General features: G+C 44.6%; 109 protein-coding genes, 2 rRNA genes, 2 riboswitches and 1 other annotated feature (1 of these 114 running past the window's edge). Of the genes, 85 read left to right on the top strand and 26 right to left on the bottom strand.

Features of this window, described 5'->3' with window-relative positions; translation table 11 throughout:
* From LCL96_RS12645 to purD, 17 genes are all read left to right on the top strand, one after another.
* Window positions 1-108 (top strand): 23S ribosomal RNA (locus LCL96_RS12645); the annotation flags it as partial.
* Between the two features lie 101 nt (window positions 109-209).
* Window positions 210-326: ribosomal RNA gene (gene rrf / locus LCL96_RS12650) — 5S ribosomal RNA — on the top strand.
* Between the two features lie 512 nt (window positions 327-838).
* Window positions 839-1,489, top strand: a complete 651-nt coding sequence (locus tag LCL96_RS12655) for a peroxiredoxin-like family protein (protein WP_224941824.1) — start codon at window positions 839-841, stop codon at window positions 1,487-1,489.
* A gap of 258 nt (window positions 1,490-1,747) precedes the next feature.
* Entirely contained in the window at window positions 1,748-2,278 is a 531-nt protein-coding gene (locus tag LCL96_RS12660; protein ID WP_263628219.1) for a DUF5698 domain-containing protein, read from the top strand.
* Entirely contained in the window at window positions 2,275-2,475 is a 201-nt protein-coding gene (locus tag LCL96_RS12665; protein WP_224941826.1) for an NETI motif-containing protein, read from the top strand. The genes LCL96_RS12660 and LCL96_RS12665 overlap by 4 nt, the downstream gene beginning before the upstream one ends.
* A gap of 87 nt (window positions 2,476-2,562) precedes the next feature.
* Window positions 2,563-2,664: riboswitch (purine riboswitch) on the top strand.
* Window positions 2,665-2,824: 160 nt separating this feature from the next.
* Window positions 2,825-3,304 (top strand): 5-(carboxyamino)imidazole ribonucleotide mutase, encoded by a 480-nt coding sequence (gene purE / locus LCL96_RS12670; protein WP_224941827.1) that lies wholly within the window; start codon window positions 2,825-2,827, stop codon window positions 3,302-3,304.
* Complete coding sequence (purK, locus tag LCL96_RS12675; protein ID WP_224941828.1) at window positions 3,291-4,451, top strand: 5-(carboxyamino)imidazole ribonucleotide synthase; 1,161 nt, start codon at window positions 3,291-3,293, stop codon at window positions 4,449-4,451. The genes purE and purK overlap by 14 nt, the downstream gene beginning before the upstream one ends.
* Window positions 4,448-5,743: an adenylosuccinate lyase gene (gene purB, locus LCL96_RS12680; RefSeq protein ID WP_224941829.1), complete on the top strand. Its 1,296-nt coding sequence runs from the start codon at window positions 4,448-4,450 to the stop codon at window positions 5,741-5,743. Before purK ends, purB begins: the two co-directional genes overlap by 4 nt.
* A gap of 109 nt (window positions 5,744-5,852) precedes the next feature.
* A complete protein-coding gene (gene purC / locus LCL96_RS12685; protein ID WP_224941830.1) occupies window positions 5,853-6,578 on the top strand; it encodes a phosphoribosylaminoimidazolesuccinocarboxamide synthase in 726 nt (241 codons plus the stop codon).
* Window positions 6,566-6,820, top strand: coding sequence for a phosphoribosylformylglycinamidine synthase subunit PurS (purS, locus tag LCL96_RS12690; RefSeq protein ID WP_034760827.1), 255 nt, complete (start codon window positions 6,566-6,568; stop codon window positions 6,818-6,820). Before purC ends, purS begins: the two co-directional genes overlap by 13 nt.
* Window positions 6,817-7,503, top strand: a complete 687-nt coding sequence (gene purQ / locus LCL96_RS12695; protein ID WP_224941831.1) for a phosphoribosylformylglycinamidine synthase subunit PurQ — start codon at window positions 6,817-6,819, stop codon at window positions 7,501-7,503. The genes purS and purQ overlap by 4 nt, the downstream gene beginning before the upstream one ends.
* Window positions 7,487-9,721, top strand: a complete 2,235-nt coding sequence (gene purL / locus LCL96_RS12700; RefSeq protein ID WP_224941832.1) for a phosphoribosylformylglycinamidine synthase subunit PurL — start codon at window positions 7,487-7,489, stop codon at window positions 9,719-9,721. The genes purQ and purL overlap by 17 nt, the downstream gene beginning before the upstream one ends.
* Window positions 9,697-11,118: an amidophosphoribosyltransferase gene (gene purF, locus LCL96_RS12705; RefSeq protein ID WP_224941833.1), complete on the top strand. Its 1,422-nt coding sequence runs from the start codon at window positions 9,697-9,699 to the stop codon at window positions 11,116-11,118. The genes purL and purF overlap by 25 nt, the downstream gene beginning before the upstream one ends.
* Before the next feature lie 11 nt (window positions 11,119-11,129).
* Window positions 11,130-12,158, top strand: a complete 1,029-nt coding sequence (purM, locus tag LCL96_RS12710; RefSeq protein ID WP_224943423.1) for a phosphoribosylformylglycinamidine cyclo-ligase — start codon at window positions 11,130-11,132, stop codon at window positions 12,156-12,158.
* Between the two features lie 37 nt (window positions 12,159-12,195).
* Complete coding sequence (gene purN / locus LCL96_RS12715) at window positions 12,196-12,771, top strand: phosphoribosylglycinamide formyltransferase (RefSeq protein WP_224941834.1); 576 nt, start codon at window positions 12,196-12,198, stop codon at window positions 12,769-12,771.
* Window positions 12,772-13,183: 412 nt separating this feature from the next.
* Window positions 13,184-14,719 (top strand): bifunctional phosphoribosylaminoimidazolecarboxamide formyltransferase/IMP cyclohydrolase, encoded by a 1,536-nt coding sequence (gene purH, locus LCL96_RS12720; protein WP_224941835.1) that lies wholly within the window; start codon window positions 13,184-13,186, stop codon window positions 14,717-14,719.
* A gap of 240 nt (window positions 14,720-14,959) precedes the next feature.
* Window positions 14,960-16,234, top strand: coding sequence for a phosphoribosylamine--glycine ligase (purD, locus tag LCL96_RS12725; RefSeq protein WP_224941836.1), 1,275 nt, complete (start codon window positions 14,960-14,962; stop codon window positions 16,232-16,234).
* Here purD and LCL96_RS23710 read toward each other — a convergent pair.
* Both LCL96_RS23710 and LCL96_RS23605 read right to left on the bottom strand, forming a co-directional pair.
* Window positions 16,212-16,325, bottom strand: coding sequence for an EYxxD motif small membrane protein (locus tag LCL96_RS23710; RefSeq protein WP_324295670.1), 114 nt, complete (start codon window positions 16,323-16,325; stop codon window positions 16,212-16,214). The genes purD and LCL96_RS23710 overlap by 23 nt on opposite strands.
* Before the next feature lie 160 nt (window positions 16,326-16,485).
* Window positions 16,486-16,947 carry a DUF2892 domain-containing protein gene (locus LCL96_RS23605; RefSeq protein WP_318246425.1) on the bottom strand — a complete coding sequence of 154 codons (462 nt, stop codon included), beginning with the start codon at window positions 16,945-16,947 and terminating at the stop codon, window positions 16,486-16,488.
* A 125-nt stretch (window positions 16,948-17,072) separates the two neighbouring features.
* On the opposite strand from LCL96_RS23605, the gene LCL96_RS12735 reads away from it, so the two are divergent.
* The 18 genes from LCL96_RS12735 (at window position 17,073) to LCL96_RS12820 (ending at window position 41,549) form a co-directional block, all read left to right on the top strand.
* Window positions 17,073-18,812 (top strand): adenine deaminase C-terminal domain-containing protein, encoded by a 1,740-nt coding sequence (locus LCL96_RS12735; protein ID WP_224941837.1) that lies wholly within the window; start codon window positions 17,073-17,075, stop codon window positions 18,810-18,812.
* 31 nt (window positions 18,813-18,843) lie between these two features.
* Window positions 18,844-19,881 carry a DUF3048 domain-containing protein gene (locus LCL96_RS12740; protein WP_224941838.1) on the top strand — a complete coding sequence of 346 codons (1,038 nt, stop codon included), beginning with the start codon at window positions 18,844-18,846 and terminating at the stop codon, window positions 19,879-19,881.
* 20 nt (window positions 19,882-19,901) lie between these two features.
* The gene (locus tag LCL96_RS12745; RefSeq protein WP_224941839.1) at window positions 19,902-20,201 is read left to right on the top strand and encodes a YerC/YecD family TrpR-related protein; all 300 of its coding nucleotides are present in this window, start codon (window positions 19,902-19,904) and stop codon (window positions 20,199-20,201) included.
* A 493-nt stretch (window positions 20,202-20,694) separates the two neighbouring features.
* Window positions 20,695-21,381, top strand: a complete 687-nt coding sequence (locus LCL96_RS12750; RefSeq protein WP_224941840.1) for a heptaprenylglyceryl phosphate synthase — start codon at window positions 20,695-20,697, stop codon at window positions 21,379-21,381.
* Window positions 21,382-21,465: 84 nt separating this feature from the next.
* Window positions 21,466-23,691 (top strand): DNA helicase PcrA, encoded by a 2,226-nt coding sequence (gene pcrA, locus LCL96_RS12755; RefSeq protein ID WP_224941841.1) that lies wholly within the window; start codon window positions 21,466-21,468, stop codon window positions 23,689-23,691.
* A 60-nt stretch (window positions 23,692-23,751) separates the two neighbouring features.
* A complete protein-coding gene (ligA, locus tag LCL96_RS12760) occupies window positions 23,752-25,758 on the top strand; it encodes an NAD-dependent DNA ligase LigA (RefSeq protein WP_224941842.1) in 2,007 nt (668 codons plus the stop codon).
* A 15-nt stretch (window positions 25,759-25,773) separates the two neighbouring features.
* Window positions 25,774-26,925 carry a CamS family sex pheromone protein gene (locus LCL96_RS12765; protein WP_224941843.1) on the top strand — a complete coding sequence of 384 codons (1,152 nt, stop codon included), beginning with the start codon at window positions 25,774-25,776 and terminating at the stop codon, window positions 26,923-26,925.
* Window positions 26,926-27,429: 504 nt separating this feature from the next.
* Window positions 27,430-27,699 (top strand): DUF3949 domain-containing protein, encoded by a 270-nt coding sequence (locus LCL96_RS12770; RefSeq protein ID WP_224941844.1) that lies wholly within the window; start codon window positions 27,430-27,432, stop codon window positions 27,697-27,699.
* 338 nt (window positions 27,700-28,037) lie between these two features.
* Window positions 28,038-29,627: a malate synthase A gene (aceB, locus tag LCL96_RS12775; RefSeq protein WP_224941845.1), complete on the top strand. Its 1,590-nt coding sequence runs from the start codon at window positions 28,038-28,040 to the stop codon at window positions 29,625-29,627.
* A 189-nt stretch (window positions 29,628-29,816) separates the two neighbouring features.
* Window positions 29,817-31,097 (top strand): isocitrate lyase, encoded by a 1,281-nt coding sequence (gene aceA / locus LCL96_RS12780; protein ID WP_224941846.1) that lies wholly within the window; start codon window positions 29,817-29,819, stop codon window positions 31,095-31,097.
* A gap of 198 nt (window positions 31,098-31,295) precedes the next feature.
* A complete protein-coding gene (gene argC, locus LCL96_RS12785; protein WP_224941847.1) occupies window positions 31,296-32,330 on the top strand; it encodes an N-acetyl-gamma-glutamyl-phosphate reductase in 1,035 nt (344 codons plus the stop codon).
* A 14-nt stretch (window positions 32,331-32,344) separates the two neighbouring features.
* Window positions 32,345-33,574: a bifunctional ornithine acetyltransferase/N-acetylglutamate synthase gene (gene argJ / locus LCL96_RS12790; protein WP_318246426.1), complete on the top strand. Its 1,230-nt coding sequence runs from the start codon at window positions 32,345-32,347 to the stop codon at window positions 33,572-33,574.
* Window positions 33,537-34,346: an acetylglutamate kinase gene (gene argB / locus LCL96_RS12795; protein WP_224941848.1), complete on the top strand. Its 810-nt coding sequence runs from the start codon at window positions 33,537-33,539 to the stop codon at window positions 34,344-34,346. The genes argJ and argB overlap by 38 nt, the downstream gene beginning before the upstream one ends.
* Window positions 34,343-35,503, top strand: coding sequence for an acetylornithine transaminase (locus LCL96_RS12800; RefSeq protein WP_224941849.1), 1,161 nt, complete (start codon window positions 34,343-34,345; stop codon window positions 35,501-35,503). The genes argB and LCL96_RS12800 overlap by 4 nt, the downstream gene beginning before the upstream one ends.
* 70 nt (window positions 35,504-35,573) lie before the next feature.
* On the top strand, window positions 35,574-36,638 hold the full coding sequence (locus LCL96_RS12805) for a carbamoyl phosphate synthase small subunit (protein WP_224941850.1): 1,065 nt from the start codon (window positions 35,574-35,576) through the stop codon (window positions 36,636-36,638).
* On the top strand, window positions 36,631-39,702 hold the full coding sequence (locus tag LCL96_RS12810) for a carbamoyl phosphate synthase large subunit (protein WP_224941851.1): 3,072 nt from the start codon (window positions 36,631-36,633) through the stop codon (window positions 39,700-39,702). The genes LCL96_RS12805 and LCL96_RS12810 overlap by 8 nt, the downstream gene beginning before the upstream one ends.
* Window positions 39,703-39,707: 5 nt before the next feature.
* Window positions 39,708-40,658: an ornithine carbamoyltransferase gene (gene argF, locus LCL96_RS12815; RefSeq protein ID WP_224943425.1), complete on the top strand. Its 951-nt coding sequence runs from the start codon at window positions 39,708-39,710 to the stop codon at window positions 40,656-40,658.
* A gap of 441 nt (window positions 40,659-41,099) precedes the next feature.
* Window positions 41,100-41,549, top strand: coding sequence for a YueI family protein (locus LCL96_RS12820; protein ID WP_224941852.1), 450 nt, complete (start codon window positions 41,100-41,102; stop codon window positions 41,547-41,549).
* Here the strand turns inward: LCL96_RS12820 and LCL96_RS12825 are convergent.
* Complete coding sequence (locus LCL96_RS12825; RefSeq protein ID WP_224941853.1) at window positions 41,546-42,610, bottom strand: AbrB family transcriptional regulator; 1,065 nt, start codon at window positions 42,608-42,610, stop codon at window positions 41,546-41,548. The two genes, LCL96_RS12820 and LCL96_RS12825, sit on opposite strands and share 4 nt — an antisense overlap.
* Before the next feature lie 31 nt (window positions 42,611-42,641).
* Window positions 42,642-43,001 (bottom strand): cupin domain-containing protein, encoded by a 360-nt coding sequence (locus LCL96_RS12830; protein WP_224941854.1) that lies wholly within the window; start codon window positions 42,999-43,001, stop codon window positions 42,642-42,644.
* 488 nt (window positions 43,002-43,489) lie between these two features.
* Here LCL96_RS12830 and gatC point away from each other — a divergent pair, with 488 nt between their 5' ends.
* The 4 genes from gatC to LCL96_RS12850 all read left to right on the top strand — a co-directional run bounded on the left by gatC (window position 43,490) and on the right by LCL96_RS12850 (window position 48,633).
* Window positions 43,490-43,780, top strand: a complete 291-nt coding sequence (gene gatC, locus LCL96_RS12835) for an Asp-tRNA(Asn)/Glu-tRNA(Gln) amidotransferase subunit GatC (protein ID WP_224941855.1) — start codon at window positions 43,490-43,492, stop codon at window positions 43,778-43,780.
* Window positions 43,781-43,792: 12 nt separating this feature from the next.
* Window positions 43,793-45,253, top strand: a complete 1,461-nt coding sequence (gene gatA / locus LCL96_RS12840; protein WP_224941856.1) for an Asp-tRNA(Asn)/Glu-tRNA(Gln) amidotransferase subunit GatA — start codon at window positions 43,793-43,795, stop codon at window positions 45,251-45,253.
* A gap of 12 nt (window positions 45,254-45,265) precedes the next feature.
* Entirely contained in the window at window positions 45,266-46,696 is a 1,431-nt protein-coding gene (gene gatB, locus LCL96_RS12845; protein ID WP_224941857.1) for an Asp-tRNA(Asn)/Glu-tRNA(Gln) amidotransferase subunit GatB, read from the top strand.
* Between the two features lie 317 nt (window positions 46,697-47,013).
* Window positions 47,014-48,633: a M4 family metallopeptidase gene (locus tag LCL96_RS12850; protein WP_412103598.1), complete on the top strand. Its 1,620-nt coding sequence runs from the start codon at window positions 47,014-47,016 to the stop codon at window positions 48,631-48,633.
* Window positions 48,634-48,719: 86 nt separating this feature from the next.
* Here LCL96_RS12850 and LCL96_RS12855 read toward each other — a convergent pair whose 3' ends face one another.
* Complete coding sequence (locus LCL96_RS12855; RefSeq protein ID WP_179884840.1) at window positions 48,720-48,875, bottom strand: hypothetical protein; 156 nt, start codon at window positions 48,873-48,875, stop codon at window positions 48,720-48,722.
* A gap of 101 nt (window positions 48,876-48,976) precedes the next feature.
* Here LCL96_RS12855 and LCL96_RS12860 point away from each other — a divergent pair, with 101 nt between their 5' ends.
* From LCL96_RS12860 to LCL96_RS12890, 7 genes are all read left to right on the top strand, one after another.
* Window positions 48,977-49,405 carry a DUF4257 domain-containing protein gene (locus LCL96_RS12860; protein ID WP_224941859.1) on the top strand — a complete coding sequence of 143 codons (429 nt, stop codon included), beginning with the start codon at window positions 48,977-48,979 and terminating at the stop codon, window positions 49,403-49,405.
* On the top strand, window positions 49,371-49,535 hold the full coding sequence (locus LCL96_RS12865; protein ID WP_224941860.1) for a hypothetical protein: 165 nt from the start codon (window positions 49,371-49,373) through the stop codon (window positions 49,533-49,535). The genes LCL96_RS12860 and LCL96_RS12865 overlap by 35 nt, the downstream gene beginning before the upstream one ends.
* A gap of 405 nt (window positions 49,536-49,940) precedes the next feature.
* Window positions 49,941-50,507, top strand: a complete 567-nt coding sequence (locus LCL96_RS12870; RefSeq protein WP_224941861.1) for a thioredoxin family protein — start codon at window positions 49,941-49,943, stop codon at window positions 50,505-50,507.
* A 184-nt stretch (window positions 50,508-50,691) separates the two neighbouring features.
* Window positions 50,692-51,072: a helix-turn-helix domain-containing protein gene (locus LCL96_RS12875; protein WP_034760875.1), complete on the top strand. Its 381-nt coding sequence runs from the start codon at window positions 50,692-50,694 to the stop codon at window positions 51,070-51,072.
* Between the two features lie 388 nt (window positions 51,073-51,460).
* Entirely contained in the window at window positions 51,461-52,240 is a 780-nt protein-coding gene (locus tag LCL96_RS12880) for a class I SAM-dependent methyltransferase (protein WP_224941862.1), read from the top strand.
* A 14-nt stretch (window positions 52,241-52,254) separates the two neighbouring features.
* Window positions 52,255-53,052 (top strand): arylamine N-acetyltransferase, encoded by a 798-nt coding sequence (locus tag LCL96_RS12885; protein WP_224941863.1) that lies wholly within the window; start codon window positions 52,255-52,257, stop codon window positions 53,050-53,052.
* 373 nt (window positions 53,053-53,425) lie between these two features.
* Window positions 53,426-54,340 (top strand): diacylglycerol kinase, encoded by a 915-nt coding sequence (locus tag LCL96_RS12890; RefSeq protein ID WP_224941864.1) that lies wholly within the window; start codon window positions 53,426-53,428, stop codon window positions 54,338-54,340.
* Between the two features lie 618 nt (window positions 54,341-54,958).
* Here the strand turns inward: LCL96_RS12890 and LCL96_RS12895 are convergent.
* Complete coding sequence (locus LCL96_RS12895; protein WP_224941865.1) at window positions 54,959-55,309, bottom strand: hypothetical protein; 351 nt, start codon at window positions 55,307-55,309, stop codon at window positions 54,959-54,961.
* A 255-nt stretch (window positions 55,310-55,564) separates the two neighbouring features.
* Between LCL96_RS12895 and LCL96_RS12900 the strand changes: the two genes are divergently transcribed.
* From LCL96_RS12900 to LCL96_RS12920, 5 genes are all read left to right on the top strand, one after another.
* Window positions 55,565-55,870: an antibiotic biosynthesis monooxygenase family protein gene (locus LCL96_RS12900; protein ID WP_224941866.1), complete on the top strand. Its 306-nt coding sequence runs from the start codon at window positions 55,565-55,567 to the stop codon at window positions 55,868-55,870.
* Complete coding sequence (locus LCL96_RS12905; RefSeq protein WP_224941867.1) at window positions 55,870-56,241, top strand: hypothetical protein; 372 nt, start codon at window positions 55,870-55,872, stop codon at window positions 56,239-56,241. The genes LCL96_RS12900 and LCL96_RS12905 overlap by 1 nt, the downstream gene beginning before the upstream one ends.
* 135 nt (window positions 56,242-56,376) lie before the next feature.
* Window positions 56,377-57,753, top strand: coding sequence for a 23S rRNA (uracil(1939)-C(5))-methyltransferase RlmD (gene rlmD / locus LCL96_RS12910; protein WP_224941868.1), 1,377 nt, complete (start codon window positions 56,377-56,379; stop codon window positions 57,751-57,753).
* A gap of 20 nt (window positions 57,754-57,773) precedes the next feature.
* Window positions 57,774-58,004, top strand: coding sequence for an excisionase family DNA-binding protein (locus LCL96_RS12915; protein WP_224941869.1), 231 nt, complete (start codon window positions 57,774-57,776; stop codon window positions 58,002-58,004).
* 33 nt (window positions 58,005-58,037) lie between these two features.
* Complete coding sequence (locus LCL96_RS12920; protein WP_224941870.1) at window positions 58,038-58,235, top strand: YwbE family protein; 198 nt, start codon at window positions 58,038-58,040, stop codon at window positions 58,233-58,235.
* 96 nt (window positions 58,236-58,331) lie between these two features.
* On the opposite strand, the gene LCL96_RS12925 is transcribed toward LCL96_RS12920, so the two are convergent.
* The 3 genes from LCL96_RS12925 to pxpB all read right to left on the bottom strand — a co-directional run bounded on the left by LCL96_RS12925 (window position 58,332) and on the right by pxpB (window position 61,274).
* Window positions 58,332-59,474 carry an NRAMP family divalent metal transporter gene (locus tag LCL96_RS12925; RefSeq protein WP_397549068.1) on the bottom strand — a complete coding sequence of 381 codons (1,143 nt, stop codon included), beginning with the start codon at window positions 59,472-59,474 and terminating at the stop codon, window positions 58,332-58,334.
* A 79-nt stretch (window positions 59,475-59,553) separates the two neighbouring features.
* Window positions 59,554-60,558, bottom strand: coding sequence for a biotin-dependent carboxyltransferase family protein (locus LCL96_RS12930; protein ID WP_224941872.1), 1,005 nt, complete (start codon window positions 60,556-60,558; stop codon window positions 59,554-59,556).
* Window positions 60,555-61,274, bottom strand: a complete 720-nt coding sequence (gene pxpB / locus LCL96_RS12935; protein WP_224941873.1) for a 5-oxoprolinase subunit PxpB — start codon at window positions 61,272-61,274, stop codon at window positions 60,555-60,557. The genes LCL96_RS12930 and pxpB overlap by 4 nt, the downstream gene beginning before the upstream one ends.
* A 544-nt stretch (window positions 61,275-61,818) precedes the next feature.
* On the opposite strand from pxpB, the gene LCL96_RS12940 reads away from it, so the two are divergent.
* Window positions 61,819-63,009, top strand: coding sequence for an MFS transporter (locus tag LCL96_RS12940; RefSeq protein WP_224941874.1), 1,191 nt, complete (start codon window positions 61,819-61,821; stop codon window positions 63,007-63,009).
* A gap of 246 nt (window positions 63,010-63,255) precedes the next feature.
* Window positions 63,256-66,000 carry a GTP-binding protein gene (locus LCL96_RS12945; RefSeq protein ID WP_224941875.1) on the top strand — a complete coding sequence of 915 codons (2,745 nt, stop codon included), beginning with the start codon at window positions 63,256-63,258 and terminating at the stop codon, window positions 65,998-66,000.
* 540 nt (window positions 66,001-66,540) lie between these two features.
* Here the strand turns inward: LCL96_RS12945 and LCL96_RS23610 are convergent.
* Window positions 66,541-67,410: an STAS domain-containing protein gene (locus LCL96_RS23610; protein ID WP_318246427.1), complete on the bottom strand. Its 870-nt coding sequence runs from the start codon at window positions 67,408-67,410 to the stop codon at window positions 66,541-66,543.
* 192 nt (window positions 67,411-67,602) lie between these two features.
* Between LCL96_RS23610 and LCL96_RS12955 the strand changes: the two genes are divergently transcribed.
* The 3 genes from LCL96_RS12955 to LCL96_RS12965 all read left to right on the top strand — a co-directional run bounded on the left by LCL96_RS12955 (window position 67,603) and on the right by LCL96_RS12965 (window position 69,962).
* Entirely contained in the window at window positions 67,603-68,427 is an 825-nt protein-coding gene (locus LCL96_RS12955; RefSeq protein WP_224941876.1) for a basic amino acid ABC transporter substrate-binding protein, read from the top strand.
* Window positions 68,428-68,586: 159 nt separating this feature from the next.
* On the top strand, window positions 68,587-69,243 hold the full coding sequence (locus tag LCL96_RS12960) for an amino acid ABC transporter permease (protein WP_224943426.1): 657 nt from the start codon (window positions 68,587-68,589) through the stop codon (window positions 69,241-69,243).
* On the top strand, window positions 69,240-69,962 hold the full coding sequence (locus LCL96_RS12965; protein ID WP_224941877.1) for an amino acid ABC transporter ATP-binding protein: 723 nt from the start codon (window positions 69,240-69,242) through the stop codon (window positions 69,960-69,962). The genes LCL96_RS12960 and LCL96_RS12965 overlap by 4 nt, the downstream gene beginning before the upstream one ends.
* A 112-nt stretch (window positions 69,963-70,074) precedes the next feature.
* Here LCL96_RS12965 and LCL96_RS12970 read toward each other — a convergent pair whose 3' ends face one another.
* From LCL96_RS12970 to LCL96_RS12985, 4 genes are read right to left on the bottom strand one after another with little or no spacing between them, the layout of a single operon-like run.
* A complete protein-coding gene (locus LCL96_RS12970; protein WP_224941878.1) occupies window positions 70,075-70,605 on the bottom strand; it encodes an RNA polymerase sigma factor in 531 nt (176 codons plus the stop codon).
* A 17-nt stretch (window positions 70,606-70,622) separates the two neighbouring features.
* Window positions 70,623-72,584, bottom strand: a complete 1,962-nt coding sequence (locus tag LCL96_RS12975) for a DUF6449 domain-containing protein (protein WP_224941879.1) — start codon at window positions 72,582-72,584, stop codon at window positions 70,623-70,625.
* A complete protein-coding gene (locus LCL96_RS12980) occupies window positions 72,556-73,458 on the bottom strand; it encodes an ABC transporter ATP-binding protein (RefSeq protein WP_224941880.1) in 903 nt (300 codons plus the stop codon). Before LCL96_RS12980 ends, LCL96_RS12975 begins: the two co-directional genes overlap by 29 nt.
* The gene (locus tag LCL96_RS12985) at window positions 73,445-73,840 is read right to left on the bottom strand and encodes a GntR family transcriptional regulator (protein WP_224941881.1); all 396 of its coding nucleotides are present in this window, start codon (window positions 73,838-73,840) and stop codon (window positions 73,445-73,447) included. Before LCL96_RS12985 ends, LCL96_RS12980 begins: the two co-directional genes overlap by 14 nt.
* 209 nt (window positions 73,841-74,049) lie before the next feature.
* On the opposite strand from LCL96_RS12985, the gene LCL96_RS12990 reads away from it, so the two are divergent.
* The 15 genes from LCL96_RS12990 (at window position 74,050) to LCL96_RS13060 (ending at window position 90,561) form a co-directional block, all read left to right on the top strand.
* Window positions 74,050-74,835 (top strand): ABC transporter ATP-binding protein, encoded by a 786-nt coding sequence (locus tag LCL96_RS12990; RefSeq protein WP_224941882.1) that lies wholly within the window; start codon window positions 74,050-74,052, stop codon window positions 74,833-74,835.
* A gap of 2 nt (window positions 74,836-74,837) precedes the next feature.
* Window positions 74,838-76,457: a hypothetical protein gene (locus LCL96_RS12995; RefSeq protein WP_224941883.1), complete on the top strand. Its 1,620-nt coding sequence runs from the start codon at window positions 74,838-74,840 to the stop codon at window positions 76,455-76,457.
* 215 nt (window positions 76,458-76,672) lie between these two features.
* Window positions 76,673-77,488, top strand: a complete 816-nt coding sequence (locus tag LCL96_RS13000) for a ZIP family metal transporter (RefSeq protein ID WP_224941884.1) — start codon at window positions 76,673-76,675, stop codon at window positions 77,486-77,488.
* 702 nt (window positions 77,489-78,190) lie between these two features.
* Window positions 78,191-78,733 carry a histidine phosphatase family protein gene (locus LCL96_RS13005; protein ID WP_224941885.1) on the top strand — a complete coding sequence of 181 codons (543 nt, stop codon included), beginning with the start codon at window positions 78,191-78,193 and terminating at the stop codon, window positions 78,731-78,733.
* A gap of 40 nt (window positions 78,734-78,773) precedes the next feature.
* Window positions 78,774-79,100, top strand: coding sequence for a thioredoxin family protein (locus tag LCL96_RS13010; RefSeq protein WP_224941886.1), 327 nt, complete (start codon window positions 78,774-78,776; stop codon window positions 79,098-79,100).
* A 199-nt stretch (window positions 79,101-79,299) separates the two neighbouring features.
* The gene (locus LCL96_RS13015; RefSeq protein WP_224941887.1) at window positions 79,300-79,842 is read left to right on the top strand and encodes an RNA polymerase sigma factor; all 543 of its coding nucleotides are present in this window, start codon (window positions 79,300-79,302) and stop codon (window positions 79,840-79,842) included.
* Window positions 79,823-80,977, top strand: a complete 1,155-nt coding sequence (locus LCL96_RS13020; RefSeq protein ID WP_224941888.1) for an IseA DL-endopeptidase inhibitor family protein — start codon at window positions 79,823-79,825, stop codon at window positions 80,975-80,977. The genes LCL96_RS13015 and LCL96_RS13020 overlap by 20 nt, the downstream gene beginning before the upstream one ends.
* 294 nt (window positions 80,978-81,271) lie before the next feature.
* Window positions 81,272-81,571 carry a hypothetical protein gene (locus tag LCL96_RS13025; RefSeq protein ID WP_224941889.1) on the top strand — a complete coding sequence of 100 codons (300 nt, stop codon included), beginning with the start codon at window positions 81,272-81,274 and terminating at the stop codon, window positions 81,569-81,571.
* Window positions 81,572-81,639: 68 nt separating this feature from the next.
* A riboswitch (TPP riboswitch) is annotated at window positions 81,640-81,738 on the top strand.
* Window positions 81,739-81,808: 70 nt separating this feature from the next.
* Window positions 81,809-82,405: an energy-coupled thiamine transporter ThiT gene (gene thiT / locus LCL96_RS13030; RefSeq protein ID WP_224941890.1), complete on the top strand. Its 597-nt coding sequence runs from the start codon at window positions 81,809-81,811 to the stop codon at window positions 82,403-82,405.
* Between the two features lie 146 nt (window positions 82,406-82,551).
* On the top strand, window positions 82,552-83,151 hold the full coding sequence (locus tag LCL96_RS13035) for a DedA family protein (RefSeq protein ID WP_224941891.1): 600 nt from the start codon (window positions 82,552-82,554) through the stop codon (window positions 83,149-83,151).
* Window positions 83,152-83,378: 227 nt separating this feature from the next.
* Window positions 83,379-84,140: a threonine/serine exporter family protein gene (locus LCL96_RS13040; RefSeq protein WP_224941892.1), complete on the top strand. Its 762-nt coding sequence runs from the start codon at window positions 83,379-83,381 to the stop codon at window positions 84,138-84,140.
* Window positions 84,141-84,174: 34 nt separating this feature from the next.
* Window positions 84,175-84,630, top strand: a complete 456-nt coding sequence (locus tag LCL96_RS13045) for a threonine/serine exporter family protein (protein ID WP_098351258.1) — start codon at window positions 84,175-84,177, stop codon at window positions 84,628-84,630.
* A 112-nt stretch (window positions 84,631-84,742) separates the two neighbouring features.
* Window positions 84,743-86,893, top strand: coding sequence for a beta-propeller domain-containing protein (locus LCL96_RS13050; RefSeq protein WP_224941893.1), 2,151 nt, complete (start codon window positions 84,743-84,745; stop codon window positions 86,891-86,893).
* Window positions 86,894-87,098: 205 nt separating this feature from the next.
* Entirely contained in the window at window positions 87,099-88,799 is a 1,701-nt protein-coding gene (locus tag LCL96_RS13055) for an ABC transporter ATP-binding protein (protein WP_224943427.1), read from the top strand.
* Window positions 88,780-90,561 (top strand): ABC transporter ATP-binding protein, encoded by a 1,782-nt coding sequence (locus tag LCL96_RS13060; protein ID WP_224941894.1) that lies wholly within the window; start codon window positions 88,780-88,782, stop codon window positions 90,559-90,561. Before LCL96_RS13055 ends, LCL96_RS13060 begins: the two co-directional genes overlap by 20 nt.
* Before the next feature lie 600 nt (window positions 90,562-91,161).
* On the opposite strand, the gene LCL96_RS13065 is transcribed toward LCL96_RS13060, so the two are convergent.
* Window positions 91,162-91,584: a pyridoxamine 5'-phosphate oxidase family protein gene (locus LCL96_RS13065; RefSeq protein WP_224941895.1), complete on the bottom strand. Its 423-nt coding sequence runs from the start codon at window positions 91,582-91,584 to the stop codon at window positions 91,162-91,164.
* Window positions 91,585-91,752: 168 nt separating this feature from the next.
* On the opposite strand from LCL96_RS13065, the gene LCL96_RS13070 reads away from it, so the two are divergent.
* Both LCL96_RS13070 and LCL96_RS13075 read left to right on the top strand, forming a co-directional pair.
* On the top strand, window positions 91,753-92,349 hold the full coding sequence (locus LCL96_RS13070; RefSeq protein ID WP_224943428.1) for a uracil-DNA glycosylase: 597 nt from the start codon (window positions 91,753-91,755) through the stop codon (window positions 92,347-92,349).
* Between the two features lie 70 nt (window positions 92,350-92,419).
* Window positions 92,420-92,935, top strand: coding sequence for a DUF421 domain-containing protein (locus LCL96_RS13075; protein WP_224941896.1), 516 nt, complete (start codon window positions 92,420-92,422; stop codon window positions 92,933-92,935).
* 63 nt (window positions 92,936-92,998) lie between these two features.
* Here the strand turns inward: LCL96_RS13075 and LCL96_RS13080 are convergent, their stop codons facing one another.
* Window positions 92,999-93,247 carry an alpha/beta-type small acid-soluble spore protein gene (locus tag LCL96_RS13080; RefSeq protein ID WP_224941897.1) on the bottom strand — a complete coding sequence of 83 codons (249 nt, stop codon included), beginning with the start codon at window positions 93,245-93,247 and terminating at the stop codon, window positions 92,999-93,001.
* Between the two features lie 178 nt (window positions 93,248-93,425).
* On the opposite strand from LCL96_RS13080, the gene LCL96_RS13085 reads away from it, so the two are divergent.
* The gene (locus tag LCL96_RS13085; RefSeq protein WP_224941898.1) at window positions 93,426-94,883 is read left to right on the top strand and encodes an alanine/glycine:cation symporter family protein; all 1,458 of its coding nucleotides are present in this window, start codon (window positions 93,426-93,428) and stop codon (window positions 94,881-94,883) included.
* 42 nt (window positions 94,884-94,925) lie between these two features.
* Here the strand turns inward: LCL96_RS13085 and LCL96_RS13090 are convergent, their stop codons facing one another.
* Entirely contained in the window at window positions 94,926-95,408 is a 483-nt protein-coding gene (locus LCL96_RS13090) for a hypothetical protein (RefSeq protein ID WP_224941899.1), read from the bottom strand.
* A gap of 185 nt (window positions 95,409-95,593) precedes the next feature.
* Between LCL96_RS13090 and LCL96_RS13095 the strand changes: the two genes are divergently transcribed.
* On the top strand, window positions 95,594-96,754 hold the full coding sequence (locus LCL96_RS13095; protein WP_224941900.1) for an acyl-CoA dehydrogenase family protein: 1,161 nt from the start codon (window positions 95,594-95,596) through the stop codon (window positions 96,752-96,754).
* A gap of 49 nt (window positions 96,755-96,803) precedes the next feature.
* Here LCL96_RS13095 and LCL96_RS13100 read toward each other — a convergent pair whose 3' ends face one another.
* From LCL96_RS13100 to LCL96_RS13110, 3 genes are all read right to left on the bottom strand, one after another.
* On the bottom strand, window positions 96,804-97,877 hold the full coding sequence (locus LCL96_RS13100) for an aromatic acid exporter family protein (RefSeq protein WP_224941901.1): 1,074 nt from the start codon (window positions 97,875-97,877) through the stop codon (window positions 96,804-96,806).
* A 116-nt stretch (window positions 97,878-97,993) separates the two neighbouring features.
* Window positions 97,994-98,320 carry a cyclic-phosphate processing receiver domain-containing protein gene (locus LCL96_RS13105; protein ID WP_224941902.1) on the bottom strand — a complete coding sequence of 109 codons (327 nt, stop codon included), beginning with the start codon at window positions 98,318-98,320 and terminating at the stop codon, window positions 97,994-97,996.
* Window positions 98,321-98,489: 169 nt separating this feature from the next.
* Window positions 98,490-99,440, bottom strand: a complete 951-nt coding sequence (locus LCL96_RS13110) for a glycerophosphodiester phosphodiesterase (RefSeq protein WP_224941903.1) — start codon at window positions 99,438-99,440, stop codon at window positions 98,490-98,492.
* A 225-nt stretch (window positions 99,441-99,665) separates the two neighbouring features.
* On the opposite strand from LCL96_RS13110, the gene LCL96_RS13115 reads away from it, so the two are divergent.
* Together LCL96_RS13115 and LCL96_RS13120 are read left to right on the top strand one after the other, a co-directional pair.
* Window positions 99,666-100,715 (top strand): hypothetical protein, encoded by a 1,050-nt coding sequence (locus tag LCL96_RS13115; RefSeq protein ID WP_224941904.1) that lies wholly within the window; start codon window positions 99,666-99,668, stop codon window positions 100,713-100,715.
* A gap of 148 nt (window positions 100,716-100,863) precedes the next feature.
* Window positions 100,864-102,174, top strand: coding sequence for an ATP-binding protein (locus tag LCL96_RS13120; RefSeq protein ID WP_224941905.1), 1,311 nt, complete (start codon window positions 100,864-100,866; stop codon window positions 102,172-102,174).
* Window positions 102,175-102,210: 36 nt separating this feature from the next.
* Here LCL96_RS13120 and LCL96_RS13125 read toward each other — a convergent pair whose 3' ends face one another.
* Window positions 102,211-102,810: a YczE/YyaS/YitT family protein gene (locus LCL96_RS13125; RefSeq protein ID WP_224941906.1), complete on the bottom strand. Its 600-nt coding sequence runs from the start codon at window positions 102,808-102,810 to the stop codon at window positions 102,211-102,213.
* Window positions 102,811-102,909: 99 nt separating this feature from the next.
* On the opposite strand from LCL96_RS13125, the gene LCL96_RS13130 reads away from it, so the two are divergent.
* Window positions 102,910-105,180, top strand: coding sequence for a helicase C-terminal domain-containing protein (locus LCL96_RS13130; RefSeq protein ID WP_224941907.1), 2,271 nt, complete (start codon window positions 102,910-102,912; stop codon window positions 105,178-105,180).
* 29 nt (window positions 105,181-105,209) lie between these two features.
* Here the strand turns inward: LCL96_RS13130 and LCL96_RS13135 are convergent, their stop codons facing one another.
* Window positions 105,210-105,647: a ferritin-like domain-containing protein gene (locus LCL96_RS13135; protein WP_224941908.1), complete on the bottom strand. Its 438-nt coding sequence runs from the start codon at window positions 105,645-105,647 to the stop codon at window positions 105,210-105,212.
* Between the two features lie 149 nt (window positions 105,648-105,796).
* On the opposite strand from LCL96_RS13135, the gene LCL96_RS13140 reads away from it, so the two are divergent.
* Window positions 105,797-105,952: a hypothetical protein gene (locus tag LCL96_RS13140; protein WP_224941909.1), complete on the top strand. Its 156-nt coding sequence runs from the start codon at window positions 105,797-105,799 to the stop codon at window positions 105,950-105,952.
* Window positions 105,953-106,013: 61 nt separating this feature from the next.
* On the top strand, window positions 106,014-106,253 hold the full coding sequence (locus tag LCL96_RS13145) for a YkuS family protein (RefSeq protein WP_206852339.1): 240 nt from the start codon (window positions 106,014-106,016) through the stop codon (window positions 106,251-106,253).
* 91 nt (window positions 106,254-106,344) lie between these two features.
* On the opposite strand, the gene LCL96_RS13150 is transcribed toward LCL96_RS13145, so the two are convergent.
* Window positions 106,345-107,307 (bottom strand): S8 family peptidase, encoded by a 963-nt coding sequence (locus tag LCL96_RS13150; protein WP_224941910.1) that lies wholly within the window; start codon window positions 107,305-107,307, stop codon window positions 106,345-106,347.
* A gap of 343 nt (window positions 107,308-107,650) precedes the next feature.
* Between LCL96_RS13150 and LCL96_RS13155 the strand changes: the two genes are divergently transcribed.
* Complete coding sequence (locus LCL96_RS13155) at window positions 107,651-108,169, top strand: superoxide dismutase family protein (protein WP_224941911.1); 519 nt, start codon at window positions 107,651-107,653, stop codon at window positions 108,167-108,169.
* A gap of 54 nt (window positions 108,170-108,223) precedes the next feature.
* On the opposite strand, the gene LCL96_RS13160 is transcribed toward LCL96_RS13155, so the two are convergent.
* On the bottom strand, window positions 108,224-109,567 hold the full coding sequence (locus LCL96_RS13160) for a sodium-dependent transporter (RefSeq protein ID WP_224941912.1): 1,344 nt from the start codon (window positions 109,565-109,567) through the stop codon (window positions 108,224-108,226).
* A 67-nt stretch (window positions 109,568-109,634) separates the two neighbouring features.
* Window positions 109,635-109,847 (bottom strand) — a binding site (T-box leader).
* Window positions 109,848-110,120: 273 nt separating this feature from the next.
* On the opposite strand from LCL96_RS13160, the gene LCL96_RS13165 reads away from it, so the two are divergent.
* Window positions 110,121-111,236: an NAD(P)/FAD-dependent oxidoreductase gene (locus LCL96_RS13165; protein ID WP_224941913.1), complete on the top strand. Its 1,116-nt coding sequence runs from the start codon at window positions 110,121-110,123 to the stop codon at window positions 111,234-111,236.
* 105 nt (window positions 111,237-111,341) lie between these two features.
* Window positions 111,342-112,898, top strand: a complete 1,557-nt coding sequence (locus LCL96_RS13170) for an ABC-F family ATP-binding cassette domain-containing protein (protein WP_224941914.1) — start codon at window positions 111,342-111,344, stop codon at window positions 112,896-112,898.
* A gap of 60 nt (window positions 112,899-112,958) precedes the next feature.
* Here LCL96_RS13170 and LCL96_RS13175 read toward each other — a convergent pair whose 3' ends face one another.
* Together LCL96_RS13175 and LCL96_RS13180 are read right to left on the bottom strand one after the other, a co-directional pair.
* Window positions 112,959-113,663 carry a GntR family transcriptional regulator gene (locus LCL96_RS13175; RefSeq protein ID WP_224941915.1) on the bottom strand — a complete coding sequence of 235 codons (705 nt, stop codon included), beginning with the start codon at window positions 113,661-113,663 and terminating at the stop codon, window positions 112,959-112,961.
* Between the two features lie 91 nt (window positions 113,664-113,754).
* Window positions 113,755-114,600: a YitT family protein gene (locus LCL96_RS13180; RefSeq protein ID WP_224941916.1), complete on the bottom strand. Its 846-nt coding sequence runs from the start codon at window positions 114,598-114,600 to the stop codon at window positions 113,755-113,757.
* Between the two features lie 246 nt (window positions 114,601-114,846).
* Between LCL96_RS13180 and LCL96_RS13185 the strand changes: the two genes are divergently transcribed.
* Both LCL96_RS13185 and LCL96_RS13190 read left to right on the top strand, forming a co-directional pair.
* Complete coding sequence (locus LCL96_RS13185) at window positions 114,847-115,302, top strand: MarR family winged helix-turn-helix transcriptional regulator (RefSeq protein ID WP_224941917.1); 456 nt, start codon at window positions 114,847-114,849, stop codon at window positions 115,300-115,302.
* 13 nt (window positions 115,303-115,315) lie between these two features.
* Window positions 115,316-115,343 carry the 5' portion of an MDR family MFS transporter gene (locus LCL96_RS13190; RefSeq protein WP_224941918.1) on the top strand. It continues 1,565 nt past the right edge of the window, so the window shows 28 of its 1,593 coding nt (coding positions 1-28); it begins with the start codon at window positions 115,316-115,318; its stop codon lies off the right edge, out of view.

The raw sequence follows: 115,343 nt of genomic DNA on the forward strand, positions 1-115,343 counted from the left end.
CACGTAAGTGAGTAAGATCCCTAGAAGATGACTAGGTAGATAGGTCAGAGATGGAAGCATGGCGACATGTGGAGTTGACTGATACTAATCGATCGAGGACTTAACCACAAAGAGTCATTATTAAATGAACAACATTGGTCGATTCTCGACTTTCTTGACATCAATCCTTTATCTAGTTTTGAAGGAACAATCCTTCAATTGAATATTCGTCTGGTGATAATGGCGAAGAGGTCACACCCGTTCCCATGCCGAACACGGAAGTTAAGCTCTTCAGCGCCGATGGTAGTTGGGGGATCTCCCCCTGTGAGAGTAGGACGTCGCCAGGCAGATAGGAAAAGAGTAGCTCATTGGAGTTACTCTTTTTTTGATTAATGCGAATGGGTAGGTGGTGTTTCGTGTTTAGGTAATAATTGGTAAAATACGCATAAAACAAAAAAATGACGCAAATATCACTGAAAACGACGCAAAAAATAAAATTATGACGCAATTCCCTCCGAAAATGACGCAATTCTTGCGGCCCACCCGTATAATTCTATCAATATAGATGTCCTTCCTACCAAATTCTTACCTACACTAAAGAGTTTTAACCAAAATGCCCTAATAAGTAGTAAATATAAACGAAAAATAGTCACATTTCATAAAAACCAGAATAGGAATCTACTATTTTATACAATATCACTCTCAAGTAAATATAATATGATCAATACTTCACAATCTGACCACCACCACAATCTAACCCCAACCCCACTCCCAATCAACCACCCCCTCAAGCACATCCCTTTCCTCTCCAACCAAACCCCTTTATACTAAACCCAAACCCTAAAAGGAGGACTATCTCATGACAACCACCAACATGCGCGAACAATACAACGAATACATCGCGAAATTCAAAGAGAAAACACCTCAAGAAACACAGGATAAAATGAAAAAAGCCATCACAGAGCTTGAAAACTCAGAAGACGGTAAAGGTCTCCGCATAGGAGACAAAGCACCGAACTTCTCATTACCCGATGCTACTGGCAAGCCGGTTCAATTGAAGGACCTACTAAGCAATGGCCCAGTCATTCTAACATTCTACCGCGGCGGATGGTGCCCATATTGCAATATGGAGCTGCGTACCTACCAACAGCTGATGGAAGACATTAAAGCCACTGGCGCCGAACTTGTAGCGGTCAGTCCGCAAACTCCGGATGCTTCTCTTTCTACTAAAGAGAAAAATGAGCTCGATTATTTTGTACTAAGTGATGAAGGAAATAAAGTGGCAGATGACTATAAGCTTGTGTATAAACTGCCTCCATACCTCGTAGATATCTACAAGGAAAAGGGACTTGATCTTGAGAAAGCGAACGACAGTGATTCCTGGACGCTTCCTGTTTCCGCGACGTACATCATTCAGCAGGACGGAACGATCGCATATGAGTATACAAAAGCCGATTATAAAGATCGTGTAGAACCTTCTGAAGTGGTGGAGAAGTTAAAAACTCTATAAGATTGTAATACAAGAAGGCTTTATGGCTGCTTATAACAAGCGGACATAAAGCCGTTTTTTGTTTTATCCCGGCCCAATTGGGAAAGACAAAGAGTAGGGCGTTTGATTTTCTAGAAATTGTCATCGAATATTCACTCATAATTCTTCCTGAAGTGGTTCATATTCTCGATTTTTTCTAGTAAAATAGGAACTTAATTTGAGCATACTACAGGTAGTAGTGAAGAGAGGAGCATCCAGGTGTTAGAGAACAGTGTGATGATGGTCATCATTATTTTATTGATTAATATTGTGTATGTATCATTTTTTACAATAAGAATGATCCTGACATTGAAGGGTTATCGATATTTTGCAGCGTTTGTGAGTACGTTTGAGGTTGTCATTTATGTGGTAGGTCTTGGGCTGGTACTGGACAATCTGAATGAGATCCAGAATTTGATTGCGTATGCGGTCGGGTATGGTCTTGGTGTGATTGTCGGGATGAAGATCGAGGAGAAGCTGGCTCTTGGGTATATCACGGTGAATGTGATTACGAAGGAGTATGATAAGGCCCTTCCGAATGAGCTTCGTTCCCGTGGATACGGGGTGACGAACTGGGAGGCGAATGGTCTGGAAGGAAACCGGATGGCGCTGCAGATCCTGACTCCCCGAAAGTATGAAATGAAGCTGTATGATACAATTAAAGAGCTTGATCCGAAGGCGTTCATCATTGCCTATGAACCGAAAGCGATTCACGGAGGGTTCTGGGTGAAGACGGTCCGAAATATACGTAAAGGAAAATTAAAAGAATGAGTAAAAAGAAGTTATTATTCGAAGTGCAGGAGAATGAGACGATTGCAGATTGCCTGGATCGTATGAAGGATATGGGTTATATGCCTGTCAGGCGCATGGAGAAGCCCGTATTTGAGGAACAGAAAGAAGGAAACAAAACGGAGTATGTCCCTATTAGACAGACAATTGTCTTTGAAGGAAAGAGGATCGAGGAGTAAAGCGCTTCAAATCCGAACATTAATTTTCAGACTTTTATTATCGTTCGATTATTCGTTGACAGGGTCTCGATATCACGTTATGATGGAGACAAATAAACCGAATACCCTCATATAATAATGGGAATATGGCCCATGAGTCTCTACCTGACTACCGTAAATGGTCGGACTATGAGGGAAAGTAGATGTCTGGATGCAGATCTCATGGTGTGGACCTTACCCTGATCAAGAGGACCATACTCTGTAAAATACCCAGATCAATTGCTTTCTCTCAAGAAGAGTAGAGAACAGTTGATCTGGGTATTTTTTGTTAGCGGGGTTCGGTAAACTACGGGAGGTGCCTGTCACCATTATGATATCAGTAATCATGGGAAGTACATCGGACTGGGAGACAATGAAGCATGCGTGTGAGGTATTGGAGGAGCTTGAGATTCCGTTTGAGAAACAGGTGGTATCGGCTCACAGGACACCTGATTATATGTTTAAGTTTGCAGAAGATGCAAGGAATCGTGGAGTAAAGGTGATCATTGCAGGTGCAGGAGGTGCTGCTCACTTGCCTGGAATGGTGGCTGCAAAGACAACACTGCCTGTGATCGGGGTTCCGGTACAGTCTAAGGCACTGAATGGATTGGATTCACTGCTTTCGATCGTGCAGATGCCTGGGGGAGTTCCGGTGGCGACGGTGGCGATTGGAAAAGCGGGGGCTACCAATGCAGGACTGCTTGCTGCTCAGATCCTTTCAATTGAAGATAAAGAGTTGGCCAATACACTGGAAACTAGACGGGAAGCGCTACGGGAAAAAGTGATGGAAAGCAGTGATGACCTTGAATAAGAAGACGATACTACCAGGACAGATGATCGGGATTATCGGCGGCGGACAGCTTGGCAGGATGATGGCGCTGGATGCAAAAGCAAGAGGCTTTCGGGTCGCTGTATTAGATCCTTCTCCTGACTCACCATGTGCACAGGTTGCCGATCTTGTGATCACGGCAGGCTTCGACCAGTATGACGCTTTGTACAGACTGGCGGAAGAGTGTGATGTGATTACATACGAATTTGAAAATATCGATTATGAAGCGCTGAAATGGTTGTCTGAGCGCGCTTATTTACCTCAAGGGGCAGAGTTGATCCGCATTACACAGGACCGCATCATGGAAAAGGAAGCCCTTACGTTGGCAGGGGTGGAAGTGGCTCCTTATGCTGTGATTAAACAACAGAAGGACATCTATGATAATATAGAAAAGCTTGGCTATCCAGTGGTATTAAAGACAGCAAGAGGCGGTTATGACGGGAAGGGACAATATGTGATCCGTGAAGCAGGCCAGATTGAGGAAGCTGCTGCATTATTGGAGAACGGTCCATGCGTGCTGGAAAAATGGATACCTTTTGAGAAAGAACTATCCGTGATCATGACGCGAAATCCCGATGGACAGCAGACGAACTTTCCGGTAGTGGAAAATATTCATGTGGATAATATCCTGCATGAAACAATCGCGCCGGCCAGGGTGAGTGAAGAAACAGCGGCTAAGGCGATCGAGATGGCGAAGAGAATCAGTGAGACACTTGACCTTGTCGGGACGCTTGCAATTGAAATGTTCCTGACAGCGGATGGAGACATCTACATCAATGAACTGGCTCCAAGGCCTCATAATTCAGGTCACTACTCGATCGAAGCGTGCGACTTTTCTCAATTCGCCCAGCACGTCAAAGCGGTATGCAACTGGCCGCTTGTCCAACCGACCTTATTAAAGGACGCTGTGATGGTTAATCTATTAGGAGAGCATATCGAGCCTATTATGAAGGCTGTTCCAAAACACCCTGACTGGTTTATCCATCTGTATGGCAAGGATGTACCGAAGCCGAAACGGAAGATGGGGCATGTCACTATGTTATCAAATGATATAGAAGAGACATTGTCAAACGTAAATGAAGCGGGGATTTGGAAGGTGCAAGAAAAGATCGGAGGACGACTGGTATGATAGAACGTTATACACGCCCTGAAATGGGAGCAATTTGGACAGAAGAAAATCGTTTTCAAGCATGGCTTGAAGTAGAAATACTGGCTTGTGAAGCATGGGCTGAGATCGGGGACATTCCGAAAGAGGATGTTGCGAAGATCCGTGAGAACGCGGGATTCAATGTGGACCGCATCAAGGAAATCGAAGAAGAAACGCGTCACGACGTTGTAGCCTTCACTCGAGCGGTTTCTGAAACGCTTGGGGAAGAAAGAAAATGGGTTCATTACGGACTGACTTCAACGGACGTTGTGGATACGGCCCTTTCATATCAACTGAAGCAGGCGAACGAGATCATTCTTAAAGACTTGGAACGCTTTGTAGAAATCTTAAAGAATAAGGCAATCGAGCATAAACATACGGTCATGATGGGACGTACGCACGGTGTTCACGCTGAGCCTACAACGTTCGGTTTGAAGCTTGCCCTTTGGTATGAAGAGATGAAGCGTAACGTTGATCGCTTTAAAGCGGCTGCTGATGGAGTGGAATTCGGTAAGATCTCAGGAGCGGTTGGAACGTATGCCAATATCGATCCATTCGTAGAAGCCTATGTGTGTGAAAAGCTTGGTATCAAGCCAGCACCGGTTTCCACACAAACACTTCAGCGTGATCGTCATGCTCACTACATGGGGACACTTGCACTGATTGCGACGTCTATCGAGAAGTTTTCTGTTGAGGTTCGCGGATTGCAGAAGAGTGAGACGCGTGAAGTAGAAGAATTCTTCGCAAAAGGTCAAAAAGGATCATCAGCGATGCCTCATAAGCGTAACCCGATCGGTTCTGAGAACATGACGGGAATGGCACGCGTGATCAGAGGGTACATGCTGACAGCGTATGAAAATGTGCCACTATGGCATGAGCGTGATATCTCTCACTCATCCGCAGAGCGTGTGATCCTGCCGGATGCGACGATTGCCCTTAATTACATGCTGAACCGATTCGGAAATATCATCAAGAACTTGACGGTTTTCCCTGAGAATATGCAGCGCAATATGGATCGCACACTTGGTTTGATCTACTCGCAACGTGTCCTTCTCGCTCTTATTGATAAAGGGATGACCCGTGAAGAGGCATACGATACGGTGCAGCCGAAAGCGATGGAAGCGTGGGAGAAGCAAGTGGCGTTCCGTTCTCTTATTGAAGAGGATGCAACGATCACGTCCAAGCTGACGCCGGCTGACATTGATGACTGCTTCGATTACAACTATCACTTAAAACATGTGGATACAATCTTTGAACGTTGCGGCTTGGTATAAGTCCTTCTGACAAATGAATAAGGCAGGGGTTTTTAACGGAATCCCTTCCTTTTTTTATGAAAATATAGACTGAAGATTGGCAATTTTCAAGGAACAAGGGGGATTTCACGTGGAAAAAGGTACGCTTTTATATGAAGGAAAAGCGAAACAAATTTTCAAAACGAACGATGAGGACGTCGTTTGGATTCAGTATAAGAATTCTGCCACTGCTTTTAACGGGGAGAAAAAAGCGGATATCGACGGCAAAGGGGTTTTAAATAATAAGATTTCGAGCTTGCTATTTTCAAAGCTTGCTGAAAATGGGATACAGAGTCACTTTATTAAACAGATTTCAGAGGATGAGCAGTTGGTCAAACGTGTAAGGATCATTCCACTTGAAGTCGTGGTCCGGAACGTGATTGCAGGAAGTTTATCAAAACGCCTTGGAAAAGAAGAGGGGACACCCCTTCAAAAGCCGATCATCGAATTTTACTATAAAGACGATGACCTTGGAGATCCACTTATCACGGATGATCATATTGATTTCCTGGAGATCGCCTCTCGGGAAGAACGTGCCGAGGTCAGAGAGATGGCACTCGGTGTGAATGAAGTCCTTCAAGGAATTTTCAAAGAAGCGGGAGTCACGCTTGTCGATTTCAAATTGGAGTTTGGAAAAGATCGTAATGGAACGATTCTATTAGGGGATGAAATCTCACCCGACACGTGCCGTCTGTGGGACGCCGAAACGAATCAAAAGCTTGATAAAGATGTTTTCAGAAGAGATATTGGCAGTTTAACAGAAGTATACTCAATCATTTTAGAACGCTTAGGAGGAAACAAACTATGTACAAAGTAAAGGTTTATATCACATTAAGAGAAAGTGTATTAGATCCTCAAGGAAGTGTTGTGAAACAGGCGCTGCATTCAATGGAATTCAAAAGTGTTGAAGATGTGCGCGTAGGGAAGTATATGGAGTTGACTCTTCCATCATCAGTTGAAAACGTGGAAGCGACGGTTGAAGAGATGTGTCATCGATTACTTGCCAACCCTGTCATCGAGGATTACCGATATGAAATCGAGGAGAGTGTCGCTCAATGAAGTTTGCAGTAATTGTATTCCCAGGCTCTAACTGTGACATCGATATGTACCATGCGATCAAGGATGAAATCGGTGAAGAAGTGGACTACGTTTGGCACGATGCTGATAATCTGGAAAACTATGATGCGATTCTATTACCAGGAGGATTCTCGTACGGGGATTACCTACGTTCAGGGGCAATTGCCCGTTTCTCGAACGTGATGAAAGAGGTCGTGAAGGCGGCAGAGCAAGGCAAGCCGGTTCTTGGTGTGTGCAACGGATTTCAGGTTCTACTCGAAACAGGACTACTGCCAGGGGCCATGCGCCGGAATGACAGCTTGAAATTCATTTGTAAAACCGTGCCGTTAACCGTTGAGAATAATGAAACGATGTTCACGAATGGTTATGAGAAAAATGATGTGATTCAAATTCCGATTGCACATGGTGAAGGAAATTACTTCTGTGATGAAGAGACGATGATCACACTGAAAGAAAACAATCAAATTGTCTTCACGTATACAGATGAAAACCCGAACGGAAGCGTTGAAAATATTGCCGGGATCACCAATAAAGCAGGAAATGTCCTTGGGATGATGCCTCATCCGGAACGCGCCATGGACACTTTACTAGGTAGTGAAGACGGGAAGAAACTATTTCAATCGATTGTGAAACACTGGAGGGAAAAACATGTCGTTAATGCTTGAACCAACTTCAACACAAGTGAAAGAAGAACAGCTTTATCGTGAGATGGGTTTAACAGACGAAGAATTTTCAATGGTGGAAAACATCCTCGGAAGAACACCGAACTACACAGAGACCGGTCTTTTCTCTGTTATGTGGTCAGAGCATTGCAGCTATAAAAATTCGAAGCCTGTATTGATGAAATTCCCGACCACAGGTGAACGGGTTCTTCAAGGACCTGGAGAAGGAGCTGGGATTGTTGATATTGGCGATGATCAAGCAGTGGTGTTCAAAATCGAGAGTCACAATCATCCGTCAGCCATCGAGCCTTATCAAGGAGCGGCAACGGGTGTCGGAGGTATTATACGAGACGTATTCTCGATGGGGGCAAGACCTATTGCACTCCTCAACTCTTTACGCTTTGGAGAGTTGGATTCTCCTCGTGTTCAGTATCTATTTAAAGAAGTCGTAGCCGGCATTGCAGGATACGGAAACTGTATAGGGATCCCAACGGTCGGCGGGGAAGTTCAATTTGATGCTTCTTACGAAGGAAATCCCCTTGTAAACGCCATGTGTGTCGGGTTGATCGACCATAAGGATATTAAAAAAGGTCAGGCACACGGTGTCGGCAATACCGTCATGTACGTTGGGGCGAAAACAGGTCGTGACGGCATTCACGGAGCCACTTTCGCATCCGAGGAATTAAATGAAGGATCGGAAGAGAAGCGCCCTGCTGTTCAAGTGGGAGATCCATTTATGGAAAAATTACTACTTGAAGCGTGTCTGGAGCTTGTTCAGAACGATGCTCTTGTCGGGATTCAAGATATGGGAGCGGCTGGTCTGACAAGCTCATCAGCGGAAATGGCGAGTAAAGCGGGATCCGGAATCGAAATGGATCTGGATCTTGTACCACAGCGTGAAAGAGGCATGACGGCGTATGAAATGATGTTGTCAGAGTCACAGGAACGCATGCTGATCGTCGTGGAAAAAGGCCGTGAACAAGAAATCGTGGATCTTTTTTCAAAATATGATTTAGAAGCAGTTTCAATTGGAAAGGTAACAGACGATAAACGCCTTCGTCTTCTTCACCAAGGTGAAGTCGTGGCAGATGTGCCGGTCGATGCCCTTGCTGAAGAGGCACCTGTTTATCACAAGCCTTCTCAAGAAGCGGCTTATTATAAAGAGTTTCAAGCAATGGAAACAGCGGCGCCAGCAGTAGCCGATCATAAAGAAACGCTCAAGGCGCTCTTGCAGCAGCCAACGATTGCGAGTAAAGAATGGGTATACGATCAATATGACCATCAAGTAAGAACGAGCACGGTTGTGAGCCCAGGTTCTGATGCCGCGGTTGTACGTGTACGTGGTACGAGAAAAGCTCTTGCCATGACAACGGATTGTAATTCACGTTACTTGTACCTGGATCCCGAAGTCGGAGGAAAGATTGCTGTAGCAGAGGCAGCTCGTAACATCGTATGTTCAGGAGCGATCCCACTAGCGATCACCGACTGCTTGAACTTCGGAAATCCGGAGAAACCGGAAATCTTCTGGCAAATCGAGAAGTCCGTTGAAGGAATGAGTGAAGCATGCCGTGAGCTTTCGACTCCGGTTATCGGTGGAAATGTTTCCTTATATAACGAATCAATGGGGACAGCTGTTTATCCAACACCTGTAGTCGGGATGGTCGGACTGATTGAGGACGTCGATCATATTACGACTCAAAGCTTCAAGGATGCTGGGGATTCGATTTATGTGATCGGTGAGACACATGAAGAGTTCGGAGGAAGTGAGCTTCAAAAGCTGACAGAAGGAAAAATCTTCGGTCAGGCACCGAAGATTGATTTAAAAACCGAGCTTCGCCGTCAAATGCAGCTGTTAGAAGCGATTCAAAAAGGTCTTGTGGCATCTGCCCACGATATCGCTGAAGGTGGTTTCGCCGTTGCTCTTGCGGAATCGACTTTTGGAACAAAAGGATTGGGAGCAAACGTTGAGATTTCAGGAGAAAACAATGTGGCAGACCTTTTCAGTGAAACACAATCGAGATTCATCGTATCGGTGAAACCGGAACACAAGAATGAATTTGAGAAACTGGTACCAGAAGCGAAAGTCATTGGTAACGTCACCGATCTTGGAGCAATTAAGGTGTCATCAGAAAATGGAGATGTCATTTTACAGGCATCTGTAGAAGAATTGGAGTCAGCTTGGAAAGGAGCGATCCCATGCCTGCTGAAATCAAAGGCTTAAACGAAGAATGTGGAGTATTCGGGATCTGGGGACATCCGAATGCCGCGCAAATTACGTATTACGGACTTCATAGTCTGCAGCATAGAGGACAAGAGGGAACAGGTATCGTCGTGTCTGACGGTGATACGTTACGTTGCTTAAAAGGGGAAGGCCTCGTAACGGAAGTGTTCCAGGAAGGCACGATCGAGAAGCTTGAAGGGGATTCGGCCATCGGTCACGTGCGCTATGCGACGGCTGGAGGTGGAGGCTACGAAAATGTTCAGCCTCTTCTCTTCAATTCCCAAAGCGGAAGTCTTGCGCTTGCCCATAACGGGAATCTGGTTAATGCGAACGCCTTGAAGCATCAGCTTGAAGGTCAGGGGAGTATTTTTCAAACAAGTTCAGATACAGAAGTATTGGCTCATTTGATTAAACGAAGCGGCTATTTCAACCTGAAGGACCGCGTGAAAAACGCGCTGACCATGTTGAAGGGTGCCTATGCATTTGTCGTCATGACGGAAACAGAGATGATGGTGGCGCTTGATCCACACGGTCTTCGTCCATTATCTCTTGGTAAGCTTGGGGATGCTTACTGCGTGGCGTCAGAAACATGTGCCTTCGATATCGTAGGGGCTGAATTTGTAAGGGATATCGAGCCAGGGGAGCTTGTGATCATCAATGATGAGGGGTTGACCTCAGAACGGTTTAGTTTTTCAGGCGGTAATGCGATGTGTACGATGGAATACGTATACTTCTCAAGACCGGACAGCAATATACAAGGCATCAACGTCCATTCTGCTAGAAAACGGATGGGGATGGAATTGGCGTATGAAGCACCGATCGAAGCGGATGTTGTCACAGGTGTGCCGGATTCGAGCATTTCGAGCGCCATCGGGTATGCGGAAGCATCAGGCATCCCATATGAAATGGGTCTGATCAAGAATCGTTATGTTGGCCGCACGTTCATTCAGCCTTCTCAATCTTTACGTGAGCAGGGTGTGAAGATGAAGCTTTCGCCTGTCAGAGGCGTTGTAGAAGGGAAACGCGTCGTCATGGTGGACGATTCCATTGTTCGTGGAACAACGTCGAAACGGATCGTGACCATGCTGAAGGAAGCGGGAGCCAAGGAAGTGCATGTGTGCATCAGTTCACCGCCGATCAAGAACCCTTGCTTCTACGGCATCGATACATCGACTCATGAAGAGCTGATCGCCTCTTCCAACTCAGTGGAAGAAATGCGCCAGATCATCGGAGCGGACTCATTGACATTCTTGAGCACAGACGGTGTGATTAAAGCCATCGGCCGGGATGATTCATCGGAAAACCGCGGCCAATGCATGGCTTGCTTTACAGGAAAGTATCCAACGGAAATCTACCCGGATACACTTCATCCACATGAAAAAGAGTTAGTGAAATAGGGGGAATCATGATGGCAAATGCGTATCGTCAGGCAGGAGTAGATATAGAAGCAGGATACGAATCCGTCGACCGGATCAAAAAGCACGTGAAACGAACGGCACGCGAAGGCGTTCTAGGTCAGCTGGGCAGCTTTGGTGGAATGTTCGACCTATCCTCCTTGAATTTAAAGGAACCCGTTCTCGTCTCTGGTACAGACGGAGTCGGAACGAAGCTGAAGCTTGCCTTCATGGCAGACAAACACGATACAATCGGGATCGATTGTGTGGCCATGTGCGTGAATGACATTGTCGTTCAAGGTGCGGAACCACTGTATTTCTTAGATTATATAGCGACCGGGAAAGCACTCCCGGAGAAGATAGAAGGTATTGTAAAAGGAATTGCGGACGGATGTGAAACAGCGGGCTGCGCGCTGATCGGTGGCGAAACCGCCGAGATGCCTGGTATGTATTCTGATGAAGAATATGACATTGCCGGGTTCGCTGTTGGCGCCTGTGAAAAAAAAGAGATCATCACAGGCGAAAAAATTTCTGAAGGAAATGTGTTAGTCGGACTGGGGTCCAGTGGTATACACAGTAATGGATACTCTTTAGTGAGAAAAGTATTCTTCGAAGATCAGTCGTTTTCTTTGGAAGAATCTTTACCTGAAGTCGGGACCACACTAAAGGAAGCCCTTCTTACACCGACAAAGATTTATGTGAAACCGGTGTTAGCGGCACTTAAACAATTCTCCATCAACGGAATGTCCCATATCACTGGCGGTGGCTTTATTGAAAATATCCCGCGGATGCTTCCAGAGGGATTGCAGGCAGAGATAACGGAAGGTAGCTGGGAGATTTCGGCCATTTTCACTGCCCTTGAGCAGCACGGAGACATTCCACGCAGCGAAATGTATAACATTTTCAATATGGGGATTGGATTTGTGCTAGCTGTAGAGGAAGCGGAAGCAGAAGACATTCTTCGATTCTTCAATGAACAGGGAGAAGACGCCTTTATGATTGGACGCGTTTCAAAAGGAACAGGAGTAAGCTTTGTTCGTTGAGAATGAAGGATGAGCATGTCAATAACGGGGGCGAGTCATGAGACAGGTTGCCATTTTTGCATCAGGAAGCGGAAGTAATTTTCAAGCATTAGTAGATGCCGTCCAAAGCGGAACACTGAAAGCGAATATCAAACTTCTTGTATGTGACCAGCCGGGCGCGTTTGTCATTCACCGTGCCCACACTGCAGGAATCTCTACTTTCGTCTTTCGGGCAAAGGACTATGAGAACAAGCAGGCATTTGAACAGGAAATCCTAAATGAGCTGGCTCATTTAGGTGTTGATTTTATTGTGTTAGCAGGGTATATGAGGCTGATCGGTCCAACCCTTCTCGAAAGCTTCGGTGGAAGGATCGTGAATATCCATCCGTCACTCCTTCCTTCTTTTCCAGGGAAGGACGCAATCGGACAAGCCATTGACGGAGGGGTGAAAATCACCGGTGTCACGGTTCACTTCGTAGACGCAGGCATGGACACAGGTGAGATCATCGCACAGGAAATCGTCCGTGTCACAACAGGTGAAACCAGACAGTCACTCCAGGACAAAATACAACACGTCGAACATCACCTATACCCAACCACCCTGAACCACCTCTTTCTCACCAGCGGTCACTAAACCCGGTGGGGAGAGGTTGGTTGATGGTTGCTTTATCTTGGTAGTGTGGTAAAGTGATGGGGGGACGGACCTTGGATTTTGAGCGGTGTATGAGTGGAGAAGCGGTATGGCTTGGAGTGTAGCAGGGTTGCGATTTGGTGTAGCGGCACAAGTTTTGGTGAAAGTGGCACGAGTTCCCCTCAAAGTGGCACAAGTCCGGTCGAAAGTGGCACAAGTTTTCCTCAAAGTGGCACAAGTCCACTCCCAAACGTCACACCAATCACCAAATCAACACATAAACCACCTACAAACTGATGAATTTTCAATAAAACGACCACCCACGCACCATTATAGTATACAATCCTCAAATCCATCTCCATTTAAACAACATAATAAAATAAAATCAGCACAACAGGCAGAGGAGGATCAGACATTGAAAAAGAGAGCATTGATCAGTGTTTCAGATAAAAGCGGAGTCATCGAATTTGCGAAAGAATTAAAGACACTAGGGTATGAAATCATTTCGACTGGTGGAACGAAAAAACTTCTTTTAGAAAATGACGTTGAAGTTATGGGAGTAGAAGAAGTGACGGGTTTTCCGGAAATCCTGGAAGGACGCGTTAAGACCCTTCACCCTAATATCCACGGTGGATTGCTTGCCAAGCGCGGCGAAGAAAGTCATCGCGTTCAGCTAGAGGAGCAGGGAATTGAAGGGATCGACCTTGTATGTGTCAATCTTTACCCGTTCCAACAAACGATCGCTAAGCCGAATGTCGGCGTTGAAGAAGCCATTGAGAACATCGATATCGGCGGTCCGACGATGCTGCGTGCAGCTGCAAAAAATCATCAATACGTGACAGTTGTAGTCGATGCATTGGATTATGATGGGGTTCTAGCCGAGTTGAAGCTTCACGGCGAACCAACATTGGAAAAACGTCGTAAATTAGCGGCCAAAGTGTTCCGCCATACGGCAGCTTACGATGCCTTCATTGCTGAATACATGACAGACATTTCTGGTGAAGAAAACCCTGAACGTTTTACAAGAACGTATGAATTAAAGCAAACACTCCGTTACGGGGAAAATCCTCATCAGCAGGCCTCTTTCTATCGCGCGCCCCTTGGCTCAGAATTCTCAGTGGCCATGGCAAGGCAGCTTCACGGGAAAGAGCTTTCATACAATAACATCAATGATGCCAATGCGGCTCTTCAAATCGTTAAAGAGTTCACGGAACCTGCAGCTGTTGCAGTGAAGCATATGAACCCATGTGGAGTCGGCGTTGGCTCGACCATTCATGAAGCGTTCTCGAAAGCGTATGAAGCGGATTCTACATCCATCTTCGGTGGAATCGTTGCGTTGAACCGTATTGTAGATGAAGACACAGCGAAGCAGCTTCATGAAATTTTCCTGGAGATCGTCATCGCACCAGCTTTCAGTGATGAAGCATTTGAGATCCTTTCAGCCAAGAAGAATATTCGTTTATTGACGGTTCCATTTGAATCTACAAATAAGATCGAGCGTAAGTTAACGACGGTTGAAGGTGGATTGCTTGTTCAAGCGGATGACACGTTCACCCTTGACGATGCAGACCTGAGAGTCGTGACGAAGCGTGAACCGACAGAAGCCGAATGGGACGCTATGAAACTCGGATGGAAAGTTGTGAAGCATGTGAAATCCAACGCAATCGTTGTGACAGATGCTCATATGACAATCGGAGTCGGTGCAGGACAGATGAACCGCGTCGGTGCGGCAAACATTGCTCTTGAGCAGGCAGGTTCGAAAGCTAATGGAGCGGCCATGGCATCCGATGCCTTCTTCCCGATGGACGACACCGTAGAAGCGGCTGCCAAAGCTGGCATCACCGCCATCATCCAACCGGGAGGCTCCATCCGTGATGAAGACTCCATCAAAAAAGCAGACCAATACGGCATCACCATGGTCATGACCGGGATCCGCCACTTCAAACATTAATTGGAGGGACGGACCTCAAGTTTTGACTGTTATCTGAACTTGAAAAACGGTAAAGACATTGAAGGTAAAGGATTTATTAAGGGCTAAGTTGATTCAAGGAAAGAGAAAGGAGGGACGGACCTCCACTTCTCTTTCCAGTACCAAGCCCATAAATACAGCTCAAGAAATTTTTCCACATACCAACCTCTCCTCATCTACAACATTAAAGGAGAGGTTTTCTTAAAAGGGGGCTATCTTAAGATGAAAGTATTAGTGATCGGCCGCGGTGGTCGCGAACATGCCATATGCAAGAAATTAGCGGAAAGTGAAAGTGTGAGAGAAGTGTTCTGCGCACCAGGGAATGCAGGTATCGCAGGCGTAGCGACAAATCTTCCATACACTGAAACTGGCGTGAGTGATCTCATTGATTTTGCCAAACAAGAGGATATTGCGTTTACGTTTGTAGGTCCCGAAAACCCATTATTGGATGGGATCGTCAACCGTTTCCAGGAGGAAGGCCTGCACATATTCGGACCGACGAAAGAAGCGGCCATCATCGAAGGAAGTAAATCATTTTCTAAAGAGTTAATGAAGAAATATAACATCCCCACGGCTTCCTATGAAGTGTTCACAAGCGTAGAGAAAGCAATCGAATATGTGAAGGAAGTCGGTGCGCCGATCGTAGTGAAGGCAGATGGTCTGGCAGCCGGAAAGGGTGTTGTGGTGGCTGAAACGGAGCAGGAAGCCATCAGCGCTTTGGAAGACATGCTTCTTGATGAGAAATTCGGGGATGCCTCCTCGAAAGTGGTTGTGGAAGAATGCTTGTTTGGAGAAGAGTTCTCACTCATGGCATTTGTGAATGGTGAGTCGGTCTATCCCATGGTGATCGCCCAGGATCATAAGCGTGCCTTTGATGGGGATCAAGGTCCGAACACAGGTGGGATGGGTGCTTATTCCCCGGTTCCGCATATTACGGATGAAGTCGTGCAAGAAGCGATTTCTACGGTTCTCTACCCGACAGCACAAGCAATGGTGAAAGAGAATCGTTCATTTACCGGCATTCTATATGCTGGGCTGATGCTGACAAGTGAGGGTCCAAAGGTCATCGAATTCAATGCCCGTTTCGGAGACCCGGAAACACAGGTAGTCCTGCCGCGATTGACTTCTGACTTTGGCCTCGTGGTGAAGGATATCATCGAGGGCAAGCCTGTTCAATTGGAATGGTCGGATGAAGCGGTTGTTGGGGTTGTGCTCGCAGCCGAGGGGTATCCTGGCACCTATGAAAAAGGGATCCAAATCCCTGACATTGAAGGTTCGCTTGATCATGGAACCTTGGTATACCATGCAGGAACGGAAATCAGTGAGGAAGATACCCTTGTTTCAAATGGGGGAAGAGTATTATTGGTCGCTTCCACTGCCTCCACGGTTGAAAAAGCGCAAACAGACGTTTACCGTCAATTAGGCAAAGTAGATTGGAAAGGCTTGTTCTACAGGAGAGATATCGGGCTCAAAGCTATCGAACACGTCTCTTCCTAGATTTTCGAACATACACATACGCAATGGCGACGATGCCGCCAATCAACGAAAACAGAACATACGACATATCCGTTAAATATTCCCAAAACAATACAAACAACTCCTTTTATCAATTTATCAATATAGATGCAAAGTTGCCGAGGAAAGTCCTTTTGAGGGACGGACCTCGGCAATCTGCCATTTTGCTCGATTTAATTCAAGGGAAAGCCCGCCGTTACTGCATTTCGAAGAAAGACATCATTTTCAAATAACTAAGAATGAAGGTCCGTCCCTTTATCGCCGATTCCCTTGCCGCCGTTCAACGCCTCTTGGACTTCTTGGTTGGTGAGTTCTTCAGGGTTGAAGTTGGATTCTTTTTTGGTGTTGTTGAGCGGTTCTTGTTGGTGTTCGCTTTTTGATTGATGGTTGTGATTGTCATGATCGGATTTACCGGACTTCAGCATGTCTTTGAAGTTCATCATATCCTTCGCTTTAAATCCACCGAAGCCGCCGTTTTCATTTCCGCCTTCTCCCCCTTTTTCAAACAGGGCAGTGACAGGACAGTAACGCAATATCCCTTCTCCCACTTTCATGGCACCGATGACCGCCATGACGAGATAGGAGTCTCTCCATGGACGTCTTGCAAGCTTGGAAGTACTCCAGGCAAGGATGGTAAATCCAATGGTGATGCGGATAAGGGCATTGATGATCCCGATGTTTGATGATACTTTCATTTGTACATTCCTCCCTAATCGATAATTCACATAATTGTTGTAAACCTTTAATGCGTTAAATAGTAAAATATGTTAACATAAAATGAAACTTACACTAATACCATTCCACTAGAGGAGTGTTCACTTTGGACCAGCGCTACAGATGGAAGAACAAACAACTGCGAGAACATGTACAAGTACTGAATGGAGAATTGTCTCCCAGTCTTCTTTTAAAGAATGCAACCTACCTTCACTCAACGTTAAAGAAATGGGTGCAGGGACATATTTGGGTTTACGGTGACCGGATTGTCTATACCGGTGATCAACTCCCTGAAAACCTTGAGAAGTGTGAAATCGTGGACTGTGACTCACAGTACCTCGTTCCAGGATATATTGAACCGCATGTACATCCGTTTCAGCTTTATAATCCCCAATCTTTTTCCAAGTATGCATCCCAAACCGGTACAACGACATTCGTAAATGATAACCTGATGATGTTTTTACAATTGGAAAAAAAGAAAGCGTTTACTTTATTAAGGGAATTTAACAATATGCCAGTGACGATGTACTGGTGGACTCGATTTGATTCACAGACTGAAATGATGAATGAAGAGGTCACTTTCTCAAATGGGGAAGTGAAATCTTGGCTCGAACATGACTCTGTCCTTCAAGGCGGTGAATTGACCGCATGGCCGCGACTGCTCGAAGGAGATGACCTGATCCTTCACTGGATGCAGGAAGCCAAAAGGATGGGGAAAATCGTGGAGGGGCATCTCCCGGGAGCCTCTGATAATACGATCGCTAAGCTTGGCTTATTAGGAATAGATGGAGATCATGAATCGATGACCGGAGAAGACGTGTACAAGCGTCTCATTCAAGGGCTGACCGTCACCCTGCGCCATTCATCCATCCGGCCGGATCTACCGGTTCTGTTAGACGGGTTAAAAGAACAAGGCATCGATTCCTACGATTCCTTGCTATTTACAACAGATGGATCCACGCCTGGTTTCTACGAAAAAGGCGTACTGGATTTCATGATCAAAATGGCGTTGGATAAAGGCATCCCGCCCATTGAAGCGTATCATATGGCAAGTTACAACGTTGCCAATTATTACAATATCACTCACCTCCATGGGATGATTGCTACAGGCAGGGTTGCCAATATCAACTTCCTTTCTGCAAAGGATGATCCGACTCCAGTTTCGGTCCTGTCAAAGGGAGTCTGGGTTCGTAAAAACGGCGAACAGATGGAGGATTACACAGAAATTAAATGGGGAGAAAGTGGATTTACCCCTCTACAACTCGACTGGGAGGTTGGGTATGACGACCTTCAATTCTCCATGCCGTTTGGTATTGAAATGGTGAATGATGTCATTACCAAGCCTTACTCCATTTCCATCAATCCATCAGAAGACTTTCTCGAGACTGACCATGATCAATCATTCCTCATGCTGCTCGACCGGAATGGTAAGTGGAGAATCAGCACCATGATCAAAGGCTTCTCGAAGGGGGTCATGGGGTTTGCGTCGTCTTACTCCAATACAGGGGACATTATCCTGATTGGAAAAAGAAAGTCTGATATGATTGCAGCCTTCGACAGGATGAAAGAAATCGGGGGAGGGATCGTCCTTGCAGAGAATGGTGAAATCCTGCACGAAATCCCCCTTCCACTAAGCGGACTGCTTTCTCAGAAAGAAATGCCGGAGCTGATTGAAGAAGAAAAAATACTAAAAGGATTATTAAAAGAAAGAGGCTATCGCTTCGCGGATCCGATCTATACATTACTGTTTCTTCAGTCCACTCATCTTCCATATATCCGGATGACACAAAAAGGAATCTATGATGTAATGAAGAAAACGGTACTCTTTCCAACAATAATGCGTTAAAATAGTAAAGTATATAGGGGTGTAAAAAAACATGCTGAAAAGAGCTTTGATTATTGCGTTAAGCTCGTTGACACTTGTCGCATGTAGTTCAGATAAAGAGATAAAGAAAGAATCTGATAAAGAAGCCGCAACTCCAGTGGTGAAAGAAGAGACAGGCGTAGAAACGGAAGATATGTATCAATCCCCTTTAACAGGGGTGGGAGAAGAGAATGAGTCGACGGCCCGCTCGGTGGCTGTGATGGTGAATAACCATCCGAAGGCCCGGCCCCAATCAGGCTTATCCAAAGCGGATATCGTTTATGAAGTATTGGCAGAGGGGGATATCACTCGTTTTCTCGCCATATTCCAAAGCCGGATGCCGAAAGAAGTCGGTCCTGTACGAAGTGCAAGAGATTACTATATAGAACTTGCAAAAGGATATGATAGTTTGTATGTGGCTCATGGATACAGCCCTGAGGCGAAAGAAATGCTGATGAATGGTTTTATCGATGATTTGAATGGGATCCAATATGACGGGACACTATTTAAGCGGGCAAGCTTCCGTAAAGCTCCTCATAATTCCTATATCACCTACGAGCATATCAAAGAGGGTGCGGATAAGAATGGTTTCGATATGAATCGCCCGCCTAAGGCACTGAATTTCAGTGATAAGGGAAAGATAAAAGGAGAAGCCGCAAATTCCGTGATGATTTCATACAATCAAAATCCCCTGTTTAATGTTGTGTATGACTACAACGAAAAAGAAGGCCGATACGAGCGCTATTCAAATGGAGAACAAACCATCGATTATGACTCGAAAGATCCTGTTCTGGTCGAAAACCTCCTCATCGTAGAAGCTTCACATCAGATTGTCGATGACGCTGGAAGGCGTGATATAGACATCGAATCAGGCGGGAATGCTTATTTGATACAAGATGGTAAGCTTCGTAAAGTTCACTGGGAGAACGTCGACGGCAGAATTCTTCCTTTTGAAAATGATAAACCTGTAAGCCTGCGAAAAGGATCGACATGGATCAACGTCATTCCAAGTTCTCCGGGGTTGACCGGTTCGGTATCTTATCAAGAATAGAAGGAAAAGGAGTCTTTTGAATGCAAATAAATAAACTAAGAGGCAAGGAGCTGGATCAGTTATTCAATGCTGTTCTTTCCCTGCAGAATCTTGAAGAATGCTATCGTTTCTTTGATGACCTTTGCACCATCAATGAAATTCAATCTCTTGCTCAACGTCTTGAAGTCGCACGTATGCTTCAGGATGGGAAGACCTATCATAAGATTGAAACGGAAACAGGTGCAAGTACCGCAACGATTTCCCGTGTGAAACGCTGCTTGAATTACGGAAATGATGCGTATCAGTTAGTGTTGGATCGTGTACATCAGGAAGAGAAATAATGGAAGGACCGCTGTCGATGACGAGCGGTCTTTGTTTTTTGTCCGGGTGTCATCCAGCTCCGGCGGCTAGCCCCTCGAGGTCATAAGTCAACCTGTCCAAAAAGACAAAAAGCGCCTTTCCGGCCAGTTCGCCTTATGCTTGTCGGGTCTGAGCAAGCCGCCTCTGCTTTTGGTGTCATCCAGCTCCGGCGGCTAGAGGCTCGAGGTCATAAGCAAAACCTGCCAAAAAGGCAAAGAACGCCTTCCCGGCAGGTTTATCTTATGCTTGTCGCCTCTGGGCGAGCCGCTTCCGCTTTTGGTGTCATCCAGCTCCAGCGGCTAGAGGCTCGAGGTCATAAGCAAAACCTACCAAAAAGGCAAAGAGCGCCTTCCCGGTAGGTTCATCTTATGCTTGTCGCCTCTGGGCAAGCCGCCTCCGCTTTTGTAGTTAATGCGACTCCCACCCACAAATGATATAATACGTTAGATGGATGTATGAATGGAGGAACAGCGCATGTATGATGTCCAAGAGTGGCGCCATGTATTTAAACTAGATCCGAATAAGACAATAGATGATGAAGATTTAGAAGCAGTATGTGAATCAGGAACAGACGCGATTATCGTAGGGGGAACGGACGGTGTAACCCTTGAAAAGGTTCTTGATTTGATGGCACGAGTGAGACGATATACGGTTCCTTGTATTCTGGAGGTGTCGAATCTGGAGTCGATTACTCCGGGCTTCGATTTATATTTCATTCCCATGGTGATGAACAGTCAGAATATGAACTGGGTGACGGGATTACATCACCAGGCGGTCAAGGAATATGGAGAAATCATGAATTGGGACGAAATCCTGGTAGAAGGATATTGTATATTGAACCGTGACTGCAAGGCAGCACAAGTAACGGAAGCAAACACAGACATTTCAAGTGAAGACGCGGCAGCTTATGCCATGATGGCAGAAAGGATGTTCAATCTGCCGATCTTTTACCTGGAATACAGTGGTACATATGGGGATGTAGAAACCGTGAAAGAAGTAAAAGATTCCCTTGAAAACACGACTTTATTCTATGGAGGCGGCATCAAATCCGTACAGCAGGCGAAGGAAATGGCCGCGGTTTCTGATGTTGTAGTGGTTGGGAATGTTGTATATGACAACGTAAAGGAAGCATTGAAAACGGTAAAAGCTGTGAAGGGATAAGGATCCTACTGGAGGTCCGTCCTAGAATGAGATATAATTGAAATACAAATATAGAACGTACGTTCGTTATGGTGGTGAGAGAGTATGCAATTTTTGACTGATCGATTGTTGAATGGAATGAATCCGCAGCAGGCTGAAGCGGTGAAGGCGACTGAGGGGCCGTTACTGATCATGGCAGGGGCAGGCTCAGGGAAGACAAGAGTGTTGACGCATCGGATTGCGTATTTGATGGTGGAAAAAGGGGTCAATCCTTATAATATTTTAGCGATTACCTTTACAAATAAAGCCGCAAGAGAAATGAAGGATCGTATCTATAACATCCTTGGAGGAGCGTCGGAGAACATTTGGATCTCCACTTTCCACAGCATGTGTGTACGGATCCTTCGCCGTGATATTGACCGGATCGGATTAAGCCGAAACTTCACGATCCTGGACTCGACAGATCAGCAGTCTGTCATTAAATCGATTTTAAAAGAAAAAAATATAGACCCAAAGAAATTTGATCCTCGTTCCCTTCTTGGATCAATTAGCTCTGCGAAAAATGAGCTGACTACACCCGAAGAATTATCCAAACAGGTAGGGGGATATTACGACCAGGTCGTTTCGGACGTGTACACGGAGTATCAGAAGCGATTACGAAAGAATCAGGCGCTTGATTTCGATGATCTGATCATGACGACGATTCAATTGTTTCAACGTGTACCGGAAGTATTGGAGTTTTATCAGCGCAAGTTTCAGTATATACACGTGGATGAGTATCAGGATACGAACAGAGCGCAATATATGCTCGTAAAACTGCTCGCATCCCGTTTCCAGAACCTCTGTGTAGTAGGGGATTCGGATCAGTCGATATATAAATGGCGCGGTGCGGACATTGCCAACATCCTGTCTTTTGAGAAGGATTATCCAAGAGCTACCGTAATTTTCCTTGAACAGAATTATCGTTCAACGAAAAGGATTCTTCAGGCGGCGAATGAAGTCATCCAGAAGAATTCAAACCGTAAACCGAAGAACCTGTGGACGGAAAATGATGACGGTGAGAAGATTTCCTATTTCAGGGCGGATACCGAGCAGACCGAAGCGCAATTCGTCACAGGAAAAATCAAAGAAATGATGGAAAACGGTAAGAGAAAGTATTCGGATTTTGCCATTTTGTATCGCACGAACGCCCAGTCCCGTGTGATGGAGGAAGTTCTTCTTAAATCGAATATCGAATATTCCATCGTGGGCGGCATCAAGTTCTATGACCGTAAAGAGATCAAGGATATTTTAGCGTATTTGAGACTCATTTCGAATCCTGATGATGACATCAGCTTGCAGCGTGTCATCAATGTACCGAAGAGGGGTGTCGGTGCCACGTCCATTGATAAAATCGCCCGTTACGCTCAAGACCATGATATTTCCATGTTCAGGGCGCTTGCAGAAGCGGACTTCATCGGACTCAGCCCTAAAATCACCAAGGCCGTGATTGAATTCATGGAGATGGTGAAAGGCTATACGAGTATGCAGGAGTATCTATCTGTAACGGAACTGGTAGAAGAAATTCTTGAGAAATCAGGCTATACAGACATGCTGAAAGCAGAAAAGTCCATCGAGTCCCAATCAAGACTCGAGAACTTGGACGAGTTCCTGTCAGTAACAAAAAGCTTTGAGGAATCAAACGACGATAAGAGCTTGGTGGCGTTTTTAACAGATCTTGCTTTGGTTGCCGATATAGATAAGCTTGATGAAGACGACCAACCGAAGGATTCTGTCATCTTAATGACCCTTCACGCAGCCAAAGGTTTAGAGTTTCCTGTTGTCTTCCTCATGGGAATGGAGGAAGGGGTATTCCCTCACAGCCGTTCCCTTATGGAAGAAGATGAAATGGAAGAAGAGCGCCGCTTGGCATATGTGGGAATCACCCGTTCAGAAGAGCAGCTCTTCTTGACGAATGCCCAGATGAGAACACTCTTCGGGCAAACGAAGATGAACCCGGTTTCCCGTTTCATCAGCGAAATTCCAGCAGACCTGCTGGACGATGTGATGGCAGAAAAGAAGAGTGCCTTCACGCCATTTGGGAAGTCAGCTTCGAAATCACCATCGCGCCCTACGCCGAGAAAGCCGGTTTCACGTCCAGTCCAAACCACTACGGGTGGAGAATCCGTTGCGTGGCAGGTTGGGGATAAGGCCCAGCATAAGAAGTGGGGAACGGGAACGGTTGTCAGTGTGAAAGGATCCGGAGACAGTGTCGAGCTCGATATTGCCTTCCCTAGTCCAATGGGAATCAAGCGTCTACTGGCCAAATTCGCTCCAATTGAAAAAGCGTGACGTGTCGGAACGGTAATCTCTTCCGACCGACTGAATATTAAGCAAGAAAGGGTTGTGGAAATGGATCGACAATCAGCCGAAAAACGTGTCAGTGAACTGCACGAATTGTTAAATCAATACAATTATGAATACCATGTACTCGACAAGCCTTCCGTTCCCGATTCCGAGTACGATCAGCTTCTCCGGGAACTGATCGGGCTCGAAGATCAATACCCGGAATTGAAATCTGCGGATTCTCCTTCTCAACGAGTCGGTGGGACCATTCTAGAATCTTTTGAAAAAGTGGAGCACAGAACGCCGATGCTGAGTCTTGGAAATGCCTTCAATGAAGACGATCTCCGTGACTTTGACCGCCGCGTTCGCCAGGCGGTAGGAGATGATTTCTCCTATGTATGCGAACTGAAGATCGATGGCTTGGCCGTGTCCCTCAGGTATGAAGAAGGAAAGTTTGTCCAGGGGGCCACAAGGGGAGATGGATCCATAGGAGAGGATATCACTTCGAACCTGAAGACGATTCGTTCGATTCCGTTAAAGATTTCTGAAAAGATGTCCTTCGAGGTCCGCGGTGAAGCCTTCATGCCGAAGGGATCTTTCGAAGCTTTAAATAAGCTGAAAGAGGAAAAAGGGGAAGAACCATTTGCCAACCCGCGAAATGCGGCGGCTGGTTCATTACGCCAACTTGATCCAAAAATCGCGGCATCACGGAATTTGGATGTTTTCTTATATGCCCTAGCCGATATCGGTGATACAGGGATTGACTCACATAGTGAGGGACTGGATAAGCTTGATGAGCTTGGATTTAAAACAAACCCTGAACGTAAACGCTGTGCGACCATTGAAGAGGTCATTGAATTTGTCGGAAAATGGACAGATGAACGCCCGAATCTTGCCTATGATATAGACGGCATCGTCATCAAAGTGGATTCCCTTGATCAGCAGCAGGAACTTGGAACGACAGCGAAAAGCCCAAGGTGGGCCATTGCGTACAAGTTCCCGGCTGAGGAAGTCGTCACCGTGTTGAAGGAGATTGAATTAAGTGTTGGTCGTACCGGAGTTGTCACGCCAACAGCTATTCTTGAACCGGTTCGTGTAGCGGGAACGACCGTGCAACGGGCCTCGCTGCACAATGAAGATCTGATCAGGGAGAAAGACATCAAGATCGGTGACCAAGTTGTCATTAAGAAAGCGGGGGACATCATCCCGGAAGTGGTCAACGTACTGGAAGACAAGAGAACAGGTGATGAACAGGAGTTCTTGATGCCGACCCATTGTCCTGAGTGTGAAAGTGAGCTTGTAAGGCTCGAAGGGGAAGTAGCTCTCCGCTGTATCAATCCGAAATGCCCGGCACAAATCCGTGAAGGCCTCATTCACTTTGTATCAAGGAATGCCATGAACATTGATGGACTCGGGGAAAAAGTGATCAGCCAATTATTCAGGGAGAAATTGATTGAAGATGTCGCCGATTTATACAGATTAGAACGTGAACAGCTCCTGCAGCTGGAACGAATGGGTGAGAAATCCGTCGATAATCTGTTAGACGCGATTCAAACGTCAAAGGGAAATTCCCTGGAGAAATTGTTATTCGGTCTTGGAATCCGTCACGTTGGAGCCAAAGCGGCCAAGACATTGGCACAGGAGTTCAGTTCGATGGACAGGCTGATGGAAGTAGGCAAAGAAGAGCTATTGAATGTCAATGAAATCGGGGATAAAATGGCCGATGCCATTGTCGCTTACTTTGAAAACGATGAAGTAAAGGAACTTATTCAGGAGCTGAAGGACGCCGGGGTAAACCTCGAATACAAAGGACCGAAACCTGTAGCAGCAAGTGACGTTGACTCTTATTTTGCAGGGAAAACGATTGTGCTGACAGGGAAAATCGAGCGGTTGAGCCGTAATGAAGCCAAAGAAAAAATTGAAATGCTCGGTGGGAAAGTTACCGGAAGCGTTAGTAAGAAGACCGATCTTGTCATCGCAGGGGAAGAAGCGGGATCAAAGCTGACGAAAGCGAACGAGTTAAACATAGAAGTTTGGGATGAGGACAAGCTGATGGAAGAACTTAACCGATAAGAGGTGTAACGAGGAATGAAAAAAGGGATTTCGGTCGCACTCTCCGCATTGTTGTTGTTGGGAGGCTGCGCTCCGACATTTGAGAAACAGGATCAGGTCGTTCAGGAAAATCAGGACAGCGAAGCGAAGAAGGCCATCATACCAAGCTTCCAAATTTCGAAAGAATACTACAAGACGATGCTTCCGTATGAAACGAGTAATACTCGGGGCGTCGTCGTGAATGATCTGGGATCCAGATACGATATCAATGAAATCGAAAAGGGTTTGCTGCGGGTGGCTCAGAATCGATTCTCAACGGAAGAATACTTCTTTAAAGAAGGCCAGTTCCTGACGAAGAAAACGGTGGATAGCTGGCTTCAAAGAAAGTATACAAGTGAACAACTGAAGGAAAAAGGACTTAAGGAGTCTGAAAATGTGGGTCTGAATCCCGTTCAATCAAGCGGAGAGAATGCCCCTATTTACCTTGCTCATGTGATTGAACATAATTATCTAATGAAAAAAGAAGACAACAAGGTGCGCCTCGGTGGAGTCGCCATCGCCCTATCCCTGAATTCTGTTCAATATGAGACCAATATGTCAAATGGGACCAGAACAGTCAAAAATATCAGCAATGAAGTGTTGAAACAACAGGGAGCGAAAATCGCAGACGAAGTCCTGAAGCGCCTTCGTCAGAAAAAAGAACTTCAAAATGTCCCGATTATGATTTCTCTTTACAAGCAGGCTCCTAAAGATCAGGTCGTCCCTGGTCACTTCTTTGCTTATACGACGGTGGAGCCGAAGGATAGCGGCATTCAAGATTGGAAAGGAATCAATGAAGATTATTATTTATTCCCTTCTCCTGAAGCCGAGGACAACCATCCGAACGATTACAAAGTCTTTAATGAGTTTAAAACAGACATTGAAAAGTATTTCCCGGTCTACACGGGACTGACGGGACAAGCGCTCTATCAAAATCAGAAACTATCCAAGATGGAATTCGAGGTGGCCCTTTCGTTCCAGGGAAAAGCTGAAACCATCGGATTCGCCCAGCATCTCAAGAATATGATCAGTAAACAGACCCCGGACAGCTGGGACGTAGAACTTCTCGTCTCCTCTTCCTACGGACCCGAAGCCCTCATCGTGAAAAAACAGGGCAGTAAAGAAACCTATTTGCACATCTATGAATAAACAGAAAAAGAACTAATCCGCATAAGGGTTAGTTCTTTTTTAGTGAGGGACGGACCTTCGAATTATAGAAGTAGGTATTTTCTCGAAGGCTTATTTATTTTAGTAAAGACTTTGATTTGCAAACACTCTGTCATCGAGAATGTTCTAAGGCTTAGGGGAGCTGCTTTACTCAGCTATAAAAACAAGATCTTAGTGACAGAGCTAAATGGTGCTGAAAAACAGGTGAGAAGTTGATTAGTTTACTTTAATTGAAGTAAAAAAACTTATGCTTTGAAGTTGATTGGAGCGGAAGGTGCTCGACTCCTGCGGGAAACGCTGGACAGGTGAGACCCCACAGGGCGAAGCCCGAGGAGGCTCACCGCCAGCCCCGCGGAAAGCGAGCACCTGGAGCGGAAATCAACCACCACTCGTTTCGTCAAGATAACGATAACAGCTTTACAAAAAATGAAACTACCAGGCCTTTTCTTACGTAGAACGGGTATAGAACAAAAGAGGTGAAACAGTATGAACGGATATTATTTATTTGGACTCATCGTTGCCCTTGTACTATTTGTTGTCACGCTAATCATGATCCCTATTCAGTATCGTTATATTAAAGCCATGGAAGAGGAAAAGAAAAAGAATCGATCACAGGGGAAGATGTTTGAGGATATGCCTGTCCAGGAGCAGGTTCTTCACCACAATGCTCAGTCCAATCCCCTTTTTATCCCTGCCAACATCATCGCTCATATCCTATACAAAATGAAAAATAGGGGAGGAGGAGAAGGACGATGAGTTTCATCGCTTTTATAATGGCCGGTACGGCCCTTACCTTTGCATTTCATGTACTTGAACAAAATAAAAAATTAGAAAAGAGAATCCACGAATTGGAGCACAAGCTGTAAACAAACTGTATGCCTGAAGGTCCGTCCCTCGCCGCTTTAACGCGATGAGGGACGGACCTTCTTTCCTTTCTTCAGAGGCGGTTTGAAACGGTTGCGAAAAATGTCGAATGAAATTTCTGAAAAAAGTGTTCCATATCTGTGTTAACTGTTATACAATACAAACATGTTAAATAATCTGTATTATAACAATAAGATTTGTTTAATACACGTAAGGAGTGAAAAGGTTCTATGTCTACTCAAATGGTTGGTATCAAGGTAACCGGGGAATTCAGGACGGGCTTTGCGGACATTTTATCTCCGGAAGCTTTACAGTTTCTCGAACAATTGGAGCGTCGGTTCGGAGACAGACGCAAGGAGCTGTTACAGAACAGGGATAAGAAGCAGGAACGGATCAATGGTGGAGAGCTTCCTCACTTTTTGCCGGAAACGGAATCGATTCGACAAAGCGAATGGAAGGTCGGACCGATCCCACAGGCTTTACAAGATCGAAGGGTGGAAATCACCGGACCCGTTGACCGGAAGATGGTCATCAATGCTCTGAACTCAGGAGCGAAATGTTTCATGGCATGTTTCGAAGATGCCACCTCACCTACATGGACGAACCTCATAGAAGGACAGATCAACCTCAGAGATGCTGTACACCACACAATAGACTTCGAGACAAATGGCAAGCGTTATGAATTAAATCAGGAGCACGCGGTATTAATCGTACGACCGAGGGGACTTCATCTGGAAGAGAAACATATTGAACTGGATGGGAATCCATTATCCGGCAGCCTTGTCGACTTTGGTTTATTCTTTTTCCATAACGCGACACATTTAACCTCTACGAAGGATGGCCCTTATTTTTACTTACCTAAATTAGAAAGTCATCAGGAAGCACGTTTTTGGAACGATGTATTTAACTTTGCACAAGAATATGTGGGAATCCCCCAAGGGACGATCAAAGCGACAGTCCTGATCGAAACCATTACGGCCGCATTTGAAATGGATGAAATCCTTTATGAGTTAAAGGAGCATTCAGCGGGATTGAACTGTGGAAGATGGGATTATATTTTCAGCTATATCAAAAAGCTTCGGGAACAGGAAAATGTCGTCCTCCCAGATCGCTCGTCGGTTACGATGACAGCGCCGTTCATGAGAGCGTATTCCCTGCTTACAATCAAGACCTGTCACAGAAGAGGAGCTCCTGCCATAGGTGGGATGGCAGCGCAGATTCCTGTCAAGAATGATCCGGTTAAGAACGAAGAAGCCTTCAATAAGGTGAAGACAGACAAGGAAAGGGAAGCGCGTGATGGCCATGATGGTACATGGGTTGCCCACCCTGGTTTAGTACCGGTCGCCATGGAGGTTTTCAACCATGAGATGAAAACGGCCAATCAGATTGATGAGAAGACATTGAAAGGTCTTGAAGTAACAGAACAGGATCTTCTCGAGGTACCTCAAGGTGTGATAACAGAAGAAGGCGTCCGTTTGAATATCAATGTGGGCATCCAATACATTTCATCGTGGCTGAGCGGACAGGGAGCGGCTCCGATCCATAATCTGATGGAGGATGTGGCGACAGCAGAAATTTCACGGGCTCAGCTATGGCAATGGATCCGTCATCCGAAAGGGGTCCTTGACGATGGAAGGAACATCACCATGGAACTCTATGAACACCTGAAGCAGGAAGAACTGACGAAACTCAAAAGCCAATTAGGAGACGATCGATACAAGGAACGCCGATTCTCTGAAGCCGTCGACCTATTCGACCAGCTCATCCAGAACGACCAATTTACAGACTTCCTAACCATCCCTGGCTATCAGATCCTTTAAAGGGATAGAGGGACGGACCTGAAAGTAAAATAGCCGTCCTGTAAACGTTGATATAGCAGGCACCATTGCTTTATTCAATTACCGCTTCATTGTGATGAGGGACGGACCTCAATCACGAACGAAAAATGACGATAGAAATATACATCGATATGTATAAATAAACAAAACCAAAAAAGGGAGAGATATAACATGGTAAAACCAACGAACGAACGTGTAACGGCACTACAGGAAAATTGGGAAATGGATCAACGCTGGAAGGGGATCACACGCTCTTACTCAGCTGAAGACGTTATTCGTTTAAGAGGATCCATCGACATCGAGCACACTCTTGCCCGTCGCGGATCTGAAAAACTGTGGAACCTTCTTCACGAAGAAGACTACATCAATGCCCTTGGCGCACTGACCGGAAACCAGGCGGTCCAACAGGTAAGAGCCGGGCTGAAAGCCATTTACTTGAGCGGATGGCAGGTTGCAGCGGATGCCAATTTATCCGGACATATGTACCCTGATCAAAGTCTGTACCCGGCAAACTCTGTACCATCTGTCGTGAAGCGAATCAATCAAGCCCTGCAGCGTGCCGACCAGGTTCATTATGTGGAGGGGGACGAATCAATCGATTGGTTCGTGCCGATCGTGGCCGATGCGGAGGCTGGATTCGGAGGTCAGCTGAATGTGTTCGAACTAATGAAAGGGATGATTGAAGCAGGAGCTTCTGCCGTCCACTTCGAAGACCAGCTTTCATCTGAGAAGAAGTGCGGTCATCTTGGAGGGAAAGTGCTGCTGCCTACTCAAACGGCAGTTAAGAATCTTATCTCAGCCCGTCTTGCAGCGGATGTCATGGGCGTTCCGACGTTAATCGTTGCACGTACGGATGCGAATGCCGCGGACTTGATCACGAGCGATGTGGATCCTTATGATGCCCAGTTCATTACAGGTGATCGTACGCCGGAAGGCTTCTTCCGCACAAACGCTGGCCTGGATCAGGCCATTGCGAGGGGTCTTGCGTATGCGCCTTATGCGGACCTTGTGTGGTGTGAAACGTCTGAACCAAATCTTGAAGAAGCACGCCGTTTTGCAGAGGCCATCCATGCGGAGCATCCAGGGAAATTACTGGCGTATAACTGTTCTCCGTCCTTTAACTGGAAAAAGAAATTGGATGATGAAACAATCGCCAAATTCCAAGTCGAGCTCGGGAAAATGGGATACAAATTCCAGTTCGTCACACTTGCAGGCTTCCACGCGCTGAACCACAGCATGTTCGAGCTTGCCAGAGGCTACAAGGATCGCGGTATGGCAGCCTATTCACAGCTACAGGAAGCAGAGTTTGCAAGCGAAAAGCATGGTTATTCTGCTACAAGACATCAGCGTGAAGTAGGAACCGGTTATTTTGATGAAGTATCAATGGTCATCTCAGGTGGAACCTCCTCTACAACGGCCTTGAAGGGTTCAACGGAGGCAGCACAATTCTAAGATATTATTAAAATACTCATAAAGGTCCGTCCCTCCATAGCGAGGGACGGACCTTTATTTGTTTTGTTCTAGTACTATCGGAGTGAATTTGTGAATAAAGTAACTTTAGTCAAAAATTTATAAATATACTATTGATTTTATTAATATACACTCATATAATTAGACCTAATTTAAATTTACAGTCTGGGGTGAATGGTTTTGGATGTTGGTATAGTTGGTAGTACTGGATATGGTGGTGTGGAGTTGTATCGCCTGTTGTCGAATCACCCGAATGTGAATGAATGCATTTTATATTCATCTTCTTTGGAAGGGACTTCCTATGCGGAACAGTATCCGCATTTAATCGGTCTTTCTCTTGAAAATGTGAAACCGATCATGATCGAGGAAATGCAAGAGCTTGATTTCGTATTCCTAGCCGTCCCTTCCGGTGTATCAAAGGAGCTCGCTCAGAAGCTTATCGGGAAAAAAGCAAAAATCATCGATCTTTCCGGAGATCTGCGTTTAAAGGAACCGGGCGAATATGAAGAGTGGTATAAAGGAGAATCGGCACCGGAACAACTACTCGACAAAGCGGTTTATGGACTAACTGAAATCAATCGAGAAACCATACGTGAGGCGGACTTGATCGCGAACCCGGGATGTTTCCCGACAGCGACCCTGCTGGGAGTGGCGCCACTTTTTCAACACCATTTGGTGAAGCCTCATTCCTTTATCGTCGATGCCAAAACGGGATTATCCGGGGCCGGGAGAAAAGCAACTCAATCCAGCCATTTCTCCGAGACGCAGGAAAATCTACGAATCTATAAAGTCCATCAGCACCAGCACACTCCTGAAATCGAGCAGCAGTTGAAGATATGGGACAGTGGAGCGGGACCGATCACGTTTTCCACCCATCTCATCCCTATGACGAGGGGGATCATGGTGACGATGTACGCGGAATTAACGGAGGCCCACACCACAGAACAATTACATAGCCTCTACCACAACTACTATGAAGGGAAGCCTTTCATAAGAGTACGTCCTACAGGTCAATTCCCGAGTACGAAAGAAGTATTCGGTACGAACTTCTGTGACCTTTCTATCCAATCTGATCCACGGACGGGCCGGGTAACGATTGTGTCGGTGATCGATAATCTGGTCAAGGGAGCGGCCGGTCAAGCGGTTCAGAATATGAATGTGATGACAGGGGCAGACGAAACGACCGGGCTTCATCACTATCCAATTTATCCTTAAAAGGGGGAGAATCAATGAAACTGGTAAAAGAAAAGGCGGTTCAACGTATCGAGGGAGGAACGATTCTGTCGCCCCTTGGATATAAGGCGGGAGGACTTCACACAGGCCTTCGTTATGCAAAGAAGGATTTCGGGGTCATTTACAGTGAGAAACCGGCATATTGTGGAGCGGTGTATACCCAAAGTCATTTTCAAGCGGCTCCCCTCAAAGTCACACAGGAAAGCATCTCTCAATCTCATAAACTTCAAGCGATCGTTGTCAACAGCGCGATAGCGAATGCGTGCACAGGAGAGCAAGGGCTTAAGGATGCGTATCAGACGAGGGAATGGATCGCCGGTCGATTTCAGATCCCTGAAGAGTTTGTAGCCGTCGCATCCACAGGGGTCATTGGCGAATGGCTTCCAATGGATAAGATGAAAAAGGGGTGCACCGAAATCGTGGTCGGAAAAAATCCAGAAGCTGCCCAGTCTTTCCAACAGGCGATCCTCACGACGGATACAATCGAGAAGTCGTCCTGCTGCCAGGTAGTGATTGACGGGAAGACCGTTACCATCGGTGGCTGTGCGAAAGGATCCGGTATGATCCATCCGAATATGGCGACGATGCTCGGCTTCATTACAACAGATGCCACGATTTCATCGGACGCTTTACAGAGCGCTCTCAAGACCGCCATCGATCAATCCTTTAATCAAATTACCGTTGATGGGGAAACGTCCACCAATGATATGGTCATCAGTATGGCAAACGGGATGATTGAGCATGAGGCATTGCATGAAGGTCATCCCGATTGGCATCACTTTCAAGAAGGATTGATCCTATTATGTGAAGACCTGGCCAAGCAAATCGCAAGGGACGGGGAAGGGGCAACCAAACTGGTGGAAGTGAGTGTCACGGGGGCCAACTCCCATCAAGAAGCCAATATCGTTGCAAAAAAAATCGTCGGTTCCAACTTGGTGAAGACAGCCCTATTCGGAGGTGATCCGAACTGGGGAAGAATCGTCGGAGCCATGGGACACAGCGGAGTGGACCTCGACCCTCATCAATGTGCTATCTCCATCGGGGACATTCTTGTATTTTCAAATGGCACGCCTCAACCATTCAATGAGGAAGAAGTCAGTCAGTATATGCAGGCTGAACAAGTGCTCATTAACGTCTTCCTGAAGAGCGGGGGAGGAATAGGAAAAGCCTGGGGGTGCGATCTTACGTATGATTACGTCAAAATCAATGCAAGTTACCGAACATAAACAAGTGATGGTGGTGAAGCTCGGCGGCAGTATCCTTTCTCGGCTATCCGTTCATTTCTATGAAAACATGAAGTATCTTCAGCAGCACTACCATGTGATCATCGTTCACGGAGGAGGGCCTGACATTACGGCTACACTCGAAAAGCTGGGGATTCAGTCGACGTTCCTTAACGGGCAGCGAAAGACCACCAATGACGTTTTCGATGTGGCAGAACAGATCTTAAAGGGCAAGGTGAATAGCGAATTAGTCCATCTCCTGAATCTCCAGGGAGTGAATGCCATCGGATTGAGCGGGTATGATGCCCATTTATTAAAGGCGAGTTTCGTAGATGAGGAGTCCCTTGGATTAGTGGGCAAAATCGAAGAGGTCAACCTAACGCTTTTGCACCATCTACTGTCCTTAAACTACTTGCCGGTCATCGCCCCCCTTGCTGTCACATTCGAAGGAGAACGGGTGAATGTGAATGCCGACCTGGCCGCTTCGGCCGTCGCCAAAGCCCTCAATGCAGATAAAATGGTGTTTGTCACGGATGTACAAGGAATCTTGAAAGATGGAGAACTTGTTTCACGTGTAACAAAGGAGGTCGTCGATCAGTACATCGAATCCGGTGTGATCTATGGAGGGATGATTCCAAAGGTTCAGGCAGCTTTATCCGTTCTAAGCGACCATATTCATGAAGTGATGATTGTAGGATGTCAGGATTCCATCATACAGGATGGGAAAATGATCGGTACACAAATAACAGGTGGAAAAGAGGTGCAAGCGATATGAGTCATGTATTTCCTACGTATAATCGGTTAGAGATAGAACTGGTGTCAGGCAAAGGCACGGAGGTGCAGGACCAGAATGGTACATCTTACTTGGATTTTATTTCGGGAATCGCCGTCTGTAATTTAGGGCATTCCCCATCTGTTGTAAAAGAAGCAGTGGAAGAACAAATGAATAAACTTTGGCATGTATCGAACTTGTTTTCGATCACGAAGCAGGAAGAGGCTGCCACACTTCTCGCTTCAGCAAGCGGCCTGGATGCCGTCTTCTTCTGTAATAGCGGAGCGGAGGCGAATGAAGCGGCGATTAAACTTGCGAAGAAGCATACAGGGAAAACGAAGATCCTTACCTTCAAGCAGTCCTTTCACGGCAGGACCTTTGCGACGATGAGTGCAACCGGTCAAGAAAAGATCCATAGCGGCTTCGGCCCTTTACTGCCGACCTTTGAATATCTTTCATATAACGATGAACCAGCTCTTTCGAACGTGAAGGGTGAGGATGTGGCCGCCATCATGCTGGAAGTCATCCAGGGAGAAGGAGGAGTCAATCCGGGTACCCATTCATTTTTACAGGCGGTAGAAGCCAAATGCCGGGAACTGGATGCTCTATTCATCATTGATGAAGTCCAGACAGGAGCGGGGCGGACGGGATTACCGTTTGCTTATCAGCACTATTCCCTGGATCCGGATATCGTCACAGTTGCAAAAGGAATTGGAAGCGGATTTCCCGTAGGAGCCATGTTAGGGAAGAAAGCACTCATCCCGTCCTTTTCCCCTGGGACACACGGATCGACTTTCGGAGGGAATCCATTAGCCATGGCGGCAGCGAAGTCGACCATGGAAACCATCTTTGATGAGGGATTCCTGCAAGATGTACAGCGTAAATCCAAATACTTTATAAACAAACTGAACGAGCAGCTTATAGAGAATCCCGTTGTAAAAGAAGTGAAAGGGATCGGTTTCATGATCGGCATTTCATTCCACAAGGAAGTAAAAGACATCATCACGGAACTTCGGGACAATGGATTATTGACGCTTCCTGCCGGTACTCATGTGGTTCGGCTCCTGCCACCATTGACGGTGACGGATGAGGAGCTTGATCAGGCTCTTCATATCTTGATCAGTACGATCAATCAACATCAATCAGCCGAAGTATATTGATATTTTTTTAACTACGAATGTATAAAAATACTTAAATATAACTATTTATTCATAAATAGGAGGGCATCTCATGACAGGTTATTTATGTTTGGAAAACGGAAGCTCCTTTAAAGGGGAAGTCATTATGGATGAAAGTGATCCCGTTCAGGGTGAGATTGTATTTTTCACTGGAATGACAGGGTATCAGGAAGTGCTGACGGATCCTTCTTATAAAGACCAGATCGTCGTTTTCACTTACCCGCTCATCGGTCAGTACGGAGTGAATGAGGATGATTTCGAAAGCGGCGAACCCCAGGTGAAGGGGGTCATCATGCTTAACTCGCCAGATGTATATTCCCATTATCACGCCGCATCTTCCTTGAAAGACTATCTTGAGAAATGGAAGATCCCGTTCATGACAGGGGTGGATACGAGAGAGGTTGTAAAAGCAATCCGTGAAGGGGGAAGTCAAAACGCCTGTATTTCATACGTAGAAATGCTTCCCAAGAAAGAAAAATTGACAGGTCAGATCGGAAAGGTCGCGCTTTCAAAGATTCGTCAAATGGGAAGCGGCAGCAAACAGATCGCTGTGATCGATTTCGGCGTCAAGAAATCGATTGTTACGAGTCTATTGGAAATGGACTGTTCCGTGACGGTCATCCCCTTTCACCGCCTTGAATTATTGGACCAGTTGAGCATCGATGGCCTGGTGTTATCCAACGGCCCGGGGGATCCGAAGGAAATGATGAAGTTCTTACCTCAACTGAAGGAGAAAATCATGGAGACACCGACCCTTGGTATCTGCTTGGGGCACCAATTGATCGCCCTCGCGTTTGGCGGGGACACGGAACGATTATTATTCGGACACAGAGGAGCCAATCATCCCGTCATGGATCATCAAACGGGTGAGGTTTTCATCACCTCGCAGAATCATAACTATGTGGTGAAGAAGGATAGCTTGAACGGTACCGGTCTCGAACCGCGGTTTATCAATGTCAATGATGGCTCACTTGAAGGACTTCAGCATAAGGATAAGCCTATCCTTTCCGCTCAATTCCATCCTGAAGCGCGTCCAGGACCTGAAGATGCTTCATGGATATTTACACAATTCTATCAATCGATTAAACAACCAGGGAGAGAGAAAATGTATGCCTAAAGATTCCAGTATTCAAAAAATCCTGATCATCGGCTCGGGGCCCATCATCATAGGGCAGGCTGCTGAATTTGATTACTCCGGTACCCAAGGGTGCCTCGCATTGAAGGAAGAGGGCTATGAGGTGGTCCTCGTGAACCATAATCCCGCCACCATCATGACGGATACCGCTTACGCGGACAAAGTGTATTGTGAGCCCCTCTCGATCAAGTCGGTGACGGCCATCATTGAAAAAGAACGCCCCCATGGGTTGGTCGCAAGTCTGGGAGGCCAGACCGCCTTGAATCTTGCCGTCAAACTTGATGAAAAAGGGGTCCTTAGAAAGTATGATGTGAAGCTGTTAGGGACTTCCGTAGATTCCATCCAAAAAGGGGAAGATAGAGAAAAGTTCCGTTCCTTAATGGAAGAGCTCGGGCATCCGACGGCTGAAAGCAGCATTGTCCACGATCTGGAAGGAGCCGTGACTTTCTCTGAAAGTATCCCCCTTCCGATTATTGTCCGACCTGCCTATACGTTAGGCGGGAGAGGCGGTGGGATCGCTTCTACGATGGAGGAATACAAAAAGCTGGTTTTATCCGGATTGAAGGCCAGTCCCATCCATCAAGTCCTTGTGGAAAAAAGCATCGCCGGCTTCAAAGAGATTGAGTATGAAGTGATGAGAGATTCGAAAGGAAATTGTATATCGGTCTGCAATATGGAAAACTTCGATCCGGTAGGGATCCATACGGGGGATTCCATCGTCGTTGCTCCCTCTCAGACCTTGACGGATCAAGAGTTTCATATGCTACGTACAGCGGCTTTCGATATTATCAATGCGCTTAAAGTAGTGGGAGGATGCAATATACAATTTGCTTTAGACCCTAACAGCAAACAGTACTATGTGATTGAAGTGAATCCTCGTGTAAGCAGGTCTTCTGCTCTTGCATCAAAGGCAACGGGCTATCCCATCGCCAAGATCGCGGTGAAGATTGCTGTCGGCTACACATTGGATGAGATCATCAACCCGTTGACAAGGACCACCTATGCAAGCTTTGAGCCTGCCCTGGACTATGTGGTGGTGAAGTTCCCGAGATGGCCGTTTGATAAGTTTCCGGAAGCGAACCGGGTGCTAGGGACGAAGATGAAAGCAACGGGTGAAGTGATGGCGATCGAGCGCTCATTAGAGGCCGCCTTTCAAAAGGCCATTCAATCATTGGATATCTCTGTTGAGAACATATACAAGGGACTGTCAGAATTATCGGCTCAAGACTTGGAACGAAAGGTTGGTACACCGACGGATTCCCGTTTCTTTGAGCTGATGGAGCTATTAAGAAGGGGGCATTCAATTGTGGATCTTCACGGGAAGACAGGAATCGATGAGCTGTTCCTTTCAGTGATGAGTCATCTCGTGTCCGTGGAAAAGAAGCTTCAAAGCACGCCTCTTACTCCTGAGCTTTTAAAAGAAGCGAAAGAATTTCGATTTGAGGATCAATCCATCGCTGGATTTACTGGGAAATCAGAAGCGGAGATCGTCACGATGAGAGTGAAAGAAGAAATGGTACCTGTATTCAAAATGGTGGATACATGCGCCGGCGAGTTTGAAGCCATCACGAATTATGCCTACTCGACCTATTATGGTACCAATGAAATCGGACCTCTCGCTGGAGAGAAGAAAGTCCTGATCATCGGGGCGGGGCCGATACGGATCGGTCAAGGAGTCGAATTCGACTACAGTGCCGTCAAGGCGATCCAATGCTTGAAAGAACACGGATACACGACGATCATGGTGAATAATAACCCCGAAACCGTCAGTACCGATTATGAAACGGCAGACCGATTATATTTCGAACCGATTACGGTTGAGTCGGTCCTCTCGATTATACACCACGAGAAAGTGGACTCGGTACTGGTGCAATTTGGCGGGCAGACGGCCTTGAATCTTGCCGGGAAGTTGGAAGAAGCAGGTGTACCGTTACTTGGGACTTCGGCAGATACCATTGATCGGGTGGAAGACAGGGAAAGATTTTATCAATTGCTTGACGATGGAGGAATTCCTCGTGTGAAAGGAGAGATTTGTCACAGCAGGGAAGAAGCACTGCAAGTGGCGCGTCATTTAGCCTTCCCCCTTCTTTGCCGTCCTTCCTACGTCATTGGTGGAAAAGGCATGGTTAAGGTGACGACACCGGAAGAGATGCAGCGTTTCATCCAAGGAGCAGACGAAGAGTATTTTCCCATTTTAGTAGATGAATTTAAAGAAGGCCGGGAAGTGGAAGTCGATCTTGTTGGCGACGGTGTAGACGCGTACGTTCCCGGTGTAATGGAGCATATTGAACGGGCGGGTGTCCACTCGGGTGACAGCATGTCTATCTTTCCTTCTGAATCCCTTTCAGCTGGAATCAAGCAGAGGATTGAAGAATATGCCGGTAACATTGTCTCTTCGCTTCATTATAAGGGGATCATGAATATTCAATTTCTGCTTCAGGATCAACAGCTATTTGTATTGGAAGTGAATCCGAGGGCCAGCCGTACTGTTCCGATCGTCAGCAAGATCCTTGGCTTTTCGCTGATGGATATGGCGACCGATCTGATATGCAGGGAAAACCTCACGATCCATGACTTTGAGACTCCTGCCGAGGTGGACGGAGTCGGTGTGAAGTATCCGGTCTTTTCATCACATGCCCTCCCGGAGATCGATCAAACACTCGGTGCGAATATGAAGTCGACGGGAGAAGGACTGTGTCTCGGTGAAACCGTCGAAGAAGCTTTGTATAAAGTGTTTGAAGACCTACATGAAGGAGTGGAGGCCGGGGGGACCCTTTACATCGACAGCAACCTGACTGAAATAAGTCAATATCAGACTGCGAAGGAAGAGACATTCAGTGACTGGATCAAAACCGACCATGCCTGTATCTACTTCAGTGATGAGGAATCGGAAGAATGGAAGAAGAAGAGAATCGCTGCACTAGAGGCAGGGGTCACGGTCATTACCGAAGCTGAAACCTTATACGCCTTCATTCGAAGTAAAAACACAGACAATGTTCAGCCGAAGCCTTTGGTCCATTCAAAAACCATGCAGGGAGTGATTTGAATATGATGAATTCGAACATCGCCACATCACCTTATACGATCTCTTTGAAAGGGAGAGATCTCGTCACGTGGCTCGATTATACAGTAGAAGAGGTACACGAGCTTTTATCGCTTGCCAGCTATTTGAAAAAAAATCCTCATTCCAAGATTCTTGAAGGGAAGACCCTCGGAATGATTTTTGAAAAATCATCCACGAGAACAAGGGTATCCTTTGAAGCGGGGATGCTTCAAATGGGAGGTCACGCCATCTATTTGAATTCCCGTGATATCCAGCTTGGAAGAGGCGAATCGATTGAGGATACGGCGCGCGTCCTGTCATCATACGTGGATGGGATCATGATTCGAACATTCGAGACCGAGAAGGTGACGCAGCTGGCCGAATATGCGAGCATCCCTGTCATCAACGGGCTCTGTGATACGTATCATCCCTGCCAGGCATTGGCGGATGTCCTCACGATCCTTGAACGTAAAGGGACGTTAAAAGGGGTGAAGGCAGTGTACATCGGGGACGGAAACAATGTAGCGCACTCCTTCATGATTCTCTGTGCCATGCTTGGGATGGAGGTCGTCGTTTCCTGTCCTGAAGGGTATGAGCCAGGTAAAGAAATCATTGAAAGTACGATGAATCTAGCCAAGAAGAGCGGCGGGAGCTTTGAACTGACGCATGACCCGAATGAAGCAGTAAAAGGCGCTGATGTCGTCTACACCGATGTTTGGGCCAGTATGGGGCAGGAAGAAGAAGCCATTCAACGTATTGAAGACTTTAAAGGATATCAAGTCAATGAAGGGTTGCTTGCCCAAGCGGCACCTGATGTGACGTTCCTCCACTGCCTTCCCGCCCATCGTGAAGAAGAAGTCACGGCAGCCGTCATCGACGGTCCCCATTCAGCCGTATTCCAACAGGCCGAAAATCGTTTACACGTTCAAAAAGCGATATTACAATCGGTGTTGGTTTAAAGGACAAAAGGGGCTGAGACAATATGTCTTAGTCATAGGAAAATCCGAACGATCATTCGAAGTTCTTTTATGAAATCGAAATCGTTCGGATTTTTTATGATTATTGCAAAGTATAAGTCATGTTTTAGCTGGTTCTAGCTGTTGGTTGGAGTGCAAGACGAAGACTCCTACGGGAAAAGCGGACTAGGTGAGACCCCGCAGGAGCGTCAGCGACGAGGAGGCTCACCGGCCGCCCGAGGAAAGCGGAGTCTTGCACGGAAATCAACAGCGGTGCTACACGAGATCCTAACAGGATCATTCATCTTTAAGTAAATTGATTCAGCCTCTATTAGTTGCCTAAAAGTACCCCCATAAGCGAAAATGGGACAGAACCAAATGGACACATGCAAACATATAGTGTAGGGGAAACTGTAATAAGACGTTTTGGAGGTGCAGTGTTTTTTGAGTAAACCAACTTTAGATGATTACCTGGAAAACGGAATGTATGGGCAAAAGCAAACAAAGCCTGATGAAAGAAGGAAATTCCTCGGAAGCCTGCGAGAACGGATCGTCATCGCCTTGACCCAAAGTCAGGTAAGGGAAAAGGGCGTGTACAAGGAAGTCCAGGATAATTTGAAAAAGCATCCGGATGCGACGCTTTTATTAAATGGAAACATGAGCTACACCTATTTATCTAAATACATCAAGCTTGCCGATGCGCACCATGTATCGTTTTCCATGGTCACCAATAAGGGGACCGAAACGGATATCGGGCTCGTTCTTGCTTATGATCATGCCATTGATCAAGAAGAGATTTATGTGCAGAAAAAAAGTGAGAAAGTGGTCGAAGCAAAATCAAAATCGAAAAAAAAGAAAAGCCTATTATCCTCTATTAAAAAGAAGCTCTTCTAACCGTGCCTGTCCTTTTGGAAAAAAGAGAGTTTGAACAACCCTTTCAACGTCGCTGGGATGATGAAAAGAATGAAGAGGATCCGGAACAAATGGTACCCGGTGATGATGGAAAGGTCTGCATGGACTGCTTGTCCCACCAATGCCATCTCGGCCATGCCTCCCGGAGCCAGGCTGATAAAGGCAGTGAGGAATGAAATGCCATGCCAGCGACTCAACAGTACGCTGAGACCTGCACAGCACAAAAGCAGGCAAAGGGAAGTAAATAATGACCATAGGATAAACTTGCCCATTGCTCCCGATGACGAGAAATTCATCATGAAACTAAAGTAAATGCCCAAAGATAATTGAGCCAGGATGATGAACAGACCGGGCATTTGTGGAACCGGCAATTCAGCGATCATGAAGCCGCCGATCACTAAGATCGGGCCAAGCAACGTCGGGGTGGGCAAGTGGATTTTTTTGGCCAGGACCCCTGATGCGACAGCGATCGCAAAAAACAGGACAAACCCCCATTGAAGGTCAGGCATTTCAAACGAATGTGCGGCAGTCCCGGAATCCGTTTTATCACCAGCCAGTAGGGGGCTGAAGACGAGGAACGGTACCACAAAGATGACAGAAAGCAGCCGGATGACCTGAAGGATCGTCACGACTGTTAAATCGATGTTCTTCATTTCCTCCCCGAGAGTCACCATTTGTGAAAGTCCACCGGGAATGCTCCCTGTAATGGTTGAGGTTAGGCCGATCCCTGTCATAGTAGACGTAATGTAAGCGAGAAACATGCTGAAGACGATAAGGGTAACCGTCGTCGTCAGCATGGACGGAAGCTGGGTAAAGATTTCGATCATCGTCTTTTGACTGAATGATTGCCCGATGGCATAGCCGACGATGATCAATCCAAGGTCTCGGAGATAAGACGGCCAGGCGAATTCGAGCTTTGTCCATTTGTTGAGGAGAAAGACTGAAACCATGGAACCGAGCAGCCAGGACAGGGGAAGGTGAAGGAGCGTGAACACGCCTCCACCTAGGACACCTGCTATAAAGGCTAATAAAATGGGATGCATGCTGAAAATCCTTTCTTGTTATAGAAGGCAATCAAGTGTTCAGATGGAGAAAGCGGTCGGGATCGAGCCGGCTTCCTTCTGCAACAATGGCAGTCATGCCTTTATCGGAACCGAATTCATGCATTTCTCCTGCCTGCCAGTAGACGGCCATTCCCGGTTCGACCATGATTTTCTCTTCTCCTTCGATCCTCACCCAGCCACTTCCCGATGTGATCATAAGAAGCTGATCGCACATGGCGGGATGCATTCCGAGCACACTTTCTGCTTCTAAATAAAAGTACCCAATCTGAAATGACTCATCCGGCTTCAGCAAAGGATGGATGGTCACGTTTTGACTATTGAATTTTTCTATGGATTTTCCGGTAGTTTGTTTGAAACTGTATATTTTCATAGGATCACCTCTATAGGTATAGGTTCTGCTTTGAAGTGGAGGAATCCTTTAATTGGGGAGGAGAGATTGTGTAGTATACAATATATGTAAAATAACGCAATTATAAAAATAAATACGCAATAAATTAAAAAATGACGCAATCCCCCACGTAAAATGACGCAATCACTACGCGCTCTGCCCCATATTGACTGTCTTGTCCGCGTGATCCCCAAACTGAAACGTCAAAAAATGAACGAACCTGCCTCCAAATGGTCCTGGATACACCATCCAGGACCACTTCCCAACTAAAACAGACAATCTATCCTTTCGACTCAACATTTTTACAAGAATGCTTCCCTCACAAAATCACACCCACCCCTAATTTCATGGTAGAATGAAACGAGGTATGGACAAGTATGGTAATCACGTATCATAGTTGCTTTAATGAAGCGAATTTTGGTATTATCAATAGTATTGTGAGTGTTCGAACATATACGGAGGTGAAGAAGATGTCTAGAATTTCTGAAGAGCAAGTGAAGCACGTAGCACACCTTGCACGACTAGCCATCACAGAGGACGAAGCGAAGAAGTTTACGACTCAGCTGGATGCGATTATCGGGTTTGCCGAACAGCTGAATGAATTAGATACATCAAGTGTGGAAGCGACCAGTCATGTACTGGATATGAAGAACGTTATGCGTGAAGATAAGCCTGTTGAAGGATTACCGCGGGAAGAAGTATTGAAGAACGCACCAGACAAACAAGATGGACAAGTTCGCGTTCCATCGATCTTGGACTAAGGAGGGGACCTCATGTCATTATTTGACCATAAATTATCAGAACTTCATGAGCTTTTACATAAGAAAGAAGTATCTGTCACAGATCTAGTAGACGAGTCATACAAACGCATTGATGCCGTTGAAGATAAAGTAAAGGCATTTTTAACATTGGATGAAGAGAATGCCCGTAATAAAGCGAAGGAAATGGATTCCAAGCTTGGTACGGATGAATCGAAAGGCCTTCTTTTTGGAATGCCGATCGGAATCAAGGACAATATCGTCACAAAAGGTCTTCGTACCACTTGTGCAAGTAAAATTCTTGAAAACTTCAATCCGATTTATAATGCGACGGTCATGAATAAATTACATAGTGCCGATACGATTACAATCGGTAAATTGAATATGGATGAGTTTGCAATGGGTTCTTCCACTGAGAACTCCGGTTTCCAGAAGACGAGCAACCCATGGAATCTTGAAACGGTTCCCGGTGGATCTTCAGGTGGATCAGCAGCATCCGTTGCTGCAGGGGAAGTTCCTTTCTCATTAGGTTCTGATACAGGTGGATCAATCCGCCAGCCGGCAGCATTCACGGGTACGGTCGGATTGAAACCGACTTATGGACGTGTATCCCGTTTTGGTCTAGTAGCATTTGCTTCATCTCTTGACCAAATCGGACCAATCACTCGTAACGTTGAGGATAACGCGTACTTACTACAAGCCATCGCTGGTCTTGATCCAAATGATTCCACGTCAGCCAATGTAGAGGTTCCGAATTATGCGGAGGCTCTAACAGGTGACGTCAAAGGAATGAAGATCGCAGTACCGAAAGAATACTTAGGTGAAGGTGTCGGGGAAGAAGCCCGTCAAGCCGTTCTTGCTTCACTGAAAGTATTGGAAGGCATGGGTGCAACATGGGAAGAAGTTTCTCTTCCGCACTCTAAATATGGTGTGTCAACGTATTACTTATTAGCTTCTTCTGAAGCATCAGCAAACCTTGCCCGTTTTGACGGTGTTCGTTACGGCTACCGTACTCCGAACGCAGAGAATCTTCTTGACCTTTACAAGAAGACACGTGCAGAAGGCTTCGGGGACGAAGTGAAGCGTCGTATCATGCTTGGAACGTTTGCCTTAAGCTCAGGTTACTATGAAGCTTATTATAAGAAAGCTCAACAGGCGCGTACACTGATCAAGAAAGATTTTGAAGATGTATTTGCGAAATACGATGTTATCATTGGACCGACAACACCGACACCAGCTTTCAAAATCGGTGAAAAAATCGATGATCCATTAACGATGTATGCGAACGATATTTTAACGATCCCAGTGAACCTTGCAGGGGTACCGGGAATTTCTGTTCCATGTGGATTCTCTTCAACAGGACTGCCGCTTGGACTGCAAATCATCGGTAAGCATTTTGACGAAAGCACGATTTATCGCGTCGCTCACGCATTTGAGCAGGCGACAGATTTCCATACAAAAAGACCACAACTGTAAGGGGTGAAATCAATGAACTTTGAACCAGTAATCGGACTAGAAGTCCACGTAGAATTAAAAACGGACAGTAAGATGTTCTCTCCGGCACCGAACCATTTCGGAGCGGAGCCGAACACAAATACAAACGTGATCGACCTTGGATATCCTGGTGTTCTACCGGTAGTAAACAAGCGTGCCATTGAGTTCGGAATGAAGGCGGCCATCGCATTGAATTGTGAAATTGCTACGGATACGAAGTTTGACCGTAAAAACTATTTCTATCCGGATAACCCGAAAGCGTACCAAATCTCTCAATTTGATAAGCCAATCGGTGAAAATGGCTGGATTGAAATCGAAGTGAATGGTGAGAAGAAACGGATCGGTATCACTCGTCTTCACCTTGAGGAAGATGCTGGGAAACTGACTCACTCAGGTGACGGCTATTCCCTTGTCGACTATAACCGCCAGGGAACGCCTTTGATCGAGATCGTATCCGAGCCGGACATCCGTACACCGGAAGAGGCATATGCGTATCTTGAGAAATTGAAGTCCATTATCCAATACACAGGTGTTTCTGACTGTAAGATGGAAGAAGGATCGCTTCGCTGTGACGCCAATATTTCTCTTCGTCCAATCGGTCAGGAGAAATTCGGAACGAAAGCCGAGCTTAAAAACCTGAACTCCTTTAACTTTGTGAAAAAAGGATTGGAGTATGAAATCGTACGTCAGGAGAAGGTACTTTTATCTGGAGGATTGATTCAACAGGAAACGCTTCGTTTCGATGAATCAACGGGTAAAACGATCCTCATGCGTGTGAAAGAAGGATCGGATGACTACCGTTATTTCCCTGAACCAGACCTATTGCATCTTCATATTGATCAAGAATGGATGGATCGCATCCGTGCTGAGATCCCTGAGCTTCCGGATGAGCGTAAAAAGCGCTACGTAGAAGAGATGGGACTGCCTGCATACGATGCTATGGTTTTGACATTGACGAAAGAAATGTCTGATTTCTTCCAAGAAACCGTGGAAGCGGGTGCTGATGCGAAGCTTGCGTCCAACTGGCTGATGGGTGAAGTGTCTGCATACCTAAATGCTCAGCAAAAAGAGCTGGACGATGTAAATCTTACGCCTAAAGGTTTAGCTGGCATGATCGAATTGATTGAAAAAGGGACGATTTCTTCCAAGATTGCGAAGAAAGTGTTCAAAGAACTAGTAGAAAACGGTGGAGATCCTGAACAAATCGTGAAAGATAAAGGCCTTGTTCAAATTTCGGACGAAGGTGCTTTACTCAAGATTGTGACGGAAACACTGGATGCGAATCCACAATCTATTGAAGACTTCAAGAACGGGAAAGACCGTGCTATCGGCTTCCTTGTCGGTCAAATCATGAAAGCGACAAAAGGACAGGCCAACCCGCCGCTTGTGAACAAATTATTACTTCAAGAAATTCAAAAACGATAATCATTTCATAAGGAAGCCCTGTGAAAACTCCCTGTTTTCACAGGGCTTTTTTCGTTTGAGGGACGGACCTTGAATTTTATTCAAGGTCCGTCCCTCTTTTTCGTTCAAGTTTTCCTGATTTGAGTGATTTTTGTCCATTTTGTATAGGTCATTTAACCCGAGGTTGAAAAACGAGAAATCCGGGTCTTTAGGCTCGTTCGTCATGAAAGAGGCTTGTATTATAGTATATTTAATGTTTTAAATAGTTAGAAAATTCTTATAAAGAGGTGTTGTAATTGAAGAAACAAGTCGTTGCATTGGGATTAACAGCAGGTTTGATGATGAGTCCGGTATTGGCTCCAGAAGCATTTGGAGCTTCGAATGTGAGTGAGAAAGTGAATTTTAATTCACAAATGGGGACTCCTCAATTTATTTCTGGTCAATTAACAAAAGCGTCATCAAAGGCTCCGGAAACAATTGTTTTCGATTATTTAACGGAGAAGCAAAAGACCTTCAAATTTAAAGGTGATGCAAAATTATCCTTCAAAGTAAAAGACAAACAGAAAGATGACTTAGGATTTACATACCTTCGCATCCAGCAAGTATACAAAGGGACGCCAGTTTATGGTGCCGAATTAACTGCCCATGTGAACAAGGATGGGGTTTTGACAGCATTATCCGGAGCTCCGATTGCGAACCTGGATGCCAAACAGGACTTGAAGAAAGCCAAAAAAGTATCCAAAAAAGAAGCTGTATCAATGGGTGAAAAAGATTTGGTGAAAGCAGTCGGAAGTCAGCCTGATTATGAATATGCACCTAAGTCTGATTCAGTGATCTATGTAAAAGATGGGGAAGCCCATTATGCATATCTAGTAAACTATAATTTCCTAGCACCAGAACCAGGGAACTGGAACTATTTCGTGGATGCTGTCACAGGGGATATCTTGGGCAAAGTAAATGAAATCCATGAAGCAGGTGGAAAACCTGGCGGTGGAGGCGCTGTTACAGGAGGAACAAATACTGTAGGTTCAGGTAAGGGCGTACTTGGAGATACAAAATCGTTGAATACGTACCTTGCTTCTTCAACCTATTATCTTCAGGATCTGACGAGGGGTTCAGGAGTGTTCACGTATGATGGAAAGAATCGTACCCGCTTGCCAGGTTCGCTGTGGGCAGATAGTGACAATGTCTTTAATGCAAGCTATGACGCGGCTGCTGTAGATGCTCATTACTACGCAGGGAAAACGTATGATTACTATAAGAATACACATAATCGCAACAGTTATGATGGAAATGGCGGCGCACTTAATTCGACTGTCCACTATGGCAGAAACTATAATAATGCATTCTGGAACGGCCAGCAGATGGTATACGGTGATGGAGACGGTTCGACATTCATTTCCCTTTCAGGTGGAGTGGACGTTGTGGCACATGAACTGACTCATGCTGTTACAGACACGACAGCCGACCTGATCTATCAAAATGAATCAGGTGCGATCAACGAATCCATGTCCGATATCTTTGGAACATTAGTAGAGTTTGATGCCAATATTAATCCGGACTGGGAGATCGGGGAAGACATCTATACACCTAATAAGAGCGGGGATGCCCTTCGTTCCATGTCTGACCCGGCAAAATACGGTGATCCGGATCACTATTCTGTAAGATACACAGGAACTCAAGATAACGGCGGGGTTCATATCAATAGTGGTATCGGAAACAAGGCCGCGTACCTGTTAAGTCAAGGTGGTACACACTATGGGGTGAGTGTATCGGGAATCGGAAACGCTAAGACCGGAAAGATTTATTACCGTGCCCTTACTCAATACTTAACACCATCTTCTAACTACAGCCAGCTTCGTTCAGCAGCAGTCCAAGCGGCTACAGATTTATATGGTGCAGGAAGTGCTGAGGTGGCAAGTGTAAAAGCAGCGTATAATGCTGTTGGCGTTAACTAAATAATGGATTGAGAAGAAGGGCTGTAATGGCTCTTCTTTTTTTATGGTAATGAATTGTTCGAATACGATTCAATGAAGGTGCATGCTTACATTTGCTTTCTTTTTGCCTTCTCCAGAATCTGTTTGGCAAGGCGGTAGTACGTATCCGCTTCCACTTTCGATTCCGCTCTTTTTAACTGCATCATGTAGTTTTGGAATCGAAGTTTGTCGACTGACGAGACTTTCATCACAATTTTTCTCATAATGGCGCTCCTTTAGTGGACAAAATTGCGTCCAATTATCTATTCTGAATTTTCTGTAAATAATATATAATATTAGTAAATGATTCCAGAGGGTGGATAGAATGTCCTTATTTGAAGTGATCTTGTTGCCAATGTTAATGGGTGGTATTGGAGGCTTAGGACATATTCTGGTTTTCAAAAATGGTCATTTCACTTTTCCAAGAAAATTTATCGATGACCGAGGTGAGAAACATTATCTTTTTGGCTCAACAAAGGATATTATCATAGGCGTTCTAGCAGGATATCTGTCTGTGTTACCGGTAGTCGAAACAGTCCCCATTTGGTATGTGATCTACATTAGTTTATTATCAGGTATCGGGGGAAGTTCCGTCATTACACGGAAAATCGAACAGAATTTAGCAAGCACCAAAGCATCCTATATTCAAGAGCTATCTCATTATCAGCTCGAACCGACCTCTAAGGGAGGATCTACAAACCATAATGAGGTGAAACCTGTTGGCGAAGTGGAAGAAAAAAAGAATCAAGGTTGAACTGCCACCAGAAGAATATGAAAAGGCGAACCACTATCTAAAGAGATTGAAGGAGGCAGATAGCCTAGTCGAGCTGAACTACTACTACAATAAAGTGGCAAAAATAATTGAGAAATCACAGGATGTCTAAGATGGTTCAATGGAAAGAATCGTCCTATATCCATTTAATGTAACCATAAAAAGCGAGGATGAAACTGACAATTGAGTCAGCTTTTTTTCTGTCAAAAAAAGATGTATGAAAGATACATCTCTTTTCCATACTTACCAATTTCCATCCCCCTCTGGAAAATGGTTGAGGAGTAGCTTCTTGGCTATTCCTTTTTTTATGGAAGAGCATCGCGGGGGAGCAGTTCATTGGAACCTGTTCACGGAGTTGCTTTTCTTATATTATATTCCTACAGGCATAATCGTACAATTGAAATTTTAGTAGGAGATTTCACTTGTAGAATAAAAGAATTATGAATATGCTAGAGAGAGAATTTCCGAGAATAGTGTGCAGTGATTCACGGTGGTGAAACGCTGGAGGAGGAAGAAAATGAACTTAAATCAATGGTTTGATAAAGGAATGACATCTGAAGATTATATAAAAGGCATGACTGTTCATAAAGAGAATACAGTAACCATTCGGACGGGCTTTAGCGTTCCGGAAGATGATATAGAAGTGCTCAAGCAACTTGGAGGCCATTCGTTACGTGTGATTGCGATCACGGAGGATTGGTGTGGAGACGCCATGTTGAATATCCCGATCCTTCTTAAAGTGGCAGAGGAGGCCAATATTGAAGTACGGATGATCCTGAGGGATGAAAACCTTGAATTGATGGATCAATATTTGACCAATGGAACGTCGAGAGCGATCCCGATCTTCATTTTCATCGATCGGGACGGAAATGAAAAGCTGGTATGGGGCCCGAGAGCGCCAATGGTCAAAAAAATCGTCGATGATGAGCGGGCAAAGCTTCCGCCGAAAGATCACGAACTCTTCCCTGAAAAACAGAAGGAAATGATCCAACGCTTGACCTCACAATATAACAAGGATGAACAGGTATGGCAGGAAGTGTACGAAAGCTTGAAAACGAGCCTCGTCCAAAGCGTATTAATGTAAGATGATAGTTGGAATGGAAGACTTCCGGACGCTGAACTCGGGGGTCTTCTTCCATGTCATTCACGGTGCCTCATCCATGCTCAAAATGAAATGGTAAAAAGTGCCCGATACGATGGTATTTATTGCCGGTTCACGAATAACCTTATTCACGTTAATATGGTATAGGATGAGGAGTTGAAGCATCATGATTCACCAAAAGACAAATACCATTGTAATAGAGGCGCTGAATAAATTTCCCCATAAAATTCACATTAAATTGGGAGAAATCCTGCGCGAAAGAGGATTGACTCAAGGCGATCTCCATCGCTTAACAGGTTTAAGAGTGGCGACGATCAATGAGCTAGTGAATTTCAAGAAGAAATCCTTGACGGTGGCTCATCTTGTATCCATCATGATCGCCCTTAGAATCACAGACATCCGTGATCTTATTGAAATAGAATTTGACCAGGAAGTACAGGACTACTTCAATGAAGAAAATCAACGGATGAAGAACGGATTCACTCCAGACCTGACCAAAACCGCCGAACAAAACGTAAAGCGGATCGCAGCTGGAGCAAACAACTAAAAGAACATCCATCACACACCAAACGGTCATGCCACATGACCGTTTTTTTTTGTTTTATGATGGAGGGACGGACCTCTATTTACGCCCTTTATATCTGGATTTAATGATAGAAATATAGTATCTCTCAAGGTTTAGTACCGACTAAAATAGGATATTTTCTAATAGTGAACGGTAGTTAAATAGAAATTAAATTATGACGATATAAAGACCATCGAGGTCCGTCCCTCAACAGGGCTCTGCAGGAATTTCTTTTTGGGATGCAGAATGTAGTAGATGTGTAAGGCAGCATGAATGGACGGCTGTTTGTTGGGCGGGTTTGTGATGGAGTTGACATGAAATCGTAACGTTCAGTAGAGTGAAAATCAATTATGATAGGGGAAGAGAGTAAATGGAAGTGAATTTTGGTAATGTGACCTCCCGTTATGCTGCGTCTTGTGATGATATTCCGCATCAATTTTTTGATACGTTAAAGGTAAGAGGAATTGTGTGGGAAGGAAAGAAAGTGGCCGAAATCGGATCGGGCACCGGAGCTCTGACAAGAAAACTTCATAAGCGTGGAGCCGAGGTGATTGGTGTGGAGCCTTCTATTGAAATGAGGAAAACGGCCAAGGCTTTGGAGAAGAAACAATACTTAGAGATTCCTTATCTGACAGGTACGGCGGAATCGACGAATTTGCCAGACCGCTATTATGATATCGCCATGATCCACAGAAGCTGGGATTTATTTGATCGACCGAAAGCGAACAATGAAATCAAGCGGATATTGAAAGATAAAGGAACGTTCATTGTGAGCGATTCCACCTTCCTGCTGACTCAGGAAGTAGTCCGGGATACGATGACATTTTTATATGAAAATATCGATCAATCATCCACAGAAGCAAAAGCGGATCCTAGCAATCAGGTGAATGGATTTCCTGTGGAATGGTTGTTAGAATGGCAGCAAGCTGATTTTATCGTGAAAGATTTTTACACCTTTAACTATGCCGTGAATTTCACTATTCAGTCCTGGTGTGAACGCGTGGGATCCCTGTCCTTCCTAACTCACTTGGAGGATACGGAAATAGAAGGATTGCTGCAATCCCTACATACCTTCTTGTCCAGGCGTTACGATTCTCACCATGAGTTTACTCTTCAGCACCAGTTTACAGTCTGCCTGATGAAAAAGTAGAAAGAGTGATCGGATTGGAAGCAGTAAAAAAATATGTGAACTATTTAAATATGGATATCGAGCCTCCTACGTTGAACTATTTACAACGGCTGATCCAGCAACATTTGATCCGCATTCCTTATGAGACGTTTAGTAAATTTTATTATTTCTCCGAAGGAGAATCCTTTGTGCCTTCGTTAGAGACATTCGCGGAGAATCTCCACTTGAAAGGGTGGGGGGGAACCTGCTTTACATTAAATATCAATTTCGGGAGGCTGTTGAAGGAATTAGGATTCCACTGTTCATTTGTCAGAGTGAACCCAGGTCACCTCGGATTGATGATCGAGATTGAACATCGAAAGCTATATGTTGATGTAGGATACGGTTCTCCGATCATGAAGCCGGTCGAGCTTGAGGCGAGACAGCGACATCTTCTTCACGGATTTGGGGAGGAAATCATTTTTACACAGAAGGACATAGGAGAATTTGAAGTCGATCGTCGTTCAAATGGAAAGACCTTTGTGAAAAAGACCATTGAATGGGTTCCTCTTGAAGAGGAAGAATTGGAGTCTGACATTCAAGCCTCCTACTTGGATTCAGATGACAACATCACGATGAGGAGGATCACGGCCGTCCGCTTTCAGGGCAACCAGTGCTACTTCCTCCGTAACCAGACGTTGAAGGTCATGACATACCGGAATATCCGTGAATATCAAATGAAGGATATGGATAGATGGAAAGACGTCATTGGGGAAGTCTATCATTTCGATATGAGGTCACTTGAAGAATCTATCCAGTTTTTACAAAAACGGAATATCAAACTATTTCCATAGCCGTTCAGAATATCGTGGTGATATTCTGGACGTTTTTTTTGTTTGGGGAGGTTTAAGGCAAATGAACTACTCTAATTTGAGCTTTTCGATCATAAATATATATAACGATCCTGTATGGAATGAGATTCCAACGGTGTCCAATTATGTATTCTTTCTGACAATCTTCCGTAAGATCGGTTAACGGGCTTCTGGAAATTCGATATTTCATTAGATTTTTCTACTGAAAAGAGTTATGATATTGACCGGTGGAGGAATAGAAGAAAATCTCCCTTTACAACACATTTTGCATGAATAATTCAATTTGGTATATGATGTTAAAAGATGGTATATAAATGGACGAGTTTTTGAATTAATACAGATTAGGATGATGGGTATGAAACGAGCACGAATAATATACAATCCTACTTCAGGACGGGAGCTTTTTAAGAAGCATTTGGCTGAAGTATTAATTAAGCTTGAGCAGGCAGGATATGAAACTTCGGTTCACGCAACCATTTGCGAAGGGGATGCGACCGAAGCGGCACGTCTGGCTGTTGAACGCCAATATGATATCGTTGTGGCTGCAGGCGGGGACGGTACGCTAAATGAAGTCGTCAACGGCTTGGCCGAACAGGAATACCGACCGAAGCTTGGAATTGTTCCCATGGGGACAACCAATGACTTTGCCCGGGCACTGCATATTCCAAAGGATATCAGCTCAGCCATTGACGTGATCACGAAGGGTGAGACGATCCCGGTCGATATCGGACGCATGAACGAACGCTACTTCATTAATATTGCCGGCGGGGGAAGAATTACGGAGTTGACCTATGAAGTGCCGAGTAAGCTTAAAACCATGATGGGACAGCTTGCTTATTACTTAAAAGGGATTGAAATGCTTCCTTCCATCAAGCCGACGGACGTATCGATTGAATATGACGGCAAGCTGTTTGAAGGGGAGGCCATGCTCTTTCTGATCGGACTGACCAACTCGGTCGGAGGCTTCGAGAAATTGGCTCCGGATGCCTCAATCAATGACGGCTTATTTTCACTCCTGATTCTGAAGAAAACGAATCTGGCAGAATTTATCCGAATCGCTTCCCTTGCTGTACGCGGGGAGCATGTGAATGATCCGAATGTCATCTACACTCAGGCCAATCGAATCAAGATCAAGGCGAAAGAAAAGGTACAGCTCAATGTAGACGGCGAGCTTGGCGGAGTCCTTCCTGCAGAATTCGAAAACTTGTATCGTCATCTGCAAGTATTCGTTCCACTCGATAAAATCCGCCCGGAAGACAAAGCTGAATAATATAAAAAGGAATGCCACAGGGGTTATGGCATTCCTTTTTTATTTTGGCTCTTTAGGAAAGGTTGTGGTTATTTAAATCACATGATCTACGAGTCGGCGGGCTGTATGGTAAAGGGAACTGCAGTCCATTTTCAGTAGGAGTCTACGTAGTTCCTCTCACCCACTAAACAATCATTTGGTGACAGAGCTAGATGGTCATTAGAAATTAAGTAAGAAACTAAAGATTTATATTAACTACAATCCCTCACTTAAGAGTAACAAACGGATACTTAGAATGTTGATTGGAGCGGAAGATGCTCGACTCCTGCGGGAAACGCTGGACAGGACGAAAAGCGGAGGCGGCTCGTTCAGCCCCGACAAGCATAAGATGAATGAGCCGGGAAGGCGGTTTTTGCCTTCTTGGCTCATTTAGCTTATGACCTCGAGGGGCTAGCCGCCGTAGCTGGATCTTGAGACCCCACAGGGCTTTAGCCCGAGGAGGCTCGCCGCCAGCCCCGCGGAAAGCGAGCATCTGGAGCGGAAATCAACATCTGCTCGCTTTTTCAAAAACAACAAAGTTTACGAAAACAGCATTTTATTTTTATCGAATCTTCAGAATGGAGAATACTCCCAATCTCTCTAATGAACAAGCAAAAAGATAGAAAAAGACAAAGGGAATCCGATCAAGAAGCCCCAGCCGATCTGCTGCTTATGACGGAATGGTACCTTCCTGACAATCCAGGATAAGAGATGGGCCGCGATCACAAAAGCAAAAACCCATATCAATTGCCCGACCACGAATACGAATAAATAGGCAAGGATGGATTCCTTATTCATCAAGAGCGTTATTCCAAATCCAAAGGTCAAAGTTAGAAAGGTGAGTCCGATTAATATATAGGGCAGCCACCACCTTCTTGACTTAAGGGCGAATAATACCCCAAGAAAAACGTTTCCTACAAGGATAAGGTTTACTAAGAAGTCTGGGTTCATATTTATCTACCTTCTCTTTCTAGAATTGTTGCACATACCATTGTACCCTTTGTAGATCGGATGAAACGCGGTAAGTTTTAACATCCTATCAAGTAAAATGAAGAATTACATGAAACTGTTTAATTTCTAAATCTATTGTCATCTTTACTGGAAAAGTGCAGCCCTCTGTTAAAATTTGTATTCCTCACCACTCGCTGACTATGGTACAGTGAATAAAAAGCATGTCGGACAATAAGTCACTGGAGGGTGAATTCAATGTATATCGTACATTCAACATTTGGTGTTCCTGATGAAAAAGCGGATGAAGTAATCTCAATCTACCATTCCCGTTCAGGTTTGGTAGACGAGGCCGAAGGGTTTCAACGATTCCTGCTCTTGCAAAATGAAAAGAAGCCGGGAGAAATCACCGTCCATATGGAATGGGATAAAAAGGAACACTTCATGACGTGGGTACAGAGTGAAGACTATAAACGGATTCATGAGCTGGAGAAGAAATATCCGGACCAAGAGCTGGCATCCATCATTCCATCCATTGACCGATATAAGGTGGTGGCGTACTGATGGAAAATAAGTATAAAAGCGTCATTGATGAAGCGGTTATAAAATTGTACGAACGGTACCCGGAATTGGATGATCGATACGGTGAAACCGGGCGAAAGAAATGCTATGAAGATAATATCCATCATTTCAACTATCTGGAGTCTGCCGCGGATGTAGGCGAATCAAAAGTGTTTTCCGACTATGCCCTCTGGTTGAACAGTGTACTCGTAAGCAGGGGAATGAAATCGGACCACCTCATCGATAATTTCAAATGTATCATGGAATCTCTGGAGGAGCACAAGGTGGAAAATGGGGAAGCCTTCAAGCTCTTTCTGAAACAGGCAATCGAGTCCATCCAGTTCGCAGATAAGGAAAACATCCCAACAACCTGAATCAAAAGCATCGATCCATAGTGTTCGATGCTTTTTTATATAGAGAGGGACGGACCTCCAACGATTTCATTCTCCGTCATCATTTATGGTACAATCAGTAGAGTCTTAAAAAGGAATTCGTAAAGGAAGATATACGTGAGTAAAAAAGCACCCGTTCAAAAAAATGATTATATAGATGAAGCCGTATTCGAAGACCTGACCCATGACGGGAATGGTGTCACCAAGGTCGACGGATATCCATTATTCGTTCCCAATGCCCTTCCTGGAGAAGAAGGTCAGGTCAAAGTCGTGAAAACGAGTAAAGGCTACGGTTTCGGCCGATTGACGGAACGCAGAAAGGAAAGCAGTTTCCGACAAGAGCCCCCATGTCCGATATACCGGGAATGCGGAGGATGCCAAATCCAGCATATGACCTATGAAGGACAGCTGAAAGCGAAGGAAAAGAATGTCCGTGATGTGATGCAGCGGATCGGAAAGCTTCATGACGTCATCGTACACCCTGTTCTTGGCATGGAAGAACCATGGCGCTACCGAAATAAAGCCCAGGTACCCGTTGGGGAAAAAGACGGCCGGTTTGTTGCCGGATTCTATCAGAAGCGCAGTCACGAAATCATCGACATGGACAAATGCATCATTCAATATGAAAAAAATGATGAAGTCATCCAGCATGTGAAGAATATATGCGAGAAACTAGAGGTCCGTCCCTATGACGAAAAGAATCATAAAGGGATTCTTCGTCATATTATGACCCGAACGGCGTATACGACAGGGGAAGTGATGGTGGTATTGGTCACACGGACGCCTGAGCTTCCGCATAAGAACGCCATCATCGAAGCACTTGTCGAAAATATTAAAGGATTAAAATCGATCGTTCATAATGTGAACCCTAAAAGAACAAACGTGATCATGGGCGACACCACCCGAGTATTATGGGGGGAAGAGGTGATCCATGATTATATCGGCGATGTGAAGTTCGCGATCTCAGCAAGATCCTTCTATCAGGTGAATCCGGAGCAGACAAAGGTGCTTTATGATAAAGCGTTGGAGTATGCGGATCTACAAGGTGAAGAAACGGTCATCGATGCGTACTGCGGAATCGGGACGATTTCTTTATTCCTTGCTCAAAAGGCGAAGAAAGTATACGGAGTCGAAATTGTACCTCAAGCGATAGAAGATGCGGAGAAAAATGCTGCTTTGAATGACATGACGAATGTGGAATTTAAAGCAGGGCCAGCAGAAGTGGTCATTCCCGATTGGTATGAAGAAGGAATCAGAGCAGATGTCCTCGTCGTGGATCCACCGCGGAAGGGCTGTGATGAAGCGCTTCTCAACACGATCCTGTCCATGAAACCGAAGCGTGTAGTCTATGTATCGTGTAATCCGGCGACACTTGCCCGTGACCTTAGAATACTGGAAGACGGCGGGTATAAAACAACAGAGGTTCAGCCTGTTGATATGTTCCCACAGACGATGCACTGTGAAGCCGTTGCGAAGATAGAGTTAGTCGATTAGCAAAGTGAGGGAAAAGACCGATGTATCTCACCATTAAAGAAACAGCCGAATACTTGTCCCTGCCTGAATCGTATATTGAAAGCCTCGTACAACATAAGAAAATACGTGCGGTACATGACGGGGAACAGTATTTATTATATCGGGATCAATTCAATCAGCATCTGGAGCAGATGGAAAAGATGAAGCGGCAGCTTGCTGAATATTTAAGTGAACCGATCCCTGAAGATATCGATGTGAAGGACGAAGACTAGTCTGGAAAATACTAAGAAGAAATGGAGAATACAATGAACGGACAACAGCGTTCCAATATCAAACCGGGTCTTGAAGTGGACATTGTCCTGAAAAAAGACCAACGTACAGATAAACTGACACGTGGGATTGTGAAAGATATACTAACCAATTCCCCTAATCATCCGCACGGCATCAAGGTCCGATTAGCGGATGGACAAGTCGGTCGGGTGAAAAAGATTATTGAAAAATAAGAGGCCGGTGCATTCTCTTACTTTTTGTATTCTATTTAAATGATCTGGTACAAAAAAACCTCGCTTCCTAACAGGGAAGCGAGGTTTTTTGTGCCCTTAACTAAATAGCTGAGGGATGCCTTGTATTAGTGAGTACACGCCCATATAAGACATGGCCACGACGATCAGCAGTCCGAAGATGGTCATCCAAATCGGATGCTTATAGTCACCGACGATTTTCGTTTTATGTGCGGCAATCAGCATGACGCCAAGGGCGATCGGCAGGATCAATCCATTAAGGGAACCAACCAGGATCAGGATGGCGACTGGTTTACCTACAATGACAAATACAAGGGTTGAGATCGTAATGAAACCGACGATCAGCCACTTATGATATTTTTCAAGTAGCGGGCTGAACGTCCGGATAAAGGATACGGACGTATAAGCGGCCCCTACAACCGAAGAAACAGCGGCAGACCACATGACGATTCCGAACATCTTGTATCCAATATCCCCAGCAGCCAATTGGAAGACGGATGCTGGTGGATTCTTGGGATCCAATGCAAATCCTTGAGCCACAATCCCCAGCGCCGCAAGGAATAGAAAGATTCGCATAATGGATGCGATACCGATGGCTGATACGGAACTCTTGGTGATCTCAGGAAGTGCTTGTTTCCCTGTAATCCCCGCTTCTAATAATCGATGCCCTCCGGCAAAGGTGATGTATCCTCCGACAGTTCCTCCGACAAGGGTGATGATCGCAAGAAAATCAATGGTGTCGGGAGCGAATGTTTTGGTTACTGCTTCCCCGACAGGTGGGTTTGCTGTAAACATGACATATACGGTCAAAATAATCATCAATAATCCCAGGATTTGAGCAAACTTGTCCATTAATCTGCCTGCTTCCTTTACAAGGAAGATTCCGACAGCGACAATCCCGCTGAACAATGCTCCCATCTCAGGTGAAATGCCGAACAGGACATTTGTTCCGAGTCCTGCTCCGGCGATGTTACCGATGTTGAAGGCCAGGCCACCTGCCACGATCAGGATGGCAAGGAAGTAACCCAGTCCCGGCAGGACATCGTTTGCGATATCCTGTGCCCGTTTCTCAGAAATGGCAATGATGCGCCAAATATTCAGCTGGGCACCGATATCGATTAGGATGGAAACTAAAATGACGAAACCGAAGCTTGCGGCGAGCTTCTCGGTAAATACCGTTGTTTGAGTCAGGAATCCTGGTCCAATGGCAGATGTCGCCATTAAGAACGCAGCTCCTAATAATAAACTGAAATTCGATTTTTTCTTCAAATGATTCGCTCCTTTGTTTTCTTGGATGATGTTAAGAATGAAACTTCAAGGCGATCCCCTGCTTTAGATGGTTTAGTTGTCGTTCACGATCGATATAAAGCTCCTGAGCCTCTTCATGGGAGACCAAGGTAAACGTGACTTCTTCCCCTGGCTTCGTTTGAGCGATGAGCGGCAGATCCACCGATGCAATATATCCCATTCTCGGATAACCGCCGGTCGTTTGCCGGTCAGCCAACAGGATGATCGGCTTCCCGTCCGACGGAACCTGAATCGTACCAAACACAACCGCCTCTGAAATCAAATCGAATTCCTCTTCGAGATGGAGGGACGGGCCTTCAAGACGGTATCCCATGCGATCTGATTGGGAAGAAACCTTAAAGGGTTTGTTAAAAAATTGTTCGCGGCTTTCTTCAGTGAACAAATCGAATTCCGTTCCCGGAATCACCCGAATGGCTTTCTTCTGATGATAGGATGAGATGAATTCAGATGAAATCGACCAATCAATTTCGGTGAAGTTGCTGTTTTCCACATACGGAAGTAGATATTCGACCATATTGGCAGATTCCTCACTGACTGTTCCTGGTTGTAAGGTATCTCCTGCCTTTAGGGGACGCCCTTTCACTCCCCCGATGCCAGCCCTCACGTATGTGGACCGGCTGTTCATGACCGTTTCCACGTTGAAGCCGCCTGCAACCGCCAGATAACTTCTGCATCCGTTTGTGCAGGACCCGAATTTCAGTATACTGCCTGCTTTGACCAATAGGGATCTCCTTAAAGGAACCGGTTTTCCGTCAATGGTCGGAGTAAGGTCACCCCCGCAAATCGAAATAAGGGTTGTTTCCTCGAATTCAAGGACTGGCCCCATCAGTGTGATTTCAAGGACAGCTTCGTCCACATCATTGCCGACAAGAAGATTCGAGATTTTGTGAGCGAGGGGATCCATACTCCCGCTTACGATGACGCCGTATCTTTGATATCCGTACCTTCCCAGGTCCTGAATGGTCGTTAGGAGGCCGGGTTTGATTACGTTAATCATTGTTCCTCCTCCAATGCTTTATATTCTTCAAATGAAATCGGCTTGAAACGGATGCGGTCTCCGGCTTGGAGTAAGCTTGGAGAGTCATCATTTTCCGGTTTGAACAGTTTTAAAGGAGTACGGCCGATCAGCTGCCATCCACCCGGTGTTTCAATGGGGTAAACCCCTGTTTGTTCCCCTGCGATTCCAACCGAGCCTGCAGGTATTTTCAGTCTGGGTGATTTTCTTCTCGGCGTCGCGATATCAGGGGACATCCCCCCGATATAAGGGAAGCCGGGAGCGAAGCCGATCATGTATACGAGATAGTCACCATTTGCGTGTTTGGAAATGATTTCCTCAGTGGTCAGTTGGTGATGATTTGCGACTTCTTCAAGGTCCGGACCGAACTCGCCCCCGTAGCAGACCGGTATGTCGATGATACGTGAACCTTCTTGTTCTCCGAGGGTCATGTTCGAAAGTGCGTGTTCGATTTCTGAACAGACGATCTTATAGGGTAATGTGTGTTGATAGGGCTGATGTGATTCGATGATTTTCATTGGATCGTAATAGAGTGTGACGGTAGTGAAGGCCGGAATATATTCCACAAGCCAGTGGGGTCTTTGGTTTTCAAATAGATTTGTTACCGCTTTCACCCGTTCGTGTGTTTCGTTCTGAATTGAGCTGCCTAATTGGATGACGACGGCATGGTCGCCTAGTGGGCGTAACGTATAATTCAAAGAACTACCTCCATTCTGGTTTTGTATGATTATTAATGAAACAAAATAATTATGTATGAATGGCCGCGCAAATAAGATTATTCAGAAATTTTGGCCATGTTGTTATTATAGTATAATTCTTTGTGTTTTCAATAAAAGGTTGGGAAATAGCTGATTGAAAGAGTGAGATTAAGACTTTGAACCTAAAAGTATTGCAGAAGTTTTTTGGCTCATTTGAGTGAAACGTACGTTTCACTCGTCTTTCAGCTTTATCTGAAAGGCCGGGTAGAGAAGGGAGGCGAAAGGAGCGAATGAATTTGCTCTTTCACCTGCCCTTCTCTACCCGGAATGAGCCCAAAAACATGTAAGAATAATTTTCCTCATAATAATGATTTTACTCTCCTTGATGCTAAAATGATCATTTCTCGATTTCTGTCAAATACTTACACATTTCCGTTGTGTTAAATCGTATCGCAAATGTGTTTTGTGTGCTATTATTTAGTAATTCGAAATAATATCCTCATGAAATAATGGAGTTTGATAGATGGGATTGGAGGTTTTTTTTATGAAGGTGAAGGAGCCTTTATGGACGAGGTCTTTTATTATGTTGATGGTGGGGAATTTGTTTGTGTTTATGTCGTTTCAGATGCTGATTCCGACACTTCCTCCTTATATTAAGTCGATCGGCGCTTCAGGGCTGGAAATCGGACTGGTGACGACGTTGTTTTCAATTGGTGCCGTGTTAAGCAGGCCCTTCATTGGATTCATGCTGGAGTACAGGGACAGAAAGCCCCTCGTTTTAATCGGGGTGATTTCATTACTCTTAATTACGGTGATTTATCCATTATCAAGTGTCGTATTCATTTTCCTTATATTCCGTTTAGTTCACGGGCTTGCCTGGGGATGGTCCACAACAGTCAACGGAACTGCAGCGGTCGATGTGGTGCCTAAATCCCGTTTAGGCGAAGGGATGGGTTACTATGGTTTATCGATTACGATCGGTATGATCATCGCTCCGAGTCTCGGAATCTATTTATTCCAGGTCACGACCTTTACGAATCTGATCATCACTTCCAGCGTGCTTGGTGTCATTGCGATCGTCCTTTTGGGGATCGTCCATTATCAGACGCCTCAAGTGGTCAAAGATACGAAGAAGGAAGACTTGAAGTTTTCGTATCTCGGCTCTTTAGTCGAGAAATCAAGCTGGTTCCCGGCTTTCATCACCATCATGGTGACATTCGGATACGGTTCTATCGTAACCTTTATCGTCATCTTTGGGGAAGAACGCGGAATTCAGCATATCTTCCTGTTTTATTTGTGTAATGCGATCATGGCATCATTATCAAGACCGATTGCCGGTAAGTGGTTTGATGAGCGGGGACCGAAGGGACTTGTTCTATTCTGTATCGTCGTGACTTTTATCGGGATGTGGGTCCTGTCTTTCGCCCATTCTGATTTCCTTATCGTCATATCCGGTATTCTTTTCGGTGTGGGATTCGGCTCTCTGATCCCAACCCTTCAATCATGGACATTGTCCATGACCCCGGATCATAGACGAGGAGTGGCGAACGGTATGTTTTTCTCTTCCATCGATCTTGGGATCGGGTTGAGCGGCTTGGTATTCGGAGTCCTGGCTCAATATGTCGAGACAGGAGTATTATTCCAGATTTCCAGCCTGTTCTTACTTATTGCTCTGGCTGTCACCATACTTGAAGGCCGCAAACATAAAAAGTTTGCACACCAGACATCCGCTTAGTTTGAGGGCCGTGTAATGGTGGTAAGTATAAAGGACTATCCTTTTCGAAAGTGCATCAAAGCCTTTCGTAACGGATGGTCCTTTCTTCTGTAATGGAACTGATTCCATTGAATCACGGCAGAAAGTATCAATCGGAATTTGAAAAGGAAATGAAATTTTATCCACGAGAATTTCTGTTAGAATGAGAGAAATAGACAAGTCTGTGAGGTTCCCGAAACAGGGGATCCACATATAACGGAGGCCATTATGACAGAAGAAAAATTACTGATGGAGAAGTCATTTTATCGAACTTTTCTAGTAGATCAGGACACAACCCGTCATCCGATAGAAGTGCTTGGAGAAGCATTTGTGGAAGAGCAGCAGAATGAACCATATGATTTAACGTTCATCCGCTATGCGCAGGGGGAGGTCTATTTTCACAGCAGGGACTATGAAGCGGCCATCTTCAAATGGGAAAGCATTCTGAACGAACTTGAGCCATGGGCAAAGAAGAACATTGCGGATTCTTACTATGAGCTTGGGATGCTGTCGTCAGCGGAGGATGTATACACTGCCATTCAAACAGACAGCATGATTTTGACCATGGAAGTATCGCTTCAACTATTCTCCCTTTATATTGAACGAAACAAAATCGAGTCGGCTTATCGTACCATTGAAAAAGCGTTGTCCATTGAACCGGACTATGCCAATGTGACTGAGCTGGCGAGAACGTTCTATGAAGAGCAGGAGGATTGGAGTAAAGCGGTGGAGCTGGCGGTAAAGGAATCAATCCGAACTCAGGAGCCTGCCTGGTTCATGATTCTGAGAGAGTATGGCGATCTGGGCTATACAAGATCATTTGCTCCGGATTACTTTTATGACCTGTTAATCACCGTTTATGAAAAAGACCGTAAACAATTTAAAGAGCTTGTATCAGCTCTCTGGTCAAGCTATCAAAGCCACTCGGCTGCCCATATTGAATGGATGCTGACGGTCAATACGATCTTTGAATATGTGGAAGTCCTTCCAAACGAATCGTGGGAAGAAATCCTTTCCCAGTTCCAATCTGCATACCTTGGATTCCTGGAAGGGGATTACCTTGTTAAAGACCTCGAAGGCTTCATGCCAACCATGCTGACAAATTGGTTGAAAGTGAGCAGAGATCAACAGCCGTTATTCCCGGCAGCGGCCGTTTTAGCCTGGAACGATGTGTTCTCCTACAGCATCGAACCAATGGTAAAGGAAGAAGCAGAGAAGATCTTATTGGAAGGAGACTCTTACCAGGCCCGTTTTGAAGACATCATCCTGTTCTTGAATAAAATCATCCAGTGGTCTGAACGGAATGAGGCGCCGGTTGGTTACAAGACCCAATGGATTGCAGAACAGCTGATGGATCTGAGCGAACATCATCTATTGATTGCAGGAAGTGCTTCAAGCGGGAAGTCTTCCTTCGTACAATCTGTCCTTGGGGAAAGCGTAGGAGAAGCGGACGATTCAACCGTCATCTACAGCTATCATGATCAGCAGGTAGAAGTGAAGGAGATTCACGATAAGGGTGTTCATCATGTGGAAAGCATCGCTGATTTCGAAGAATTGATGCAGCGGGAAGCGTTCGTTGAGTATAAGCTTCCATCCGAGTTCCTTAAGAAGAATGGAACGGCCATCATTGATGTTCAAACAGGAAAGAGGCATCTGGATGATCTGACCTCTTTTTATCCTGCAGCAGACGGTCTCTTGTACGTTCTGAATGCCGATGCGCCATTTAACGCAGAAGACCGCCAGACCTTACGGAAGTTAACGGAAATCGGACAACCGGTGAACGTTCATTTCTTATTGAATAAGATGGACAAAGTGTCTCATACAGACCGTACCGAAGAAATCATTGAATCGGCAAGGGAAAAAGCCCGTGAATGGTTCCCTGATGCAGAGGTACTGCCGTATTCATCCCTCGAAGCCGTTCATCTGCAGCGTCAAGATGTTGAGGCGTTCCTTTCAGATCAGTATAGGATGAAGAGTGCTGCCCTGAAAGAAGAAAGAGGAAGCAAGCTGTTTTATTTAGTGAGGAAAACGTTAAGGGATCTGTACTCAAGTCGGAAGAATCGTGAGAATGACTTGAAGGATACCATCGAGAAAAACGAAGATATCCTAACTCGTCTAAATGGATTTGAGAACTATTTAGGTGACATGCAAAGTGATAAGGTCTCCCTCATCAAAGACTCTTTCCACAAGAAGAAGGAAGCCATGAAAAAGGAAATCTCTGAAAAAATACCGGCAATCCTAAGCGGTTGTTCAGAATTGATCAGTGAAGAAAGTGACTTCAAACAGATTCACCTTGAATTGAATGAAGCGATGAATACGAGGATCCAGGATTATATCCAGGAAGACCTCATGCCGCGATATGTCACTTCCCTTGAGGATTGGCTTGCCACTTCACGTCAGGAACTTCAAGATAGTCAGGACTATTTGAACGAAATGAGTGAAACGTTTAACGGACTATTTGGAAAAGATAAAGTCGTTTTACAATGTGATTTTCAGGTGGTCGATGATTGGCGCAGGGATGTCAGCAGGATGGGGACGAGGGCTCAAATCGATAAAGAAAATATACTTCTCCGATTTAAGCCTGCTCAATTCCTTTTGAAAAGCGCAGGGAAGTTACTCGGTGTACTGCCGCAGAATAAGTCGATACTGTACAATCAATACAAGCGTTATCTCGAGAATGAAGACTATCAGGATATTACGGAATCGGTTGTCAATAAGTTCTTCCTTCAGTTCGATTTGTTTGAGAAATCACTGCAACAGGACATTCATTCGTTCTTTGCGGATCCTTTTAAGCAATTGGAGATCACGATTAAAGATACAGAAAAGGACATCGCGTCCGATCAAAATGCATTGAAGATCATGAAAGCAAACCCGGAACGATATTTCGATCCGATCACCTTATTCGAAGTGAAGCTGCTTCAGCATGAATACATGGTGAAAGCAAGCTATAACGCATCACATCATTTTTCATAAACAAAAAGGCTGATTCTTGGGAAGGAACTTCCCTTAAGAATCAGTCTTTTTTTGCTCTTTTGGCATTGTTGTTATGTTAAATATATGATCTGCGCAGCTCTGTCAGTGATAGTGTGCTGGATGGTGAGGAGAACTGCTGCGCTTTCCACGGACGTTCGGCCGAGCCTCCTCAGCGCAAGAATGCTTCCGGGGTCTCGGCACGCACGTTTTCCGTAGGAGTCTCCGCAGTTCCCCTCACCATCTAAAAAGTATTTTTGTGACAGAGCTAAAGTCAATATTGAAATGGGGATTAATAATCCATTGCTTCATTCTTTAGAGAATGATGTGAAGAATATAGCATTTACTTAAAATAGAGTAACAAATATACGTTCGACAGTTGATTGGAGCGGAAGATGTTCGACTCCTGCGGGAAATGCGGGAAAGTTGAGACCCCACAGGGCTTTAGCCCGAGGAGGCTCAACTCACGCCCCGCGGAAAGCGAACATCTGGAGCGCAAATCAACCAGCACTCGTTTTTTCAAAAGTAATAAAAATTATGAATTTACAACTCCTGCAATGATCCTGTGTTCTCCTGAATGACATGTGCAATGATGCGCTCCAGGGAATTTTCGGTCTGAATGCTGGAAAAATCAAGTCCCAGATGGACGGCTGTCTGGGCTACTTCAGGACGGATGCCGGTGATGATGGATTTTACGCCTAGTAGATTCAAGGCATCTATCAGTCGGAAGATTTGCTGTGCCACCATCGTATCCACCAATACGACCCCTGATAGATCGATGATCAGCATGGATAAATGGGAATGGGAGCTTTGTTGTAAGGTTGATTCCACAATCAATCGTGCCCTGTCCGTATCGATATCCCCGATAATCGGAAGCAGTCCCACTTCAGAAGTTAAAGAAATAACCGGAGTGCTTAATTCCTTGATCAAGGTGGACTGGGCTTGCAGTCTGTTCATTAGGATAGATAAAAAAGTAGAAGTGAAAGTCTCTAATACATAGTCCAAGGCGAAGTTAATCTTGCGCTCCCACTCGAATACTTCTTTTAATTGAATATTCAACTCAATATTTTCTTTTGTAAATTGCTCTACGTATGTCCAGTACACTCTTCTGAAGATACCCGAATTGCGTGCAACCTCATCCAAGGTCGTGCTTGATTTACTTCGATCCGCTGCTGTTTGCTTCGTCCATTCAGATATTAATTTCTTTGATTCTTCATTAGATAGTAATAGACACTGTGCAATGATTTTTACATAATTGGCGTTTTGCTCTTTGATTTTATTCAGAACCTCAGGTGGAGAATCAGGAGAATAATGTGAGCCCGTTTTAATATGCTGGTGACGAAGCCAGTCTTCTGTAAAGTCTAAGGCGTGGTCTACTAAGTATTCATATAAATGAGACGAATGAGTATCCATATACGCTCCCTCTGAAATTGGTTTATTCTTCTATTCTGAAACCTATAGGAAAGACTGTCAATCATTAAGGGTGAAAACAACAGGAATAAAAATTCATAATACTATCAATTTTCTAATTTGTGTTTGTTTTCTAGTATAATATATGTATAATTATAATTATTAGAAAAAACAAAAAACTTTAGGGGGCCAACAATGAAGAAGAAAGTCAGGGGATTATTTCTAGTACTAATGATCGGGATGGCAGGATTTATGACTGCCTGTGGAAGCGATGAAGCAAGCGGAGGAGAAGGCGGAAGCGATAAAAAAGAAAAGCTGGTTGTCGGAACCGATGCAGCATTTGCTCCATTTGAGTATATGGATAAAGGAGAGGTAGTCGGATTCGATATCGATTTCCTGGATGCGGTGATGAAAGAAGCCGGTTATGAATACGATGTGAAAAACATCGGATGGGATCCGTTGTTTGCAGCTGTTCAAGGCGGTAAGGAAGTGGATATGGGAATCTCCGGAATTACGATCAATGATGATCGTAAGGAAACATTCGATTTTTCCAATCCGTACTTTGAATCCACTCATATGATCATGTTTGGTGAAGGAACAGATATTAAGAGCGCCAATGATCTGAAAGGACTGAAGATCGGGGTTCAAAATGGGACGACCGGTCAGGAAGCAGCAGAGAAGATTGTCGGACAGAACAGTCCTGATATCTCTAAATATGAAAATAACGTAGTCGCCATCACAGCATTAAAACAGGGTCAAGTGGATGCTGTCGTGACGGATAATACGGTTGTGAACGAATATGTGAAAAACAATCCACAAGATAACTTCAAAACAGTGGAAGATCCGGAGAACTTCGAATCCGAGTTTTACGGGTTAATGTTCCCGAAGGACAGTAAGCTGAAAGCTGACTTCGATAAAGCTGTAAAAGAAGTAATCGAAAACGGGACATATGCAGACATTTACAAAGAATGGTTTGGTACAGAACCGAACACTGACGCTTTATTAGAGCAAGCGGAATAAAGGAAAGAGGGGCGTAGTGAAGGGAATATCAGATCTTCTCCTATCAGAGGGAGGTCATATTCCTTCTTCACACGCCCTTTTTATATGAGTCTATTTACTTACTACTTGAAAAGGAAAGCGGAATAACGCCGCCAACCAGACAAAAGGAGTTATTGTATGCTGGATTTCAGATGGGATATTATTGGAGAATACTTACCTTTCTTCTTAAAAGGTGCACTACTAACAATCGGATTATCGGTAGGGGCGATCTTTCTTGGTTTGATTTTTGGGCTTCTTATGGGAATCTTCCGGATCTCACCTTATCTGCTCGTTCGAACACCTTTCATTTGGTACATAAACTTTTTCAGGGGGACGCCATTATTTGTACAGATCCTCCTCATTCACTTTGGGGTCATGCCAGCATTGATGTCAGAAATCAACCCGGCCGTGTCTGCCCTGGTCGCATTGACGTTGAATGCGACAGCCTATATTGCTGAAATCTTCCGTGGGGGAATCCAGTCGATTGACAGGGGACAGATGGAAGCGGCCCGTTCCCTTGGGATGACCAATATACAGGCGATGAGATATATCATCATTCCTCAGGCTTTCAAGCGGATGATTCCTCCACTTGGAAATGAGTTCATCGTCTTATTGAAAGATTCTTCCCTGGCAGCGGTCATCGCGGCACCGGAGCTCATGTATTGGGGCCGGGCCATGCAGGGCCAGTACTACCGTGTATGGGAACCATATTTAGCCGTCGCAGTGATCTATTTAATCCTTACTCTATCACTTACGTATCTACTAAACTATATTGAGCGGAGGATGGCAACCGAATGATTAAAGCAGTGAATCTTAAGAAATCCTTTGGAGAATTAGAAGTATTGAAAGATATCAATGTGAAAATCGAACCACAGGAAGTGGTCGTGGTGATCGGACCATCGGGTTCAGGGAAATCAACATTTCTAAGATGCTTGAACCTCCTGGAGTCGATTACCGATGGACATGTGTATATTAAAGACCAGGATATCACGTCAAAAGAAACAAATATCAATAAAGTACGGACCGATGTGGGGATGGTCTTTCAACAATTCAATCTGTTCCCTCATAAAACCGTGATTCAAAACATCATGTTATCTCCGATGAAAGTTCGGAAGTGGTCGAAGGACAAAGCGGAACAGAAGGCCTTAGAGCTTTTGGATAAGGTGGGTCTGGCAGAGAAAGCCTATGTATATCCCGATTCTTTATCAGGAGGACAGAAACAGCGGGTGGCCATTGCCAGGGCACTAGCCATGGAGCCTGAAATCATGCTGTTTGATGAACCGACTTCAGCCCTTGATCCCGAAATGGTGGGAGAGGTACTAGAAGTCATGAAGCAGTTGGCGAAAGAAGGGATGACGATGGTGGTCGTCACTCATGAGATGGGATTCGCCAGGGAAGTGGGGGACCGCGTGATCTTCATGGACGGTGGGTTCATCGTCGAGGAAAACAGACCGGCAGAGCTTTTCGGAAGTCCGAAACATGAGCGTACGCAGGCATTTTTGAGTAAAGTGTTATAAAATTCGTCGAATGAGGGGCGAATCGCTTGTAGAGGATTGCCAGGTTGAGTCTTTTTATTTTCAAAACCCAATTTCCACAAGAAAGGGAGCCTTCTCACCGAGGCTCCCTTTCTTATGCTGATACTTTAGTATAAACGACTGAATACAACTGCTTCCTACCCCGGTGAAAGCGGGTTTTGACCGTGGAAGCTGAAAGATTCAGTTTGCTCGCAATTTCACTGTCACTCAGGTCTTCTGTCACTTTCAACGCCATCACTTCCTGCTGGGTCGGGGGCAGGGTTTTGATATGATCCTGTATGCAATTCTTAAGGAAGCGAACTTCAATCTCACTCTCCAATGACTGGTGATCCTGAATGGATTGAAACTCTTCATGATCTTCCATGAAGACCTCCTGACATTTAGATCGTTTCCGTATGACATCGATCGCCGTACACCTTGCGATCGAAGTGAGCCAGGACTTCGTTTTAGACCTATCCAGCAGAGTGTCTAATTTTAAATATGCTTTCAGGAAGGTTTCCTGAACGATATCCTGTGATAAATGTATGTCGTTCGTAATGTTGAAAGCAATGTGATAGATCAGCTTATGGAATTGTTCATACATCTCTTCACATGTGAGAGGAGATGGTGGTGCTAACGTGTCCATATGGTCACCCCGACTTTCTATTCATCGAATTTTTCTTTGATAAAGGATGGTGCATCCTTCTTTTGTAAACCGTATGCCTGGACGTTCCCTTCGTTTTTATGCCTGATGATGACGGCATAATCACTCTCTTCGTAATCGTATACAAGTCGGGTCATAAGGGATTCGATTTGTTCAGTATCCTTAATTTCAAATCCTATGTCTTCTTCCTTTAAGTCTGAGACAGTCTGTTCTGGGGACTGGGGTAATCGATCAATGAAATCAGCTTGTGCCGTTACATACATCGATTCAATACTCGACGTCTTTACGTTTGTATCATCTACATACCCTTTGTCTTTAAGCCACGATAGAAATTTCTTGTCCGTATGCTTGACGTCTGCATGTGCATACATCCCATCGGGCAAAAGGAGTTCAACGTTATAAAGCTTCACTTTACGACGGTCCTCAAAAGATTCTTGATAGGTTCCTTCTTTTAAGATGTCGATGGCTTCACGGATTTCAGCAGGATCGGAAATGGTAATGCCGGAATTGTTGCTTATTTCGTTATAGATCGTGATTTTATCGACCTTGTTCGAATCAACACCATAAATTTGTTCGGTTACCTCTTTATAGTTCTTCATTTTATAGAGAGTAGCATATTCAGATTCTATATCTTCTGTGTTAACCCAGTAATTCCGTACAAGCTTATGCCCATTTTTTAACTTGTAATAAAGAAAAATCTGGCTCTTCCTGTCTGACTGAGTGTCGTGATCTTGATTGTCCAGTATTTCCTTATGAAGATCCAAAACAGCCTGAATCGTTTTTTGATCCTTTATAAAGGGATCCTCAATGAGATTTTCAGGGTTATCTGTCAGGGAATAAAAGGTATCACTTACGTGGACAGTTTCTACGTCCGCCATATCAGGGACTTTCTTTTCATAGTTAAATAGATCGAATCGGATGCCGATGCCTACCAAAACCATGCAAATGGCGAATCCTGCATATCCCTTCCAGTGACGGAATACTCTCCAGTGCTTCTCTAATATCATTTGTCCAATATAGTAGCCAATGAGTGACCCGAAGAAATAACCGAACAAGGTCCAGGCCACTGATTGGTACACCCCATTGAAGTACATTCCCCCGAAGAGCATGAAGCAGAAGGAAATTCCGTATTTAAACAATGGTCTCAGGATCGGATGAACGATTGCCTGGGAAGCAACCTCCACTTTTCTTGATTGATAGAGAAAGTATGATAATCCATAGAATACGAGTGTGATCACAATGAACATCAAAACGTCTGTACCGGAAAGTAGGTTGTCTTCCAAGTACGCCGCTTTGATGAGAGGGGAGTATTCCTCCATTTGCACACTGAAGTAATAGTCCTCCGGGAATCCATATAGGAAATTTTTCAGACTGTAGCAGATGAGTACAAACATCCCTGCCGGTAATAATAGTAAGATATAGGTCAGGGCACCTTGAACAGCGGTCAGCCCAGTGATCATAGCCACAAATGTAGAGGCTGTGAACAAGAGAAGGTTCACGAGAATCGTGGTTCCGCACCAGATGAAAATGTCTCCGATCCCAATGAATTCATGAAGATCGGTGAGTGTATAGAGAGACAGCAAAATGATCGTATTCAAGAGAATAGGGATGATAAGTAGCCCCAATCCCGTTCCTGTAAAATGAAAAAATAGCTTTCTGCGATGAAGCGGGAGACTATGTATGAAATCCCCGGCTTGTTTCACATGCAGATAACGGAATAAGAACAGGGAGAGAATAACAGGGATAAACAGCATCAGTCCCACTTGTATCGGGTATTGAATCATAAAGAGATTATGTTCAATTGTAATGGGATAGGATGGATCTTCATTGGACAACCGGCCGAGGATAGCGACAGGTAAAGAAAAGAGAAGGGCAATGAAATAGACAATCCCTACCCAACCAGCATTCCTGAGGCTCAGTATGATGACTTCCTTATTGATCCATGATGTTTTGGATGGCATATCCGACGTCCTCCATTTCATAAACAAAAATTTCTTCGAGCGTCAGCGGCAGCATGTCGAAGATGACCGGCTGATAAGGTTGAATGATGCTTCTCACTTGATGTTCTTCACCGCGGACGATGCAGAGGGAAACACTTCCCCGTGCCTCTGAATGCAAAAGCTCGAGCTGACTGAAGAGGTTCTCCGGGATTTCACCTTTGAATGCCAGCTGCACTTTATGAATGCCGGACTTCAAATCATCAAGTTCCTTCTCCAATATGAATTCCCCTTGATGCAAGATTCCGACATGATCACAAATGTCCTCCACTTCACGGAGATTGTGAGAAGAAATGATGATGGTCATTTCCCTGTTGGCTACTTCCGATATCAGCACACTCTTGACTTTCTTTCTGACAACCGGATCAAGGCCATCCATCGGTTCATCCAGTATCAGTACCTCGGGTTCTGTCGCAAGAGCCAGGATAAAGGCAGCCTGACGCTGAACACCTTTGGAGAACTTATGAAGCTTTTTATGAGAGTCGATCCTGAATTCTTTAATTAAAGATTTGTATTGCTCCTCATTCCATCTTGTATATGTGTTTTGGTAGAAACGGGCCATTTGATTCAATGTGTAATGGGAAAAGAAAAACGGTTGATCGGGTATGAAAAACAGCTTTTCTTTCGTCGGGATATTTTCATAAACAGGCTGTGAATCAACCAATATCTCTCCGTTATCAGGCTTCAGCACTCCTGAGATGGTCTTCAGTAACGTGGTCTTTCCGGCACCATTGGATCCAAGCAGGCCATAAATCGACCCTTTTTGAACAGTGAAAGAAGTGTCATGAATGATTTTCGTGCCTTCAAAGGCTTTCCTTATGGATTTAATCTCTATCATCAGGACCATTCCCTCCTACTGATGCCTCGATTTCTGCAATCATCTGTTTTAAATCTTCAGATGTGATCCCTAAGTAAAGGGCCTCGGACAAAAGTCTGGACAACTCTTCTTTTACTTTCATGATTTTCTCCGCATTTTGAATGTGACTTGAAGGATTAACAAAGCTCCCCCGTCCTTTCACAGAATAAATATACCCTTGGGTTTCGAGTTCCCTGTAGGCTTTTTGGATTGTGTTTGGATTTATGGTCAGCTGCTGTGCCAGGGAGCGAACGGAAGGTAATTGTTCGTCAGGCTTCAGCACTTCATTGATAATGAATTCTTTCAGCTTCTCGACTAGTTGTTCATAAATTGGCTTACGGCTTCTTAAATCAAGCTCAAACATATCCACCCTCCCGACTGTATGTAGTGTACTATGTGTCTTAATACAGTTAAAGTATATAACAAGTTCTGCCAGTTTGGGAAGGGGGGAAATAAAATATTTTCAAAATGAAGAGAAAACCCTGGGAACGGTGAATTTCCCGCACACAACTGACCATAAAATGGAATTTATGTTAGCATATAGGGAGAATGAAAGAAAAAAAGGGGATTTCTATGGACGTACAAGAACCGATTTTATCGATTAAGAATTTGAAGAAGACATTTGGGAGCAAGGAAGTGTTGAAGGGCGTCCAGCTGGATGTGTATAAAGGACAGATCATCGGCTATATCGGCCCGAATGGTGCCGGGAAAAGTACCACAGTCAAGATCATCCTCGGTCTTGAAGAGGACTATACGGGGCAGGTGACTTTATTCGGTAAAGATATATCTGTCAGTTCAGTAGAATACAAGAAACGGATCGGCTATGTCCCTGAGATGGCGGATCTTTATGATAACCTGACGGCAGAAGAGTACCTCACATTTATTGCAGAGCTTTATGGGATGGAGGCTGAAAAGGCACAGGGGAAAGCGGAGAAGCTGATCCGGCTGTTTGGACTTTACGACGTGTATCAATCGAGGATCGCGTCTTATTCAAAGGGGATGAAGCAAAAGATTCTGATCATCTCCAGCATCTTACATAATCCCGATGTATTATTTCTCGATGAGCCTATCAACGGATTGGATGCCAATTCGGTCATGATCTTTAAAGAGCTGCTCGCCCAGCTTGCCTCACAGGGAAAAACGATCTTCTACTCTTCCCATATCATGGATGTCGTAGAAAAAATCAGTAACAGGATCGTCCTTTTGCATAACGGACAAATCGTTGCGGATGGTAGTTTTGAAGAATTGAAGAATCAGAATAGGGAAGGTTCTCTGGAGGAGATCTTCAACCAATTAACCGGATTTAATGAGCACAGGGAAACGGCAGCGGAGATCGTTTCTGTTGTGCAAGAGGTGTAATCATGAAGGAATTTCGTACACTTCTGTTTCTGGATTGGTTTCGCGGATTGATTACGAGGCTAGGATTCGATTACCGGTTATTGAGAAGAATACTACAAGTCAAGCTTACGATGGATCAAAGACGGGTACCGACGATCTTTCAGCAGCAGGGAAGGAAGCAAGGGAAGGACGAGAACCGCTTTATTAAATCCCTTTGGGTGTATGCTTTATTTGGATTATTCGTCATTCCCTTCATATTGATGGGAGATCAATACATCTTTCAAATGAGCATCACCTTTACCGTGCTCATTTTCATCGTCATGACCTCCATGATATCCGACTTTTCGGTTGTCATTCTCGATATCCGGGATCATACGATTCTCTTTACGAAGCCGGTCGAACGAAAAACGATCAGCTTGGCGAAAACGCTGCACGTATTTATTTATCTGTTCTTCCTGACAGGATCTTTGACGGCGATTCCCTTGATTGTAGGGTTGATCAATCAAGGTTTTGTGTTCTTTTTGCTGTTCCTTGCAGGGATCATCCTGATGAATATTTTCATTGTTGTGTTTACAGCCATGCTCTATTATTTCATCCTCCAATATTTTGACGGTGAGAAGCTGAAGGACATCATTAACTATGTCCAAATCGGATTATCCATCGGGCTCGCCGTGGGTTATCAGATTGTGGCACGTTCCTTCGAGTTTGTGGACTTGACGGTCTCGTTCACACCTGAATGGTGGAATGTCTTTCTGCCTCCGATGTGGTTCGGTGCTCCCTTTGAATGGCTATTGAACGGGAATCACCAGTCGTTGATCCTGATTCTTTCGGGTATTGGCATACTGTTTCCATTCCTTGCCCTGATGGTTTACGTGAAAGCATTGCCGACGTTTGAGAAGAACCTTCAGAAATTATCTTCACATGACGGGAAAAAGAAGAAAGCATTCCGCTTCGGGGATGGATTCATGAAAGTTTTATCCAAGTCGAACGAAGAAAGGGCATTTTACCGATTCGCCCAGTATATGATGAAAAACGAACGGGAATTCAAGTTGAAGGTGTACCCTGCCCTTGGGTTTGCCATCATCATGCCATTTATCTTCATTTTCAATGGATTGATGGATGGGTCGAGGGAAGACTTACTGACTTCAAGTATGTATCTTTCCATTTATTCTAGCTTCATCGTCATACCTACTGTCGTGATGATGCTCAGCTATTCAGGGAAATACAAGGGGTCCTGGGTGTACAAAGTCGCGCCTGTCAAAAGCAGGGCTTCCATCTACAAGGGGACATTGAAGGCGTTTCTTGTTAAATTGTTTCTGCCTTTGTACGCTTTATTGAGCATGGTGTTTATTTATCTATTCGGTATCCGGATCATCCCTGAGATCATCGTTGTCTTCATTAGCGCCTGTATCTTTACTGTGATTTGTCTAGGTTTAATGAGGGGTACCCTTCCATTTTCCGAAAGCTTTGAAGGTATCCAACAAAGCGATAGCTGGAAGGTGCTGCCGTTTTACCTGGTAGTAGGTGTGTTTTTTGGTCTCCATTATCTGGCCCTGAAGATTCCATTAGGGATTCCCGGCTATCTGGCCATATTATTTGTCGTTAACCTCATCTTATGGAAAACAGCCATTAAGGATGAATAATAGAGGCGTCCCTGTCTTTTTAGGCAGGGGCGTTTTTGGGTATACACTGTATGAAAATATGGAAGTATAAACGATAGATATGATTGTAATGATTTATACATAGAAAAACGGTGGTCTTTAGTAAAAAAGAAGTATTGCATTTATTTTGACATTGAAAGTTTCTTTGATGCAAGATGATATTATTCAACATGTTTGACTGAAGGAGAGTGAATTCTATGTTCATAGATTGGTTAAGCGGATTTAATCCTACGATGCAGGCACTGTTTGGAGGCCTCGTAACGTGGGGGCTGACGGCACTTGGAGCAGCAGCTGTTTTTTTCTTTGTGAAGATAGAAAAACATACATTGAACATGATGCTCGGGTTTGCAGCAGGTGTCATGATCGCTGCATCGTTCTGGTCCTTATTGGCCCCTTCAATAGAGTTCAGTGAGCAAAATGGTCAGATTCCATGGCTGGCCCCTGCCATTGGATTTTTATTGGGTGGACTTTTTATCAGACTATTAGATTTCGTTGTACCGCATCTGCATTTAGGCAGTGCTTCGGATAAAGCGGAAGGCCCACCGACGAAATTCAAGAAATCAACCTTACTCTTTCTGGCTATTACTCTCCATAATATCCCGGAGGGTCTGGCAATCGGTGTCGCCTTTGGAGCAGCATCACTGGGACTGGGAGATGCCACCCTGGTTGGGGCGATCGGCCTTACAATCGGGATCGGGATTCAAAATATGCCTGAAGGGGCAGCCCTCTCCATTCCACTCAGGGGTGATGGGATGTCACGTTTAAGGTCCTTTCATTATGGTCAGCTATCAGCCATCGTTGAACCGATTGCTGCTGTTATCGGAGCGGCTGCTGTCCTGTTGGTGCAGCCCATCTTACCTTATGCACTGGCTTTCGCAGCTGGGGCGATGATATACGTAGTAGTGGAAGAGTTGATCCCTGAATCACAATCCTCAGGAAGTACAGACCTGGCTACACTAGGATTAATGCTCGGCTTCGTCGTGATGATGATCCTGGACGTATCCCTGGGATAATGGATGACTGAAAGCATGCGATGAAGTAGCATGCTTTTTTATTTTCCATTAGCTCTTTTCTCAAAGATTGTAGCTATTCTTACACAGTCTATGATCCTACAAATGCTCTGTCACCTGAGTCTGTGCTGAAGGGTGAAAGGAACTGCTCCGCTTTCCACGGACGTTCGGCCGAGCCTCCTCAGCAAAGGACGCTTCCGGGGTCTCAGCACGCCCGTTTTCCGTAGGAGTCTGCGCCGTTCCCTTCACCCTCTACAGAAGCAATTATTGACAGAGCTAAATGGTTCATAAAAAAATGAGCATTACTAAATTAGATACAATTGATCATTGCAGCTAAGAAAATGATTTGGTTGTAAGTTATGCTTGGACAGTTGATTGGAGCGGAAGGTGCTCGACTCCTGCGGGAAACGCTGGACAGGCAGAAAAGCGGAGGCGGCTCGTTCAGCCCCAACAAGCGTATGATGAATGGGCCGGGAAGGCGGTTTTTGCCTTCTTGGATCATTTAGCTTATGACCTCGAGGGGCTAGCCGCCGTAGCTGGATCTTGAGACCCCGCAGGGCGAAGCCAGAGGAGGCTCACCGCCAGCCCCGCGGAAAGCGAGCACCTGGAGCGGAAATCAACTACTACTCGCTATATCCAAAAGCAACAATGTTAACGAAAGCAGCAATTCCCGAAAATAGTATAATGAAAGGGGAGGGGAACGGTATGAAGATTGGACTTGTAAGGCATTTTAAGGTGACGAGGGGATACCCATCGTCATCAGTAACAAGTGATGAGCTGATGAAGTGGGTGGAAGAATATGATGCGTCAGAAGTAGAAGAAAATCTGGTGGATCTTAAAGGAATCGACTGGAAGGGGTGCTATTCCAGTGATTTAGCTCGGGCGCAGACAACAGCTGAAACCGTTTACGAAGGCGAAATCACATTGATGGAGGAACTGAGGGAAATCAGGTTATCTCCACTATTCCGATCTAACAGGAAACTTCCCTTTTTTCTTCATATAACATTCATCAGGCTTGCCTGTTGGTTTAATCATCGCTCTCAGCCGGAAAGTAGACGGGAAATCGAGGAGCGAATCAGAAGTGTGGTCGATAGAATTATTCACGAAGGGGAAGATGTGCTGATTGTCGGTCATGGGGGAATTATGATGTTTATGAGGAAAGAATTGCGAAAGCGTGGATTTACCGGACCATCCTTTAAGAGACCGTCTAACGGTAAGTTGTATGTATATCAGGACCGGACTGGATGAATTTAAACGGTAGGTGTGAATAAAGAAGGGGGAACGCAAAATGGAAGAAGTCCATTCTCTGGAAGCCATCAAGTCAAAGCTCGAAGCAGAAAAGCTTGTATTGCTATACATATCCAGACCCAATTGCTCTGTTTGTCATGCACTCCTGCCACAGGTGGAAAAGGTGTTGGAGGAATTCAAATCTGTGTTCCCCATCCATGCCGATGCAGAAGAAATTCCTGAAGTAGCAGGAGAATTCTCCATCTTTACCGTTCCTGTCCTGATCATGTTTGTGGAGGGGAAAGAAATGTTCAGAAAAGCACGCTTCGTGCCAATAGATGAACTTCAGAGCCAAATTTCCCGTCTCATAGAGATGTTAGACAACTAAACAAACGTTTGATTAACTGTAAATATGATTGATTTAATGAGGCTGAACGATCTGCACAGTTGTTTAAGACGACAAAACATCTGATGAAAGAGCTGTTATAATAATGGCTCTTTTTCTATTGTATGGAAATTTATTTAAATGAATTGAAACCATATACATGTCAGCAACGACTAATAAATACAGTAAAGGGGGGAAGGCTTTGAGAGAGGATCACGACCGATTGGAAGGGCTATATGAAACGTATTTCCATGATGTTTATCAGTACTTATTCTATTTCACTAACAATTCATCCGAAGCAGAGGATTTAACCCAAGATACCTTTATGAGAGTGTTTAAAAGTTATCACAGCTTCCGTAATCAATCCTCACTGAAAACATGGATCATTTCCATTGCTAAACGGACGGCGATTGATCATTACCGAAAGAGAAAGCTCATCTCCCTTCTCCCGGATGTCCTTTTGAATTTACGAAAAAGTGAGGAAGGCATACCGGAAGAAGAGGTGGAGAAAAGCGAAGAGTGGCAGAGGGTTCAGGCGGCACTTTCCAAGTTGAAACCGGACTATCGGAATGTCGTCATCCTTAGGGGATTGAGAGAATACTCCGTCAAAGAAACGGCGGAAATCCTAGATTGCAAGCCTTCTAAAGTGAAAGTGGATTATCACAGGGCAATGAAGCAGTTAAAAAAAGAATTAGGACATTCCAATGAAGAGGCGGTGCTGGTAGATGAAAGAAAAATTCAATGATGACATATTACAATCTTTGAAAAACCGACCAGACCTTGCTCCGCGCAAAGAATTTAAGAGCGAGTTGAAAACTAAACTATTTGAGGAGATAGATGGGCAAAAAAAGAGTGGGAGAAAAATGGGAAGATTGGTCCCGAATGTATTGGCTGCAGCCTTTATATTGGCGGGGATATTCTTGACTTTCGAACTGATCGATGTTGAAAGGGACGGTCAAAATGCTTCAAAGGAGCAGGACGTCATCGTAGCTCCTACCCCAGAAGAGCCTACCGAGCTGGATGAGCCTACGGCAGATAAATTGATTGTAGAAGCGTTCAATCGATATGATACCGTCCTTAATGATGAAGGGATGGGTGAGACCTTTATCTATGAAGGTGAGTCCTATCGGTATATGAGTGAAGGATTTGATTCAGAAGAAAAAGTGATTCACTATCTATCAAAAAGCTTTACCCCGGATGCTGCCGAGAAGCTCATCGGGAACCATCCCTTCATTGTGTATAAAGGGAAATTGGCCCAGCCTGATGTAACTTTTGAACCTGGCAATGTATGGACCGACACCACGGCAGTCAAAGTGAGGACGACAGAAGCCATGAGTGATGTGACATACGAAATACCGGTTTCGGAGGGGCTTGGGAGAGTCAATGTTCAAAGCTTCAGACTGGTTTTTGATGGAGGATGGAAGTTCAGTGTGAAGTTGCCATTTTCATTTAGAGAAGTAGAGAAAGAGACCAAAGAGTGGAACCTCACGTTGACACCAGAAGAAGAGGCGGTCTACCAGGAATTTTCCCAGGATCCAAGAGAAGAACATTTACACGGGTTATCACCCATCAGCATTGCAAAAATTTATGTCCAGGCAACGTTGGATGAAAGAGACGACCTGGTTTATGAAATGTACACAGACAGGGCAGGGTATGTACAGTGGAACAAGGAAGAAGACAAGAAGTTTCCTAAAGCGGACAGGGGGACAAAGGACCAAATTCTACGTCTCTTCAAAGGAATCGAAAACGGTGAATTTATTCAAACAGGTGATACGGATGGATATATTAAGTATGACAATGGTAGCGAAGGGGGTATGGGCTTTCAAATGGTCAAGGATGAAGACGGCTATTGGAGCGTAGGATTCATGCCGACTCAATAGAGTGCATGAACCTGGGATTAAATAGAGTAAGTAAGTCAATATATTCTAAAACACGAACAGTAAAAGTAGTATGTTGTTTGGGACAGAAGGTGCTCAACTCACATATAGCGAAAAGTGGTACCTTGAGTGATTGGAAAGGGAGCAAAATAAAGGAAATTAAAATAGAGCTGCTTAAAATGGGTATTTTGTCACATTCCATTAGAGTAGCTCTTTTGTCATGGCTTATTGAATAGGTATATAATAGAGAGTATACGAGTATAGTAGTCAAGAAGAAATAAAAAGGGGGCTAGATGAATGATCAGATTGTCCAGGACAAAGAGAGTCATGTTACTCGGTTTCGCAATCATCCTCATAATAGTAGCCAACCGGATTTCCACTGTACAGCACCTGACGGCAAGAATCGCCACCAACCTCTATGTGAGCCTTAAATACAAGGATCTGGATCTGGAATACCAAAACGTCGAATTTTCACCCCAGTTTGGAGATTACTCTGTCGCATATAAGGACAAGGATGGAAAAGTATATGGATTCATGGTCACCCCTAAGTCAATGCCCGTCATCATTCTTCACGATCCTCTCAGTGAGACACCTTAAGGAAAAGAGCCTTTCGACCTTTTAATCTATCATTTTTGATGTATAATAAAGCATAATAACTTCATAAACGTTACCACAAGGGGAGCGAAAGCTGAGATTGAACAATGTGTTCTGACCCTCTGAACCTGTTAGTTAGGACTAGCGTAGGGATGTGGAAGATACGCCTCTTTGTGCGTGTTTTAATTCATGCATTCATCCTCCTTATGGTTTCGTTTTATTACATGAGGAGGATTTTTTATGAAACACACTCGACTTATTGTATTGCTTGAAGCGTCATTGATGGCAGCCTTCGCCGTCATCCTTGATATGCTGCCCTCTATTAAGCTATCACCAAGTATCTCCATTTCCATTGCCATGGTTCCAATCTTTCTATTGTCCTATCGAAGGGGCTGGAAAGCGGGACTGACAGGGGGCTTCTTATGGGGAATCCTGCAGATCGCCCTAGGGGATGCCTGGATAGCAACGCCGGTTCAAATGGTGATCGAATACTTCATTGCCTTTGCTTTTATCGGTTTCGCGGGGATGTTTGCCGGGAAGATACAGGATTCATTAGGAGACAGTCGTCGATCCAAAGCGATTCTATGGGTTGTGATCGCTACATTTGTAGGAAGTCTCGCCCGCTATTTCTGGCATTTCATCGCAGGTTTCGTGTTCTTTGCCGAATATGCACCGGATGATATGTCTCCATTGCTCTTCTCTTTCATTGCGAATGGTATCACAATGCTTGGGTCGGCTCTGTTGTGCTCCATTGTGTTGGCGATCATCACCAATATAGCACCAAGACTGATTAAAGTACGGACACATCAACATGATATCAGCCGAAAGGCTTCATAGAAACAACAAGACTGGTCCATTCCAAAAGGCCGGTCTTTTTTTGTCAATACACCCCAAGTCTTAGAGTAATTTACTTCTACGGCTTCTGTTGAATAAACGGGCCTTTTTCTATACTGAAGATACGATGATTGTCAGGAGTGAGTCGAATGTCAGATTGGATCTTGAATATAGCGGAAGAGTGGGGGATTTGGGGTGTATTGTTTTCTCTATTTATTGAAGGAAGTGCTTTTCCTTTTGTGGGCACATTTTTTATCGTGACGATGGGATTCATCCTGGACTTAACGTGGGTGGAAATCGGGATTATTTCGGTTGTGGGAAGCCTTCTATACACAGTGGGAAGTTATATTCCATTTTACATCAGTTTGAAACTGGGGGATAAATTGGAGGAGAAGCTACATCCCAAGAAGCTGGAAAAGCTTAGGGCAGCCCGTCAAAAATTCAATCGTTATGGAATATGGAGCGTAGCGATTGCGAGTCCACTTCATATAGGGAATGTCATCCCATTCCTTGCGGGCATGGCGAAAATGGATGTGAAGGCCTATTCCCTCCTCACGATGCTCGGTATTGCTCCATCCACTTTTCTGTTTTTGAGTATTGGACAGTTATATGAGGGAGAGAAAGAAGTGATCCTTAAAATGATGGAGGACTATCAAGTGGTGGCCTTTATCGTTTTTGTCATCATAACGGGTTTGTACGTCGTTTTAAAAAGGAAGAAGAAGAGAAGGGTGTACACGAAAAATCACTAATGGGATTGGAGATGTGTCGTCAAGAGGACCACAAATACTGAGAAACAATTCATAAGCCTTACATAAGGGGGGACAAGGTCCTGAATATTGGACTGTTTATACCCCAAATCACCCCCGTTCCCTCTCCCTAGATTAAATCTACGTAAAATCCTGCCGTTCCTCATTGCTTACACCACGTCTTTCCTATAAACTAGACCTATTCAAAAAAGCGCGTGTGGTGAAATCGTATGGAAGCAAAAATGATAAGAAGATATGACATTATGGAGGTCAGCCTGCTGGCAGGTAAAATCATGCTGCAAAGCGGTGCAGAGACCTATCGCGTCGAGGATACGATGATGCGGATTGCTGCTTCTTATGGGATAACAGAATCCCACAGCTATGTGACGCCTACTGGAATCATCTTCTCGATTGAAACCTCGGAACCGACAAAAACAAAGCTGATCCGAATCAACGAGAGGTCAACGGATCTTGAGAAAGTGACCCTCGTGAATAGTATCTCGCGGCAAATCAGCCAAGGGCATCTGACCCTTGAAGAAGCATACAATGCCCTTGAGAAGTTGGATCAGTCCGACTTATCATACACTTTCCTGATCCAGGTGGTGGCGGCAGCCATTGCAAGTGGATGTTTTCTCATCATGTTCCAGGGGGGATGGAAGGACTTCTTACCGGCACTGATCACAGGGGGGATCGGGTTTACAAGCGTGATTCATTTACATCGCCTCGTTCCGATCAAGTTCTTTGCCGAGTTCCTTGCCTCCTTCATCATCGGAATGGTGTCATTCGGGTTTGTCCATCTCGGAGTGGGGCAGGAGTTGGATAAGATCATCATTGGCTCCGTCATGCCGCTGGTTCCAGGTCTCCTGATTACCAATGCTGTCAGGGATTTAATGGCGGGGCATTTAGTATCGGGCCTGTCAAAGGGCGCGGAAGCCTTCTTAACCGCGTTTGCCATCGGAACGGGTATTGCCGTTGTGTTTACTTTAACGTAAGAGTGTATGTCATATAAGGAAAGGGTGAAAAGGGATGCTCATCATCGAACAATTAGTGACCAGCTTCATTTCCGCCGCCGCATTCGGGATTATCTTTAACGCTCCAAAGCAGTCCCTCTTCAAATGCGGAATTGTTGGAATGCTGGGGTGGATCATCTACATACTCATGAGTTTAAATGAAGCCGATACTGTACTTGCCACGTTATTGGCCTCCTTTGTCGTGGCGGTGGTCAGTCAGGTGTTTGCGAAAATGTACAAAACCCCGGTCATCATCTTCTCTGTCGCCGGGATCATCCCTCTCGTACCCGGCGGACTTGCGTATGATGCCATGAGAAACTTCGTACAAAACGACTACAATGCCGCCATCAACCTGGCAGCCAAAGCGTTCATGATCTCAGGCTCCATCGCCATCGGGCTCATCTTCTCCGAAGTCATCAACCAGGTCATCCGAAACGCACGCCTGAACGCCAGCGCAAGAAGAATGAGATAGAGGGACGGACCTTGCTTTTTGTGGGGTCTTTTTTTTATTCCGTCACTTCCGTGTAACCATTCATCCCTCTTGACGTCTAATCAACAAATAGGACATATAGGAGGGTCATGCTATGAGTAAGAAATCGTATCTGCTCATTGTTCTTGGTGTTGTTCTTCTGGTTGGTATCGGAGTGTTCATGTACAGTCAAAGACCTGTGGTGAAGGCGGAGGGGAAATGGGCGGGAAATCTCCTCATAATGGAGAATGACTCGTGGAATCTACAATTTTCTACTCCGCTTAAGAAAGACACCGTGACGCCGCAAAACATTTATGTGAAAGATTCCGATGGGCGGGATGTCAATGTCATACTAAAGCTCAGTGAAGACCGCCATTCATTGCAGGTGCTCGCACCGAATGAAGGGTATCCTCTTAAACCTCAAGCATTCACACTTCATATTTCTCCAAACGTGAAAACCAAATGGGGATTATCATACACCGGGGACACAGAGATCCCTTTTGCTGTCACCTCTCATATGCCAAGCATTCAATCAGGGGAAGCCCTGACGAAATACTTCAAGGACGTTTTAAAATTGAATAAGGAAAGTCCGAGGTTTTCTCTGTTTGGAAGGGAAGAGAAAATGGAGTCTGCGTCTTCAGAGGACAGCGCTTCAGGTGAATCCGATTTTTCAACAACGAATAATCAGGTTCAAGGCGTTGACGAGGGGGATTTGGTCAAGACTGATGGGAAGTACATCTATCAATTGATCGATCGGAAGCTGTTGATTACAAAGGTGAAGCCTGAGATGGAAAGGATATCGACGATTTCGTTCGAAGAACATGTGCAGCCGCAGCATCTTTTTTTGAATGGAGACCAAGTGCTTGTCATCGGAAACAGCTGGTCACCACCTCTTAAGGAGGGTGATCAAGGTAGCCAGTCTAAGATTCTGCCGGTAGAGGGTATGACGGTGGCGCTCTTGTATGATGTATCGAATAAAGATAAGCCGTCCCTTCAAAGAAAGGTAGAGCTTGAAGGTCAGTATAAAGCTTCTAGGAAAGTGGATTCTACTGTCTACCTGATTTCCAGTATGTATCCAAACTACTGGATGCTTGAACGGGATGCCGACCTTGATGTAAGACCGAGGGTAAGTGATAGTTTGACGGGGGATGATGCGGAGCCGATTCCTTTCGAGAGCATCAAGTATTTTCCGAAATCCACTTCTCCAAACTATACCTTATTGACAGCATTGGATATGGAAAATCCGAAAGCTCCCCTTGCCGTCAGTTCTTATCTTGGAGGGGGAGAGGCAGTGTATATGTCGAAAGAAAATCTGTATATCGCTGTAGAAAAATACGAGGGGCGGGATTCTCTTAATACGAACATATATAAATTTGCCGTTCATGATGGAGAAATCACATACGCCTCATCAGGAAAGGTAGAGGGAAGGACGTTAAACCAATTCTCTATGGATGAGCACAAGGGATATTTTCGAATTGCCACGACGGATGGAGAAGTGTGGAGCAATGACTCGCCATCGTCCAATGCTCTCTATATATTAGATGAAAACATGAAAAACGTAGGAGAAGTAAAGGATTTAGCACGGGGGGAGAAGATCTATTCTGTCCGGTTCATGGGAGACAAAGCATATATGGTCACCTTTAAACAAGTCGACCCGTTATTCGTCATCGATACGGAAGATCCAACACATCCAAAAGTGTTGGGGGAATTGAAGATCCCTGGTTTCAGTACCTACCTTCACCCGATAGACGATCGGCATCTGATCGGATTCGGATATGATACGAAAGTGATCAACGATGGCAAGGATACCAATATCGAACCGAGAATCACTCGGAAGGGGATGAAAATGTCGTTATTTGATATTACGGATTTTCATCATCCGAAAGAAACGGACACCGAAATCATCGGAGGGGCCGGGACCCATTCCAACTTGCTCGAGGACCACAAAGCCCTGCTTCACGAGCCTTCAAGAAATCTATATGGCTTTCCGGTCTCTGTTTACAATGAAAAGGAGGGAAGCCAGCACGAACTGGATTTCGACTATCAAGGTGCCCTTCTTTATGAAATCACCCCTGAAAAAGGGATTGTGTTGAAATCGAAGCTCACGGATGAAGGAAGCAAAGACAAAGAATACTACGAACAGTGGGAAGACCAGATCCAAAGACTGCTCTATATTGATGATCAGCTCTATACCGTTTCGAATCACTCTATTACTTCTTACTCGTTGGGTGATTACAAAAAGACAGACTCCATTGAGATAAACTAAAGAATGGACAGAAGAGGCCGCGAAATGTAGTGGTCTCTTTTTTGTATACATGACATAGAGCGTTTCTCAAAGGAATAACAGGTGCTTCCAACTACCCCCCTGCATAAAAAAACGATATGATGATACATATAAATAATGGCAGATATTTGTTTAGAGGGGTGTTCGTTTGAAGGTCATACGTTACTTAAAGCCTTACCGGACTGCCATGGCCGTTGCATGGAGTTTGATGCTGGTAGAGCTTGCTGTAGAATTGTTGAATCCGTTGTTCATGGCACGGATCATCGATGAAGGTATTCTGAATAAAGACTTGGACGTTGTGTTGAAATGGGGCTTCATCATGGTGGGGATGTCCCTCATTGCCTTTATTTCTGGAGTGACGAATTCATTTTTTGCCGCACATACGAGTCAGGGATTCGGCTATGATGTGCGGGATAGCCTGTATAAGAAGGTTCAATCATTTTCGTTTGCGAGTTTTCATAAACTTCCTGCCTCTTCCCTCATTACGAGGATGACCAATGACGTAAGACAACTCCAGAATACAATCTTCATGAGTCTCCGGATCATGCTCCGGGCTCCATTGCTTGTTGTGGGGTCAGCCATTATGGCGCTGATCGTCAATACAAGGCTTGCTCTTGTTTTAGTCATTGTGATTCCGGTACTGTGGCTGTTTCTATTATGGGTCCTTAAACGGGGGTGGAGCCTGTTTGAACGGGTGCAGTCGAGGCTTGATAAAGTCAATGAGGTCATGAAGGAAAACCTTTCAGGCATGAGATTGATTAAAGCGTATACGAGAAGTAAATATGAAGAGAGCCGTTTCCACAGTGCCAATGAAGATTTAAAAGATCGGACCGCCACAGCCCTTCGATTCATGGAAATCATCATGCCTCTGTTGATGCTTGTCATGAACCTGGTCCTGCTTTCTGTTTTATGGTTCGGCAGTATAGATGTTGCCTCAGGAGGAACTAAGGTTGGGGAAGTCGTGGCAATCGTTACATATGTTACGAGAATTTCATCTGTCTTTTCCATCTTTTCCTTTATCATCACCAGTTTTTCAAGAGCAAGGGCTTCTGCGGAGCGGGTGGAAGAGGTCCTGAATACGGAGATCGATTTAAAAGATGAAGACGAAGTAAATCAAAACAACAAAGTGATCAAAGGTGAGATCACATTTAAAGAGGTATCGTTTCAGTACCCATCCACGCGGGGGAAAGTGCTACAAGATCTATCATTTAACGTGAGAGCGGGCCAAACCGTTTCCGTATTAGGGGCCACAGGATCAGGCAAGACCTCTATGTTCCAGCTCATCCCCCGTCTATACGATACAACAGAGGGGACTATTGAATTGGACGGGCACACCATCCGGTCCATCCCTTTGAACGAGATAAGAAAAAATATTGGGTACGTCCCTCAGGAGGTCATCCTATTTTCCGGATCGGTATCCGAAAACCTTCTATGGGGAAAAGAGAATGCTACCAAGGAAGAAATGATACAAGCTGCAAAGGATGCCCAAATCCATGAAACCATCCTGAATCTATCTCATGGGTATGATACGGTACTGGGTCAAAAAGGAGTCAATCTTTCAGGAGGTCAGAAACAAAGGCTGTCCATTGCCAGGGCACTCATTCGAAAACCGAAGATCCTGTTATTGGATGACAGTACAAGTGCCCTTGATTTAAAAACAGAGTCAAAACTTCTTCAGGCCTTGAAGAAGTATGAGTGTACAACCGTAATCATCACTCAAAAAGTGAGTACAGCCATGGAATCAGACCGCATCCTTCTTTTAGAAGAAGGAGTACTGACAGGAGAGGGGACGCATCAGTCCCTATTAGAAAATTCCATCCTCTACAAGCGCATTTACCAGTCTCAATTCGGAGAGGGGGATATCCACCATGTCCAGACACGTGGGTAAGAAATTGGGGAAAAACGACAAGGCGAAAGATACTAAAGGGACGCTGAGACGCCTTTGGAGCTACCTTTCCAGAATGAAAATGTTTTTGTATCTTGTCATTTTAATGGTGTTCATCAGTTCAGCTGCTGCGCTTCTTGGACCTTTCCTTGTGGGGAAGGCGATCGATGAATACATCGTCACGAAAGAAGCGACTGGTTTGATTAGATTGGTCATCGGTTTAATCACGGTGTATATCCTGCACTCTTTGTCCATATGGTTCCAAAATTATTGGATGATCGGAGTAGCCCAGGATACAGTCTATCGCTTGCGCAAAGATCTCTTCCATCAGCTGCATCAACTTTCCATCCCTTTCTTCGATAAACGGAAGCATGGGGAGCTGATGAGCCGGGTGACCAATGACATCGATAATGTGAGTGCCACCTTGAATAGTTCGTTCATCCAAATCATCTCAAGTATCCTTACGTTGGTCGGTACCGTCTCGATCATGCTTTGGTTGAGCCCGCTGCTCACGCTCATCACCTTGACCATCGTCCCCCTCATGATCCTTGGCATGAAGTGGATCACCAAGCGGACAGGGCGATTATTTAAAGAATACCAGCAGAATATCGGTGAGTTGAACGGCTATATTGAAGAGACGATCTCAGGCCATAGCATCATCAAGACCTTTTCCCGTGAAGAAACGGCGATCAAGGATTTCAGTGAAAAAAATCAACGTCTACGAACATCTGCGTATTGGGCAGACACGTATTCCGGATTTATCCCTAAGCTTATGAATGTATTGAATAATCTCAGCTTTGCCGTCATTGCAGGTGTAGGAGGGATATTTGCCCTTAATGGCATGATCACGATCGGTGTCATCGTCATTTTCGCTGAGTATGCAAGGCAGTTCACTCGTCCCTTGAACGAGCTTGCGAATCAGTATAATACACTGCTGTCAGCGATTGCCGGTGCCGAGCGTGTCTTTCAAATCCTCGATGAAGAGGAAGAAGCGAAGGACGAGGGGGATGCCGTGGAAATCGATTCCGTTGAGGGAAAGGTCGATTTTCAACATGTATCATTCTCCTATGAAAAAGGGGAGAGGACGCTCGAGGATGTATCCTTTTCCATACGTCCGGGTGAGACGATTGCCCTTGTTGGACCGACGGGAGCGGGGAAAACGACAATCACAAACCTCCTTTCCCGCTTTTATGAGCTGAACGAAGGCAGTATTAAAATTGACGGCCGTGATATCCAAACGATTAAACGAAAAAGTTTACGGCAGCAGATGGGCTTTGTCCTCCAGGATAGCTTCCTGTTCCAGGGGACGATTGCAGACAACATCCGTTACGGCAGGCTGGATGCAAGTAATGAAGAGGTGAGGAGTGCAGCAAAGCTCGCCAATGCCCATACCTTTATAGAAAAAATGCCCCAAGGATATGAATCCTTGTTGCGGGCAGATGGAAGCGGGATCAGCCAGGGACAGAAACAGCTTTTATCCATTGCAAGGGCGATCCTTTCTGATCCTTCGATCCTCATCCTTGATGAAGCGACAAGCAGTATCGACACGATCACAGAGCTGAAAATCCAAGATGCCCTCAAACGCTTAATGGAGGGACGAACGAGCGTGGTGGTGGCTCACCGTCTTAACACAATCCGACAAGCTGATCAAATCCTGGTCCTTGATCAGGGGAGAATCATTGAGAGGGGATCTCATGAGGAGCTTCTTGAGGAGAAAGGGTTCTATCATGGGTTGTATCATAGTCAGTTGAGGGAAAGTGTTTAGGTGAGGGGCAAATGGAGTTTTTGAAAATAAATCCTGAGAATTGAAAATAAAATCGGTGGAATTGAAAATAAAATACGAAATTTGAAAATAAAATCGGTGGAATTGAAAATAAAATACGAAATTTGAAAATAAAAGTGTTGGTTTTGAAAATAAAATGGAGAATGGGAGTGGGAAAGGCTAAATGGACCGTGGCTAATCCTCCAAAATAGAAAAAAACACCTCAAAAGTCAGCGCTTTTGAGGTGTTTTTCTTTGTCGAGGGGCTAAACTTCCCGTTAGCGATCCCTCCGTTGTTGCCTTAATCGGATAAAGGCAACTCTGTAACTTGCAACATCACAAGTAATATATTTATATCTTGAACGTTGTTTGTAGATAATAAACAGCCGCGGGCAATTCCTTGAGTCGTTTGATATACCTAAACGACGTAAGCCCTACCTCTCTTACATCCTAACGGCTCCGAAGCCGATCCAGTGTGAATAAGTTGTTAAATCAAAACAGAATAGAATTACGAATTATCTTCTCTATCGTTTCAATGTATGTTACAAGATTACAATAAATAAATATATCATTCATGTAGTAACATGTCAAGAAAACATTTCAATTATAATTCAAGCGACTGCGGCGAATCTTCTTCATCGTTCATCAAACGGATGGCTGTAGGCTGAATCTTCAAGACGATATAATTCGGATCATCAGGGCCTTCAAACCATCTCTTCATATGATCGTTCCAAAGTTTTTCTTTGTAGTGGGAGGAGTCTTCAATGGAAGCGCGCCCTTCGATTTCAAGGAACGTATCTCCATAACCTTCCCCTTCATATCCCAGGAGTATGTGGACATTCGGGTTATCTCCGATTTCATCGGTTTTATGTGTTTCGCTGCTTGTTGGTGTATACAAAGTCAGGCCCTCATGTGAAAACGTCATATAGCGGGAATGGGGCTTATTATTTTTCACGGTGGCAAGTGTCCCCACTTTACTTTCGTCAAGAACCTTGAGGATGTGTTGTTTCAGTTCAGCTTGTGACAAGAAATCCATCTCCTTTTTGAATCTTTTAACCATACTATTCCTTTTGTCATGATGAAATAAACATGGGAATGTGTAGATGATTGGTTCATCGGGAATAACGAGAATAACAACGGATGAAGGATGATGCGCGTGATACCGGAAACACTGGTCGATCTTTGCAAGAAGAGGATGGAACCCTATGACTGCGAAGGATTTGTTTATGGAAGAGGACCGATGATCCCTGACATCATGATTGTGGGAGAAGCCCCCGGGGAAACGGAAATTCACAATGGAATGCCCTTTAGCGGAAGGGCGGGGAAAGTACTGAATGAGTTTTTCAGCTATATAGGTGTTTCCAGAGAAAATATTTATTTTACTTCTACGGTCAGAAGCAGACCTTACAAAAGGGTACAAAAGACGAAGGATAATGAGGTGCTTATTAAGAAATACAACAGGGCACCGACTATAAAAGAACAGCTGGCCCATGCACCCATTCTCGATTATGAGATGCAGCATATCAAACCGAAACAAATTGTCACGTTGGGGAATGTAGGGTTACAGAGATTAGTGGGAAAGCAATACACGATATCAGAAGTGCACGGGCGTTTGATTCATTCACAGGTTAGGCAACTAAAAGATCTTGAGACGAATGAGTGGACTCGAACGGAGGAGTATTATTCTATTTTTCCAACCTTTCACCCTGCATCCATTTTCTACAACCGTTCTCTGGAGAAAGAGATTTACAAAGACCTCGATAAGCTGAAAGAACAGCTCCATGAAAAATAAGGGACTGAGGATGTTTTAGGTGTCATTTGAATGGGAATCGTAAGAAAAATGAACATAAAGGTGATGACAGATGTTTTTTGGAACGTGGTATGGAATATACCGAATCATAATCGTTGGAATTCTTGCTTACCTATCCCTTGTCCTACTATTGAGGGTATCGGGGAAAAGGACTCTATCTAAGATGAATGCCTTTGATTTGATCGTAACCGTCGGAATTGGTTCGGTGCTTGGCATCATTTTGTTGAATAAGAAGGTACCACTCATGGAAGGCATCACCGCCTATCTGGTTCTGATCGGGATGCAATATGTGGTTGCCTGGTTTTCTGTTCGTTCCCATACGATTGATCAGTTGGTTAAATCCTCGCCCAGTCTTTTATATTACCGTGATCAATTCATCAAGGGAAAAATGAAAAAAGAAAGAATCGCGGAAATGGACGTTTTTCAGGCCGTCAGGGACAATGGTTACGCCTCGCTGAAGGATGTGAACATGGTTATTCTGGAAGCGGATGGAGGTTTTTCGGTAATAGGAAAGTCGAAAGATGTGGACGATGAGGTTATGAAGCACGTCAGGGAATATAGAGAATAAAGAAAGATGGCATTCAGATGAGTGCCATCTTTTTTTGCGATCATTTCTAATGCTCGAGTGACATTATTTTTTTGTCATATTCTCTTGAGCCATCCTTACAAGCTCTTTTACCATATTCCCGCCGATCGCCCCGCCTACTTTACCTGCTTGTTCAGATGTTAATTTTCCATTATATCCACGTTGCAGGGGAATACCTTGTTCCCTTGCGATTTCATATTTAGCTTCCTTCGGGTCCTGTGTCCCTGACACCTTTGCTTTCAACTGATCCATGGCGCCTCGTGATTCAGGTACAAGAAGTTTCCTTTTCGACATTTTATCACCTCTATTATAGGTTGCCCAAAAATTTTTTTGTAAGTATAAAGCATTGTCATATAAGGGTTTTTTAACGGTTATAAAAAATTCGTTACAAAAAAAGATTGTCTATAATGTGTCAAATAAAATATAATTCTTAATAGTTAGAAAATTTTATAAAGAAAAAGGGGGAAATGCCGTGGAAGAATTCGTTGGCAAATTGGTAGGGATCCTGTGGTCTCCTGTCATGATTTACTTTTGTTTAGGCGTTGGCTTACTATTTTCTATTTTAACGAAGTTTTTACAGGTACGGTTGATTAAAGATATGGTGGTTCAAATGTTTAAGGGGGGAAGCTCCAGTGCAGGGGTATCGTCCTTCCAAGCATTGGCACTCTCATTATCCGGACGTGTCGGAACAGGGAACATCGCCGGTACAGCTACGGCGATTGCCTTCGGTGGTCCTGGTGCCGTTTTCTGGATGTGGACAATTGCCTTCATCGGTGCGAGCAGTGCCTTTATTGAATCGACGCTGGCACAGATCTATAAAGTGAAGCAGGACGGGGAATATCGTGGAGGTCCTGCGTATTACATTGAAAAAGGAATCGGCTGGAAGTGGTACGCTGTACTTTTCTCATTTGCGACCTTACTGGCTATGAGTATCTTAATGCCGGGAATTCAGTCGAATTCCATTGCATTAGGACTTGAGAATGCATTTGGACTTAATACGACAGTAACGGGAATAGGACTTGTCGTGTTGATTGGGGGCATTATATTCGGTGGGGTAAAACGTATTGCCGGAGTGGCATCTTATGTCGTTCCATTCATGGCCATCGCGTATATCCTGCTTTCCCTGGTCATTGTCGGAATGAATATTGCCGAAATCCCGGCTGTATTTGCCCTTATTTTCAAAAGCGCATTCGGTACCGATTCTATATTCGGTGGAATCATCGGTATGGCTGTATCATGGGGAGTAAAACGCGGGATCTATTCCAACGAAGCAGGTCAAGGAACTGGACCGCATGCGGCAGCAGCTGCTGAGGTTTCCCATCCTGCCAAGCAAGGATTGGTTCAGGCATTCTCGGTGTATATCGATACCCTTCTTGTTTGTACGGCAACGGCATTTATGATTTTATTTACGGGATCTTTCAATACAGAAGCTCCTGACGGGTCGATGCTTGCAAATAATTTAGATGGGATCGAAGCGGGACCTGGTTATACACAGGCAGCCATTGAGTCCGTTATCCCTGGATTTGGGGCATCATTCGTTGCGATCGCTTTATTCTTCTTTGCTTTCACCACAATCATGGCGTACTATTACATGGCAGAAACAAATGTGGCATATTTATTGAGAGGTAAGAACTCTAAGACAGCGATGGTTATTCTGAAAGTCGTGCTTCTTGGTGCCACATTCTACGGTGCAGTAAGAGAAGCGGCACTTGCATGGGCGCTTGGTGATATCGGCCTTGGTCTGATGGTATGGCTGAACTTGATTGCGATTCTTATCCTGGCCAAACCTGCCCTTAAAGCATTAAAGGACTACGAGGCACAGAAGAAACAGGGTCTTGATCCGGTCTTTAACTCCAAGAAGCTCGGTATTAAAAATGCTGAGTTCTGGGAGCAGGAATATAAAGTGGAAGAAAAAGAAAATGTATCATAAGCTACAAGAAGGAACCTGTTGCCAACAAGGCAACAGGTTTTTTTAATGGGAGCTCCTGAATGTTGAATATAACCGATCTCCAATATATTTCTGAAAAGCATACATGAGCAAAGATTTAACAAAAAACAGAGCGGACAGCTGATATTGCTTTAAATTGGTCAACCTCCACACCCCGAACTTTTTAAACATGGAATAAAAGGGGTATGTAAAGAATGAATCAACCAGTAAATTGACGAATACATAAAGAAAGAAGTTCTTATAGGAAAATTTCAGGATCCATACTGATCCTGACAGGAAAACACCGACAACAAAGGGCATAATGCCATTTACATTCGGAAAGAGTTTTGTTGTGATGGTCCACCATTTGATCCTCTCAGCCACCACATTTTCTATATAAACAAGGAGTGACATGAATATGGAAGCGGGTAAATATCTTTTTAAAGACTCTTTTCCTGCCAAAAAGAGAAATACCCAAGAAATGAGCATCAAAATCAGGATATAATATTTATTTTTTTTCTGGCCCACGATGATTTCCCCCTAATGGATAATGAGTGATCTTATTTATAGAATGGTTTCAAGAAAAGACATTTATACGGTTAATGGAAATAATGTAATCCGATCAGTTTAGTAAACAATATCTTTGAGTCAGTGAAGAAAATTGATTATGATAAACGGAGGAGAGAACGTTATTAGTAGGAGGTGCAATTGCATTGGATTTATATAAATCGTTTATACAGAATGAACGACAGAGGAAGTTGGTTGATTTAGCAGGAGAGCTTGCTGATGCATTTGCCAAAAGAGGGGAAACGTATGACAGAGAAGATGAATTCCCTTATGAAAATTTTGACGATATCAAAAAGAGTGGATACGGAAAACTGACCTTACCGAAAGAATATGGGGGAGAAGAGATTAACCTGTATGAGCTAGTGATGATTCAAGAGAGGCTCGCAACCGGGGATGCAGCAACGACCTTATCCATTGGCTGGCACCTTGGAGGGTTGATGGAGCTTACGGAAACAAGGACATGGGATGAGAAGGTATTTAGAGATCTTTGTAAGGAAATTGCCGTAAGTAAAGCTCTGATTAACCGCGCCGCCACAGAGCCCGCAACAGGCAGTCCGACGCGAGGGGGACTGCCTCAGACCAAGGCGGTGAAAACCGAAACAGGCTGGATACTCAATGGAAGGAAGTCCTTTACGTCTATGGCAAGAGTATTGGACTATTCCTTGGTATCAGCAGCAATTGGAGACACTGAAGAGAAAGGCTTCTTCCTCGTCGATCATGAAGTGGAAGGGGTGAGCGTAGAGGAGACGTGGGATACGATATCCATGAAGGGGACTGGGAGTGATGATCTCGTCCTTACGGATGTACGCTTACCGGCTTCTTCCCTTGTTGAGCGTGACGGCATACCTGTGGATAAGGACCTTCCCAAAGCGTGGCTACTCCATATACCAGCATGCTATATAGGAGTCGCGATTGCGGCGCGCCATTATGCGATCCAGTTTGCGAAAGACTATTCCCCGAACAGTCTGCCGGGACCAATCAAGGATGTCCCTGAAGTACAGCGGAAAATCGGTGAAATGGAATTAGAGCTGTTTAAAGCCAGACAGATCCTTTATTCAGTCGCGGACAAGTGGGTGAAGGAGCCTGCCAAACGGGAAGACATGGCTTCAGAGCTTGCTTCCGTCAAACATGTGGTGACGAACAGCGCCTTTCAAATTGTGGATACAGCCATGAGGATTGTCGGGGCAAAGAGCCTTTTTCGCTCCAATCCCATGCAGCGGTATTATCGTGATGTGAGGGCGGGGCTTCATAATCCACCCATGGATGATATGGTCATCGGGATGTTAGCGAAGCAGGCATTAGAATAAAGAGAAAAGGCATAGACAGGAGTGTCTATGCCTTTTATTTTCGTGGTATTTACTCAGGGTGTAGCGTTTTATTCAGTACATTTTGATGCTGGGTTTCTAAAATGTGAATTTCACTCAGCTCTTCAATAAGATCGTGAATGGATAATAATTCATAAAGCATGACGGTTTCACACGAAAAGTGGTGCTTCATGGATTGAAATGGTTTCATATGAAGCCCTTCATGATCTTCCCAGAATTCTTCCAATAGATTTTTCATCAAGGTGAAATGGTGTTCTGGTATTTGAAAAGATGGATGATGCATAATTCCTTTTAAGCTCAGTGTAGCATCCATGATCCGTTCTTTTTCATCTTCACTGAAGGCAGATTGCACAGGAAGATAGATCAAGTTTCCGATATGGAACAGGATTTGCCTTAAAAGGTTCAGCTTTTTATATTCATAATTAAAACAGCGCATTTCCTGACGGTTGGAGCGGTGAAGCTTCCATTCTTCCTTCTGATACTCGCAAAGGGTGTCCGTTGATTCAATTTCTCTTAAAATATCATTAAAGATCAGCTTCGTCTCCCGGTGGAGGGATTGATTCTGAAGTACTTCAGAACCCCTTTTCTCCAACAAGTTCCCCGTTTTGTGATAAAGATTATGAATGTTGGTTGAAATCGTGTTGGCATATTTAGGAGGCAGGATCCACAGATTGACCAACGTTGAAACAATCAGGCCGATGGTGGTCGTGCCAAGACGTATGAAAAATGTTGCTACATAATGGTCGTGTATTGTCGGAATCATGGCAATTCCGGTTAATGTTGCAACCAAAATTCCTGCCCCGAGATGAAGCTTGTGGCAGGTGATGATCGTCAAGAGTGCAACCAGGGCATACGTAATGGCGTGGTCTCCTAATGTATGAGTGATAATCACGGCAAATAATGCTCCTATAGCTGACGCCGGAAAACGAATGAATGCTTTTTTGATCGAATTTGCTGCAGTCGGTTCGATGGTAACGATGGCAGTAATAACGGCAAAGGTGGCCGGCCAGTTCATTAGTTGACATACGAAGGCAGTAAGAAATACGGCAATTCCGGTCTTGGCAATCCTTCCCCCGACAAATTGAAATTTTTTCAGAAAATCCATAATTTAACCCTCTTTAATCAAATTCTCTATTCCTATTATAAAGTAAGAAAAAACCAAATTAAATAAATTGACAAAAAAAGAACTGTTCAGGGAACAGTTCTTTTATATATGATAACTCATCTTAGGGGTAAAGGCCGCAATCGAATTTGAATTGACTGAGGCATCTTTTGGTCATTTTGAGCCTCTTTTAAGTACATATACATTCTTTTGCCAGCAACAGAGTTTGCGGAGTGAATCGTGATTCTCTCTGCAAAGAGCTGTTTTTCCACCATATAGTGGACGAGCATTAAGCCATTGCGTGTTTTACTCTCTAAGTCGTGATCCAGTGAAAGATGAGCGATAGAAAAATTAAGAAGGAGATCAATACATTCATCGATGTCTTTCGCGAGAATGTACCCTTGTGGACAGTGTCGATAATCGTCTAAAAACACATTTACTGTCATATTTATTCTTCTTTCGTCATTTGACTTAATTTAAGCCTAACAGAGATTGACAAATAGAGATATAGGTAAATAGTATGAATAATACAAATATATTTGTAATTTTTTTGTTGGTTTTTGATGAGGAATCTTTATGGAAGAATCTTTTTTAGAGAAAAAAGTAATGACAGCTTCATTTATCCCGTTTCTTCAATATGTTCAATAATAAATCGGGTCTGTCGGTAATGATTCCGTCTGCACCAAGGTTTATGAGTCTTTCCATCGTTTCAGGATCGTTAATGGTCCAATAGTGGACATGGAGTCCGATGCGGTGGGCTCCGGAGATCAGTGTCGATTGTGTCAGGTCAAGGTTTCCTTCCTGAATGGGAAGCTGAAAGGCATCAACCTCTGTTTTATAAAGATTCCTTAGGAACAGCTTGTGGAGGATGACGAATTTTTTCGCTTCCTGCTTCCCTCCCTGAGTGGCAACCCGTCCGTTTGAGTAAGTTTCAAATAAGTCAATAATGTGTTGGTCGAACGAAGCGATGAGGACCTTATCTTCCATATCGTATTCTTCTATAAGTTTCATTAATTTCTGTACGATTTCCTCTGTACGGTCCCTAGGATTATCGTCTTTCACTTCAATGTTGATACGCATGTTTGGAAACCGCTGAAATACTTCCTCGAGGGTTGGGACATAGATATGCTTTCCCCGAAAGGAATAATCTCCATTGAGGTTTTGAAAATAGTATCCCGCATCAAGTCGCTGAAGCTCTTTTAATGTGAAGTCCACGACAAATCCACGCCCATTCGTTGTCGCATCGACAGTAGGGTCGTGAATGGTGACCAAATGGCCGTCTTTGGTGATATGTATATCCGTCTCGATCACATCGGCTCCGAGATCAACGGCCTGTTGGAACGCTTCAATGGTATTACCGGGTGCTAGTTGCTTCCCTCCCTGATGAGCGATGACAAGGGGACGCTCCTTGTCTTTATGCAAAAAGGGAGGAGGGAGTGCTTTTTTGACTGGCAGCCAGTAAACAATGAGGGAAAACGAGATACTGAAAGCGATCATCATGACCAAGACAATGAAACGCTGCTTCTTCTTAGAAGTTTCAGGTATTGTGAGTTTCGTAGTTTTCATTCACTTTCATCCTTTTAATAAAAGATTCTTATCTTTTATTATAGGTACGACCTTGTCTATTTAGGACAATAAAATAGGGTCACATTAGATTTATCTATAGGACTCTGCGTATGGAAAATGCACGTAATTACTTTTTGGAGTAAAAAAATTACTTTTTAATATAATTAAATGTTGCTTTTGAACGTAAAATAGATTACCTTATAAAGTAAGGAGGGGATATTTACCATGAAAGATCATTTACAGTTAAATGTTTCATTGCTGCGGAAGCGTGTGCCGAATCTGACGACAGCTGCAAAAACGGTGGGATTGAGACCGGCGACCGTTTCGAACTTATGTACAGGGAAGATATCGGTTGGTCGTGCAGAAGTGAAAACGATCGTTACACTTGCCAATTTGGCGAATTGCACGTTGGATGAATTGATTATTCAAGGAGGGAAACGAAGCATGATTGAAACAGGGATTAAACCGCTCGATGTATTTGCGCCCATTGTTCAGGGAGGAACCAACGGATTCGTTGCAAGATCTCAGGTCGGTCAATTCGTCGTCCTGGCTGAAATGACACAGGCATTGAAACAGAAAGGCTATCACACAATCCTGTTGACAACGGATAAAACCCATCCCGGTTTAAGTGATCTTGAAGGCTTTGTCGATGCGAAATGCCACAGTATCGAAGAGGCCTTTGCAGAAGTCTCCATGGTGGATGACAAGGAAAGCATTCTTCTATATGTGGACCGCTCGTATATTGTGTCGGGGGAGTTGTATGAATTAAGGGAGCGTTTCGAAGCCGAGAATTATGATGAACTCACAACTATATTATTTGATCCTAGTGGAGAAGCGGTCGATGAAGATGATCCGTACGGTCCTCTCGATACCCTCTGTTATTTTGATATTGATTTGGCTACCCGGGGGATGTACCCTGCCATTCATCCAGTCCAATCCACATCGGTTCTCTTAGAAGACGATGCGTTGGACACCAACCATTCGACGATGCATAAGAAGGCAAAAAAATTATTAAGGCGCTACAAAGAAATCCGTGTTCTCATGAACACGATCGGGAAGGAGAAAATACCTGAAGCGGACCTTGAGATTTTTCACATAGGTGAGAGACTCGAAGCATACTTGAGCCAGCCCTTCTTCGTTGCAGAAGAATTCACCAAAGTCAAAGGTCAAACTGTACAGGTCCAACAAGCCATCACAGATATTCAAAAAATACTCCAAGGCGACTTCAACCACCTCGATCCAAAAGACCTTACCTACAAAGGACAGCTGAACTGATTTTTTAGGGACGGACCTTCGGCAGGAATGCCGAAGGTCCGTCCCTCATCTATGACTTTTTTCGTGAATTTATGGCAAATGAAAGAGGAATTATCAGAATTTTGTCGTATGTGTAAAGTAATACTTTTTTATTCTGGGAGACATTTCGATGCTGATTGAGAAATTATTATTACATGTACTGATTATACTGGCTCCTGTTCTCATTCAAACTTCGCTCCTTGAAAACCACAGGCTGGGGAAGTCCCCTGTTTTCATTGGGGTATTACATGGGATTGCAGCATTTATGTGTTTGATTTTTGCCTATGAAAGCTTTGGGCTCTATTGGGATTTCAGGTATATTCCACTCGTTCTTTCCATGTTATATGGTGGAAGGAAGGCTGGGGTCATCGTTTTCTTATTTATAATGTTGGCGCGTATCATCAATGGAGGTGATGCGATGGTCTTCGGATTTGTTAGTGCGTTTTTAGCCGGAATTCTGCCCTTTTTGATATCCAATCGATTCTGGTCCTTTCCTCCAAGGAAGCGAGTGACATTTGCTGTTCTACTTGGTTTTTGGCCGGCACTTGTCATGCTCGGAATCCTCCTTTCCTTTGCCTTCATAACCGGTGTACCCGTATCTGGCAACAGAGAAATGGGGATTTATGTTCTCATATTCGGTGGAATTCAGGTCCTTGGGGTAGGTCTTGCAGCTCAACTAAATGAATGGCTGATCGAGAAGAAATTATTACGTGAAGAAATCATGAAATCGGAAAAGCTGAACACACTAGGTGAACTCGCTGCTTCCATCGCTCATGAAGTGCGTAATCCGCTAACTGTGGTAAAAGGTTTTCTTCAATTGATGAAGAAGCAGGTCACCGGAGATCACGATGAATACCTGAAGATTGTATTGAGTGAGTTGGGGAGGGCAGAGGAGATCATCAATGATTATTTGAACTTTGCCAAACCCGAGTTCGAAAAGGTCGAAAAGATCAATGTCAGAGAAGTTCTCTCGGATGTCACCGTGCTTCTCAATGCGTATGCCCTGAAGGAAGGCGTATTCCTTGAAGCTGATCTGCATGAAGATGCACATCTATTAACGGATCGAAATAAATTGAAACAAGCCTTTGTTAATATCATCAAGAATGCCATTGAGGCAACGCCGCCCCAAGGCAAGGTCGCCGTGAATCTGGAGGTCACCCATACGCAGGCTGTCATTACGGTCACGGATACAGGTAAGGGGATGACGAAAGAGCAGGTTGCCCGGCTAGGGACATTATTTTTCACAACAAAAGACCAGGGAACGGGTCTCGGGACATCCGTATCCATGCGCATCATAGGCGCGATGGGAGGGCATGTTCACTATTCGAGCATTGTGAATAAAGGGACGGTGGCTACGATAAGCCTGCCATTAAACAGTGAAAAGCACGGGAAGTTCGATACAACTACAACGAATACATATAGTAACAACTTAAACGCTTAGGACGGTACTAAGTGTTTTTTATTTTGATAAAATAACTCAACTCCATTTTTCGTACATACGTTCCATGATAGGATAGAAGATATGAATAATGAAGCCTAATGTGCAAGCGACTATGACGGTTCCGATTCCCACCGCTCCATGAAAAATCATGGCAAGCGTAATGGCAATAGCTTCATTTAATAAACGTGAATTTCGTAAGTTCAAACCGAATCTCTGGTGAATCGCCACCATAAATGTATCCATCGGACTTGAGGGGAGTTTGGCTTGAAGGTAAATAGAAATCCCGATCCCAAGAATCAGGATGCCTGTAAGGACCAGGGACAACTGCTGGCCAAATCCCGCCGGCTCCAGAAAGGTAAGACCCATCGTTATCCAGTAATCAACCATCATCCCGATAACGAATATTGAAAGGGCAGCTAACCATTGAATCCCTTCCTTTAATAAAATGGCATTTATGCAAATGAGAATACACCCATTCATAAAGATGCATGTCCCAATTGAAAGGTTGAGCAGGTTTGATTCCCCGACGGCAAGTGCATCCCAGGGAGCCGCACCCAGTTCCCCTTTAATAATGAGAGAAACACCCAATGAAAGTGCGAGTAAACCAATACAGTAAAAGCAGAATCTAGCCATCATTCCCCGAATCCTCCGTTCCAAAAGCTTGTCTAATATATATGTTCGTTGGAAATAGGTTAGAATCAACATTTTGATTTGAAAGCTTGAGGTGATGCGTTGGTGAAGAACCCCATTAAAATATCCATCAGAGAGTTAGTAGAGTTTGTCTTTAAGGAAGGGAGTATAGACCTGCGATTTCAGGCACGCTCCTCCATGACCATTGGTACAAGGCTTCATCAGAAGCTGCAGAAAGAATATAAAGAGGGCGATGAGAAGGAAGTGTTCCTGAAAGGGGAGGTGCTTTCAGGGGATGTGCTCTTTCAGTTGGAAGGGCGATGTGATGGAATTCATTACAATGAAGATGAGGTGACCGTGGAAGAAATCAAATCCACAGCCAAGAAGATAGACTTCATTGAAAAAGGCTCCCGTGTCCACTGGGCTCAGGGAGAATGCTATGCTTACTTGTTGGCTAAGGAAAAGGGACTTTCCCATATCGGTGTTCAACTGACCTACATTGAGGTGGAAACCGAAGAAACGAAGTCCTTCCAACAGACGTATACCATTGAAGAACTGGATAGGATCGTAACCGGTATCCTGGAGGCCTATACGCCATTTGCCACTTTACTACTGACGAATGAAGAAAACAAAATGAAAAGTATTGAGGGCCTGGCCTTTCCATACCCCGCCTATCGAAAGGGTCAGAAAAACCTTGCAGGAGCCGTTTACAAAACAGTCATTGAATCCAAGTCCCTCTATGCAAATGCTCCAACCGGAACGGGCAAGACCATTTCCACTTTGTTCCCGACAGTGAAAGCCATGGGGGAAGGACGCTCAAAATGGTTCTATGTGACAGCCAAAACGATCACCCGTACGGTGGCGGAAGAGGCGTTGCTTCTCCTGGAAGGCGAAGGATTGTCACACAGGTCCGTTACGATTACGGCGAGAGATAAGATATGCTTTAAGGAGGAAACCATCTGTCAAAAAGAGTATTGTGAATTTGCCAACGGCTATTATGACCGCATTAATGGAGCTTTGATTGACATATTGACCAACGAATCCATCATTACACGGACAATCATTGAATCGTACGCCAAAAAGCATACAGTGTGTCCTTTCGAGTATTCAATCGATCTTTCCTATTTGGTGGATGGGGTCATATGTGATTATAATTACATCTTCGATCCGAGGGTTTCCTTGAAAAGAATGAACGACGAGGGAAAGAATGATACGACTTTACTCATTGATGAAGCTCATAATCTTGTCGGCAGAGGAAGGGAAATGTACTCAGCTTCGCTGAAAAAATCGGATTTCTCTCTGGTCCAAAAGCTATATCCTGAGCATGGTGGATTGAATACATCCATAACAGCCATTTTGAAATCATTCAGTCGGATTAAAAAAGAAGACGGGAAGGATATACGAAGTGAAATAGATGAAGAATTGTTAGATTCGATTATGATCTTCATAGAGATAGCGGAAAAAAATCTCGGAGAAGGGGGACGGGAATGGCCGGAGGAATTCATGCAATTGTATTTCGATGTCATAAGTTTCGTGAGGATCTCCAACCTCTTTTCAGAGGAGCATCGTTTTGTGATCAGTCGAAGCTCGGATGACCTGGAAGTGAAAATCTTCTGCATTGATCCATCGAAACTCATCAAGCAGGTTGCAAAGCCATATCATTCATCCATCTTCTTTTCTGCTACCCTGCACCCGTTTTCGTATTATTTTCAACAACTGGGTGGAGGGGAAGAGGATTATCGATTCTTGATTCCTTCTCCCTTTCAACATGAGCAATGGCAGGTTGGGATCCATCCCATCTCCACTCGCTTCAAGGATAGAGAACGAACACTTCCCTACATTACGCATTCGATTGAAGAAACGTTCAATGGGTACAAAGGGAATTATCTGATTTTCTTTTCATCCTATGCTTATATGCAAGAAGCGTATGATAAGTTGAACAAAGCATCACTGGACGCGGATATCATCATCCAGGCACCCAATATGATTGAGGGAGAAAGAGAGGCATTTCTTGGTGAGTTTCAAAGTGATAGAGAGCGCCCGGTTATTGGCTTTGCGGTTCTCGGTGGGATATTTTCAGAAGGGATCGATCTGAAAGGAGACCGGTTAAAAGGTGTGATCGTGGTCGGCGTGGGACTCCCACAGCCTTCTCTGGAACAGGAAATCATTAAAGATCATTTCAATGCCTTGGGGATGAACGGATTCGATTTTGCCTATGTTTATCCGGGAATGAACAAAGTATTCCAATCAGGTGGAAGACTCATTCGTTCAGAAGAGGACAGGGGAATCCTGAAACTGATCGACGATCGGTACCTGACTCCTAAATATCGGTCCTTATTGCTTGAAGAATGGAAAGATTATCGTGTTATAACGTAGAAAAGACCGCTATAAGCGGTCTTTTGTTATTAGTTAAAAGAAGGGTCCTTTAACAGGCGATCGAATTCTTCAAGGTGATGGGTTTCGTCAGCAATCATATCATCCAGCTTGATGCTAAGCTCGACTAAACCTAATTCCTCAGCCTGTTCTTTACGTTTTTTGTAACGTTCAATTGTATCTGCCTCTGCTTTTCGTCCTTCTTCAAGCATTTCCTTCACATTATCCGTTTGCTTAACGGCTGCAGGCGTCGTTGTCGGATCTCCTCCCAATGTTTTGATCTTTTCAGCCAGGTATAAAGCGTGTCCCTGCTCATCTGGAATTTCCTCTTCGAAGAAAGGCTTTAATATTTGACGATATAAGCCGCTCACAACAGCAGCGTAGTTTGTGTAGAGGATAACGGCCGCATACTCATTTGCCAAGTCTTCATTTAATCCATCAATTAATTCGTTTAATTTTGCTTCATCCATGTGTAAATACCACCCTTTTATTTGTTGTTATACAGACTAATTACCCGGATTGATGAAGAGATAAACATACCCGGGGAAATGAAAGCCCTCCAAATATTTTGTCTTCAAATGGGGATTCTAATTCTATAAAAGTCAGAGGAGGGATGAGTATGTCTAAGCAAGGAAAGAAAAATATGGACCAAACTTCGGAACAATTGGCGAAACAAAAAGCCAAGAATGATGTGGAATTTGCATCTGATACCCAGACTGGCAATGGAAGTGGGCAAAGTCAGAAAAAAAGCGGCACACAAGTAAATAAAAAATAAATGACGAATATCTTTTTCAACTAAAGAAAATCCTATATGTAGAAACAGGAGGTGTAAAGGCATGAGAATTGGTGTTGAACAATCCTTAACTAACGTTGTAGAAGCCTTACGTGCACAGGGGCATGAAGTAGTGGAGCTGAAGCAGGAGTCAGATGCAAACGGGTGTGACTGCTGTGTCGTAACAGGAATGGATACAGATGTAATGGGCATCCAAAATGTAGCTACTCAAGGGCCGGTCATCGAAGCGAGCGGACTGAGTGCAGATCAAATCTGCCAGGAAGTACAAAGCAGACTTCAATAGTTTTCAACAAAAAAACAGCCTTGGATGGCTGTTTTTTTGTACCTTATTAATAAAAGTAAAGGTGCACGATTTTTGAAGCACCTGAATTCTATCAGCCTATCTGTGCAAGAGGCTGATTTCTTAAATGCTCGCGCAGAAGATCAGGAGCCGTTAAAAAGATCAGTCCATTCCCTTCCAGAGTTTTTGGAAAGCCGAGTGGAACCGTACGTTTAATCAGCTGTGCATAGACTTCACATTCAGATAGGGTGCGGTCGAAGGAAATCTGTTCGAATTCTTTAATCAGGGCCAGGGAACCGGAGACGTGAGGAGCAGACATGGATGTGCCGCTGAGTTTGGCGTATTTCTCACCTGGGATGGTCGATAAGATTTGTTCACCAGGAGCCACTAAGTCCACTTCATTGTTGGAGTTGGTAAAGTAGGATGACTTTCTTTGAAGATCGATGGCACCCACCGAAATGACTTCATTATAGCAGGCAGGGTAGGAGAACTCATCGGTACTGCTATTGGAATCTCCCTCATTCCCGGCCGCGCAGACAACCAGGATATTGGCATCCACCGCTTTTTGAATTGCTTCGTGCAGAGGTTCGTAATCAGTCGGGCCTCCCAAAGACATGGAAATGATGTCGACCTTTTGTTCAATCGCATACAGAATACCATTGACGATCCAGTCATACTTCCCGCTTCCACGGCTGCCTGCAAGGACCTTGATGACCAGTAAATCTGCCAGTGGAGCTACTCCAATGACCCCTTCACCATTTTCACTGGCGGCAATCGTACCTGCCACATGTGTACCGTGCCCGCTGTAATCCGTCACGTTATCTTCCGCACCGTCATCATCGTCGGTGAAATTTCGGAAGGCTTTCACCTTTCCGGCAAGATCAGGATGATTCATATCACATCCTGTATCGAGTATTGCAATGGTTACACCTTTTCCTTTATACCCATTCTTCCACATACTAGGAGCTTGGATTAAATCAACGCCTTTAGGAATTTCATTTGCATCAACAATCATTTCGTCCATGAAATATGGAATTAACCTAATTTCACCTTGCATACCAATCCCTCCTAAAATAGTGTTGCGTAGAATAGAAATCAGAAGTTTCTGAAAATATAACATTTTTGGGACAAAATGAAAAGGGATAATAGTAATAGGAAAATAAAACCAATCATATTTACTTCTTCGTCTGCATAGGGGGAGCAGGTGGATGATTTCAGAAATGATAGACCGTGTTTTGGAGGGGGGAATTTAAACAAACGTTTGATTAAGAGTACAAAACCTTGATATGAGTATGGTTTCCGCGGTTAAACAAACGTTTGGTTAAAAAATGATGTACTGCTTTTTCATCATGTCACCCTCACTTCCTTCATAAAATAAATGGAAGGAAGGTGATTCATGGATGAATTATTATCAATACGGTTATCCGACATATTCCTATTACCGAAATGCTCCCAATATGGCGTATGCTCAAATCCAGGGAGGTCCGCTCGCTCCAGGCCTGCAAGGGTATGTTTTTTTTCGTGAAGTCCAAAACGGAGTGGAAGTATTTGCGGAGGTCACAGGCTTGCCGGCTTATAAAGAAGGAAAAGGCGATCAAAAACCGATCGGCCCCCACGGATTTCACCTCCATGAAAAAGGGGTTTGTGAAATAGGAGATCCGAAAAATCCTTTCACATCCGCCGGGGGTCATTGGAATCCAACCAACCAGCCACATGGCAATCATGCAGGTGATTTTCCTGTTTTGTTTTCGAATGATGGCTATGCGAAAATGTCTTTTTTTACGAATAAGTTCAAAGTGAAAGACGTGATAGGAAAAGGCGTCATCATCCACCAGAACCCGGATGACTTCACGTCACAGCCTTCAGGAGATGCCGGTAAAAGACTGGCATGTGGGGTGATTATGGGATATGGAATATAACAAGAAAAAGGGTTGACCCCTAATCGGGGGTCAACCCTTTACTGTGTAACAAAATTAAAATACGCCCAAAACATCCAGCATGACGAACAGAATCAACACAGGTGCCACGAAACGGATCAGGAAGAACCATGTTTCGAACAATCCACGTTTCAACCCGCTCCCTTGCTTTAATTCTTCATACAGAGCGCTTTTCTTCATTTTCATCGGCACGAAAAGGGCAATGAGTAAGGACCCTATTGGAAGCAGTACATTGCTGACCGCAAAATCAGCCAAATCGAAAATGGTTTTGCCAAACAGCATGACATCCCCTAGGATTCCGAACGATAATGCCGATGGAATGCCGCAAACGAAAATGGCAAGACCGATGATCCAAGACCATTTCTTCCGCTTGATTGGCTCTCCCTTTGAAATGACAGAAACGATGATTTCTAGCATCGAGAAGGCAGATGTCAGTGCTGCAAATAAGAATAGCACCAGGAATGCGATGAAGAATAGCATCCCGAAAGGAAGCTGACTGAACACAGTAGGCAGTACATTAAATAGCAGTACAGGACCTGCCCCCGGTTCTAAATCAAAAGCAAAGACTGCAGGGAAGATTGCAAGTCCGGCTAATAATACAATGAAAATATTCATTGCCACGATAGAGATCGCTGATCGTGGCAGACTTTGCGATTTCGGAAGGTATGAACTATATGTCACCATTACAGATACCCCGACACTTAATGTGAAGAAGGATTGACCCATCGCTTCTAAAATCGTCTGAGACGTTACTTTAGAAAAATCCGGCTGAAGCAGGAATGTCACTCCTTCACCTGCCCCGTCAAGAGTGATGGCACGAACCACTAACAGAATGAAAAGGATGAATAATGCCGGCATCATGATTTTACTGGCAAGTTCAATACCCTTTTCAACCCCTTTAGCCACTACAATGATGGTCATCAAGATGAAAACAAATTGCACGAACACACTAGTCATTGGATTTGAAATCGTTGAACCGAACACTTCGGCATACTGTTCCGAAGAAAGGCCGTTTAATTGCCCAGTGACGGCTTTGAATAAGTAAACGACGATCCAACCCCCGATTACACTGTAGAAGGAAAGCAGGATGAAGGATGTAATCATCCCGAGGATCCCGACCCAGTGCCACTTTGTCCCGGGAGCGATCTTTCTATACGAATCCACGGCATTGCTCCCGGAGGTTCGTCCGATTGAGAATTCTGCCAATAGTAATGGGAGGCCGAGTAGTAATGTAAATAGAATAAAGATCAGGAAGAATGCTCCGCCTCCATTTTCACCGGCAATATAAGGGAATTTCCAAATGGCCCCCAATCCGATGGCAGAACCGGCTGCCGCCAGGATAAAGCCGATTTTCGATGACCATTGTTCACGCTGACTCATGTTCATTCTCCTTTCTGTTTATATTGATGTGTGCAGGCAAACAAATAAAAAAATCGCCCCTACATATCGTAGGGACGATTTGGATATCGCGGTACCACCCTAGTTATGAGAAAGAATCCCTTCTCATCACTCTTCACACATAACGGCATCAACCGTCTTTTGATCTCGTCAAAAGAAGCTCCGGAATCGAAATTCGCTTCATTTTTGTACCGGTTCACACCAACCACCGGCTCTCTTTAACAGGGAAATGTCCACTACTTGTTTCCTTCAAAGCTTTTCAATATTAGGTTATACAATTTTTATCACGAAACAAAACATCTTGTCAATCTATTTCGGGAAAAGTAGTGAGAATTGTCTGGAATTGATGGTGGTTTTTGGTTTAGGAGCGGGTGGTGATAAGTGTACCTGGTATAAAAGGGAGGAGATGTACCAGGTACAAAACCCTGAAAATGTACCAGGTACAAGTCGGTCCTTCTCATTGACACGTACAGACATTGAGTTCACCCTTTTTCTCAAGTAAAATAAAGAAAAATAGACTGAAAAGGTGTTTGAAATGAAATCATATATTATCGTAGGAGCAGGCATCCTTGGAGCTTCGACAGCCTATCATCTTGCGAAGGCAGGAGCCGCTGTCACAGTCGTGGACCGACAGGATGCCGGTCAGGCAACGGATGCAGCGGCGGGGATCGTCTGTCCGTGGCTGTCACAGCGGAGGAATAAAGTGTGGTATCGACTTGCCAAGGGCGGGGCGAGATACTATCCGGATATTATCAGGCAACTCGAAGCAGACGGTGAAACGGAAACGGGTTATAAACGCGTAGGGGCCATCAGCCTTCATACGGATGTAGATAAACTCCAAAAAATGTTGGAAAGAGCGGAGAAACGCAGGGAGGATGCTCCGGAAATAGGAGACCTTACCCTTCTGACTTCTGAAGATACGCGGGATCGTTTCCCGTTGCTCTCAGAAGAATTTCAGTCGGTACATGTAAGCGGAGCTGCGAGGGTAGATGGCAGGGCACTGCGGGATGCGCTTTTGAGTGGTGCCAAAAAGCACGGAGCATCATTTCGACAAGGGGATGCCCGACTGGAAAACGAAAACAATCGAATCATTGGGGTCAACATTTCCGGCGAAGTATTACAGGCGGACGGGGTCATCGTGACAGCCGGCGCTTGGGCAAAGGAGCTCTTTCGCCCTCTTGGAATCAACTTTCTCGTCACCTCCCAAAAAGCGCAGATTCTCCATTTGGGAGCAGGAGGGAAAGAAACGGATGATTGGCCCGTCGTCATGCCCCCTAATGACCAATACCTCCTAGCCTTTCCAGAAGGAAGGGTCGTGGCTGGTGCTACTCATGAAAATGATGTCGGCTTTGATCAAAGGGTAACGGCGGGGGGCCTGCACGAAATTCTCCACAAAGCAATGGGCGTTGCACCGGGAATCAGCGATGGAACGATCTTGGAGACGAGAGTCGGGTTCCGCCCGTTCACACCTGGTTTCCTTCCGGTTTTCGGTGCGATGCCGGGACTGGATAATATTTGGGTAGCCAATGGTCTTGGAGCATCAGGGTTGACAGTGGGTCCATATCTCGGATCACAGCTTGCCAATTTGGCTATGGGAGAACCTACGGAGCTTGATCCCGCCGACTACGATGTGGCTGGGGCGATCGAGTGAAATAGAAGAAAAAACCACCAACTCATTTCCCTCTATCTTCTATAGGGAATGACCCTTATAATAGAGGGAGCGAAATTTAGATTAGGAAGAAAAGGTGTTTATGATATGAGTTTATTAACAGTCAAAAATTTGACTCACGGTTTCGGTGACCGTGCGATCTTTAATGACGTTTCTTTCCGCCTGTTAAAGGGTGAGCATATCGGCTTGATCGGTGCCAACGGAGAAGGAAAGTCTACATTTATGAATATCATTACAGGGAAGCTTGAGCCTGATGAAGGAAAAGTGGAATGGGCGAAGCGGATCCGTATCGGCTATCTGGACCAGCATGCACAGTTGAAGCAGGGCATGACGATCCGGGATGTATTGAAGACAGCCTTCCAATACCTGTTTGATATGGAAACAGAAATGAATGAGCTTTTTGCCAAGATGGGAGAAGCCTCTCCTGAAGAGTTAGAAGAATTACTGGAGGAAACCGGTACCCTTCAGGATGCATTGACGAATAATGATTTCTATATCATTGATGCCAAGGTAGAAGAAATCGGTCGTGGCCTTGGGTTGGATGATATCGGATTAGATAAAGATGTCCACGACCTGAGTGGGGGGCAGCGTACGAAAGTATTGCTGGCAAAACTCTTACTAGAGAAGCCGGACTTCCTATTACTCGATGAGCCTACCAACTATCTTGATGAGCAGCATATCAATTGGTTGACACGTTATCTGCAGGAATATGAAAATGCATTTATCCTGATCTCTCATGATATCCCGTTCTTAAATAGTGTCATCAACCTGATTTACCATATGGAAAACCAAGAGTTGAATCGCTATGCCGGGGATTACCATGAATTCAAACGTGTCCATGAAATGAAAAAACAGCAGCTGGAATCCGCATTCAAGAGGCAGCAGCAGGAGATCTCAGAGCTGAAGGATTTTGTTGCCCGTAATAAGGCACGTGTATCGACACGGAACATGGCCATGTCCCGTCAGAAGAAGCTCGATAAAATGGATATGATCGAACTGGCTGCGGAAAAGCCGAAGCCGGAATTCAACTTTAAACAAGCGAGAACCGCCGGCAGGGTCATCTTTGAAACGAAGGATCTTGTGATCGGCTATGATGAACCGTTATCGAAGCCTCTCAATTTGAAGATGGAGCGTGGTCAGAAGATTGCTCTTTCAGGAGCCAATGGAATCGGAAAGACCACTCTATTACGCAGCATCCTCGGTGAAATCAAACCGATCTCCGGTTCAGTAGAGCTTGGCGATTATCTCCATATCGGTTATTTCGAGCAGGAAATCAAATCAAAGAACAACAACACTTGCATCGAAGAGGTGTGGAATGAGTTTCCTTCCATGAATCAGGCAGAAGTACGTGCAGCCCTTGCCAAATGCGGCCTGACGACGAAGCATATCGAAAGCAAGGTAGAAGTGCTGAGTGGTGGGGAAAAAGCCAAGGTGCGCCTATGCAAGTTAATGAACAAAGAATCGAACGTCCTTGTGTTCGATGAACCGACGAACCATTTGGACGTCGAGGCTAAGGAAGAGTTAAAACGTGCATTGAAGGAATACAAAGGCACCGTCCTCTTAATCAGCCACGAACCTGATTTCTATCAGGACGTAGCGACAGAAGTATGGAACTGTGAAGATTGGACAACGAAATTGTTCTAATAAAGAAAGCCGAATCCTTTACGAGTAACGGGGATTCGGCTTTTTTACGTATATTGAAAGTTACTCTTCTAACACAGACTCCAACGAAGAATAGCCATTGTCCTCTAATCGAAGATCATCGAAACTATGCTTCATGTGAAGGTCGATCAATTCCAAGAGCGTCTGTTGATCCTTGTTTTCAATGGCCTTCACCATTTCTTCATGTTCACGGAAGCGAACGTTTTCACCCGGCTCGACATGATAAAACACATCGAATAAAAATAAATACACATTGGATTGGGTAAGCATTTCATCCATGTAACGGATCAGGAATTTATTCCCGCTCACTTCGGCAAGGAACAAATGGAATTGCTTATTAAGCTCGACGTATTTTAACAAATCCTTTTGTCTATACGTTTCCTGTTCATCTTCCAGAAACGAATAAAGCTTAGACATATCGGATTTCCTCACTTTGGGGAGGCCGTATTTTACAGTAAGAAATTCAATTTCTTTCCTTAGTTCAAAAAATGAAATAATCTCTTCCCTGGTAGGATGGACGACGAATGCCCCGCGGTTCGGAATGATCTGAACAAGTCCTTCTGCCTCAAGACGTTTCAACGCATGCCGAATGGGGGTCCTGCTAACATTCATCTTCTGAGAGATGATTTGTTCAACGAGTTGGGTACCGGGTGCGATTTTTCTCGCCAATAAGGCATCCTTTAGCTGGCTGTATACTTTTAGTTCTGTGGTTTGTCTTATCTTCACGGTCATCATCCATTCAATCAAGTATTTCCTGCTTACTATCATATATGAAAAAGAGGCTGATCCAAAATCAGGTGCCTTCTATTCGAAGACACCTGACTTACGAACCAGCCTTTTATGCGAATGATTTAAAGTTATTGCCCCAAATTTCGTTCATGCTGTGAACCGTAATGAATGCTCTCTCATCAGTGGATTGAATATATGATTTCAATTTGGAGAAGTCTCTGCGGCCGACAATGGTCGTGATGACTTCCTTCTGATCATCTGAAAAGGCACCTTTCGCTGAATGTACGGTCGCTCCTCTTTCCAGATCTCCAACGATAAACTCCTTGATTTCATCGCTGTGTTCGCTGATGATGACCACTTCTTTGCTTTCATTGAAAAATTGAAGGGTGCGATCGATCATCATCCCTTTCAACAACAGACCAAAGAATGCATATAATCCAACCTGTAGTCCAAAGAACCATGCAGACGCCAGGACAATAAGGACATCTGAAGCAAGGACGGCCCGTCCCAGTTCCAGTCCCGTAAATTTGTGAATGATTTTCGCAAGGACACCCGTGCCGCCGGCGGACGCTTCCTGATTAAAGATCATGGCAACTCCGATGGCTCCGATAAGGGTCCCAATCACAATTTGTATCAGGATATCATGTCCGATTGGATTGTTGAGAGGGTGGAACACCTCTAATCCCCAAACCATTCCACTGATTGACAGGCTTGCGAACACGGACTTCAGTCCGAAACTTGGACCGATTAACAGAAGCCCGAGAATAAATAACATCATGTCGAGTGAAAACATGATGACCCCGACGGGCAGGTCCATGAATTGTGCAAGCACGATGCCTGCCCCGCTCGTTCCTCCCGTCCCGACCTTATTGGGCGACAGGAAAAAATGTATATTCAGTGCGATCAAAAAAGCACCCAGCATTATATTTAATAAGGATTGAATTTGTTTCATCATGGAGCACGCTCCTTTTGAGTAACGGTAGTTTGAAAAACAATCAACCCGATTATAAAGAGTGAAAAACGCCATGTAAATGATAAATTCTTATGTAAGCATTTACGTAAAAAAGTTTTTATAATGCATGTTTTCTGACATTTATTTTGCTGGAAATCGGTGTGAAAAATCTGTTGACTTTTTTACCTAAGGTGATTAATATTTAAACAAGTTAAATATTAAATGAATGAACAGAAATGGAGGATGAACTTGGACCGGAAACAAATCCAACAATCTTATATAGATCGTTTGTTTACAGCATTTCACGTAACGAATCGCCATATTCAGCAGGAAATGGGGATTGCATTGAAAGACATGAATCTAACGGGTCCTCAATTTTTCATCCTTTATCTCTTGTCGACTTCAGAAGATATGAAATCGACGGAACTGGCTGAGAAGTTAGATGTAAAACCAAGTGCGATCACTGTCATGATCGATCGACTGCTGAAGAATGACCTGGTCGCCAGAGAGAGAGATGAGAAGGACCGCAGGATTGTAAAACTGCAGCTCACTTCACTCGGTCGAGAAATTTTCGAGAAGGCGAAAGGGAAGAGAAGAGAGATTTTCTCCCGTTACCTTGCTTATCTCGGCGAAGAGGATGTAGATCAGCTTGTGACCATTTACGAAAAGCTTGCAGCAGCCGTAGAGAACAATACAGAAGAATAAGGAGAGAACATATATGTCAGAACAACCAGGGATCAATAGAC

Origin of the sequence: Rossellomorea aquimaris, from assembly GCF_020172085.1 — a bacterium.
Lineage (GTDB): Bacteria > Bacillota > Bacilli > Bacillales > Bacillaceae_B > Rossellomorea > Rossellomorea aquimaris_E.

Bases quoted from the DNA above. Each gene is read 5' to 3' on its own strand.
- LCL96_RS12655 (WP_224941824.1), top strand. From the start codon at position 839: ATGACAACCACCAACATGCGCGAACAATACAACGAATACATCGCGAAA.
- LCL96_RS12660 (WP_263628219.1), top strand. From the start codon at position 1,748: ATGGTCATCATTATTTTATTGATTAATATTGTGTATGTATCATTTTTT.
- LCL96_RS12665 (WP_224941826.1), top strand. From the start codon at position 2,275: ATGAGTAAAAAGAAGTTATTATTCGAAGTGCAGGAGAATGAGACGATT.
- purE (WP_224941827.1), top strand. From the start codon at position 2,825: ATGATATCAGTAATCATGGGAAGTACATCGGACTGGGAGACAATGAAG.
- purK (WP_224941828.1), top strand. From the start codon at position 3,291: ATGACCTTGAATAAGAAGACGATACTACCAGGACAGATGATCGGGATT.
- purB (WP_224941829.1), top strand. From the start codon at position 4,448: ATGATAGAACGTTATACACGCCCTGAAATGGGAGCAATTTGGACAGAA.
- purS (WP_034760827.1), top strand. From the start codon at position 6,566: ATGTACAAAGTAAAGGTTTATATCACATTAAGAGAAAGTGTATTAGAT.
- purQ (WP_224941831.1), top strand. From the start codon at position 6,817: ATGAAGTTTGCAGTAATTGTATTCCCAGGCTCTAACTGTGACATCGAT.
- purL (WP_224941832.1), top strand. From the start codon at position 7,487: ATGTCGTTAATGCTTGAACCAACTTCAACACAAGTGAAAGAAGAACAG.
- purF (WP_224941833.1), top strand. From the start codon at position 9,697: ATGCCTGCTGAAATCAAAGGCTTAAACGAAGAATGTGGAGTATTCGGG.
- purM (WP_224943423.1), top strand. From the start codon at position 11,130: ATGGCAAATGCGTATCGTCAGGCAGGAGTAGATATAGAAGCAGGATAC.
- purN (WP_224941834.1), top strand. From the start codon at position 12,196: ATGAGACAGGTTGCCATTTTTGCATCAGGAAGCGGAAGTAATTTTCAA.
- purD (WP_224941836.1), top strand. From the start codon at position 14,960: ATGAAAGTATTAGTGATCGGCCGCGGTGGTCGCGAACATGCCATATGC.
- LCL96_RS23605 (WP_318246425.1), bottom strand. From the start codon at position 16,947: ATGAAAGTATCATCAAACATCGGGATCATCAATGCCCTTATCCGCATC.
- LCL96_RS12740 (WP_224941838.1), top strand. From the start codon at position 18,844: ATGCTGAAAAGAGCTTTGATTATTGCGTTAAGCTCGTTGACACTTGTC.
- LCL96_RS12745 (WP_224941839.1), top strand. From the start codon at position 19,902: ATGCAAATAAATAAACTAAGAGGCAAGGAGCTGGATCAGTTATTCAAT.
- LCL96_RS12750 (WP_224941840.1), top strand. From the start codon at position 20,695: ATGTATGATGTCCAAGAGTGGCGCCATGTATTTAAACTAGATCCGAAT.
- pcrA (WP_224941841.1), top strand. From the start codon at position 21,466: ATGCAATTTTTGACTGATCGATTGTTGAATGGAATGAATCCGCAGCAG.
- ligA (WP_224941842.1), top strand. From the start codon at position 23,752: ATGGATCGACAATCAGCCGAAAAACGTGTCAGTGAACTGCACGAATTG.
- LCL96_RS12765 (WP_224941843.1), top strand. From the start codon at position 25,774: ATGAAAAAAGGGATTTCGGTCGCACTCTCCGCATTGTTGTTGTTGGGA.
- LCL96_RS12770 (WP_224941844.1), top strand. From the start codon at position 27,430: ATGAACGGATATTATTTATTTGGACTCATCGTTGCCCTTGTACTATTT.
- aceB (WP_224941845.1), top strand. From the start codon at position 28,038: ATGTCTACTCAAATGGTTGGTATCAAGGTAACCGGGGAATTCAGGACG.
- aceA (WP_224941846.1), top strand. From the start codon at position 29,817: ATGGTAAAACCAACGAACGAACGTGTAACGGCACTACAGGAAAATTGG.
- argJ (WP_318246426.1), top strand. From the start codon at position 32,345: ATGAAACTGGTAAAAGAAAAGGCGGTTCAACGTATCGAGGGAGGAACG.
- argB (WP_224941848.1), top strand. From the start codon at position 33,537: ATGATTACGTCAAAATCAATGCAAGTTACCGAACATAAACAAGTGATG.
- LCL96_RS12800 (WP_224941849.1), top strand. From the start codon at position 34,343: ATGAGTCATGTATTTCCTACGTATAATCGGTTAGAGATAGAACTGGTG.
- LCL96_RS12805 (WP_224941850.1), top strand. From the start codon at position 35,574: ATGACAGGTTATTTATGTTTGGAAAACGGAAGCTCCTTTAAAGGGGAA.
- LCL96_RS12810 (WP_224941851.1), top strand. From the start codon at position 36,631: ATGCCTAAAGATTCCAGTATTCAAAAAATCCTGATCATCGGCTCGGGG.
- argF (WP_224943425.1), top strand. From the start codon at position 39,708: ATGAATTCGAACATCGCCACATCACCTTATACGATCTCTTTGAAAGGG.
- LCL96_RS12825 (WP_224941853.1), bottom strand. From the start codon at position 42,610: ATGCATCCCATTTTATTAGCCTTTATAGCAGGTGTCCTAGGTGGAGGC.
- LCL96_RS12830 (WP_224941854.1), bottom strand. From the start codon at position 43,001: ATGAAAATATACAGTTTCAAACAAACTACCGGAAAATCCATAGAAAAA.
- gatC (WP_224941855.1), top strand. From the start codon at position 43,490: ATGTCTAGAATTTCTGAAGAGCAAGTGAAGCACGTAGCACACCTTGCA.
- gatA (WP_224941856.1), top strand. From the start codon at position 43,793: ATGTCATTATTTGACCATAAATTATCAGAACTTCATGAGCTTTTACAT.
- gatB (WP_224941857.1), top strand. From the start codon at position 45,266: ATGAACTTTGAACCAGTAATCGGACTAGAAGTCCACGTAGAATTAAAA.
- LCL96_RS12850 (WP_412103598.1), top strand. From the start codon at position 47,014: ATGATGAGTCCGGTATTGGCTCCAGAAGCATTTGGAGCTTCGAATGTG.
- LCL96_RS12855 (WP_179884840.1), bottom strand. From the start codon at position 48,875: ATGAGAAAAATTGTGATGAAAGTCTCGTCAGTCGACAAACTTCGATTC.
- LCL96_RS12860 (WP_224941859.1), top strand. From the start codon at position 48,977: ATGTCCTTATTTGAAGTGATCTTGTTGCCAATGTTAATGGGTGGTATT.
- LCL96_RS12870 (WP_224941861.1), top strand. From the start codon at position 49,941: ATGAACTTAAATCAATGGTTTGATAAAGGAATGACATCTGAAGATTAT.
- LCL96_RS12875 (WP_034760875.1), top strand. From the start codon at position 50,692: ATGATTCACCAAAAGACAAATACCATTGTAATAGAGGCGCTGAATAAA.
- LCL96_RS12880 (WP_224941862.1), top strand. From the start codon at position 51,461: ATGGAAGTGAATTTTGGTAATGTGACCTCCCGTTATGCTGCGTCTTGT.
- LCL96_RS12890 (WP_224941864.1), top strand. From the start codon at position 53,426: ATGAAACGAGCACGAATAATATACAATCCTACTTCAGGACGGGAGCTT.
- LCL96_RS12895 (WP_224941865.1), bottom strand. From the start codon at position 55,309: ATGAACCCAGACTTCTTAGTAAACCTTATCCTTGTAGGAAACGTTTTT.
- LCL96_RS12900 (WP_224941866.1), top strand. From the start codon at position 55,565: ATGTATATCGTACATTCAACATTTGGTGTTCCTGATGAAAAAGCGGAT.
- LCL96_RS12905 (WP_224941867.1), top strand. From the start codon at position 55,870: ATGGAAAATAAGTATAAAAGCGTCATTGATGAAGCGGTTATAAAATTG.
- LCL96_RS12915 (WP_224941869.1), top strand. From the start codon at position 57,774: ATGTATCTCACCATTAAAGAAACAGCCGAATACTTGTCCCTGCCTGAA.
- LCL96_RS12920 (WP_224941870.1), top strand. From the start codon at position 58,038: ATGAACGGACAACAGCGTTCCAATATCAAACCGGGTCTTGAAGTGGAC.
- LCL96_RS12925 (WP_397549068.1), bottom strand. From the start codon at position 59,474: ATGGCGACATCTGCCATTGGACCAGGATTCCTGACTCAAACAACGGTA.
- LCL96_RS12930 (WP_224941872.1), bottom strand. From the start codon at position 60,558: ATGATTAACGTAATCAAACCCGGCCTCCTAACGACCATTCAGGACCTG.
- LCL96_RS12940 (WP_224941874.1), top strand. From the start codon at position 61,819: ATGAAGGTGAAGGAGCCTTTATGGACGAGGTCTTTTATTATGTTGATG.
- LCL96_RS12945 (WP_224941875.1), top strand. From the start codon at position 63,256: ATGACAGAAGAAAAATTACTGATGGAGAAGTCATTTTATCGAACTTTT.
- LCL96_RS23610 (WP_318246427.1), bottom strand. From the start codon at position 67,410: ATGGATACTCATTCGTCTCATTTATATGAATACTTAGTAGACCACGCC.
- LCL96_RS12955 (WP_224941876.1), top strand. From the start codon at position 67,603: ATGAAGAAGAAAGTCAGGGGATTATTTCTAGTACTAATGATCGGGATG.
- LCL96_RS12965 (WP_224941877.1), top strand. From the start codon at position 69,240: ATGATTAAAGCAGTGAATCTTAAGAAATCCTTTGGAGAATTAGAAGTA.
- LCL96_RS12970 (WP_224941878.1), bottom strand. From the start codon at position 70,605: ATGGACACGTTAGCACCACCATCTCCTCTCACATGTGAAGAGATGTAT.
- LCL96_RS12975 (WP_224941879.1), bottom strand. From the start codon at position 72,584: ATGCCATCCAAAACATCATGGATCAATAAGGAAGTCATCATACTGAGC.
- LCL96_RS12980 (WP_224941880.1), bottom strand. From the start codon at position 73,458: ATGATAGAGATTAAATCCATAAGGAAAGCCTTTGAAGGCACGAAAATC.
- LCL96_RS12985 (WP_224941881.1), bottom strand. From the start codon at position 73,840: ATGTTTGAGCTTGATTTAAGAAGCCGTAAGCCAATTTATGAACAACTA.
- LCL96_RS12990 (WP_224941882.1), top strand. From the start codon at position 74,050: ATGGACGTACAAGAACCGATTTTATCGATTAAGAATTTGAAGAAGACA.
- LCL96_RS12995 (WP_224941883.1), top strand. From the start codon at position 74,838: ATGAAGGAATTTCGTACACTTCTGTTTCTGGATTGGTTTCGCGGATTG.
- LCL96_RS13000 (WP_224941884.1), top strand. From the start codon at position 76,673: ATGTTCATAGATTGGTTAAGCGGATTTAATCCTACGATGCAGGCACTG.
- LCL96_RS13005 (WP_224941885.1), top strand. From the start codon at position 78,191: ATGAAGATTGGACTTGTAAGGCATTTTAAGGTGACGAGGGGATACCCA.
- LCL96_RS13010 (WP_224941886.1), top strand. From the start codon at position 78,774: ATGGAAGAAGTCCATTCTCTGGAAGCCATCAAGTCAAAGCTCGAAGCA.
- LCL96_RS13020 (WP_224941888.1), top strand. From the start codon at position 79,823: ATGAAAGAAAAATTCAATGATGACATATTACAATCTTTGAAAAACCGA.
- LCL96_RS13025 (WP_224941889.1), top strand. From the start codon at position 81,272: ATGATCAGATTGTCCAGGACAAAGAGAGTCATGTTACTCGGTTTCGCA.
- thiT (WP_224941890.1), top strand. From the start codon at position 81,809: ATGAAACACACTCGACTTATTGTATTGCTTGAAGCGTCATTGATGGCA.
- LCL96_RS13035 (WP_224941891.1), top strand. From the start codon at position 82,552: ATGTCAGATTGGATCTTGAATATAGCGGAAGAGTGGGGGATTTGGGGT.
- LCL96_RS13040 (WP_224941892.1), top strand. From the start codon at position 83,379: ATGGAAGCAAAAATGATAAGAAGATATGACATTATGGAGGTCAGCCTG.
- LCL96_RS13045 (WP_098351258.1), top strand. From the start codon at position 84,175: ATGCTCATCATCGAACAATTAGTGACCAGCTTCATTTCCGCCGCCGCA.
- LCL96_RS13050 (WP_224941893.1), top strand. From the start codon at position 84,743: ATGAGTAAGAAATCGTATCTGCTCATTGTTCTTGGTGTTGTTCTTCTG.
- LCL96_RS13055 (WP_224943427.1), top strand. From the start codon at position 87,099: ATGGCCGTTGCATGGAGTTTGATGCTGGTAGAGCTTGCTGTAGAATTG.
- LCL96_RS13060 (WP_224941894.1), top strand. From the start codon at position 88,780: ATGTCCAGACACGTGGGTAAGAAATTGGGGAAAAACGACAAGGCGAAA.
- LCL96_RS13070 (WP_224943428.1), top strand. From the start codon at position 91,753: ATGGAACCCTATGACTGCGAAGGATTTGTTTATGGAAGAGGACCGATG.
- LCL96_RS13075 (WP_224941896.1), top strand. From the start codon at position 92,420: ATGTTTTTTGGAACGTGGTATGGAATATACCGAATCATAATCGTTGGA.
- LCL96_RS13080 (WP_224941897.1), bottom strand. From the start codon at position 93,247: ATGTCGAAAAGGAAACTTCTTGTACCTGAATCACGAGGCGCCATGGAT.
- LCL96_RS13100 (WP_224941901.1), bottom strand. From the start codon at position 97,877: ATGGATTTTCTGAAAAAATTTCAATTTGTCGGGGGAAGGATTGCCAAG.
- LCL96_RS13105 (WP_224941902.1), bottom strand. From the start codon at position 98,320: ATGACAGTAAATGTGTTTTTAGACGATTATCGACACTGTCCACAAGGG.
- LCL96_RS13110 (WP_224941903.1), bottom strand. From the start codon at position 99,440: ATGAAAACTACGAAACTCACAATACCTGAAACTTCTAAGAAGAAGCAG.
- LCL96_RS13115 (WP_224941904.1), top strand. From the start codon at position 99,666: ATGAAAGATCATTTACAGTTAAATGTTTCATTGCTGCGGAAGCGTGTG.
- LCL96_RS13120 (WP_224941905.1), top strand. From the start codon at position 100,864: ATGCTGATTGAGAAATTATTATTACATGTACTGATTATACTGGCTCCT.
- LCL96_RS13125 (WP_224941906.1), bottom strand. From the start codon at position 102,810: ATGATGGCTAGATTCTGCTTTTACTGTATTGGTTTACTCGCACTTTCA.
- LCL96_RS13135 (WP_224941908.1), bottom strand. From the start codon at position 105,647: ATGGATGAAGCAAAATTAAACGAATTAATTGATGGATTAAATGAAGAC.
- LCL96_RS13140 (WP_224941909.1), top strand. From the start codon at position 105,797: ATGTCTAAGCAAGGAAAGAAAAATATGGACCAAACTTCGGAACAATTG.
- LCL96_RS13145 (WP_206852339.1), top strand. From the start codon at position 106,014: ATGAGAATTGGTGTTGAACAATCCTTAACTAACGTTGTAGAAGCCTTA.
- LCL96_RS13150 (WP_224941910.1), bottom strand. From the start codon at position 107,307: ATGCAAGGTGAAATTAGGTTAATTCCATATTTCATGGACGAAATGATT.
- LCL96_RS13155 (WP_224941911.1), top strand. From the start codon at position 107,651: ATGAATTATTATCAATACGGTTATCCGACATATTCCTATTACCGAAAT.
- LCL96_RS13160 (WP_224941912.1), bottom strand. From the start codon at position 109,567: ATGAGTCAGCGTGAACAATGGTCATCGAAAATCGGCTTTATCCTGGCG.
- LCL96_RS13165 (WP_224941913.1), top strand. From the start codon at position 110,121: ATGAAATCATATATTATCGTAGGAGCAGGCATCCTTGGAGCTTCGACA.
- LCL96_RS13170 (WP_224941914.1), top strand. From the start codon at position 111,342: ATGAGTTTATTAACAGTCAAAAATTTGACTCACGGTTTCGGTGACCGT.
- LCL96_RS13180 (WP_224941916.1), bottom strand. From the start codon at position 114,600: ATGATGAAACAAATTCAATCCTTATTAAATATAATGCTGGGTGCTTTT.